The sequence below is a fragment of the Pseudomonas auratipiscis genome (genome assembly GCF_036324085.1).
Lineage (GTDB): Bacteria > Pseudomonadota > Gammaproteobacteria > Pseudomonadales > Pseudomonadaceae > Aquipseudomonas > Aquipseudomonas auratipiscis.
The window spans coordinates 287,634-402,976 of sequence record NZ_JAZDCU010000001.1 but is presented as its reverse complement, the minus strand read 5'-3'; the positions used below and the strand labels follow the sequence as shown (position 1 = coordinate 402,976).

Here is a 115,343-nt window from a genome sequence, read left to right as displayed (position 1 = left end):
CCCGCATCGAAAGCGCCGTGCAGAGCACGCGCCAGTTCGACCCCAGCAGCACCGAACGCCGGTTTCGCATCGCCCTTTCCGACCTTGGCGAAATGGGCTTCTTGCCGCTGATCCTGGCGCGTCTCAACCGCGAAGCGCCTCACGCTGAAGTGGAAGTACTGCCCCTGCAGGTGGACCAGGTCGGCGACTGGCTGGCCAGCGGCAAGATCGACGCGGCCATCTGCCGCCCAACCGTGGCCGGGACCCGTAGCCAGGTGCTGATGCACGAGCGTTATGTGTGTCTATTGAGCCTCGACCATCCACGCATCAACCAAGCGCTGAGCCTTGAGCAATTCACTGCCGAGCGTCATATCACCGTTACCCGTACCACCGGCCACGGCAGCGTCGAGGACGTGTTGACGGCCATGAACGTGCAGCGCCGGATCAGCCTGCAGGTGCCGCACTTCTCGGTGCTGCCCAAGATCCTGCCCGGCACCGACCTGCTTGCGGTACTGCCGGCGCAGATCGCCCGGTTGTTCATCCAGGAAGGCGGCATGAAGATGCTCGAGCTGCCGTTCCAGGTGCCCGCGTTCACGGTGTCACTGCACTGGCATCCCAACAGCGACAGTTCCGCAGCCCTGCAATGGTTCTGCGCCACCGTCGCCGAGGCGATCATCGACGGTCAGGCCTAGGCGCCGGCCATCACTGGCTGCGCCGGTGTGCGTGCTGGCTTGAGCAACAACAGGCAACCGGCGGCCAGCACAAAGACACTGGCGAACACCCCATATAGGTGCAGTGGTTGCCAGCCGCCATCAAGCAGTACCCCGGCCACGATCGGCGACAGGATCGCGCCGATCCGCCCGATGCCGATGCCCCAGCCCACCCCGGTGGCACGCACCGAGGTGTCATAGACCACCGGCGACAGCGCATACAGCCCGGCCACGCAACCGTTGGAGAACAGCCCGATCAACAAGCCGAGCCCTAATAGCATGCTCACTGATGAACCACTGCCGACAAACAACACCAGCAGTCCGGCGGTAACCAACATGAACAACGCCAGCACCCGCACCAGCGGCCAGCGCGAAGAAAGCCCGCCGATCAGCGCCGCACCCACGATCCCGCCAACACTGAGCAACACTCCGCCGGTAATGCCTTGCTCGGCCGACAAACCTGCTGCGACCAGCAGCTTGGGTGTCCAGCTCATCACGAAGTAGAAGCCGAACATCACCAGGAAGAACAACAACCAGATCAGTAAGGTGGTGCGGCGCAGAGCCGGGGTCAGCAACTGGCGGAACCCGGTAGCAGCACCCGCCACGCTTGCCTGGGCTGCCGGCAAATGCGTCAGTGCAGGCTGGCCCAGGCGCACGGCCAGGCGATTGACCCGCGCCAGGGCATTGGCTGGGCGGCGCGCCAGCAAGAAATCCAGCGATTCGGGTAGCCACAGCAGTACCAGGGGAATCACCAGCAAGGTGACAATGCCGCCAAACAGGAACACCGAGCGCCACCCCCAATGCCCTAGCAGCCATACCGCCAGCAGACCACCCAGGGTTGCGCCAAGGGCGTAACCGGTAGACTGCAGGCTGACTGCCAGACCGCGCCAGCGCTTACTGGCGTATTCGCTGGCGATCACGTTACTGCTGGCCAGAATGCCGCCGATACCTAGCCCCGTGAGCCCGCGCAACAGTGCCAATTGCAGGGGCGTCTGGCTTAGCGCCGAGAGCAGCATGCCGGCACCTGAAAGCGCCAGGCACAATAGAATCAGCGGGCGCCGGCCAATGCGATCGGCCCAGGGCGCGATGAACAGCGAGCCTGCCGCCATGCCGAACAACCCGGCGCTGAGCAGCAGCCCGATCTGCGCCCCGCTCAAGCCCCACTCGGCAGAAACCGATGCCGCAGTGAAGGCCATCACCAACACATCGAAGCCATCGATCATGTTCAAGAGAATGCATATGCCGATGGCCAGGCATTGGAAACTGCCCATTGGACCGTGGTCGACCCGATGCTTGAGGTCAATGTTCATAGCGTCACCTGCCGGCCGGCGGCCACCAGCGTGAAGAGACGTGAGCACACACAAAGCGAGCGGCGCGACCCCTGGCAGGTGCGCACCCTTGGTAAGCCATTCATGACCGAACCCTTTTTGTAATTGTTATCGCCTACGTTCGGGAGGGCTCCCGACGCTGCCAGGGGCTAATCAATCAGATAATGGATCCATAAACAACGGGGGCTAACAGAGCAATCTTGGCCTTTTACTACTGTAAATCTCAATTTCAATTTAAGAAATAATAGAAATTACTTTAAATATCATATATTTATTTATTTAATTTAAAGTAAATAATTCTGTTCGATTATCGCCCAGAAACCCTTTTATGACCACCTATCATTGGATCCATAGAGAACTTCCGTGATAACAGCCGTGGCGTTCCACGCAATCAAAGCCCTTCGCTCAGATACAACCGGTGAACGTCACCTATGCGCTTGCTGGCCGCAGCGTTAACGCCCGCCAACTGAGCGAAATGCGGCCATTGCCGGACAGCTTCGACAACATCACGGATGATCTGCTTGGCGTCCATGCCGCGCACTTGGTTTGCCACGCTGAGCAAATCTTCAAGGGTGAAGTCATCACGCTTGCCATTGATGCTCATTTGGTGAGTGTCGACCCAGAAGCTACCGGGCAGGTAGGAATAGGAAACGTCGTAGGCTGGGGTCAGGTACCAGCTGCCGTCGGTGTCCATCATGAAGGCGGTATTCTTGGTGTGGTCGTCCTGGTTGCGGGCCACCACATTGAAGACCATACGGCGATAGAATTCCTCGGCCCCATCGCGGGAAACGCCAAGCGCGCGCAGTACGGCGAATGCTTCGGCGTAAGAGTATTGGCCGGGCTTGCGGAAGTCTGCATGGTCCATCGCGCACAGCGTGGCAACGTGGATTTTTTCGCCATCGGCAGTACGGTCGAATCGCCTGGTCATGAAGTGCGCCCGACCACCCTCCTCCAACAACCGGCATTCGGTCATGGTAATACCCGCGGCCTTGGCCATGAGGTGATAGGCGTATTCGATCCGCCCATAGCCTTGCGAGTCAGCCAGGACTTTCGAATCCTTGGCGACATCGAATTTCAACAGCCAGTACTCGAATCCCGCTGGCGCCGGTACCTGGCCCGAGCGGATCTCACCCGCCGCGTTCAGGGCAATGACGGCTTTTGCCCGCGCGCCACCGGCACTGGTGCCAACCTGAATGAGGTGCTGCAGGGCAACGTCATCGACAGAGGGGTCGTGCGCAGTCAGTCTTTCGGCCAGCGATCCGCGTTCCGACAATACTTCGCTGGCCAGGCGCACGAGTGCATCGATCTGAATGCTCTCACCCTTGTTCTGCTCTGCAGCCAGTGCCGGCCGATACTCCAATGCACCCATACCGCGTGTCCCTTGGTACAGGAGGCGTTCCACCGGAGAGAAAGTGACCTTGTCGCGCCCTTGTTGAGCCAGCCAGGCGTCGATCAGCGCGTTACCGAAATCATCCGGCAGCGAGTCGGCAAGGATTGAAGGCAAGCCCTTGAAGGTTTCCCGGTCCAGCCCCTGGAACACATAGGTGTAGTCCTCGCGTAAAGGCATGTGGATCGGTGAAATCTGTAATCCAGTCCTGACAAACTCAGGGGTATATTCGAATTCCGCAATCTGGGTGTCAGCGTTCCAGTTGAGTGCACCCACGTACACATCCCACAGGTAGATTCGAGCAATCACCAGCTACTGTCCTTTTTCGTATGGGTGCCACCAATGAGCGTCGGCTTGCCGATTGGGGTAGTTGCAGTCGGCTTCAATAAAGACTCGGCAGACGTCGCTCGCGCGGCCCGCAGTCGTCGCTTACCGTGCATTTTGGCTAACTGCAGTGGGCTTGACCTGACCTCCTCGATCAACGTCGCCAAGCGCCCCAACTCCCCCAGTACGCGGAGCACTGCAATAACGTTCACCAACGTGCCTTTTCCTGCAGTGATTTTACGGTACGTCTCACGCGAGATGCCGGCTTCATGCGCAACGACGTCCTGGCCCAGATTTCGTTTCAAGCGAATGGCTTCGATGCGCTGGCCAATTTCACCGGCGATCGCTTCATCAGTCATCGATTCTGTTCGCATAATGCCTATATTCCTATGCAAAGAAGGCCTTTCGGCCGAGCTACGCCTAGAATTATAGGCTTTGTATGAGCGCTATTAAAGGGTTCTGAGAAGATAGAGTAACGCCTAGATTTTTGGGCGCAGCGTCAATTAACGTCCATTAACGCCTAGTTTTATTGGCGCTATGTGAATAAATGCACATCTAGCGAAGACAACTGAGACGGAGGTTAACTGGCTATATACACAATGATCGGGCCACACACGGCCAACAACACGTTGGAAATCGCGTAGCACACGGTAAAGCCAATCACTGGCGTGTTGCTCCCGGATTGTTCGATGATCTTGTTCATCGACGCCGCTTCAGTCTGCGCTCCGGCCAATGCACCAAACAGCACCATGGGGTGCAATCGCAGCACATAGCGACCGAAGTACAGCGATACAAGCGGCGGCAACAACGTCACCACGACTCCTGAGATCAGCAGCGCCAGGCCCTCGTTCTGCATGGCGGCGATTGCCGGTGGGCCTGCCAGCAAGCCAACGACTGCACCGAATGCGGTGAGGCCAAACTCGGAAAACGCCCACTGGGCAGCCGGCGGTAAGCTGCCGAACTCCGGATGACGCGAGTTGTACCAGCCGATCAGCAGTGCAACCAACAGCACCCCGCCACCCACGCCCAGTTCAATGGGGATCATCCCGATATGCGTCGATAGCATACCCAGCAGCGCGCCCACCACCATGCCCAGGCCGTGTACGGCAATATCGGTTTTATAGCTGCGCTCGCGAATTCGTCCCAACTGTTCGGCCAGGGCCACAACACTGGCCGTACGCCCGGTCAGCGAGATCACATCACCTTTGTGCAGCACGGTATTGGGCAGTAGCGGCAAGTCCAGGTTTTGCCGGGTGATCGAATTGATGAAGCAGCCCATACGCTCGGAGCCCGATAGCCGGGATTTGATCTCATGCACGGTCTTGCCAGCCAATGACCTGTTGGTCAGCACTATCTCGGCGGTACGGGTAGGAAACGACAACGCTTCGGGGTGATCCAATTCCGCGCCCAGCCATTCATTCAAGTACCCAACGTCTTCGCGCAGGGCATAGATACCAACGATATCGCCGAGCAGCAATTGCATTGCCGAGTCGCGCTCATGCACCACCCCTGCGCGCACTACCCGTTCGATGCTCATGCTCGGATGCTGACGTTCCAATTCGTGGATGGATAAACCTAGTGTGCTGGGTTCAGTCAAAGAGTGGGCGCGCACCACGATGCGCGTATAGGGGATGCTGATGATCTCTTCCTGGCTGGCGATGCCCAGCTCCAGCTCCAGCTCCCGCGCCGAGGCGCGCAGGTCCACGCCCAACAATTTCGGGGCGATACTGCCGACAAACACCACCAACCCCACCGTGCCGAACACATAGGTAATGGCATAGGCAATTGCCATATGGCTGTACAACTGGTTTTTCGCCGCCTCATCCAACCCCAGTTGTGCAATGGCGCTACTGGCCGTACCCATGATCGCCGTGTCAGTCAGGGCACCTGCACCCAAGCCAGCGGTAAAACCGGCATCAAAGTTGTAGATTTTATTCATCAGCAAAATAGCGCCCAGGGCGGTGCTGCAAAGCACCACCGAGAAAAGCACCAGTTTGAGACTGCCACGGTTCAGGCAACCGAAAAACTCCGGGCCGCTTTTGAAGCCAACGGCATAAATGAACAGCACAAAGAACACTGATTTGAGTTCGTGGGGTACCTCCAGGCCAACCTGGCCGATCACCAGCCCCATCAGCAGCGCACCGGCTACCGACCCCAGATGAAAGCTGCCAATTTGGATACGACCGACCAGTACACCCAGGCCAATGGCCAGGAATACGGCGATCTCCGGGTTGGAACGCAAGGCATGCAGCACAAAATCGATCATTGCGCATCTCCCTGATCATGTGGCGCCTGCGCGGGCGCGGCATACCATCCCTCCTTGGGCACGCGCTTTTCATGTTCCGGATCGCCCAGGTAATGCGGCGACATGATCTGCACGCCGTACTCGTTGAACACATCCTGCACATTGGCATGCAGTAACGACAGCAACTCGGCACGTGGTCGCGGCTCGCTCGGCACTGCCTGGGCGACCAGGCGGTACTCGGGATAGAAGTCCGAAAGCGCGGTTTGAAATACCTGCGGCCGCGGCGTCTGCAGAATACCGGCTGTGCGGCTTGCCGCCTCCAGCAGCATGGCCTCGACCTGGCGCCAGGGTGTGTCGTAGCCAATGGTGACAACCGTGTCCACCACATAACCAGCGCCCTGCACCACTCGCGAGTAGTTTTTCGTCACCGTGCCGGTAATCATCGAGTTAGGCAGGGTCAACACCTCCCCCAACCCGGTGCGAATACTGGTGGTGAACATGCCCAACTCGGTCACCGTGCCCTCATGCTCGCCAATTTTGACGAACTCGCCGGGGCGCAAGGTGCGGGTATAAGTCAAGATCAGACCGGCTGCCGCCTGGCCAACCACGCTCGAAGCCCCCAGCGAGATCATTAAGCCGATCAACACCGACAGACCTTTGAACGCATCAGTACCGGCACCGGGCAGGTAGGGGTACGCCATCGCCAGGGCAAACAGCCAGATCGCCAGGGCCGTCAGGCGCATCGTCGGGTGCAGGGTTTCTTCGTTGAGCCAGGAAATCGTGCCGGGACGCGCCAGCCGCTCAAGAATGCGTTTGCTGAAGGCGCTGGCCCCACGTGCGATGAAAAAGATCATCAGCGCAATCACCAGCCCCGGAATCGCGCTGACGATGGCATCCAGCAGATATCCCGCCAGGTTCAGCAGGTAGTTATCAAGGCTCTCACCCCAAGGTCGGGTGTAGGGAAAACGCCGCAACACGAAGGTCAACCATTCGTAGGTGAGCAGCAGCACCACAATCCAGTACAGCAACGCCAACAAGCGCCTGAACACGGGAAACAGATTGCTGGTATCGAACAGGGGCGTTTGGCCAACCTTCAGTACATCATGATGGCGACGAATTTTCTTCGGCAGCCACGACAACAGCTTGCGCTGTACATACGCAGCAAGGCGCAACAAGGCAAGGTACAGCAAGGTAGCAACCACACTGAAGCCGCCTGCGACCAGCAAAAATCGTACGCTGCGCGCCTGCTGTGATTCAGTCACAACCGTCTCGAGGCGCTTGGCAGCCTCAGTGGCAGCATCGGCAACACTGATATCGGCGTCAGTATCCTTGGGTGTGACAATGAACGCTCGACGCTCACCGAGCAGCACCAGATAGCTGTCCTGGATGGCATCGATCCTGATGTCGAGATCTTCGGTACCGCCAATCATCTCGTTGATCACGGCTTCGGCACGTTGCATGCGAACCTTCGGGGTTTCGCCGAGCAAGGTGGCGCGAAAGGTCAGGATGCTGCGATTGAACACTTTCAGTTCGGCAGCCGGCGCGGTAACGACTGCAGTTTCCTGATCAGCGTAAGCGGGCTGGTAAAACGTCATCCACAGCAGTACAGCCGCCCCAAGGCACCCGCGTTTTACCCACTTTTCCATGGCCTTCGCTCCGGTTGAACATCGCCACCTCCCACGCACCCCCGTGGTAAGCGGCAAGGTCAGAATAGACCGCGTTCTGCCCTCCTACCTCCGGCGCGATCAATACTCTGCACGCATGGGCTTGCTGGCCGTCCAGACCGGCTGAAAGGCGCCTGGAGCGCATCCGTCAGGCAAATCACAGAATGTTTAAAATGCGTCTAGTCTGATTTTGTTGAGAATTATTCGACGGCCCGAAGGAATAACCGGCTGTCGCCAGCATCAGCGCTGCTCCCGTTGCCGACGGCCCGCCTTCGCAAGGAGCTTTCGTATTGAGGTGGACATGACGACCCGACTCCGTACTGCAATTCCAGCCGCATTCAAACCGCAACGCCAAGCCCTGGCGCTTGAGCCGCGAATACTGTTTGACGGGGCAGCGGCGGCAGCGACCGCGGATCAGCACCAGCAGGATGCCGGCGATACAGGCAAGAGCGACACGGCGCACGCCACGCCGTCCGACGCTCGCAGCGAGCCCGGCCAGCAAGCGTCTGCAGCGCGTCACCTGTTAGTGCTCGACAGCCGTATCGAAGGCCGCGAGCAACTCACCGCCAATCTGCCGGACAACGTTGACGTACTGGTGGTAGAGGCCAATCAGGATGGACTGGCCGCGATTTCCAGCGCCCTGGCCAAGCTGGGCCAAGTCGACTCGATTCAAATTCTATCCCATGGTGCCGCCGGCGAGTTCACCCTGGGCAGCACCACCCTGACCGCCGAGAATGTTGGGCAATACGCGCAACCGTTGAGTCAATGGAGCCAGTCCCTGAGCGTAGGCGCCGACATCCAGCTCTACGGCTGCAAGGTGGGCGAAGGCAAGGATGGGCGTACCCTGGTCGATGAACTGGCACGCTGGACCGGCGCTGATGTGGGTGCCTCTGACGACAACACCGGTAGCGCTAAAGCCGGTGGCGATTGGAACCTTGAAATCAGCAATGGCTTGATCGATAAGTCTATCGCGCTTTCCAGCGCGGCCATGAGCAGCTACGAGCGGTTGTTGGCTGCAGGTCCTAGCACTGGCTTGTCCGGCGGCGCCGACGTCTTGTTGGGTGAGAACTTCACCTTCACGGTGACCTTCAGCAACAGCACTACCGATGCCGGTTATGCGCCCTTTATCGATCTATTCTTCCCCGCCACCGGCAAGGATGGCGCCGGCGCAGAAATTGACGACGGTATCACCTTCAGTTCCGCCAGCTACCTGGGCCAGACGCTGACCGCCCACCTATTGACCTTCGATGCCAATGGCAAGGCCAGCCATCCCTTGGCCGTCGGCACCGATGGCAAGCCCCTGATCATAAACGCAGCCGACTTTGGAATGCGCGCGGGTGATCAGATGGTAGTCCTCGAACTGCCGTTCTCCAGCGTCAGCCAGGGCCAGCCGCCGATTGCCATTCAAGTGACCGCGACCTTAAGCAACCTGGCAGACACCGACTTCTCCTTCTCAGGCTCCACCCCTGACCTGACCATTCGTGCACGCAGTGGCTTTCAGTATGGCAACGATTCACTTAATAACCCGGCCACTGACCCGAGTATTCTTGAGCCTTCAGCCAACGCCGACAGCTACGTCGTGCACCCCACCGTCATAACGGTTGATCAAACGGTCAGCACACCGGAAGGTGAAACTGCCACCGGCCCGAACTTCGTGCGCACGCTATCTGGCACCATTACCCCCGCCGACTCGCAGACCTTGACCAACGTGGTGATCAGCCAGCCGGTGCCAGACAATGTCATTGTCAAAGGCATCACCCCGGCTGCCGGAGGCACAGTTGTATCCATAACCCTCTACGATGGTCGTGTGATTACCGACCCGGCCTTGATTCGGGTAACGCTCGCGCGCAACAACGACAGTAACCTCGGCAACGACGTGTACCTTCGCGAATTCAGCGTGCGGTACCCGACAATCAGTGGCCCGACGACCACCAGCGTGCAGTTTTTTGTGCCCGATGACGATGCCGATGGCGTTCCCGTTCTCAACCCGGTCACCGGCAATGATGTTGCCATCGTTTTCGATGGCCCTACTGCTACCGGCGACTGGGTGCCGTTGGATCCGCGCGACGCTGCGGGTGGGCAAATCGAGTTCAGTGGCACTGGGCAGGATGTCAGCTTTATTGCCAAGTCGATTACCTTGCAAAAGGAGGTCACGGTCGCGATTGACGGTGGCACTGCCGGGGTAAGCCCGGGTGACACCCTCAGCTACCGCCTCAACATCGCCCTCTCCGACTATTTTGCCTTTGGCAAAACCTTCCTCGGTAATGGCAGCTTCGTGGTTGCCGACAGCCTCGGTGATGGCCAAACCCTTGTGCCGGGCACGGCCACCTTGACCCTCACGGTCAACGGCATCACTCAGACCATCACCCTGATCAGCAGCGCTGTGGTGAATGCGGACGGTACGACGTCCATGCAGTTCGACGTTGCCGGCTCTATCAGCAATGCCTTTGCCGTACGTAACTGGCTCAATGGCGACCTGGCCTTCGACGATGTACTGCAAGGCGCGACCCTGGCGGTGATCAGCTACCAGGCGCGAATCGGACAGAGCTATACACCGCCGAGCGGCAACCCTCATCCTGAAATCAACGAAGGCGATCCGCTCGGCAACAACGCCACCGTTACCGCCACGGTACTGCTCGACCCTCTAAACCTCAGCGGCGACAACCAGAGCGACAGCTCCACTACCACCACCACCATCCCCACCAGCCAGGTTGAAATCAATCTGGCCGATCGCAACGGTGGTGGCGCGCCGGCACCTGGCACCGAGTTGCGCCCTGGTGACCGTGTCACTTTCCGCATCAGCTACGATTTGATCACCGGCGACTACGAAAACTTCAAGCTCACGGCATACCTGCCTCTGCCGCTATTCGACCTCAGCGGCCTGGATCTCAACACAATCTGGCGCCTGGCGACAGACAACACCAATCCAAATACCCCAACGTCAGTTACCCTCGGGCCAGGCAACTCGCTGGTGTTCACCTTCGCCGACTATGTGAACAGCGGGGTCGAAGGCAGCCGTATTTCGATCGACTTCACCCTGACCGTCAGTGACCAGCCGTTCGCCGACCAACGTGCCTTCAACGTGCTGGGCGAATCCAGTCAGACCCGGACGCTGGACAAAAGCGCCCTGGTAACCACCGATGACGTGGCCTTGATCGCCTCGATCGCTGAGCCTGTGCTCAACATTAGCCATGGCGTAGTCTCCAGCAGCCATGGCACGGTATCGGGTACAACCGGTAGCTGGACGTTACCGGGCACCGCTGGCACGCCGTTCGCCGGCAGTATCACCGATATCAGCGCGGTCAATGGCAATGTCAGCGGCATCGACGCCAGCGATCGCCTGCGCCTGGCCACCGCCATCGAGAACTCCGGTGGTGGCAGTGCATTCGATGTGCGCACCAGCATCACGCTGCCGCCGGGGCTGTCCTTTGTCGGTGGCAGCCTGTCTGCCGCCAACCTGCAAATCTATCGTGGCGACGGCACACGGCTCATCGCCGGCACACATTTCACCGTAAACAACGCCACCAACACCATCACCTTTATCGACGGTGCTGGGGTCGGCGGGCTACTGGCCGGGCGCCCCGGCAGTGCTGCCGACAGCAGCGGTGCCAACGTGGTGGTCATCACTTACGAGGTCAATGTCAGCGCCACCATCGCCGCCAGCTCCACCCTGCAAACCAGCGCCCAACTGCTCGGTTACGCCAGTGTCGAAGGTGGACAGAACTTCGTTGGCTCTACACCATTGAGCGACATTGCCGGCCAGCAGGTCGCTGCCCCGACCATCAGTAAGAACTATGCTGGCGGCAGTCTCGACAATAGCGACTCCAGCGCCACCCACACCACCGGCTCAAACCTGGTGGTCGGTGAAAGCATGCTTTACGACATCGTCGTGACCTTGCCTGAAGGGACTACCCAAAACCTGCGTATCGATGATCTGATACCGCCCGGCATGCGTCTGGACACCAGTTTCGAGGGGCGAGGCTATCTGGTGATCACCAGCGCTGGTGGCTTATTGGCGCAAAATTTTGCCGGTACAGTCACGATCGGCAGCTTGAGTGCACCCTCCGGCACCCTGGGCGCTGACGGTGCCGATGCGCGCTTCGTCTTTACAGTGTCCAGCGCCACCGGTGACAACAACACCGGCAACAACAGTTTCGTCATTCGTCTGCGCCTGGTTGCCAGTAACGTCATAGCCAACCAGACCAGCGCAGTCAGGCAAAACGACGCCACCCTCAACTACCGCGATCCCGACGGTGATACGCCAAATGGCGCTACCGCAGTCAGCCGCGACGTGGCAGTGACCGGCGCCAAGCCCACCATCACCATTCAGGAACCAACCCTGCAACTCAACCAGCAACTGGTCACCCCGCCAGGGCTGGGTTTCGACCAAGGTGACAAGGTCGAATACAACATCACCCTCAGCAACGGTACTGCGTCGAGCGACAATAACGCCTTCGATATCAACTTCAGCAGCGAACTGCCCACTGAACTGGACGGTTTGACCTTGATCAGTGCGATTTACACGGTCAATGGCGTGAGCACCGATATCACTGGCAGTTTTACCCTCGACCCTACAGGTCGCACGCTGATCAACACCGGCAATGTCGATATCGCCAAAGGCGGCACCGTGGTCTTGCGCGTTTCCGGGGTGGTCAATGCCACCGGCGCGTCGGTGGCGCAGTTCGACAACCTGGCGCAAGTACGCTGGACCAGCCTTGACGGTACGGTTGCAGGTGAACGAACCGGCAACGACGGTACACTCAACAGCGGCGTACTCAACGATTACCGCCGTGACAGCGTGCTCATCATTCCGGTGGCGCAAGGCATAAAGTTCTCGCGCGTCGGCGGACTTACCGACACCGCAGCCCCCAACCCGACCAACGCTCTGGAAGAAAAGGTCGCAGTCGGAGAAGTGATTCGTTACCGGGCGACCGTATTGGTGCCTGAAGGTAACAACCCCAACTACCAGTTGGTGATTACCCTGGGTCGTGGCCTGACCCTGGGCGATTTGAGCACCCTGCGTATCGGCTTCGTCTCCGATGGTGGCCTGGTCACCAGCCTGAATGACCTGATCACCAGCGGCACGTTGCAGATTCTTGGCAACGAGGACAGTCCAGAGGCCCAATACATCACCCCGGATCTCTCCGGCGCAGCGCCGACCGGCGTGCTCAACCCGATTTATGTCCAACTTGGCACCGATGCCAACGGCAATCAGATCGTTACCCTAAATTTGGGTAACATCACCAACGGCGCGCATGGCGGGGGTGACGATGGCAACGACGACGACCTTGAGGGCATCGTCGTCGAGTTCAATGCCCGGGTCAGCAACATTGTCGAGAACCAAAGCGGCGTGGCCCTCGACGCCATCGTTCAAGACCGTGTCAACGGCAACCTGCGGGCCACCAGTGATGTGCTGCGCGAGCGCATCGTCGAGTCCAGTTTCAGCGAGTTCAACAAGCAGGTCACCGACTTTACACCCAACCCTGCCGGCACCACGGGCAACGCCACGGTCACCGTCAATTTCACCGCCAGCGGCGGCTTGCCAGCCTATGACGTACACCTGAGCGACGGTTTCCCGACCGGCAGCAACTACAACCTGATCAGCGTTACCATCGGCGGCACCCTCTATGGCCCGGGCAACCTGCCCGCGGGCGTGACCTTCAGCACCACAGGTGGGCTGAGCGTAGATATCGCTCGAATCGACATAGGTACGCGGGTCAGCGTGGTGTATTCAGTCGACGTTCCCAATGGCACGACTATCGCCAACACCGATGCCAACCTGAGCTGGAGCAGCCTGCCCGAAACGTTCACCAGTTGGGGCGGTACCACGGTTGGCGCCGACGGCAGCGCATCGGGCGAGCGTAACGGAACAGACGGTCCCGGTGCGGACGCTACAACCTTGAACAACTATGTCCTGCGCGAAGGTGCCGGGCTGGGCATCATCAGCGGCACCCTCTGGAACGACACCGGCACCGCCGCCTCTTCACCCAATGACGTAGCCCCGGACGCAGACCCTGTTCCCGGCACCCCAGCCTACGAGCTGGCAATTGCCAACCAGACCATCAAGCTGATCTGGGCAGGCGTTGACGGAGTCCTCGGCAATGGCGACGACAAGACCTTCAGCACCACCACCGACAGCAATGGCCGCTTTATCTTCGGTGTTCTGCCCTCTGGTTTGTACCGTGTAGACGCACCGACCACCGTCAACAGCATCAGCCAGTTTGGCGAGCTGCGCATCCGCATCGATACCGACGGCAGCACCCTCGGCCAGGTCCGCGTGACCTTGGGTGAAGGGAGTGCCCAGCAAGCCAACTCCGGCTATGTCGAGGTCAACGACGCACCGGTCAACACCCTGCCCGGCTCTCAGTCTGGAAATGAGGACGCCCCACTGGCAATCCCCGGTATCAGCGTCAGCGACGTCGATGCCGAGCGCAACCCGAACGTCAACGGCCGGGCCATTCAGGTGACGCTGACGGTGACTCACGGCACCCTGTCGCTCACCGGTGCTGCCACCGGGGTGACCGTAAGCGGCACGGGCACCACGGCTTTGGTGCTGTTGGGACGGATTGCCGACATCAACGCGGCGTTGGCCAGCCTGAGCTATTTGGGCAACCTGAACTTCAATGGCGTCGACTCCCTTCAGGTTCAAACCACCGATTTAGGCAACTATGGCGATTTCGATGGCAACGGCATTCCCGGGCAACCGACCGACGCGCGCACCGACACCGACTTGCTAGTGATCAACCTCGATCCAGTCAACGATGCGCCCATTGCCAATCCAGACACTGCCACCGCCGTAGAGGCCGGCGGCACCAACAACCAGCTGGACGGTATCGACCCACGTGGCAACGTGCTGGATAACGACACCGATGTCGATATCGCCACCAACGGTGATGTGCTCAATGTGATTTCGGTGACATCCCCACTGGGTGTTACGTTGGCGCTTACGGACATTGGAGCGATAGAGATTGCCGGGCGTTACGGCAAGTTGGTGCTTTCGGCCCATGGCGCTTATGAGTACATCGTCGACAACAACAATGCCCAGGTTCAGGCACTGCGCCTGGCCGGCGACCAACTGACCGAAGTGTTCAGCTATACCATTGCCGATATCGGCCTGGGTGGCCCGCCGCTGCAGTCCACTTCGAGCTTGACCGTGGTGATTCAAGGCACCAATGATGCACCGGTTGGAAACGCCGATTCGGCCACTGCCATTGAAAAAGGGGGGGGTGGTAACACCGATGTCGGCAAGCCTAACGATACCCCGCCCAGCAACTTCCCTATTCCTGGCACCGATGCCAGCGGCAATGTGCTGGACAACGATAATGATGTGGACGGCGGCGAAAAGCCGACAGACCCGATCGACTATGGCGAAACCATCCGTGTTTCCGGTATTCGCGCCACACCGGAAATCTCCCCTGCGCCACTGACCACTGTGCCGGCCAACGGCAGTGTCAGCCTCGCGGGAACCTACGGGACCTTGACCATCGCTTCCGATGGTACCTATAGCTATGTCATCGACAACAGCAATACCGCCGTACAACGCCTCGGGCCCAATGACAGCCTGACCGAAGTGTTCAGCTATCAAGTAACAGATGCCTTGGGCCTCAATGACTTGGCTGAACTGCGCATCACGGTCAAGGGCAACTTTGACAATCCACTCGCCAGCGACGATGCAGCCCAGGCGCAGGCAGGTTCTGACTCTACCAATGAAAGTAACCCCAGCGGCAACGTCATTCAGTTCCCCAGCCGCCCGGGCAACACCGGCCCAGGTGGCACTGGCATAGACGCCGACGTCGACGCGGCGGACCGGCCCAATACCGTGTTGCAGGTCAATGGCATTCGCAGTGGCATCGAGGCCGTCAATGGCATCGAACCGAGCAATGGCGCGCTGACGCCAGTCACCAGCGGACCGGTTTCCATCGCGGCGGTTTACGCCCGAGACAGCACGGGGGTGCCTATTGCCGTCGTTGCGGGCGACAACTTTGGCATGCTGACCATCAATCCCAATGGTTCCTTCACCTTCGACGTCAACAGCAACAACGCCGCGATTATCGCCCTACCCCGTGGGGTGTCGATGGAAGTGGTTTTTACCTATCAGGTTGTCGACTCGGCTGGACTGACCGACACCGCGCAACTGGTGATTGTGGTCACCGGTGCCAACAATCCACCTCATGCACAGGACACCGTAGTGCTGGCCACTGAAGCGGGCGGCGCCGGTAACGGCACACCAGGCCTTGACCCCGGCGTTCCGCCCGCGCCAATTCGGCAAGTTACCTTTGCCGACCCTGATGGCGATCCAATCAGCGTGACGGGTATACGCACAGGGCTGCAAAGTGCAACCGACGGCACTGTCGGGGTGGTTGGCGACCCGCTGAACGGCAAATTCGGTACCCTGACCATTCAGCCCGACGGCACCTACACCTATGTGATCGACAACAACAACTCTGAAGTCCAGGCGCTGCGCGGGATCGACGATTTGCTGGTGGAAGTCTTCACTTATCGGGTCACCGATTCCGACGGCGAATTCGACGACGCCCAGATCGTCATCGTTATCCGAGGCCAGAACGATAACCCGGTTGCTGGCAATGACTCGGCAACCGCCGTAGAAGCCGGCGGGGTCAACAACAGCAGTGGCGGCGTCGACCCGACCGGTAACGTATTGACCAATGATAACGACGTCGATGGCGGTGTCGGCGACCCGACCGACTACGGCGAAACCAGCAGCGTGGCCTCGGTACGCACCGGCGCCACCGAGGGCGCTGGCAATGCCGGCACGCTGGGGAGCGAATTGCGCGGTACCTACGGCTGGCTGACCCTCAATGCCGATGGCAGCTACAGCTATCGCCTGGACAACAGCATGGCGGCCGTGCAAGCCCTGCGACCCGGCAACACACTGACTGATGCCTTCAACTACCACGTTATCGATACTGCAGGCGCTACCGATATAGCAGTGTTGAACATCACCATCCAGGGCAGCAACGACGCTCCTGTCGCCAACCCCGACAGTGCACTGGCTGTCGAGGCTGGCGGCTTGAACAACGCCACCCCTGGCAGTAACCCCAGTGGCAACGTGCTCAGCAATGACACTGATGTCGACCAATTTGGCGAAAAACTGACAGTCACTGCGATTCGTCAAGGGCCCAACGCCGGCAGCGTCGGTAGTAGTTTTGCCGGCCAGTACGGCAGTCTGACCTTGAACGCCGATGGCAGCTACACCTATCTGGTCGACAACAATAATCCACAGGTGCAAGCGCTGCGCACTGCCGGCGACACTGTCAGTGAATTTTTCACCTACACCATCCGTGACCTTTCGGGTGCGCTCAGCGCCGCCAATCTGACCATCACGATCCGCGGCCAGAACGATAATCCGCTCGCGGTCAACGATACCGCCATTGCTGTCGAAGCCGGTGGCACCAATAACGGCACCGCAGGCCTCAACCCCACTGCAAACCTGTTAAGCAATGACACTGACGTCGATGCGGGTGACAGCAAGACCGTCAATGGCATTCGCGCGGGCAGCGAAGCGGCAGGTGGCACCTTCACCGCAGTCACCGGCCCGCAGACCGTCTCTGGGATATACGGCACCTTGACGGTGTTTGCCAACGGCGATTATCGCTATCAAGTCAACAACGCACTGGCTGCCGTCCAGGCCCTGAAACCGGGCGATACCCTTCAGGAGGTGTTCACCTATCGCATGCGCGACACTGCCGGGGCCGAGGACATCGCCCAGTTCAGCCTGACCATTCAAGGCGCGTGGGATGCCCCGGTGGCCCGAGACAACGTCAATCTTGCCGTGGCCGATAATGGCGATGGCCTGACCATCAACCCCAGCGGCAATGTGCTGCCTAACGACAGCGATGTTGACCAAGGCGATGTACTTACAGTGACCGGCATTCGTACCGGTCCGGAAAGTGGCACGGGGGTGGCCGGCACGGTTGGCAATGTGTTGATCGGCCAATATGGCACACTGGTAATCAATGCCGACGGCAGCTACACCTATCACGTCGACAGCTCCAACCCGGCCGTTCTGGCGTTGGATCTGCTGCAGACTGTGGTCGACAAATTCACCTACCAAGTGACCGACCGAGGCGGTCTCACCGACCTCGCGCAACTGTCGATCATCGTCATCGGACGCAATGATGTGCCCGATGGCATTGATGATGCTGCCACTGCTGTCGAGGCGGGCGGATTGAACAATGCGACGCCTGGCTTCAACCCCAGCGGCAATGTGCTCAGCAACGACATCGACCTTGAAAACGATGTATTGACAGTCTCGGCAATCCGAACCGGCAGTGAAACCGGTACAGGCACCGATGGCACGGTAGGCACCACCCTCCGTGGGCTGTATGGCGACCTGGTGATGAACGCCGACGGCAGTTGGACCTACACCGTCGACAACAGCCTGGCAGCGGTGCAAGCGCTGCGCACCAGTGGCCAGGTACTGGTAGATGTATTCACCTATACAGTCGTCGACCCTCACCAGGCCGATGACACTGCACAGCTGACCATCACCATAGACGGTCGCAACGACACGCCAATTGCCGTCGACGACAACAGCATCGCTGTCGAGGCGGGAGGTGTGAGCAATGCCAAACCCGGTGTAGACCCACGCGGTAATGTGCTGGACAACGACACCGACGTCGACAGCAGCGCCTTGGGTGAAACCCGCCAAGTGCTATCGGTGACCAGTGAAACCGGTAACACCGCCCTCGCCGGCCAGACCATCGCCGGGCGCTACGGCCACCTGCTGCTCAATGCCGACGGCAGCTACCAGTACGTTTTGGACAACAACAATCCAACCGTGCAGGCCCTGCGCACGGCTGGTGAAACCCTACGTGAAGTGTTCACTTACCGCATGCGCGACACTGCCGGGGCCGAGTCGCAGGCGCGGCTCAATATCCTCATTCAAGGCGCCAACGACAGTCCGCTTGCCCGCGACGACAGCAACGTCGCCAGCGACCAGACCACAGCGCCGCAAAGCTCCGGTAATGTCCTGCCCAATGACAGCGATGTCGACGGCGGCGACCAATTGAGCGTCAGCGCCATTCGTACCGGTGCTGAAACCGGCACCGGCACCCATGGGGTGCTCGGCCAACCGCTGGCCGGTCGCTACGGCACACTGGTGATAAACGCCGATGGCAGCTACACCTACACCATCGACATGAGCAATCCGCAAGTACTGGCCGCCGCCGGGCTGGGTCAAGTGCTCCAGGATGTCTTCACCTACACCCTTGTCGATCGAGCCGGCGCCACGGACCTTGCCCAGTTGACCATTTCGCTAGACATCACCGCCCCGTTCATCCCGGCCCCCGCCGGCCCGTTCTTCGGCCGCGATGCAGTGGACCCGCTGCACAACTTGCCGCTGCCCGATGTACAGCCGGCAGTGTTCGTCGGTCCCGTGGTTGAAGCGCAAAGCCGCGCGCTCGAGCTTTCCAGCTGGCAGGCCGACGGCAGCAACTTGAGCTATGGCCTGATCCCTGAAATTCGTAGCGAAACCCTGAACCAGCGCCTGGGCCTGGAACAAGGTCAGTTCGTTGCCAAGGCCGTGCACAACAGCAGTCGCGAAAGCAGCCTGGACATGGCCTGGATTCTCGGCCGCCAGTCACGCATCAACCTCAGCGCCGATGGCCTGCTGCCTGACCCTTCGGTTTTTGCCACCGACGCTGCGCACATGAACAAGGGCGATGCCCAGTTGCCACCGCCTTCCGAAGCCCGCATTGCCTCCGGTTTTCGCGCCCAACTGCGTGAAGCGGCCGAGCGCCTGCGGGCAATGGACAACGGTACCCGCGAATAAGCAAGGACCAAGGACAGACCATGCCAAAACTGCCTCAGACATTGTTCAGTACGGCCATTGCTTCCACCTTTTTGCTCGCCGCCTGTTCTGCGACCAAGCCTGTGGAATACACCGAGGATGAAACCCGGCAACGGATCATTCAGGACCAGGCGCAGATGTATGCAAACCAGGAGCCGGTAACCACACCCATCACCTTCTACGAGGCCGCTGCACGCGCCCTCAAGTACAACCTTGATTACCGCCTGAAACTGATGGAAGGCGCACTGGCCAGCGACCTGCGCGACGTGTCCAGCCACGAAATGCTGCCGCGCCTGGTAGCTTCGGCCGGGTACGCGGGGCGTAACAATGATTCCGGTGGTACCTCCATCGGTATCGAAGACCGCGAACAGAGCTTGCGTGCATCGACGTCTGAAGAGCGCTACCGGCAAATCTACGGGCTCGGTTTGAGTTGGAGCCTGTTGGACTTCGGCGTGGCCTATTACCGCACCCAGCAGAAAACCGACCAGATCCTCATGGCCGAAGAGCGCCGCCGCAAGGTGGCACAGAATGTTCTGCAAGACGTACGCAATGCTTACTGGCGGGCCCTCAGCGCGCAGCGGTTGATGCCGCAGGTGGACCGCTTGCTGGTACGCACCCATCAGGCGCTGCTTTCAGCACGTCAAGCCGAGACCAAGGGCCTGCTGCCGCGCCAGGAGGTATTGTCGTACCAGCGCGCGCTGCTCGATTCCATCTATCTGTTGACTGTGCGCCGCCAGGACCTGGAGTTTGCCCGCGCCGAGTTGTCGGCACTGATGTCGCTGCCACCCGGTTCTCGGTTGATCCTGGCTGATCAGGTCGAGCCAACCCTGCCGGAGGTGTCCCAGGACATCAACAAGCTCGAATTGCTGTCGTTGAACCACCGTCCCGAGATCATGGAAGAGTGGTACCGCAAGCGGGTCAACGAGAACGACCTGAAGATCGCCAAGACTCAACTGTGGCCGAACGTGAGCCTGGACTTCGGTTACAAGTACGACTCCAACAAATACCTCTATAACAACGACTGGAACGAGACCGGCCTGCAAGTCTCGATGAACCTGTTGCGCCTGTTGCAGTTACCTTCGCTCAATCGCGCCGCCGAGTCGCAGAGCAAAACCGATGACATGCGCCGGGTGGCGTTATCGATGGCGATCCTCACTCAAGTACGGGTGGGCACCTTGCGCTACCAACTGGCACGCCAGGAAGTTGAATTTGCCGATCAAAGTCTGCGCGTCGATCAGAGTTTACTGAGCTACGCTGAAGCTGCACGCACCACTGCCTATGGCTCGGAGCTGGAAGTGATACGTGCCGAAGGTCGCTACCTGCTCTCGCGCTACCAGCGTGAGGCGGCTTATTCCAGCGCCCAGGCGGCGTGGGGACGGTTGTACAACTCGGTCGGCCTGGACACGCTACCCCAACAGATCGAACAACACAGCATCAAAACCCTGGCGCAGGAAATCCAGCGCACCGTGGAAAATCAGGAACGCAGCAACCTTCTGGCCATGCAAGGAACGCCGAATGCCATACAACCTTGAGCGCAGTCTGCTCGCAGTACTCCTGTCCTTGATTCTCAGCCCTGCAGTAGCCGATGAAACGGCACCACTGCCCAGCAGCAACGAGCCGAGTACGATTCGCGTGTTGCTGGTTGCCGGGCTTGAAACCACCCTCTCCAGCCAGATGGCCGGCACCCTTGGCGAGTTCAAGGCAGCGCTCGGCCAACATGTTGCCAAGGATGCGGTGTTGGCGCGCTTTGACTGCGCCGAAGCCCAGGCGCGCTCGCGAGTCGCTGCCGCCGAACTGACCATGGCCCGGCAAAACCTCGAAGCCAAACGCAACCTGCGCAAGCTCGACGCTGTGGGCGACCTAGAAGTGAATATGGCCAACACTGAAGTGCAGAAGGCCGATGGTGCACGCGCCATGGCGCAGGCCCAGAGCGGCTACTGCGTGGTACAGGCGCCTTTTGCCGGGCGCGTGGCCAAAGTGCATGCCAAACCTTTCCAAACCGTAGCCGCAGGCACACCGCTGTTTGACCTGGTCAGCGATGGCGCACTCAAGGTGCGCTTGAATGTGCCGTCCAGCCTGTTGCCTCAGCTCAAGGCAAACCAGGCGCTTGAGGTGAATATTCTGGAAACCGGCAAAGCCTACCCAGCGCATGTCAGCGCCATCAACGCACGGGTAGACGCCGTTGCCCAAACCGTGGAGTTGGAGGCACGCCTGGACGCCGCACACCCGGACCTGATCGCCGGCATGAGCGGCACCGCACGCTTCCCTGGCGCCAATGACTGAGCCGCTACCGCACCCGCAGCTGCTGTTGGCGATCGCAGCCCTGCGTGACAAAGCCCTGGCCGCCGACTCGTTGAATGCGCTGGGATTCTCCATCGCCAACGATCCCTATCCCCTGCTGCAGTACCACCAGGCCCTGGTCTTCCAGCAGCAAGGGCAGATCCTCGAACTGTTGTGCGTATCGGGCCTGGCCCGACCGACTGAAGACTCACCTTACCTGGTGTGGCTGCAACGTGCCGTACGCTGGGTTGCCAGCCAAGTGCAAGACAACAAGCCGCTGTGGCTTGCGCGTGATGCCGTTACCCCAACGCCTGACATCGAAGAAGGTTGGGCCGAGTGGTGGCCTGCAGGGCTGTGGTGTATCCCGTTGCTGGACCGCGAGGGTGAGCGTTTAGGCCTGGTGCTGTTTCTCTTGGACAATCCACCCGCGCCTGCGCTTGAACCCTTGTTCGACGGCCTGTGGCTTACGTGGGCGCATTGCTGGGCAGGCTTTGGCAAAAAACGCCGGCTATCGCGCTGGCGGCCGAGCAAACGCCAATTGTTGCTGGGCCTGGCAGTAGCGGTGGCTTTGTTACTGGTCCCGGTTCGGCAAACCGCCTTGGCTCCTGCTGAAATCGTCTCGCGCCAAGCGATGATCATCAGCTCACCCATCGATGGTGTGATTCAGGGCATGCAGGTGCGTCCCAATCAGAGCGTAGAGAAAGACACGCTGTTGTTCAGCCTGGATGAAACCACCCTCAACAGCCGTGCCGATGTTCTGAGCAAGGAAGTCGCCGTAGCCGATGCCGAGTTGGCGGCGGCCAGCCAGCGGGCGTTTGACAACCCGCAAAGCAAAAGCGAGCTGACCCTGTTGAATGGCCGAGTGCAGCAGCGCCGGGCGGAGCTGGCGGCAGTCAAGGCGCAACTGCGGCGCACCCAGGTTCGCGCACCCCGGGCAGGCGTGGCGGTCTACAGCGATCCCAACGATTGGCTGGGCAAGCCGGTGTCCACTGGCGAGCGAATCCTGTTGATTGCCGAGCCCAAGCAACCGGCGATGCTTATCCAGTTACCGGTGGCCGATGCCATTGCCTTGGAGCCCGGCGCCGAAGTGACCTTGTTCCTCACCGCCTATCCGCTGACCCCACTCAACGGCAAAGTTCTCGAGACCAGCTACCAGGCACGCGCCAATGAAGAAGGCGTGGTGGCGTACCGCTTGCTCGCCAGCATCGACGGCCAACCAGAACACGCGCGACTTGGCCTGCACGGCACCGCCCGCTTGTACGGGGAGCGCGTGGTGCTGGGTTATTACCTGCTGCGTCGGCCTTTCGCCGCGCTGCGGGCCTGGAGCGGCATGTGATTGGCGTCGACCCGGCGCAACTGCCGTCGCAGCCACTGCGCGAAGACCTGCGCCTGCTGGAAACCGCCCCGGACAGCAGCGGCGAACCGGCCTGGGTGATTCAGGACACAGTGGTCAACCGCTTCTACCGCATCGGCTGGCTGGAATTCGAGTGCCTGCTGCGCTGGGACCGCACGCCGAACGACATTTGCCAAGCCATTCACGCAGAAACCCCGCTGCGTCCGGACGTGGAGCAAATCGTGGAGTTTCGCCAGTTTCTGGAGCACCACCAACTGGTCCGCCCCGGCCGCGAGGCCCTCGCCCGCCTGGTGGCGCGCAGCAAGGACAATGCCTGGCTGAGCTGGAGCTGGTGGCTGCATCACTACCTGTTTTTCCGCATACCGCTGCTGCGCCCACAGCATCACCTGCAGTGGCTGGCAGAGAAACTCGACTGGCTGTTCAAACCGCTGACCGCGGTGCTGATCGTGTTGCTGGGCTTGACCGGCGTACTGTTGGTGCTGCAACAGTGGGATACCTTTACCTCGGCGGTGGTGGAGTCGTTTTCAGCTTCAGGCCTGGTCAGTTTTGCCATTGCTCTGGCGCTGGCCAAGACCCTGCATGAGCTGGGGCACGCGTTGGTCGCCACCCGCCTGGGCCTGCGCGTGGGTCATATGGGCATCGCCTTTGTGGTCATGTGGCCAATGCTCTACACCGACACGGGCGAAAGCTGGAAGCTGCGCAGTTCCAGGCAGCGCCTGGCCATTGCCTCCGCGGGCATCCTAACCGAGCTGGCCTTGGCCGGGCTTGCCACGTTGGGCTGGGCGTTGTCCGATCCTGGCCCATTGCGCAATGCCCTGCTGTACCTGGCAACCACCAGTTGGGTGCTGTCGCTGGCACTCAACGCAAGCCCGTTCATGCGCTTTGATGGCTATTTCATTCTTTCTGACTTGCTCGACTTCCCCAATTTGCACGAGCGCTCCTCGGCCTTGGCCCGAGTCACCCTGCGCCGTGTACTGCTGGGCTTGAATGAGGAATGGCCGGAACACTTTCACCCCGCTAAACGACGAGCGCTGGTGACCTTTGCCATAGTGACCTGGGTGTACCGCTTGGTACTTTTCCTGGGCATCGCCGTGGCGGTTTACCTGCTGTTCTTCAAGCTGCTGGGTATTTTTCTGTTCGCCGTGGAGTTGGCGTGGTTCATCGTCATGCCGGTATGGCGCGAGCTCAAATACTGGTGGAAGCATCGTGAAGGGGTAAACACCGGCCACCGGCGTGCCTGGTGGGCAATCGGCGCGCTGATCGTATTGCTGCTGGCGGTACCCTGGCGCTCGCAGGTTCAGGCCTTGGGTGTGGCCCGGGCCGAACATCAACTGCGGGTGTTCGCCCCTTACCCTGCACGTTTGCAGGCCTTGCATCGCGCTGGCCACGTCGCCGCCGGTACCGCTCTGGTCACCCTCGAAGAACCTGATATTGCCTCGCGTCTTTCGACCAGCGAGGCCAGTGTCAAAAGTTATCAGGCTCGCCTCGGCGGCCTGATTGCCGACCCTTCTGGTGCCGACCAGGCCATCGCCACCCGCCAGCGCCTGGACGTCCAGTTCGAAGAAGCGCGCGCAGCACGGTCGGAAATTGCCCGGCTGACGTTGCAAGCCCCGTTCGAAGGTCAATGGCTCGACCTGGACCCTAACTGGCAAACCGGGCAATGGGTCAGCAGTCGCGAACCCATCGGCATCCTGGTCGACCCACGGCATTGGCAGGTTGACGCCTACGTCGACCAGGATGAAGTGCAGCGTCTTGTAGCGGGCGGCGCGGTGCGCTTTTACCCCGAAGGACAACCAACCCCCATCACTGGCAGCGTGCTCGCTATCGGCAGTACACGCGTCAGTCAACTGCACCACGAAATGCTCGCCTCGCGTTTCGGCGGACCGCTGACGGTCGCCAGCCGGGGCAAGGAACTATTGCCGACGCCGCCACTGTTCCATGTGTTGATCAAACTCGATGGTGCGCCAACCACCTTGCGCGAAACCCGCGGTCGGCTGCAGATCGCTGGTGAACGTCGCAGTTTGCTAGGCCAAGGATTTATCCATGTGGCGGCAGTGTTGCTGCGAGAGAGTGGGTTTTAACATCGTGTTAAAACCCATATTCAATCAACATCAAAATGCCACCAATCATCTAATCATTTCAGTGCTTCCATCACACTTGGGTTACCGAACGGTTAATTATCCTCTCGATACGAAAACAATAGCGTCACCATCACACTACAGCGCCCAAGTTTAAGTAGCCAATTTTCACCAATAGTAGGAAATCTCATCCATCACATTAAACGATTCAGGGGTTGAGAGACGCCGACATTTTCGCCTAAACCGCCGACTTTGTAGGCACGATCTGACAGATAAAGTAGCAAGTTGTTCATTTAAAAGTTGCTGCGCGACAGAAACCTTCTACGTTTATCTAAGCGCGCGTACAGCTTTGATAGTGCCTTTCCCGACCAGCAGGAGCATAGCGATGAGTTTGGAGATAACGTCTGGGCATTTTTTTTCCAGTAGTTCGAAAGCTCGCAGAGTAGCGGGTATGACATGTTCACTGGTCGTCGCCATCGCGCTAGCGACCCAAGCAATGGCCGCAGAGCAACCAAAAGCCGCGACTGAGGCCACGAAAGCTGCGAATAACGCCTTACTCAAAGAACTCCCGTTCAATGACAAGACATCCTTCGAGTTGGCCCACAAAGGCTTTATTGCCCCATTACCTTCAGAGGTCATCAAGGGCAAGGCCGGTAATGTAATCTGGGACCCGGCCAAATACGCCTTCATCAAAGAAGGCGAAGTAGCGCCGGATACCACCAACCCAAGCCTGTGGCGCCAATCACAACTGATCAACATCTCGGGCCTGTTCGAAGTTACCGATGGTATCTATCAGGTGCGTAACTACGATCTGTCGAACATGACCATCGTCGAAGGCAAGGAAGGCATCACCATCTTCGACCCGTTGATTTCCAGCGAAACCGCCAAGGCGGCACTTGACCTGTACTTCAAGCACCGTCCAAAGAAACCGGTAGTCGCGGTGATCTATACCCACAGCCATGTTGACCACTATGGCGGTGTGCGCGGGGTAATCAACGAAGACGACGTCAAGGCTGGCAAGGTCAAAGTTTATGCACCCAAGGGCTTCCTCGAACATGCGGTAGCCGAGAACGTCATGGCCGGTACTGCCATGAGCCGTCGGGCCAGCTACATGTACGGGAACCTGCTGCCGCCGAATGAAACGGGTCAGTTGGGTGCAGGCCTGGGTACCACCACCTCTGCCGGTACCGTGACCCTCATACCGCCGACCGACATCATCGAAAAAACCGGCGAGACCCGCGTTATCGATGGCTTGACCTATGAATTCCTCTACGCGCCGGGCAGCGAGGCGCCGGCGGAGATGCTGTATTACATCAAGGAGAAAAAGGCCCTGAACACGGCCGAAGACTCTACCCATACCTTGCACAATACCTACTCGCTACGTGGCGCGAAAATCCGCGAACCACTGCCATGGTCCAAATACCTCAACGAAGCGTTGAAGATGTGGGGCGATGATGTCCAGGTGATGTACGCCATGCACCACTGGCCGGTCTGGGGCAACAAGGAAGTAAAGGATCAGTTGTCCTCGCAACGTGACATGTACCGCTACATCAACGACGAAACCCTGCGTCTGGCCAACAAGGGTTACACCATGACCGAAATCGCCGAGCAGGTAAAACTGCCCAAGTCGATTGCCAACCGCTTTTCCAACCGTGGCTACTACGGTTCGCTGAATCACAACGTCAAAGCAACCTATGTCCTGCACCTGGGCTGGTTCATCGGTAACCCGGCCACATTGTGGGAATTGCCGCCTGAAGAAGAAGCCAAGCGTTTCGTCGACATGATGGGTGGTGCCGATACCGTACTGAAGAAGGCCAAGGAGTACTACGACAAGGGTGACTTCCGTTGGGTGGCCTCGGTGGTAAACAACGTGGTGTTTGCCGAGCCAGGCAATCAAGCGGCGAAAAACCTGCAGGCCGATGCCTTGGAACAACTGGGCTATCAGGCTGAGAGTGGTCCATGGCGCAACTTCTACCTGACCGGCGCCCAGGAACTTCGCAACGGCGTGCAGAAATTGCCAACTCCGGACACTGCAAGCCCGGACACGGTGAAGGCGATGGACCTGGACCTGTTCTTCGATTACCTGGCGATGCGCCTGAAAGGGCCCGAAGTCGAAGGCAAGCACATCACGCTCAATCTCGACTTCACCGATCTGAAGCAGAAGTACACGCTGGAGATGGTCAACGGTGTACTCAACCATACCGAGGGCATGCAATCGAAGGACGCAGACGCCACCATCACCCTGACCCGCGACACGCTTAACAATCTGATGCTCAAGCAAACCACGCTCAAAGACGCCAAGGGTTCGGGGGATATCAAGGTTGAAGGTAACGAAGGCAAGCTGGAGGAGTTGATGAGCTACATGGACAACTTCGACTTCTGGTTCAACATCGTCACGCCATAACGCGTCAACCTTGGGAGATGGCGGCAACTGGAAGGCAGCCGCCCTCTCCCCTGGTCGCTCAAAGTTGCCGTTTCAGGCTTCAACCAGTCAGTTAATTCGGAGCGTTACCATGCAGGCCAAATCACTTGCTGCAGCGTTGTGTGTGTGTTCTTTGGCGCTCTCAGGTTGCGCCAGTAAATATGTTGAACCCGACCAGTATTCCGGTTTTCTCAAGGACTACAGTGCCTTGAAGGAAGAAAAGTCACCGTCTGGTGCAGCGGTTATGCGCTGGATCGAACCAGGTTTGAACGTGAACAAGTTCAGCAGCGTTTATGTCGAGCCAAGCCAGCTTTATCCCAAACCTCAAGCCACTGAAAAAATTCCTGACTCGACCCTCCAAGGCATCACCCAATACTACAATCAGGCCCTACAAACACAATTCTCCAAAGTCCTGCCGCTGGCCAAAGGCCCAGGGCCGGGTGTATTGATCGTGCGCCCCGCGATCACGGCGGTATCTGCCAAGACCAAAGGGCTGCGCCCATACGAAGTGATCCCGATCGCACTGGTGGCTGCAGGCGTCAGTGCTGCAACCGGTATTCGAGACCAAGACACCAGCCTGTCGACTGAAGCCCAGTTCCTCGATGCCAGCAACAACAAGGTCGTTGCCCAAGTGGTACGCAAGGGCGCTGGGGCCGATCTGGACAACTCCGACCAAGTGATGACTGCCAAGGATGCCAGGGCGGTGCTCGATGGCTGGGCGATCGACATCGTCAAATCGTTCGAGCAACTCAAGAGCAAACACTAAGACATGGCCCAACGACCTGCCGACGTCAGCGGCAGGTCGAATTCAATGGATTGACCATGAGGAGGCTTAATGAAGTCAGCCACGTGTGATCTCGACCATGGTGTGCGCCTTACAGGCCTGGCGTTGAGCTTATGTCTGCTGAGCAGCGAAGCAGGGGCTGGAGGCATTCTTATCTACGAGGCAGGCCAGGAGAGCAATGGCCTCGCCAATGCCGGTTCTGCTGCGCTGGCAACCGACCCCAGCGTGTTGATGAGCAACCCTGCGGGCCTCACCGAGTTGCAGGGCACCCAGATCAGCGCCAACGCGCAGGTGATCCTCGGTGACATGCGTTTCTCTCGCGACAGTCGCAACCAGTTCGACGGTAACGAAGGCGGCAACGCGCTCCAGTACCTGCCCGGCGCCAGCCTGTTCATAAGCCACCAGATCGATGAACGCTCGGCAATCGGCTTTGGCATGTACGGCAATTTTGGCCTGGCATTGGATTACGATGATGACTGGGCCGGCCGCTACTTCAACCAGGAGGCGGCGATTATTGGCGTGTCATTGCAACCGACGCTGGCTTACAAGTTTACCGATGACCTGTCCATCGGTATTGGCCCGCGGATCATGGTCGCCTACTACCGTAACGAGATGGCCATCAACAACAACCTGCTGGGGCTGCTGGATCGCCCCGATGGCCAGCTTGAGTACAAGGACACCGACGTCGGCACCGGGGTCAACGTGGGGCTGTTGTACAAACTGAGCGAGCGCACCCAGATTGGCTTCGCCTATACCAGCAAGATCGACCTGGAATTCAAGGACAAGCCTGATGTGGACAAGGTCGACAACCTTATCCTCAATGGCGCACTTGGCCGCTTGGGTACCGACTCGCTGGAGCTGGATATGGCGGTGCCGCAAACCGCGCTGTTCAGTATCGCCCACGACCTCAATGCTCAATGGAAGCTATTGGGCAGTCTCGGCTGGCAGGACTGGAGCGAATTCGGCAACATCGGCGTCGAAGTGGATGCCGATGCCCTGGGCGCCAGTCGCACTGTCGATCGCGAGTACAAAGACACCTGGCATGCCTCTGTCGGTACGCAGTACCAGATCAATCCGCGCCTGCGCTTGAGTTTGGGCCTTGGTTACGACAGTTCTGCGGTGGACGACAAAGACCGCACGGTCGACAACCCTATGGGCGAAGCCTGGCGGTTGGCGACTGGGGTCAACTACCAGATTGACCAGGGCCTGGACTTACACGCCGCGTACACACTGGTCTGGCTTGGTGACATGGACGTGGAGCAAACCAAGGCGCGTTCAGGTACCACATTGTCTGGCACTTATCGCAATGCTGCCCTGCACATTCTCGGTGCCGGGGCTACTTGGCGATTCTAACGCTGACCCTCGTTACACTAGCGTGCAGGAGGCCTCATGTTCAGTTTCATCAAGACCACGATTGCCGGCGGGCTGCTGCTTATTCTGCCGTTGGTATTGATATTCGTCCTTATCGAAAAGGCCATTCACCTGCTCAGCGGTCCCGTACAGAAAGTGGTTCCACTGTTCAGTGGCTTCAGCGTTGCCGGGGTTACCTCAGTGACCCTGGCCACGGTGATACTCCTGGCGCTGTTTTGCTTTCTCGCCGGGTTGCTGGCCAAAACAGCAATAGCAACGCGGACACTCGACACACTTGAAACCCGGCTGCTTGGCAACCTACCGGGTTACCAACTGCTCAAAGACGCTACCGCACGCTTCGCCGGCCTGGACGACATCGAAGGCGCCAAAGTCGGAATGATCAGCGAGGGCGAGGGATATCGTTTTGGTCTGGTGCTGGAAAGTCGCGGTGATTGGCTGCTGATCTACTTGCCTGATGGAGGCCCTGCCGGCGGAACGGCAGGTGAAGTACGTGCGATCCCGAGCTCAGAGGTGCGCCTTACCGACATTCCCTGGTTGTCGCTGATCGCTTGCCTGCGCCGAGGCGGCAGAGGCACCCTGGAGCTGGCAGCGACCCTCCTGGAGGAGGATAAAAGGCAAGCGACGGATGCCTGACTACCACCCGGCGTTTCAAAACAGCCTGTAGATCTCAGAAACCACCTGCATCGTTGCGTCTTCAATTGTCCCTTCATTACGGCATAGCGCCCAGCCGTGATCGCTAACTGCGCGTTCAAACGCCTCGGTACAGGCGATCTGCTCTTCCAGACTATGAATCACCGTACTGCCCAGGCCCCGTGATCGCGCCGCCGCCCTCGCCCACGACACTTCAGGAGCCGTAACAACCCCCACGTGCAGGTCAGGCACTCGCACGTTTCGCGCAAGGTTCAGTTGCAGAATTTTTGCAAACGGCACTAACCGGCGAAACGCGGCATCGGACGGGTACCAGCGGTCGATCAGGATGATGCTGTCCTGTGGCTGTTTGGGCAGTACTTGCTGGGAAATCCAGCGACGACTATCGGCAAAGCGCTCACAGACTTCCAGCTCCAGGTCCTGACTAGGATTTCTCACAAGTTTGTTGACCCGTGCCATTGTTTCACCGCGAAAGGGATCGCTTTTTTTCTCGCACAGTCTGATCACTTTCTTATTGTCGGCCCGCAGTGCTTGGGTTACGGCTTCCAGCAGCGTGGTTTTGCCGGTTCCCTTGGGCCCATCCAGCGAAATAAACAGCGTGCGACTCATTGGACAGATAACGATTGATAGTCGGTTTGACCACGGCTCAAATCAGGTAACAACATCGTGTTTCCTCGTAGATAGTGACCGGCATTCTATCCTTGTCTCTGGCTTACGCGTTTCAAAATAACAAGCGCCTAACCAGAGGACTCGGTCGCGGTGTTCGCCCGTTGGCGACGCATTATCTGCACAAGTACATCGTTGTCCACCGGGCGACTGAGTAGAAAGCCCTGAACTTCATGGCATTGATCATCGTTGAGCAAGGCCAGTTGTTCGGCCGTCTCCACGCCTTCGGCAGTCACCGTCATGCCCATGGCGTTGCCAAGGTTAATGATCGCCTGGACCACGCTGCGATCACTAGCGCTCTTGCCCAATGACTGAACGAAGCGCTTGTCGATCTTGATGCTGTCGAAGGGGTAAGTCCGCAGGTAACCCAGGGAAGAATAGCCGGTACCAAAATCATCCATATTCAGCCTGACACCCAGCTCTTTCAGCGAGTTCATGGTCTGCAAGGCACCTTCGACATCATTGAGCATGACATTCTCAGTAATTTCCAACTCCAGGCGGTGGGCCGGAAGGCCGGTGTGCCGCAAGGCTTCGGCGACATCATGAACCACGTCGCTGCGACTGAACTGGGCTGGCGACATGTTCACCGAGACCATGATCTCCAGCGGCCAGGCCTTGGCCTTGGTGCAGGCTTCGCGTATGACCCAGTTGCCCAGCAGGACAATCAGTTCCGACTCCTCGGCCAAGGCGATGAAGCGATCAGGGGGCAACAGGCCCAGGCGCGGGTGTCGCCAGCGCACCAGCGCTTCCACCGAGGCAACGGTTACGCCATCGACCTTGAAGCGCGGCTGATAGTGCAGCACAAGCTCATCGCGGCCAATGCCCTCCAGCAACTCGTGCTCAAGCGTGCGCTTTTCCACCAGGGCGGCGTTCATCTGCGTGGAGAAGTAGCGCCAGGTGTGCTTGCCTGCACGCTTGGCGCTGTACAAGGCCAGGTCGGCGTAGCGAATCAAGTCACTCGGCGTACCCGGATACTCAGCCGAGAGCACCACGCCCAGGCTGACGCCGACCTGAACCGACTGGCCCTCCGCTAAAATTGGGTTTTGCAGGGTTTCCACCACGCGGGCGCAAAACCGATCCATCTCTTCGTGCTGGCCTGGTCGGGTCAAGACGATGATGAACTCGTCGCCTCCCAAGCGCGCTACCAGATCGCTGTCTCGAGTAACCTGGCCGAGGCGTCTTGCCACCTCAACCAGCACGGCGTCACCGGCCGAATGGCCAAGGCTGTCGTTGATTGGCTTGAAGTTGTCCAGGTCGAGCATGATCACCGCCAAGGCGTGCGGCAAGGCTCCCTGCTCGCCCAGTTCGAGAAAACGAAAAAGTTTGTTGCGGTTTGGCAAACCGGTAAGCGCGTCATGCAACGAAAGGTGTTGGATCTGCGCATGGGCCGCCACTTCATCGGTGATATCGCTGCAAGTGCCGCGAAAACCGGTACACCGGGCGTGATCAACAATCGCCCGTGCCGCAATTCGGCAGATACGCTGCTGGCCGAGTTGATCATGGTACTGGCAGCGCAGGCTGCCCGACGCCTGGCTCGCGGCCAAGCCGTGCAGCCAGTTTTCGATATGGGCGGTGTCGCAGTCGAGCAACTGCGTAATGGGTCGCTGCAACCAGGCATCAATTGGGTGCCCGGTAAGCTCGGCGAAGCGCGCCGAGAGGTAGGTCAGATGCAACTGCGCATCGGTCTCCCAAATCCAGTCGGAGGACGCCTCGGCCACGGCGCGAAAACGCTCTTCGCTGGTTTCCAGTGCGTCTTTGGACACGGCCAGTTGCCGGTGGCTTCGGTCCATGCCGGCGCTCGCGCGTATGCCATAGCGGGCCAGTACCGCGACCAGAAAGCCTATCAGCACCACGGCCAGCGCCAGCGCTGGAACCACAGTGGCAATCAGCTCGCGTCCCGGTTGGGCAATGGTCCATGAAAGTTCATCGCCGCTGCCTTCCAGCGGCAGTGCGCCTTTTGCCTGGCTTGCGCTGCCAGCGGCGCCAACGCCCAGGCCGTCCAGACCGGCACTGCGCCCCAGGGGCTCGAGCACACTCGCTTCGAGCACCCGCACAAACACCAGCACCGCACTGGGCGCAGGTAGATGGTGAGGTAGTGATGGAGGCTGGATGACTGCGGCGGTGAACATCGCCGGTTGGTCGCGAAACTGCATGTAGCCGGCGGTTGCTTGCTGGTTTGCCGCAACTTGTCGAGCCTGGCTGAGGATCTTGCCTGCATCATCGCTGTAGTGTTCGAAGCCCTGACTGCTTAACTGGCCATCCACCATGGCATAGCCGGTGCGCTGATCATCCAGAACGAAAACACCCGCATAGCCGTCGGTGGTATAGAGCGTCGGTCCGACATTGTCAGCCTCGTAGGCCCAGCGCGCATCCGCCTCGCGGCCAAGATGATCATAGGCTGACTGCCAGATGGCATGAGTGAGCAAATAGCTACGCTCGCTCTTCTGTAACTGGGCCATCGCCGATTCAGCATGAAATCGACTTTGCGCTACCTCGCGCTGATCGAGCGAATCGGCGATGCGATAAAACGACACCAGCCCAAGTGTCAGGATCACCATCAACAAGCCGCAAAACGCCAATATCAGGTGTCGAACGACTTGGTTGCGTGTTGACAGGCCATTGCCGGGAAGAGCATCCATTTATTCACCGTAAGCCAGGGTTCCTGAAAATTGACTGCCAAGAAACACGGCACAGTCGCAAGAACCGATGGCCGGCCCCGGCAGTTCCGCTCGTATTCAGCGTCGGGCTTTATCCTCGACTTCGGCGAGATTGCGCTCTATCTCGCGGGTTTCTTCTTCCTTCTCCTTGATCGATGTCGGTGTGATCACTTTGTCCACCGCCTCGGTGTCCGGATCGGGATGCTCAAGCACCGGCCCGCGAACCTGCCCACCTTGCTGAGCTTCTTCTGAAGAAAGCGGCCGAGGCACCTTGTCGTCGTGCTTGGGATCGTTGGGGGTCATGGTGTGCTCCTGTCGCAACGGTGTGTTTTCAGAAGAACCCGCTGGGCCGGGAAAGTTTGATCGGATTACGTGTGCGCTCGCCGAGATTGTTCATCCTTCCGTCCAACTGGGTTGAACCCTGGCCTCAATCGCCCCCTCTATCGCAAAACAACAGCATGGAGATACGGCCGTGATCGATCCAGCCACCGGTATGAAGCCCGGCCAGCGCTACACCATCGAGAGCCGCGAGCGCGCACCTCAGTTCCCCGGTTTTTTTCTCGACGCAAAGTACTACCTGGGCCCAGAACTGCTGACCGCCATAGGTTGGATGGAAGGCCAAAGGTTTCTTTACGACGACATCGATCCTCAAGGGCAGCCGGTGTATCCCGACCGTATCGCCGGCACGATCGAGGACCTCAACTTGACCCTGGCAGACGGCACTCAACTGAAGCTTGAGCAAGTGCACCAGGAAGCTCGGCTCGACACACTGGAGGCGGGTAACCAAACTACCTATGAGTCACCTCGCCCGCTGTCCGTGCGCAAAAGCTCGGTGCCGAAGGCCTGCCTGGTAGGCGGTGCGCTACTGATCGCGGGGCTTTTATATACGCTGGATCGTAAATCTCGTGGCAAGCGCTTGCGCTAGAGGAATGAGCCGGTGGTACTGCGCTGAGATGGGGCGACCTGTACAGCACCGCTAGCAGCGGTAAGGAGTAGCGAACAAGAGCACTGGAGTACATTTGTACTCCAATGCTGTTTGCACCCATCACGCACACTTTCCAGCGCGGGAAACTACCACTGATGCGTATAGCTCGCCGTCAACACCGTCCCCGGTGCAGGCAAGTGACTGGTGTTATTGCTGCTGCGCATCAGTTGGCTGTAGAGCGGGTAGTAATCTCGATTGAACAGGTTCTGCAAACCGACGCTGACCTGATCGTCTGCGCTCAGTTGGTACTGGCTGATCACGTCCACGGTGGTGTAGCTGTCGACCTGGCGGCGGCCGAAGCTGGCGACGCCGTTCAAACGGTAGTCTTCACTGTCGAAGTAGGTGGCCTGTACCCGGTTGCTCCAGTCTTCGTTCGGTTTGAACTGCAGGTAGGCAGTCAGCTTGAGCGGCGGGATGCGGTAGCCGGTCATGTCCTGCCAGTCACCACCGTCCGGCTGCTCCCTGCCCTTCATCCAGGTGAAGGTGCCGCCTGCACCCCAGCGCTCATCAATGGTCAGCCAGTCGGCGCTACCTTCCACGCCGTAGATGCGCTCTTTGGTACGGGTGAGGATCAGGCCGTTGTTGAAGCTTTGTACGTCTCCAAGCTTAGAGGTGGTGTAGAACACCGCCAGCGACGCCAGCGTCTGTTCGCCGACGGCGCCACGCCAGCCCAGTTCGTAATTGTTGGTTTTGACAGGCTCCAGGTTCGAGGCGTCGATGTCGAACCCGCGCCGAGCGTTACGCAACTGCACCCCAATGTCGGGCAATTGGAAGCCTTGGCTGAACGCTGCATAGACTTCCTGCCCGGCCACCGGTGAGTAGGTCACGCTGAAGTTGGACAACACCGAGTCGTAATGAACCTCCCCGCCCTGAACCGTGGCCGGTTGGGCTGCTGTGGACTCCGACAGTGGAATGAAATCATCGTACTCGGCAGTGGCGTATTCGTAACGTACACCGCCTTCCATCGACCATTGATCGTTGAACTTGTGCTGCAGTTGGGCAAAACCACCGAGACTGCGGGTGGTCAGGTCGGGCATGTAGGTCAGCTTGCCAATCTTGTCGAACACTCGGCCACCGCTGGCGTCGTACGCCTGTGGATCGAAGATGTCGATGGGCATGTCGCTGCGTTCCTGGTTGAAGTCAGCGCCCCACAACAACTCGGTATCGCCCTGCTCACCCAGCGGTGTGCGCAAGGTCACGCGGCTGCCGAACACCTCGCTGTTTTGCATCACCTGATCGACATTGCGCCCACGGGTGGCCACGGCCCGGGCGTCGAAAGGTGTGAAGCGGGTGAAGTAGTCGCGGTAGTACAGCTGGGCATTGAGCGAGCCGCCGAGAACATCGGTGTGGCCGTATTCAAGGTTCAACAAAGTGTTCTTGATCTGGTTCTGCTCGTCCAGCGACAAGCCGGACAACGGCCGCGCCGGGACCGTGCCCGCAGGCAAGCGGGCCACGGATGGATCGGAGGTATAGTCGGTGTTCTGGTCAGCGTTGTAGTGGCTGGCCGACAGCTGAATGCGCTGCACATCATCGATGCGCAAACCCAATTTGCCACCGATGTTGTAGGTGTTGGAATCGAACAGATCACCCTGGCTCGGCTCCGGTGCAATGCGGTGCCCCTTGGCGTCATAGGACGCGCCAATGTGCCGGGCGCCGAAGTCCAGGGCATAATCGACCTGGCCCTGGGAGCCTGACAGGTGATGCTGCAACTGACCGCCAAGGCCGTCACTGTCCAGCTGGCTCAGGGGCGATACAGCACTGAGCGTCGTCTGTGCACGCGGCTCTCCTCCGGCTGGGCGGGTAGTGATGGAAATAATCCCGCCGGTGGCCCCCGCACCGTAGATAGCGCTGCTGCCACGGATCACTTCGATGCGCTCGATCAGGGCCGGGTCGATGTTTGCCAGGTTGCGTGAGGAGTCGCGGTTGGTATTGAGCGGTACGCCGTCGACCAGCACCAGCATCGTCCGTCCGCGCAGAGTTTGACCGTAATCGGTGATGGTCCGGCTGGAGTCGGACATGCCGGGAATACTTTTGGCCAGCAAGGTCGCCAGGCCATCGGAGCCTTGGCGAAGTTGCTCAAGCTGCTCGCGCTCGATGACATTGACTTGTCGGGCTTGAGGCACCAGGTCGCTGTTGAGCCGCGACGAGCTGATTTCGAGGCTCGCCAGCTCCACCGCAGCGGCTTCGGCAGTGGAAGACTGGGGTGCCTGTGCAGGCGTGCCCGGCAACACCAGATAGGTGTGTTCGTCACGCTCCTGCGCGGTCAACCCGCTCTTGCCCAACAGTCGATCAAGCGCCTCCTGCAAGGTGTAGCGGCCTTGCAGTGCAGGCGCTTGCTTGCCAGCGGTGATGTCGCTGGCGAACAGAATCTGTGCCGACGACTGCCGGGCCACGGCATTCAGGGATTTCTCCAGCGATGCGGCTGGAATATCAAAATCGACCGGTGCCGACTGCGCCAACGACCATTGGCTGAGCAGCAAGCTGCTGGCCAGCAAAGACAGGCGCACAGGCGCACGCAGGAGGGGCTGACTCACGTTGTTATTCTCCACGGATTAAGTTTGCATGGAGATAGCCGCCAGCAGCGCCACGCAACCCTACCCCGGTCGACGATTATTTTTTTGTGTCGCGGGATTTGATCAGCACCGCTCCATCGGCCGCGTTGGAAACAGTCACCGGCAAGATGCCCGGCAACAGTGCCAGCAAGCGCTCGACATGATCGCTATCAAACACACCGGAAACCGGTAATCGCGCCAGGTGCTGGTTCATGAGCACGATGGGCTGAGGGTGATAGCGCTGGAGCGTGGCGATGACGTCGGCCAGCGGTGTGCTTTCAAACACCAGGCGGCTGTCTTTCCAGGCGCTGACATCATCGACGTTGACCTGCAGCACCTGTCCGGCAATACCGTTGCGAACGCGCAATTGCTGGCCCGGCTCGAGCCGCGCCACGGCATCGTTGGCGGTGCCGCGAACGGCTACCTTGCCTTCGAGCACAGTGACCTGCACATCCTGTTCGTTTCGATTGACGTTGAACCGGGTACCCACCACACGCACCATTGCCGACCCCGCATCGATCAGAAACGGGCGGTACACCCTCGGCGAAACCTCAAACAGCGCCTGGCCTTTCTCCAACACCACCTGACGACTGCGCAGGTGCCAACTGACCGTCATTTGACTGTCGCTGTCGAGCAAGACTGTACTGCCATCGGCCAACTGCAGGGGTTGACGCTGGCCGACCAGGCTGACGACATGTTGGCTCTGGTACGCAGGATCGAGCCAAACCAACCCGGTAACGATTGCCAACAAGACCAGGCCCGCCACTTTTGCAGTGGCGCGCTTGTTCTTCGGCGGCGTGGGTGCAGGCAGCGGAAAACGCGCCTTGAGGGCATCCCGATAACGGGCGATAGCCTCGTCTTCCTGGCTGAAATCCTTGGCATTGCGCGGGGTACGGCTCATGACAATACCTCGGCACCCAGATGTTCGCGGCAAGCGCTCATGCCCTGGCGCAGGTGCTTTTCTACGGTTTTCAGGGAAATGCCCATGCGCTTGGCAACTTCAGCCTGCGGCAGTTCGTACACTTTGTGCATGACGAAGACCATCTGGCAACGCGGCGGTAGCGCGGCAATTGCCGCAGTCAACAGCTCCAACGCCCTGGCGCTTTCAAGATGGCGCTGCTGGCTCGGTGCAGTGCTGGCCACTTCCGGCAGCTCTGGAACCGCCACCACCCAGGCTTCGCGCCGACGATCACTGCGATAGCGAGTACTGGCCGTGTCATGGGCGATTTTGCGCAGTAATGCCAAGGGCGTGCGCACACCTTGTTTTTCATCCCCTTCGAGCAACTGCACACACACATCGTGGACAACCTCGCGGGCAAAGACCCGTTCGCCAAAACGGCGGCGAACATGCTCCACCAACTCGTCGTAATGCCGAACCAAGGTGGCCAGGAGGGTGAGTTTAGGCGGTTCGGCTTGCACGATGACCTACGCGAATAAATACGGATGCCAGGGAGGTAGGCGCGTCCCCGCAGTATAAATGCGAATACTTTACATTTAAAGCAATTCTGCTGACGGCTGTTGAAAAGGACTTAGTCGTCGACATTGCCATCACCCCACCGGCAGTGAGACCATTCGTATTTGTAATCAATTCTCATCAAGGACTGTTCCGTGTCCCCCAACCTGCTTCTCGCTGAAGACGATCCGCGCCTGCGCCACGACCTGGAGCAACACTTCCAGGGTCGAGGCTTTACCGTCACCGCGTGCGAGAACGGCACCCTGGCCCTGGACGCGCTGCGCCAAGGTGGTTTTGATTTGCTGTTGTTGGACATCATGATGCCCGGTGTCGATGGCCTCAGCCTGTTGGACGAACTGCGTCGCCATCAGGTTGTACCTGTCATGTTGATGTCGGCGTTGGGTGCCGAGCAGGACCGGATCAGTGGCTTCACTCGCGGTGCCGACGATTATCTGCCCAAACCCTTCAGCCTTGCCGAGCTCGATGCCCGCGTCGATGCATTGTTACGCCGTGTGGTCCTCGACCGCCGCCACGCCGAGGCCCCGAGCGACGATGAGTTGACCCTCGATCAGTACGCCCAGGATGTTGTTCACCAAGGTCGCAGCGCCGGCCTGACCGGCTCCGAATATCGCTTGCTGGCGACCTTGCGTGCCCACCCTGGCGAAGCCCTGAGCAAAGCTTTCCTTTATCAGACAGTGCTCCACCGCGCCTTCACTCGCCTGGATCGTGGCCTCGACGTGCATGTGTGCAACCTGCGGCGCAAGCTCGCGCAAATTGGAGCACAACACTTGCAGATCCAGGCAGTGCGCAACCAGGGCTACATCTTGGTAGAAACGGAAGCGCGCTGATGCGTCGTCATCCTCTGCTGTGGAAATTGGCCCTGCTACAAGTCGGCTTTTGCCTGCTGCTCACCTGGCTGATCTGGACCTGGGGTTTGTCGGTAGAACGCAGCACCTACTTCCTCAGTCCCGATGACCAGCAGTACCTGGCGCGCTACGCGCAGCAAGCCGAAGCCGCCTGGGAAAAAGATGGCGCGAGCGGGGCCGAAGCTTACCGCCAACAACTGCAGCGCGCTGAAGACACCTGGGTGGCGTTGGTGGGACCGCGCCTGGAGAGCCTCGGCACTACGCCCTTGAGCGCCAATGAAGCTGGTCGTCTTACCTTCATGCGCAAGCTCGATTGGCCTATGAGTCGTCGCCTGCAGGATGAGTTACCCTACGTCAGCATCGAGTTTCCCGAACACCCTGAAAACGGTCGCCTGGTCATTCAGTTACCCGAACACATGCTGCCTACCGGCCTGACCCCATGGACGCACATCATTACCCATGGCGTGGCGCCCACCCTGCTCGCCTTGCTCCTGGGCCTGGCGCTGTATCGACAATTGGTAGTGCCGTTGAATCGCCTGCGCGACCGCGCCGACGCCTTGCGCGCCGATGACCTGCAAAGCCCCGGCCTGCCGCTGCAAGAGCGGCGCGACGAGTTGGGCGAACTGGCCCAGGCCTTCGAGCACATGGCCGCACGCCTGCGCCAGAGCCTGGAACAACAGCGCCTGCTGTTGCGTACCTTGTCCCACGAATTGCGCACACCACTGGCGCGCCTACGCATCGCTCACGACAGCAACCTGGCGCCCGAGCAACTGCGCGAGCGCCTGGGGCGTGAAGTAGACGACATGCAGAAGCTCTTGGTCGACACCCTCGACCTCGCCTGGATGGACACTGAGCACCCACGATTACCGACCGAACCGGTGCTTGTACTCTCGGTATGGGAAGCCCTGTGCGAGGACGCCTGTTTCGAAAGCGGCTGGTCACACGCGCGGTTACCTAGCACCCTCGGGACCGACTGCGAGGTGCAAGCGCATTTGGACAGTTTGGCCCAAGCCATGGAGAACCTTCTGCGCAATGCCATCCGTCACTCGCCCCCTGAAGGCGAGATCAGCCTTGAGGGCTGGCGCGAGGGCGATCACTGGCATCTGCGCCTGCGCGACCATGGGCCTGGCGTCCCGGAGGCACAACTGGAGCATATTTTCAGTCCCTACCAGCGTTTGCCCGGCAGCGGCGCTGGCTTTGGCCTGGGTTTGGCGATTGCTCGACGCGCCATCGAACTGCAAGGCGGTCGCCTATGGGCCAGTAACGCCCAACCGGGCCTGTGCCTGCATATCCTGTTGCCGGCAAGCGCCAAGTGTTTAGAAAGTTAATGCGCTTTACTCTCATTTAAGAGTGCTTATCATCTGCGATCTCTTACTTCCGCTCGATGTTCCGGAGATCGATGATGTCGTCCCGTCCGCTGTCCCTCGCCCCGTTCCTGCTGTTGACCAGTTGTCTGTTAGCCAATGCCGTGCAAGCTGCCATCACCGAGCCAGAGCCCATAGAACTGGAAAGCCAGACCGTGGTGGCGACCGCACTGGAAGAGAACAAGCAGGCCCCCGGCGTCTCGATCATCACGGCTGAAGACATCAAGAAGCGCCCGCCGGCCAATGACCTGTCACAGATCATCCGCACCATGCCCGGGGTCAATCTGACCGGCAACTCGACCAGTGGCCAGCGCGGCAACAACCGCCAGATCGACATCCGCGGCATGGGCCCGGAAAACACTTTGATCCTGGTCGATGGCAAGCCGGTCAGCAGCCGCAGTTCGGTGCGCTATGGATGGCGTGGCGAGCGCGACTCACGTGGCGACACCAACTGGGTACCCGCCGACCAGGTTGAACGCATTGAAGTGATTCGTGGCCCCGCTGCCGCGCGCTACGGTTCCGGGGCGATGGGGGGTGTGGTCAACATCATCACCAAACAGGCCTCGACCCAGACCCACGGCAACGCCACCGTGTACCAGAATTTTCCCCAGCACGGCGATGAAGGCGCGAGCAAACGTGTGAGCTTCGGCCTCAATGGCCCCCTGACCGATAACCTCAGCTATCGGGTGTATGGCAACGTGGCCAAGACCGATGCAGATGACTGGGACATCAACCAGGGTCACGAGTCGCTGCGTACCGGCAAACAGGCCGGCACCCTGCCCGCAGGCCGTGAAGGCGTGCGTAACAAAGACCTCAATGGCCAACTCACCTGGCGCCTCAGCCCGGAGCAGAGCTTGGCATTTGAGGCAGGGTTCAGCCGCCAGGGCAACATCTATACCGGCGACACCCAGAACACCAACTCCAATGCCAACGTCAAAAGCATGCTGGGTAAGGAAACCAATCGCATGTACCGCGAGAGCTACGCCCTCACCCATAACGGCGACTGGGATTTCGGCAGCTCCATGGCGTATCTGCAGTATGAAAAAACCCGCAACTCGCGGATCAACGAAGGCCTGGCCGGTGGCACCGAGGGCATCTTCAGCAGCACCGACTTCTACACCTCGACCCTGCGTGACATTACCGCCCACGGCGAACTGAACCTGCCGCTCAACGCCTGGCGCGACCAGACACTGACCCTCGGGGCCGAGTGGAGCCAGCAGAAACTCGATGATCCGAGTGCCAACACCCAGTCCACCAGCGAAGGCGGCGCGGTTGGCGGCTTGACCAGCGCGGGCCGCGACACCACCTCGCAGGCGCAAATCGTCTCGTTGTTCGTCGAAGACAACATCGAGCTGATGCCCGGCACCATGCTCACCCCTGCCCTGCGCTTCGATCATCACAGCATCGTCGGCGACAACTGGAGTCCTTCGCTCAACCTGTCGCACGCCTTGACCAACACCATCACCCTCAAGGCCGGCATCGCACGCGCCTACAAAGCCCCGAACCTGTATCAACTCAACCCCGACTACTTGCTCTACAGTCGTGGCCAGGGCTGCTATGGCCAGAGCACCAGTTGTTACTTGCAAGGCAATGAAAACCTCGATGCCGAAACCAGCGTCAATAAAGAACTGGGCATCGAGTTCAAGAACAACGGTTGGGTGGCCGGGCTCACTTACTTTCGCAACGACTACAAGAACAAGATCGACTCTGGCCAGAGTCCGATCGGCAATGCCTCAGGTGGCAGTGGCAGTTACGCCAACGCGGCGATCTATCAGTGGGAAAACATTCCCAAGGCCCTGGTCGAGGGTCTGGAAGGCAACCTGACCATTCCACTGAGCGAGCAGCTGACTTGGAGCAACAACCTGACCTACATGCTGCAGTCGAAGAACAAATCTACCGGCGAGACCCTCTCGGTAACCCCGGACTACACCCTGAACTCGATGCTCGACTGGCAGGCCAACGACGACCTCTCGCTGCAACTGAGCGTGGCCTGGTACGGCAAGCAGACACCGAAAAAATACGACTATCATGGTGATCGCGTCACCGGCAGCGCCAACGATCAGCTCTCGCCCTACGCGCTGGTTGGCATCAGCGGTACGTATGCCATCAGCAAGAACCTCAGCCTGACCACCGGCTTGGACAATCTGCTCGACAAACGCCTGTACCGCGCCGGTAACGCCCAGGGCGTGGCCGGCATCGAAGGTGCGGGGGCCGCCACCTATAACGAACCTGGCCGTACCTTCTACACTAGCCTGACCGCGTCCTTCTGATGGCCGCCGGCCGCTGGGTTCGAACCAGCGGCCGCTTTGCCCGCAAGCAATATCGAGACCGCCTGATGAACAAGACCACCCTGACCGTGGCACTGGCTCTGATTCTTGCAGCGCCCGGCGTCGCCCTGGCGCAGCCGCTGCGGGAGCAGAAGATGGACACCCGCCTCCTGCAGCAGCAGGATCTGGCGTATTTTTTCACCACCCTCACCCTCGACTCTGTCGATGGCAAGCGCCATTACCAGCTATGGGTGGGTCGGCCCGACCGCCCGGCACCTGCTGCCGGTTACCCGGTGCTGTGGATGCTCGATGGCAACGCTGCCATCGGCGCGCTGAACGACGAGCAACTACACAAGCTCGCCGAAGGCCAGGCCCCGCTGCTGGTTGCCGTTGGCTACCAGACTGACCAGCGTATAGAGCGCAGTTCACGCACCTACGACTACACCCCACGTTTACCTGGCCAGCGCTCGCAGCGTGACCCGCTGACGGGTCAGCCCAGCGGTGGCGTCGATGAGTTCTTCGACCTGCTCGACACGCGCATGCGCCCGATGGTTGCCAACGTCGCGCCTATCGACAAGCGCCGACAAACCCTATGGGGCCACTCCTACGGAGGGTTGGCCGTGCTCCACGCGCTGTTCACCCGCCCTACCGAGTTCAGCCGATACGCAGCCGCCAGCCCTTCGCTGTGGTGGCATGACGGCGTGATCCTGGGTGAAACCGCGGGCTTGCAGGAGCGCTTGGGCGACAATCATGCGCAACTGCTATTGATGCGCGGCACCGATGAGCCTTCGCAGCCGCGAGGCCCCACAAAAGCCGATGCCGAGCGGCCTGCCCGCGAGCTGAGTGCAGACTTGGCGAACGTGCCAAGGCTGCAGGTGACGTTCAAGCGTTTTGAAGGGTTGGGCCACGGGCCAATGCTGCCAGCTTCGCTGCAATGGGTGATCGAGGGCATGTCGAAAATGTGAGGCCTGTACCTGAGCCCCTCATTTTTTATGCGGCAGGACCGCCCCCAGCACCTGCTTGGCCGTTTGCAGCAGTATTCCGGACTGGTCCGGATCGCCCTTGAGCAAGGTGGTGGCGAATTTCTTCGCTTGATCGAGGCTAATGTGCGGCGGCAACGGTGGCACATTGGGGTCGGTCTTGAATTCGATCAATACCGGAACCTCGGAGGCCAATGCCTGCTCCCAGGCGGCGGCCACATCCTCTTCCCGGTCGACAAAGATGCCTTTGAGGCCGATGGAGATGGCGAACAGGTGGTAGGGAACATCCGGAATGTTCTGCGATGCTTCGAACTTCGGATCACCCTCCATTACCCGTTGCTCCCAGGTGACCTGATTGAGATCTTCGTTGTTGAAGACCGCGCAGATCCACTTGGGGCTTTGCCACTGCCGCCAGTATTTGGCGACGGTGATCAGCTCGGCCATATTGTTCATCTGCATCGCCCCGTCGCCTACCAGGGCAATCACCGACCGCTGTGGGAAGGCGAATTTAGCCGCAATCGCGTAGGGCACCGCCGCGCCCATCGAGGCCAGGCCGCCGGACAGCGAACACTGCATGCCACGGCGAATTTTCAGGTCACGGGCGAACCAATTGGCACATGAACCGGAATCACTGGTGATGATCGCCTGCTCGGGCAGGCGCGGCGAAAGCTCGAAAACGACGCGTTGCGGGTTGATCGGCTCGGCTTTGACCATGGCACGCTTTTCCAGGGTCTTTTCCCACCTGCTGCGCCAGCCTTCAACGCTCTTCTGCCACTTGCGCGAGGTTTTCTGCGTAAGCAATGGCAACAATGCCGCAAGTGTCTCACCGGCATCACCCTGCAGATTGACCTCCATCGGGTAACGCAAGCTGAGCATGTCGGGCTGTAAATCGATCTGCACCCCACGCGCCTGGCCTTCCTTGGGCAAAAATTCGGCGTACGGAAACCCGGACCCGATCATCAGCAAGGTGTCGCATTCGGCCATAAGCTTGTAGCTGGGTTCGGTACCCAGCAAACCAATGGTCCCCGTGACCCACGGCAAGTCATCAGGAAGAGCTGCCTTGCCCAACAGGGCCTTGGCCACCCCGGCGCCGAGCTTCTGTGCCACGGCGATAACCTCGTCAGTCGCCTGCAAGGCCCCGGCACCCACCAGAATCGCGACCTTCTCGCCAGCGTTCAAGACATCGGCCGCACGCTGTAGATCTGCTTCATAAGGCAAGACTTTCGGCTTGCAATAGCCGACCCCGGAATGTGCCGTACCATGCGCTCTAGCCGGCGCCTCATAGTCGATATCCTGCAGGTCGTTTGGCAGGATGAGCGCGGTAACACGGCGCTCACCCACCGCTGTACGCACTGCACGATCGAGCAGATGGCGGACCTGGGACGGCGCCGACGCCTGTTGCACGAACGCCCCGGCAACATCCTTGAACATCGAGACCAGGTCCAGCTCCTGCTGATAATGGCTGCCCAGTGCAGTACGTGCCTGCTGGCCGACAATCGCCAGGACCGGCATATGGTCCAGCCGCGCGTCATACAGCCCGGTGATCAGGTGTGAAGCACCCGGCCCAGAAGTGGCGATACACACGCCCAGCTCGCCGGTGAACTTGGCGTGCGCCGAGGCCATGAACGCGGCCATCTCTTCATGCCGGGCCTGAATGAATTCAATCTTGCCCCGGGCCCTGCTCAGCGCGCCAAACACCCCGTTGATACCATCGCCCGGATAACCAAAAATCCGCGTTACCCCCCACTGGCTGAGTCGTTCAACCAGAAAATCACCCACCGTCATCGTCATCTCGACTTCACCTCTTGGCGCTGAACACAGCTTGCTCGGCAGTGCAGGCTGCCGAGACGTGTAAAGGTCTGGACATTCCGGCAAGCGCTGAAGTTCGCAGAAATTGCGTCGCGTATTAGCTCAAATCGATGGCTAAAACCGAGGTTCAACCCAGCTCGATCCTATGTACGCTGGTCAATCTCCCAGCCAGACTGCGCCACGCCTGATACCATCCAGCATACGGATATGAATATTTAATGAATGGAAGGCCTTTTTTTGTGAGCATCATCCGCCACGTGCTTCGGCAACCTTACGCACACCTCGCGGCTCTGGTCGGTCTGGTATTGGTCGTGCCACTGTGCCAGCGTGCCGCTTTTGGCTGGTCGAACCCATTGGGCTACCTTTCTGACGTCGGCATCGCCAGCCTGCTCGTCATGCTCGTGTATCGTCGACCTTTGTGGCTGGCACTCCCACTGTTGCTGGCCTGGTCTTTGCTGACCGTGGCAACGGCCGAACTGGTCAGCGCGGTTGGCCGGCTGCCGAACGCCTCAGATCTGCATTACCTGATCGACCCTCAATTCGTCGGCAATTCCACCGGTGGTGGTTTTGCCCATCCGTGGCTTGGTGCAAGCTTGCTGTGCGGTTTGATGCTCTGGTTGCTGACTTATCGGATGAGTCGTGCCAGCCGCGCCAAGCCCTTGCCACGCAGCGTGTGGGCTGCACCGCTGGTGTTGCTGTCAGCGCATTGGGGCGCCCAGCACCTTTACTCTACCGACGCGGACCAATGGCGCCTGTACAACTTGCCGCATCAATTGGTGATGACGGGCATTGGCGAGGTGCAGATGAGGACGGAGGAATGGCTGGAAGATGACCACTCCGAAATCACCCCGCCAATGGCCGGGCTCACCCAACTGGATCTCGACGGACAGAAACTGCTCGCCACCCCCGGCCGCGCGCGCAACGTGCTGATCATCGCCCTGGAGGGCATCCCCGGCGCCTACATCAAGACCAATCGCGACGCCTTGAACAGCAGCTATCAAGAAAACCTCATGCCCAACTTAAGCCGCTGGGCAGAACGTGGCATGAATACACCCGACTATGTGCTGCATAGCCATCAGACCATTCGTGGCCTGTACGCGATGCTCTGCGGTGATTACGACAAGCTGGACAATGGCACGCCCAAGGGCATCGAGCTATTGGTGCAAAGCGAACGAAATCAGGCATGCCTGCCTGCACAGTTGCGCAATAACGGTTTCTCCACCCACTTCCTCCAGGGTGCCGGCCTGCGTTTCATGGCCAAAGACAAAATCATGCCGCACATCGGCTTCGATGCCACCAACGGCCTGGACTGGTTCACCAACAGCAATTACCTGGAATTTCCCTGGGGTAAGGACGACAAGGCCTTTTTCGAAGGTGCGCTCGGCTACGTTGGCCAGTTGAAGAAGCAGAAAAAGCCGTGGATGTTGACCCTGTTGACCGTTGGCACCCACCAACCCTACTCGGCGCCCGAAGAGTATCTGCAGCGCTATGACACGCCCAAGCAAGCGGCGGTTGCCTACCTGGACGATGCCCTTGGGCAGTTCCTCAGTGCGCTGCAAGCCAAAGGCGTTTTCAAGGACACCCTGGTAGTGATTACCTCGGATGAATCCCACGGCATAGACGGCGTGCGCCTGGCCTCCTCTTGGGGCTTCAACTTGACGTTGGCGCCGGAGCAGGAGCAGTTGCCGCGGATAAAATCCGGCGTCTATGGCCACGTCGACCTGGCGGCGTCGGTACTGGATTATTTTGCCCTGTCGGTGCCTCCCATCCTCAGTGGACGCTCCCTGTTCCGTGACTATCAAACACCCCGTGAGATCATGTCGTACACCAACGGTATGTTGCGCTACCACGATGGCCGCGGCACCTTCACCGAATGCGACTTCCAGCAGCGCTGCCGGAACTTCGCCAGCGAAGGCTTCATCGCCGAGCGCGCAAACCTGATCGACCAGTATCGCGGCAGGCGCGCCCGTGAAGTCAGTGCCAGGGCGACGGCGCTGGATCAATCGCTGCTCAGAACGCCGTTGAACCAGCACTACCAGTTTGGCAGCCCGGCAATTATCCCGTTGCAGGCGCAGATCAAAGATGATTGGGCAGACAACCTGATCGGCGCCCAGTACCTGGAGATGCCCAAAGGCTCCCTCACACGTGTGCGCCTGACGATCCGCTCGGTGGACCCGCAATACAACGCCCATATCCTGCTCAAGGCCAAAGAGCTCGAACAGGACGTGCAACTGGGGCTACCGGGAGAAATGTTGGTTACCGCAGACCAGCCATTGAACATGGAATTCCAGTTCGGCAATCCGCAGGCACGCAAGGCCTTTTCCTTCCACCTGCTGGGCTATGGCCTTGGCGCGGTCGAGGTCAGTGACTTCAGCGTAATTACCGAGCCCTCCGAAGAAGGCGAAGCGCTGCAGGTCGAGCCGAGTGAAAGCGTTGTTCAATCCGGTTGATAGCGCCATGCCCTCGCTGAGGTTGCTTACATCAGGCAATAGAAGTCGCTCATTTGTGCAACGATCTCACGCTTGGCACTGTACAGCCGCGCTTCGGGGGTGAGCGCCATGGAGCGGGCCTCGAGCACATATCGCTGGCCTGCTTCGAAATGCCCATAGTTGATGGTCAGGTAGCACACCCGCACGGACGGGCCGTCCATCATCCCCGAGCCCCCGCCTCCGGAAACTTCGTAATCAAACCGGACGATCAACTCATGACTGCCGGGCGCAACCTCAAAGAAGCGCCCATCGCTCAAGCGTTGTTTGTCCAAGCGCTCAGCCAACAGCAGGCGGTCATTGGGGAACGGTGTGGAGAGGCTGACCCAGGCCCTTTCCGGGTTGGCCATTGGCATCGGCGCCTGGCAACCAGCAACAAGACTGGCTGCAAGCACGATCATCAACCTGTTCATGATCTCTACCCGGACCACGTCAAATAGGAAGTGCATACAGTGAAGTGTAGATAATGTATGCGTCAGACAGGATAGTCGGTTTGGCTGCCGCGCTGTTGATTCTGTGATTACCGATGCAAGGCGGGGTTCTGGGTGACTTTGTAGCCAATCAAGCGTTTGACTCATCGGCCGCCGGTGTCGTTCATCGTGTAACCATCAGCAGGCCTGTCGTGTCTTGTACACATCATCATGCGATGCGGCGGCTGCCCGCAACAGCATGGGCATGTTTTCCAATGCTTTCTTTCTAGCTTGAGCGAATCGATTCAATACAGCTATCTTTTCAGGGTCCCCTTCCTGAATAGCCTTGAGTACCGATGGCAACAGGTGCAAGTGGCACTGTGCGAGCCAGCTGGACAACCCCGCGTGGTGTTTCCATTGCCGCTGATTATCCAGATAAACCGCCCACATCTTCAGCCAATCCTCCGGAAGGTGTGGAGGGGCGACTACTGCGCAGAGTTTGTTCATCTGCGACGGGTCATTGAGGTGACACTCAACGTAGGCTATTACTGCAGCGCTGAACAGAATCTGATAGCTGCTGATTGTCAGCACATTGATGCGATTATCCTCGAAAACCGTCATGCTACCTTCAGCAATGTAGGGGATGGCACTGGCGCTGCAGTCAATGTAAAGAGCATCCGGGTCCGCGGCGATGCTGCCTTTTTCCAGGCTGATGCAGCCTGGCTCAATGGCTTGGATCCGGCCCAGGCGCACGACATCGCTGATGCGCCGCAACGCAGTCAATTCTGCCTGTGAAACGGTCGCGCCGCGAAAAGCGGTAGGCTCTACAGTTTCATCGATACGCAACAGTTCACCCGCGCGCTCCAGGCGCAGAAACAAGTCGGACATCGAATCTGCAGCGCCAATTGCCTCGAACTGCTTGGCAAGGCTGCCGATTGTACGCACAAGGTTTTCACGACCTGGCTGGACATTGGCACGGTCCAACAACCACAGGGCGTTAGGTACGATCCATTGAATACTGCTGGGCGCTACATGGTTCTGCAGTAACCACAGGCACGCATCGATACCTGTCTTGCCGCCGCCCACCACCACGTAACGCAAGTAAGGCTTGTCGATCGTTACCAACTCGTTCAGCGCGATGCAGCGTATGCCAGGTGCAACACGGTAGTGTGGTGGATGTGTGGACGGCACGGCGGTCTGGGCGATGGTCGCATCCACCACTTTTCTGCGCGCCAGTACGGAGTGGCTTTGCCCAGTCAGCAGTGATGTGATGCGATGGTGTTCGCTGCGATCGCCCTCGTAGTTGTGCATCGGGCAGTAGCGAACACGGCCTGAGGGCAAGAATCGTTGATGCATCAAGCGGTCGAAATAGCTGACGATTTCGGCGCCCGAGGCCAGCTCGTACAAGCCCTCACCCCATTCGGAGTCATCCTTCAAACCCGAGCCGAGCTCGCAGGAATTGACGCCGTAGAAAGCAGAAGGCTGATGCAGGCGTACAAATGGATAAGCATCATTCCAATGCCCTCCAGGCTGAGCATGACGGTCCACCATCAATACCTGGGCGTCCGATTCATCGAGCAATGTATCGACGAAGGCCATAGCTGTCGCCCCCGCGCCGATAACCAGATAGTCCGTCGCAAGTGTGCCAGTGCTCATGCAGACGCCCTCCCGGCAATGGAGTGTCTTGCTCCATCTATCAAGACTAGCTGGAGTTGAGCACTGTCCAGAGACCGGTTTTTTCTTATCGTCATAGCCAGCAGGTTTAAGCGGCCGCTACCCACATTGCGACAATGTAATGTGGCGCTCATGCTTGTGACAGGTGCTAGAGGTTATATCTGGATCACCACCGAAAAGGAGTGATCGATATGAACAGCCTGCGACTTTTCAGCGTACTTTCCCTCATGGCTATTTCTTCTGTCGCCATGGCAGAAGGGGGTGCGGATCGTGTGTATGGTCAAATGATCCGGGCCAATGAAAAAGCCATGCAAGCTTACGCTGTCGCCAATGGGAAGAATCCGCCCGAGATCGTTCATTACCGCTATGGCATGAAGCTCGACATCGCCAAGGTCGTGGGCTCGACCCCTACCGATTCAAGTTGCGATGTAATGCCGGCACAAATGACCTACGAGGATTCCAACGGCAACCTGAACATTCTCGAATACCGCTCACCGGGCACGGGATGCCGCAATCAGAAGTAGTGATCAGCGCTCAAGCAGGCTGCTCGGTGTATCTACGTCATCGAGCACGCCAGCGTCGGCCACCTCCAACATGACGCAGCAGTCCGGATGAGCCCGCACTACGGAGCGGGCTCCTTCGTCACCGCGCAATGCCATCAAGTGCGGCCAGAAATCGCGGCCAAACACCACCGGATGCCCTTGCCTGCCGTCATGGCGGGGCAAGAGAATGGTCGAGGCTGTGGCAACCTCGACCAATTGACGCAGGGTCGTCGGCGCGATCCAGGGCATATCCCCCAGCACGATCGCAACCGCCTGCGCGTCGCTGCCTGCGAGCGAGGCGACGCCAGCTGCCAGGCTGTGGCCCATGCCAAGGGCTGCATCCGGACTGTGCACGATCGGGCATTCATCCGGCAGGCCAAGCATTTGCGCACACTCGCCCGCGCGCAGTACCACGCGCACCTCGTCGAACGCCTGCTGAGCGCGCTCGACACTGTGCGTCAACAGGCTGCGCCCATCCGCCAGGGGCGCTCGGCGCTTGTCCGAACCGAAGCGCGCACTGCACCCGGCGGCAAGTACCAGCGCGACAACGGTCACAGTGACCCTCGCTCGATACCGTTGCGCACGCGCAAGATATCGGCGAGCACTGCCAAGGCAATTTCCGCCGGTGTCTTGCTGCCCAGGTTGAGACCGATGGGAGCGTGGATGCGCGCCAGTTCACACTCGCCCAGGCCACCAATGCGCTGCAGGCGTTCACGGCGTTTGTTCGACGTGACCTGCGAGCCCATGACCCCGATATAGAAAGCCTCGGTACGCACCGCTTCGAGCATCGCCAGATCATCGATTTTCGGATCATGGGTCAGTGCCACCACGGCGGTGTCCGAATGGCACCCGCCGTTGGCGATAAACACCGAAGGCAGCTCTCGACGGATCTCGATGCCTTCCAGTACCACGCCAGCCAGCACTTCTTCACGTGGTTCGCAAAGGATCACATCGAAGCCCATGCCTTTGGCGAACTGTGCGCAGAAATGCGCAACACTGGAATAACCCGCCAGCAGCAGACGCTGGGCAGCCCCCACGCGCAAGCGCACGCAGGTTTGCTCACGCTCCACCCGTGGACCTTGCAGAGAATCATCACTGAGCCGGCGCGTGCCATCGTGCAGACTGACTTCTCGCAGCAGCCGACGCTGGCCTAGCAGCGCCGACTCCAGCTCGCGCAAATGCGCCTGTACATCGCAATGTGCCGGCAGGTTTTCTACCAGCACATCGAGAACGCCGCCACAGGGAAGACGAATGCTGGTACGCGTATCGCTGCCGTCGCCATAACGCACAACAGTTACCGGCGCGGTAAAGTCCCCGTGCGCGACCCGCTCAAGAAAATCATCCTCGACACAACCTCCGGACAACGACCCCACCCACTGCCCGCCGTCGTTGACGGCCAGCAGTGAGCCCGGCGCACGAGGCGCCGAGCCATAGGTGCAGAGCACGCTGCACAGCCATATCCGCCTGCCCTTGCAAGACCACTGCAACGCCTGGCGGATTACTTGCAGATCAAGATGCTGCACGACATCACTCCGCCTTCAGTTGCGCAAGCTGCTGCACGCTGAGGTCGGCGGGCAGCCCACCCCACGCCTGGCGCAGGTAGTTGATCAAGTCAGCGACTTGCTCGTCCGAAAGCTTGTCGGCAAAGCCCGGCATCGGTTGCATGCGCTCGAAGCCGGTAAACTGCTGCTCGCCGATACCCTCGTAAATCACCTTGGCCAGGTTGCGTGAGTCGGCCTGACGCAGGACGGTATTGCCCTGCATGGCCACGGCGATGTGTGGCTTGCCCTCGCCCTCGACACCATGACAGCCGGCGCAGACATTGAGGTACTGCTGGTGACCGCGTTTGGCGCTGTCGTCGAGCTGATCGAAGCTTACGCTCTGGACGACTTTGGCTGGCGGCGGTTGATCGCCCAGGAGAAAGGTTGCCATCGCCGCCAGATCACTGTCCTCAAGGTGCTGGGTACTGTGGTGGACGACCGGGAACATCTCGTTGAACATCGTGCCTTGGGCACTCATGCCGTGCTTGAGGAAGGTGGTGAGGTCGGGCTGGGTCCAGCCACGTTCGGCCAGGTCCTTGGCCAGCAAGCTCGGCGCCAGGTAGCCGTTGAGCAGCCCACCGGTCAGGCGCTGGTCCTGCTGCAGGGCGCCAATGCTGTTGCGCGGCGTATGGCACTCGCCGCAGTGACCCAGCACCTCAACCATGTACTGCCCGCGCTGCCAGGCCTCACTCTTGCCATCGGTACTCTGCAATTCGACGCTCTTACCGTAGAGCATGTTCCAGCCCGTCAGTCCCAGGCGCACGTTGAACGGGAAGCTCAACTTGGTCTCCGGTGCCGGACGATGGACTGGCGCTACGGTCATCAAGTACGCCCGGATATCATCGGCATCCTCACGCTTGATCAAGTGGTAGGAGGTATAGGGCATCGCCGGATACAGATTGGCGCCATCCTTGCGTTTGCCCTGGGCCAGCGCGGCGAAGAATTCGTCGGCGCTGTAGTTGCCGATGCCGAACGCGTTATCCGGGGTGATATTACTGCCATAGATAGTGCCAAACGGCGAATGGATCGGCAGCCCACCGGCGAACGGCGCACCGCCCTCGGCGGTATGACAGGCCATGCAGTCGGCGGCACGCGACAGGTACTCCCCGCGTTTGATCTGCGCTTGATCAGCCGCTTGTACGCCCACAGAGAGCGCCAGGACGAGCGCCAGGACGAAGCCGGAACGAATACGCTGCATGCTCAACCCTCCTTGACCAGACCGAGGTCGTCGAGCACCTCGCGGGTGGCGTTGTAGTAACGCACGTACCCGGTACAGCGGCAGATGTGGTGACCTAGGCTGGCTTCGATGGTGTCTTGCAGTTCGCTCTTTTTCAGCGGCTTACGCTGGGCGTTCTCCACCAGTACCGTGGCGGCATTGACGAAGCCTGGCGCGCAATAGCTGCACTGGAAGGCAAACAGGTCGACAAACTTCTGCTGGATCGGGTTGAGCTCGCTAAGGTTGCCAGCGTCGTCGTACTTGGCGTGGCTTTCGATGGTGCGAACCTTTTTGCCATCGAAAAAATGTGCACCGGTGATGCAGGTACGCACCTCTTCGCTGGTACCGTCGGGGTTGTCGACGATTACCACGCAAGCGTGACAAATACCCTGGCCGCAGCCCAGGCGCGAACCGGTAAGGTTCTGGTATTCATGCAGGTAATCGATCATCGCCAGGTCGTTGGGGACCTCGACTGGACCGACAGTTTGACCATTCAAGGTCAGTTGCAGCGGACGGTTAGCCATTGAGGGCCTCCTTGATACGCGCTGGAGTGATAGGCAAATCGCGCACACGCTTGCCGATGGCATGGGCCACAGCGTTGCTGATGGCTCCAACTACCGGGATCATCACCACTTCGGCAATGCCCTTGGAAGGATCGGTGGGTGACAGCGGCGGCAGAATTTCCGAGGTCTGCGCCCACACTGCAACATCCTTGGCATGCGGCAAGCGATAGCGGTTGAAGTTCCAATCGCCTTCGCCGGGACCACCCTCATACAGCGGCATTTCTTCCATCAGCGCATGGCCGATACCCATGGCGATACCGCCTTCGAGCTGTCCCTTGACCAACTCCGGCACCAGCACCCGGCCACACTCCACCCAGCTGTGGTGGTTGAGCACTTGCACTTCGCCGCTGCCCTTGTTCACCTTGACCTCGACGATGGTCGCCACCGGGCTGTAGTAGGTGACCATGGCGTTGTTCAATTGCGTGGCTGGATAGACCGCTTTTTCGCGGTCCAGCAGATGAAAGTTGGCACTGTTCATCTGCGCCTTGATCGCACTCGGTGCACCATCGCCGTACTTGACTGCCAGGGCATCGAGCGGCAGGCGCTCGCGCACACCATTGATGACAAAGTCCGCCTCAGCCCAGCTCCAGCGGTTGAACCCGTGTACGCTGGCACCGGTGACCAGGCCCATCTCATGCGCTTTTCTGGCAAGCTCGGCAAAAGGGATCGGTGCAAGGCCATTGCCCGTCAACTCACCGTTGACCCACACCGCATTCTCGCGGCGCACGACCAAGGGGTTGGCCTGGCCGCCGAACGGGCCCCTGCTCCACAGCGCCAACGCCGCCGGCCATAGGCCGTGATTGAACAGCACACGCGCGGCTTCGCGGGTGGCATGGCTGAAATAGAACGCCGAGTTGGTTGCCGAGGACGGCGAGGCCAGCCTGCCGACCCAGCGTGGGTTGCGCAACGCCGCGTCCTGTTCGGCCTGGCTGATCAGATACGGGTTGCCGCTGGTAGCCAGCTGCAATTCCGGCCATTGAGTTTCAGCGGTCCTGACCTCATCGGCCGAGCGGCCCAGAAAATCACTCACCACCAGGGCCTGCGAAGTCGACATGCCAGTACCCAGCTCGGTACCGATGTGACGCATGCTGATTCGTCCATCAGCACTGAATTCGATACTCGCCATCGGTGCTTCGGAGCCGGTACCGAAGTCCTTCTGGCAGATGGCAAAGCCAACGCCATACCAGTTGTCCGGGTCTTTGGCGTCCATAGCCTGCTTGCGGCTGGCGCGGTTCTTCCACCACTCGTGGGCAGCAGCCTTGTCGAGAATCTCATGCAGGCGCAAGGCCCCTGCGGGTACTGCGCCCTGGGTGTTTTTCATCCCCGACTTAAGCGCGTTGATGCGGCGCAATTCGATGGCGTCCACACCCAGACGGTCGGCAACCTCATCGACCATCATTTCGGTTGCCGCCATGGTCTGCAGGGTACCGTAGCCACGCATCGAGCCGGCCTCGACACCCCGCGAGTGATAGGCGGTAACGGCCAGGTCGTTCTGTGGCATGTAGTAGATCGACTGCGCAGCGGTGGCCCCTACTGCTGCCACCGAGGAGCTGTAGTTGGCACGTCCGCCGCCGTCGACGCTCATGTCGGCACGGAAAATCTTGAAGGTGTTGTCCTGTTTGTTGACTGCCAACTGGTAATGAATGTCGAAGGCATGACGCTTGATGCCGCTCTGGAACTGCTCGTAGCGATCATTGGCCAGCCGCACTGGCACGCCGGCACCGTACAAGGCTGCCAGCGCTGCGTAGAAGACAAAAATATTGTTGTCCTTGGAGCCGTAGCCAACGGTATAGCCCGGGTGCATGTTCAGCGTATCAAGCGCAAAGCGCGAGGGCTTGATCATGTGCACACATTCGAGGGCCACTTCGAAGGGACATTGAGTGGCAACCACGAAATGCAAGGTGCCACTCTGTGGGTCATACCAACCGTTACCATTGTCAGGTTCCAGCGCGGCCGGTTCGATCGATGGCGTCTTGTAGCGCTCATCGAACACCAGCCAATCCTGCGCGGGGTTCTTCAACTGCTCGTCCATGCGCTTGGCATAGAACAGGCCCTGCTCGGTGAGGTCGCCGTGCTGCTTGGGTTCCTTGGACCACACCGGTTTACGGTTGAGGATGGTCGGAAACAGCATCGAATTCTTCAAGCTGGAGAACTCGTCGTCATCAAAGGGGGTATTGCCACCCACGCGTACGAAGCGAAAGCTGCCGTAGGGATCGGTCTGGTACAGCGGCGCCTGGGCACCGTAGCGAATCGCCTTGTCATTGAACTGCAACTTGCGCTTGGCCTGGCGATAACGCTCGAAATCGTTCCAGATCAGAATCGCCACTGGATGGCCGATGAACATCGGCACCTTGCCAGGAGGTAGCAAGGGGTCTGGCGAGTGCGCCTCGGGAAATGCGATGCCGTCTTTTTCCAGGTCTGCGGCGGTAACGATTCGATCCGGCTGCAGGTCTGCACCCAACCATGAAAGGTCGTGCCCGGCGTAGATACGATCGGCCTTGATGGTCTTGAGCAGCAAGGCGTGGCCCTGTTGCTGCGGCCAGCCGGGCATGTCTTTGGCTCGAATATCACGGGCAAAGACTTTGTTGCCGCAGACTTTGGACAACGCGTCATTGCGAAAACGCGCCTTGCCGTCGTGGCTCATCCATTTCTGAGGTGAAGTGGTAACTGCATCTTCCATCAGGGCGGCGAACGCCTGGCTGCCTAGCGGCGCCAGGGTCACACCGACACCGGCAATTAGCCCGCCTTGCAAAAAGGCACGCCGGGAAACATCACGATTGGACATGGTTGATCCTCTGGGCAGTAAAAGTGTCCGCCCATGTTTTTTTCTGGTGCTGGAGAAACTTGGAGGGGATGAAATCTGTGACGCTCAGTGAGCAAATTCGGTGTGATAAAAACCGTGGAAAGCTGACCGCGGCGTCAACTTTACAGCAATAGAACCCCTCTTGGCAAAGTCAAGCAGACAACTTGCCGCAGCGCTTTCAATTCAGACAGGGAGTGCAATTCGTTGGACGCTAGCGCCGGACAGGAATGGTGCGAAATTCCGCTTCGGGCACGAAGCCGTCTCGGTTTGGCATCTTGACCGCGGGCAGACTGTGCTTGTCCAACCTTGCGTTGTCGGGAACAATTGCGTTGCGATTGAGCAGGTAGGCCACCAGCGCGTAGTAGTCACTGTCGCTCAACGATCCAGGCGCCTGATACGGCATCGCGCGGTGAATGTAGTCATACACGGTGGTAGCGTAGGGCCAATAGCTGCCGACGGTCTTGATCGGGTGATCGCTGTTCAAGCTACCCACGCCACCGACCAGCCGGTCCTTGAACCCACCTTCGCCGCCTGGACCGTGGCACGCCATGCAATGCGTGGCAAAGAGCTTTTCACCCTCGGCCACTGTCCCGCTCCCTTCAGGTAAGCCTCTGCCGTCGGGAAGCACATCAATGTTCCACAGGGCGATTTCAGCTTTGGTTGCTGCGCGCCCGAAACTGCCGGTATCTGCGTGCACCGATAGACTCAAGACCACTGCGCCGAGCGCAGCCAGCGTTTTAACTGAGCACATTGGTGACCCTCCCGTCGGCGTCGATAGCCCAGGTCTGCTGACCGTTGTAGTGAAAAAGTGCATTCTCGCCCATCGTGGCGATCAGGCTTTCCCGGTCGGGCTGAACATGGCCTTTATCGTCGGTCGAGCGACTGACAATGCGCGTGGGCCGGCCGTCCCAGGTCCAGTCCTGATGAAAACGAACCTGGGCTTTGTGCAGTACAGGCGCATTGATCTGAGCCTGACGCCAGTTCACGCCGCCATCGGTGCTGATCTCGACGTTGACAATTTTTCCGCGACCACTCCAGGCCAGTCCACTGATGCGGTTATAGCCTGGGCGAATACGCATTTTGCCCGAGGGTGAGGTAATCACTGAATTGACTTCCTGGTACAGCTGAAACTGACGCGCTTTGCCATTTGGCAATAGCTGCGTGTAACGGGCGGTTTCCCAGCGGGTCATGAACGGCTCATTGCCGAACTTCAGGCGGCGCAGCCATTTGATGCTCAGGTTGCCCTCCATGCCCGGCACCAGCAGGCGTATCGGAAAGCCATGAGCCGGTCGCAAGGGCTCGCCGTTCTGCGCATAGGCGACCAAGGTTTCATCGAGAATTTCGGCGGTCAACGGGATACTACGCGCCACGCCAGCTGCGTCGCCACCTTCGGCCAGCATCCAGGTCGAATTGCGCTCGGCGCCCACCAGTTCCATCAGATATGCCAGGCGAACACCGGTCCATTCATGCATGCTGACCAGGCCGTGGGTGTCTTGCACCGTCAGTTCCGGGTCGGCGTTCTTCCAGTTTTCCCAGCCATTGCCTGAACACTCCATGAAGTACAGGCGCGAAACGCAGGGCATGGCACGTAACTCATCCATGGAAAACACCAGCTCTTTTCGGGTCATGCCATGGATCAGCAACTGGTGTCTGTCCGGATCAAGGTCGGGCGAGCCCGAATGGCTGCGCTCATAGTGCATGTCGGAAGGTGTGATGGAGCCCACCAGCTTGTCGAGCGGCGTTTTCGAGTTGATAGCCAGGCCAGGATCGACGTTCAGTTTCCCTGGGGTGGCCTCGGTAACGCGCTTGAGGTGAACGTATTTCGAACGATCACTGGCAACACTGATCGAAGGTCCGACCTGCCGTGCAGGCACATCGGCCAACGACCCCGCACGCGCAGGTGCGACAACGGCGGCGGCCATAACCGTTCCGGCAACACCCAGGAACTTGCGCCGGGCCAATGTTGCGCTGGCTGCGAGCAATGCCTGCTTTTCCTTTTCATCGATTGTCATCATGGGTATCTCAGCATGGGTCAAGGTTGTGTCGGTGCCTGGATTGCTGCTGCCAGAAGTTTCTCCGCGGCGCCAAGGCGCTCGGCCATCCCCTCGGGCAGGCCATGACGACCGTCCAGCGACGCAGCGGGCTCATAGACCACCCAGGTACGTCCGTTTTCATCCGCGCGAATCAACACGCGCAACGGCAGTTCCAAGGCAAAATTGGGTGCGGCCAACATGAATGGCGTCCCGGCCTTGGGGTTGCCGTAGATCAGTACCGTTGTTGGGGGCATCTGCAGGTCCACCTTGCGCGCTGCACCCTGGTGATCGATCTGCGCAAAAATGGTCAAGCCGTTGTCGGTGAGCATCGAGCGCACGCGATTCAAGGTTTCATCGAAGGAATAAGGGCTGGACAAGTTCACGGTATGGCTCTCCTGAGTGGCGGTAGCGGTGGCGGCACCGGCGAATGCAAATAGCAACAACAACCCCAGCAGCGTGGTGGCGGGCATCATTGCCAAGCGCTGGTAAAAAGAGGGTGAACGGCTCATATTCAGGTTCCTCGGCATCTTCCATTGATTGGCTTTTTCTAGGTAATAACTACTTTGCAAGCCTGCCGGACGGGATAGCGGCTTTCTATCGCGTTCGTCTCATCGTTTAGTCAGAAAGTCTCAAACAAAAAACAATAAAAAAAGGCTCGCCATCACTCAATGGACGAGCCTAAAGGAGGAGCCAATAAATTCAGCACCCGCACGACCGGAGCAAAAGAGTCCGACCAAGTGGAGAGACGAACATAAACATGCAACGTGTTCGAACGCTGCGCGAAGCGCATGTGGAGGGGTAACGCACTTGCCTCACGCGTCGCGTTCAAACGAGAAAAACTCTACTACTTCACACCGAAGCAAAACACGTTATTACTGTCATAATGATAAAAACACATACCGGATGACGAGTTTTTCAGCAATCGTACGTAAGAGTAACTTCCCTCGGAGAACTCGAGTTGCCGATTGAGCGCCAGCGGAATATTAAGATGACTGAGAAGCTCGACAAGCCCCTCCGTTGCCATGCGGGCAGAAACTTTCATGTATCCATAGTCGCCCCACAGGGGATAGACCTTCCCGGAGATGTGCAAGTATTCCATCCTGCCGTCGACCGCCCAGGTCGATGTGTATTTAAACTCTCCATGGGCAAACACCATTGTTTCCAGGTTCTCTACCGAATGATAGCCGCCCTGATATGTTTGCACTGGCAGGACGTCGGTGAACATTCGGTATTGAAGGTTTTTCGATACTGGCCACTCGCGCAGAAATACACTGGCAAGCAGTAGCAAACAAAGGATCACAACAACGCTCACCGCTAACACAGCCTTGCGCTTCATAGGGCCTCCCTTTTGACGCACTGTGCTATTACATCCTGCAAAGGCATTTGCCGGGAGGCTGTATAGGAACTGGCACCCTCTTCTGAAAAGCACACGACACGGTATCGACGCTCATAGGCGCGCACCCACACCTCTCCAACCAGACCGGGTGACAGCCCGACCATCTGACTGTCGATGCGCCTGCTATCAACCTGCGCGCCGGCGTTGATGAATTTCAGCTCAAGCTGGCCAAGTTCACGGCTTTCAATGTTGAGTGGGTCGTTCCAGACAAGATCTATTTGCGGTTTCATCAGCGCTATTGCCAAGGTGGTTGTAACCACTAGCAAGACAGCCACTGTCCAGCCCAAAGGAGATAAATAACTTGTCATCCGTGTGCTTAACGCGCGCTTGCCAATTTTTGCATCCAGGGTCGGCGCCACTTGAGGCTCGGCTGGTACGGCCAGCTCATTATTGATAAGAACAACCTCAGTCGCCGCCTGACCTACAACAAACTCATGACTGAACAAGTAACCCGTCTTGGGACTTGTAACGATGATGCAATGGCCGTCGACACCCAAGAATGTTCTGATATTGAATATTGCCTGGGTCAGGCTCCCGGCAGCGACGACCCGCCCTACCCATCCCGCAGCGATAAGTTCCTCTTTGGAGAATACTTCCCCGGGGCTGGACAACAATTGCTGCAAAACCCTTACTTCAGCCTGACCCAGCGCGCAGGGAATTCTTAGATTACTCTCATCAAACACCTGCAGCGTCCACGTCTCCTGATCGACAACCAGAACGACTTTTCGAAGTTGTTCGCGCTTTAAATAAATTTCATAACGCACAGAGAGCGCCTCCATTTCGTTAGCCTCCAGAAACGTTGTGCTCGCCACTTACAAATGCGCACGTTGCCCACATCATTAATGATCATTATCGACGCGTGGTTCCAGATAGGCGTGCAGCGACCCGTAAGCGCAATACATTGATTAGCGAATGCGGCTGACAAGAATTGCGTGCATGCAGCGCCAGGGGCAATTGGACCCAGCCCCTGGTCGTGGATTTTTCAGCCTGCCAGCGCCTGCAACTTACCCTGCGCAACGCCCAGCAACGTACGCACAGCCATACCGAAAATCACCAGCGTTGTGCCCGCCAGCAACAGGATCGCCACACCGTTGGTGAATACGCCCGGCGCGTGGCCGGCGTAACGCAATGCGCAACTTGTGGCTGCCGCCAACGGGAAGCCCACCGACCACCAGGACAAGCGAAACGGACAACTCTTCGCCAGGTAGCGCAAGCGTCCAAGCAAAATGGCGAGGAAAAACAGGGTCAGCATATACAGCGCGCTGGCGAAACGGTCCACTTCACCGGTCAGGCTCACATAGGCGGAAAAACCGACGGCAAATGGCGCCAGCAGAATCAACAACGACGGCCGCAAACCTGCACCAATAGGTTCTTCAAACAGCAGGCGGGAGAAGATTAAGGTAAACAGCGGTATGGCGAAGAACAAACCCACCGCCAAGGCAAACATGCCCACATCTGCAACACCGTCCCACTGCAAGGTTGGCATTGCCAGCGGGATATCGAGCAAACCCACCACCGGTACGATCCACGCAGGCGTGGCGTGTGCCGCCTGCTGACGCTGACTGAGCCAGCGCGAGACGATCAACCAGGCAAAAATGATCATGCCCGTGGCCCCGATAACCCAAAGCACCCGCGCAAGCAGCGGGCTGTATGCCGCCAAGGGAATCGGCAGGAGCAGAAGGCTGATAAACACCGTACCGAACAGGTTGCCAGCAATGGGGTGCAGGTACTCCGCCTTCACCGCGTGCGGCGCGGTAATCGCTTTGACTGCATAGCCAACAGACACCAGTACGAACGCCAGCAACGCAAACAAGCCGATCAACTGAGAGACCCACAGCGGTAGTCCATACATCTGGCTCGCCAGGTGCCAGGCTGAGGAAAGTCCGGTAAGCCCCATCACCGAGCCGAACAGTGCTACCGGTAGATAGGCCAACCGACCTTCGTGCACTGCTTGTGTAGGAGTACCAAAGGCAGCTGCTGTTTCAATGTTCTGAGTCATTGTTAACGCCTCTAACGGTGCGCAATATGTGTGTTTTTCCGAGCTGAGGCCGCGCTTGCGGCCTCGACAGGCATCGCCCCGGTAATGTCGCAAATCAGAATAGTGCAGCCATGAACCGGCAACTCTCTCAGTACGCGCCGCCAATACCCGGGCATCGATGAGATTTAATTGTCATGACAGCCACTGCCCAACACCCGGTAGTCCAGGGTATGCCGAACCCCCAGGGAATCGTCGTAGACCATCGTGACCGGCACTACACCGCAGGCTGCCTGGGTGTCTGTAACGGAAATGACCCTGGCGATATCCGGCTTACTGACTGCCGGGGTGCTGGTGCAAGCGGCAAGTACAACGGCACCGAGCAGGAGTGCGATTTGAGCTTTCATGGTGTGTCTCCAAAACGAGGGAATCAGGCTTTTTTGAGCAAGAGGCTGCGTGCGGAGTCGGCGATAATCACCACGGCCCCGGCGAACATCAGGATGTCTTTGAGCACCAGTCGACCGGCACCGGATAGATACGGAAAGCCATGGTGGGCATCGCCGAGTGCGGGCACCCAGGCCTCAGGGGTGGTGACCAGGAACGAGAAGGTCACCAACGGTGTGGCAAAAGAAAGCAGACCACCCAGCAAGCCCAGACGACGGGAAAACGGATTGGCCAACACCAGCAGCGCGATAGCGATTTCCACTACCCCCAGGCCGAAGGAGAAGCCGTAGGTGTTATTGGCGGTCTGCCATTCGCGCTTCTCGGCAACCAGTTCGCCCTCATGAGTAAGGTGCGCTTTGTATTGTTCCGGGTGCTCGTAGAAGAACGACATGACCGGGCTGTTAGCCACGAAAGGCGTGATGCTGTCAGCCTCATAAGGGATAAACTTGAGTGCACCGATCCACAGAAACACAACAGCGATACCAAAACGGATAAGCATCGGACCAAACTTGTCGAGTTGACTGAGCAGTTGCAGCGAACGTGTGAAGCTAGACATGGGAACCTCTCGAATCGTCATCTATGAAAAACTGGGTTCATGATGCCGATCGACGGACCGCCGCTCTTGCCCGTTGCACTCAAGTTTTTGTCTATAAGTCTCAGCCGTCTGCGACAGCTTGTCCCAGGTGGGGCACGGCCTGCAGGGCAGTCAGGAGGTAGAATCCGCTTGCATTATCAAACCCGCTCAATAGATTTTCCGAAGTGCTCTCATGAACTCGATCGATAAACTCATCCAGCTTGCCGCAGTCAGGGGCAACCTGGACCTACGCTGCAGCTTCCAGGGTGATTGGGCACTGGAGCACGATCAGGAGCCCGCGGGCGTGGCTCGCTATCACATCGTCCTGGCGGGTGTGTGCCAGGCTGTACGCCCCGATGGCACCGCCATAACCCTTCGTGCAGGCGACATTCTGGTGTTTGTCGATGGAGAGGCTCACAGGTTGCACAGCGAAGGCCATCAGGGCGCAGCGGTGAAACCCCAGGTCAGTCATGGTGGACTGATTCCCCTGCACCGGATCGGCAGCGAGGCTGGTGAGCTGGATATCCTCTGTGGCCGCTTCCTCTATCAACGCGAATCGCTACTGCTTGGCGCCCTTCCCAAGTGCCTGAAGGTTTCCAGCGATTATCCGCAGACAACTGATCAATTGTCCGCGCTGGTGGGGTTGTTGCGCGCCGAAGCTGATGGCAACCAGATCGGCGCCAGGTTTCTGGTCGATACTCTGTCATCGGCGCTCTTTGCGATGGTGGTGCGCAACTACCTGCAACACCAGCCCCCTGCCACCGGCACCTTGGCATTGATGAGCGACAAACGCCTGAGCCGAGCTTGGCAAGCCATGCTCGACGATCCGGCATTCGAATGGACGATCGAGTGCCTGGCCGAGCACGCCAGCATGTCCCGGGCGACCTTTATGCGCAGCTTTGTGAAAGTCGCTGGGGAATCCCCCTGGGTATTGCTGACGCGGGTGAGAATGGAGCTGGCCTTTCGCCTGCTCAGCGACACTCAACTTGGACTGACCGATATAGCCTGCCAGGTCGGCTATCAATCACAGGCGGCATTTGGCAAGAAGTTCAAAGACTTCTACGGCACAGCGCCCGGGCGCATTCGCAGGGCGGGCAGCTAGAACTGACGGTTACAGCCCAATCGGCGCAGCGCTGCACATTGGCGCTGTATCGTTGACATGCATCAAAGGCGTTGGCTACAACTGGAGTAGATAGGAGTTATGCGTCATGCCTCTTTACATCTGCGGAGCAAATCCTCATGGCACCTGTTCAATCCAACGCGCAATCATCTTCTACCCCCGCCTTCCCCGCTGAAACCGGCGAGCACTGGATCGAGCCCTTGAACGATGGCGGGCACGTGCTCATCAGGCCACTGCGGGCTGAAGACCGCGAGCGTGAGAAAGCGTTCATCATGCGCCTTTCACCTGAATCGCGGCACTTTCGCTTCTTGTGCCAGGTCAGTGAGCCGGGCGAAGCGATGCTCGACAAGCTGATGAGCGTCAACCAGCTCGAGAACGCTGCTTATGTGGCCCTGGCGCACGTCGATGGTGAACTTCGTGAAGTCGGTATCAGCCGTTACTCAGCGTGCGCACAGCCTGATGAGTGTGAATGTGCGGTCACCGTGGATGATCAGTGGAAAGGTCATGGCCTGGGCGCAAAATTGCTTGGGCACCTGATCGACAAGGCGCAAGCCAACGGCTTCAAACGCATGTTTTCCATCGACTCTGCGGCCAATACGGCGATGCACGAACTGGCCCGCGAGTTTGGTTTCTCCACTTCCCGCGACCCTAACGATTCCTGCCAGGTCATCCATACCCTGTCATTGGCCTGAACGCCTTGAGCTGCAGCGCTGCTGGCCTGTTCGAAACATCTTTTACCGATGCATCCAACAGGCCGGCAGCGCTGGTGTATCAGTCGACGGTAGGCTCTGGGGTAATGACCAATACGCTACTTGGCATTTTGTACAGCACCCGCTCAACAGTGCTGCCGATGTACTTGGCCAGCCCACGATGATGAACCCGGCCCATGACGACAATGTCGCTGCCATGGGTTTTGCAGAACGTCGTCAGCACTTTCGATGGGTCGCCCATGATCATGTGGCATGCCTGCGGATCGATGCCGTTGCGGTCGGCCAACGCCCGGAAAGCTTCGCTTTGAGCCTTATGCAAGCTGTTGGCCAGGTTTGAGTCGAACATGAACGATATCCGACCCAGGTGTTCTGCTTCGGTCTGCATCGAGGTCAGATCGTAGGCGTAAAGCAGTTCAACCTGTGCCTGGCACTGCATGGCCAACTTCAACGCTTCCTGGACAATCCGATCATTGAAACCCTGGTACTGATCTTCAGGGCGTGACAGGTCGACGGCGGCGACTACCTTGCGTGGCAGCGCGTGCTCGGTCTTGTCGACAAAATGCAATGGCACCCGGCATTCACGTAGCAAGCGAATGTCCAGTGTCGAGAATAACGCCCGCATCAACCGCGACTCGTGCTCGATATCCTTGATCACCATTGCAAATGGCTGTTCTTTCAAGTGGATCAGTATCTCGTCCAGGACATTTTCCACCCAGACCACCTCGGTGGTGACCGTCAGCCCATTTTTACGCATAGGCGCTGCCTGGGTTTCCAGCCAATCACGGTGTTTTTCAATGTAGGCCTGGCGCACCAGTGCCAGCGCTTCTTCGTTCATCATTCCAGCTGTAGCCAGCCCTTCGAGATAATCGAATGCCACGATATGCAACGGCATGCCTTTGGCCTTGGCCAGGGCTGCGGCGCGGTCAAAGGCATCACTACGGCGCATGAGCGGGGGGACTACAAGCAGTAAACGTTGATAGTCAGACATAGCACACCTCACACTAAGCGATGAGTAGGATTGCCCTATCCTGCATTTGTCTGGCCAGACACGTTTGACTTGCATCAACAATACTTCGCGTGCCGGCACCGAGGGTGACGTATTGTCTGTTCAGCACACAACAAAGCCAGGTATGCGCATGATCGACACCGCTGGAACTGCCCGTAGCCCTTTATCCGTGTTCTTGATCTTCCTGCGCCTGGGCCTGACATCCTTCGGCGGCCCTGTCGCTCACCTGGGCTATTTTCGCCACGAATTCGTGACTCGCCGCCAGTGGCTGAGCGAGCGCTGCTATGCCGAATTACTTACGCTTTGCCAGTTTCTACCGGGCCCTGCCAGCAGCCAATTAGGTATTGCGCTCGGGCTGTCCCGCGCCGGTTATGCGGGAGCGGTGGCCGCCTGGGCAGGCTTCACCCTGCCCTCGGCGATTATCCTGATTTTGTTCGCCCTGAGCATCGTCAACCATAGCGACATGATGTCCAGCGGCGTTGTGCATGGATTGAAAGTCGTGGCGGTAGCGGTGGTAGCCCAAGCCGTGTGGGGAATGGCGCGCAACCTTTGCCGCGACCTTGTGCACATCAGCATCATGGCTGCTGCGGCCTGTGCGGTCCTGTTGTTGCCTGGGGCTTGGGGACAACTAGCAGTCATCCTCATTGCCGCAGTGATGGGCGTTTTTCTACTCAAGCCAAAGCACTACCCAGAGCCTGAACCGCTAGTCATTGCCATCAGTCGTCGGGCAGGCCTGTGCTGGCTCAGCCTGTTTTTTGCGCTGTTGATCGGGCTGCCGCTGCTGTCCACCCTGGTGGCGAGCCACCCACTGGCGCTGGTAGATATCTTCTATCGTGCCGGATCGCTGGTGTTTGGTGGCGGCCATGTCGTGCTGCCGCTGCTGCAGGCACAGGTGGTGCCCGTTGGCTGGGTAAGCAATGACGTCTTCTTGGCCGGCTATGGCGCTGCGCAGGCGGTCCCGGGCCCATTATTTACCTTCGCCGGATTCCTGGGTGCATCCATGAACACTGCCCCGGCAGGCTGGCTGGGTGGTTTTATCTGCCTGTTGGCGATCTTTGTACCGTCATTTCTGTTGGTGCTGGGTACCCTGCCGTTCTGGCAGGTCGTGCGCCACAACAACCAGGCGCAAGCAGCGCTTTCGACAGTCAACGCCGCAGTGGTTGGCCTGCTCCTGGCAGCGCTCTATCAGCCTGTCTGGACAAGCTCGATTCACTCGCCGCAAGACGTCGGCCTGGCATTACTGGCGTTGATCGCGTTGATTTATTGGAGACTGCCGCCATGGCTGGTGGTCATCGGTGGGAGTCTGCTGGGATGGTGCATGCACGCACTCGCATAAACTGGCAACGCCGCCTCACCCTGTGCGTCAAATGACTCAACACCGACAAAAATCTACAGCTTCAACGAATCCTGAGCTATGACTGTTAGACGGTAAGCGCAAAGGAGTCGCCATGAAATACCCCTACGTATCGGGATCCCTGGTTTCAATTTCGCTGGGTTTGTTCGCGGTTTCTGCCCAGGCTGACAACGCCAGAGACTGGCAGAATACCCCGATCGGCTTGAACATGGTGTTTGGCTACTACAACCTGATCGACACCAACACACCTATTGATACCTCGCTGGCGCTCGATGGCCTGTCGCTCAACGCCGACGTTTACATCGTGCGTTACGCCCGCTCGTTTGGTATTGATGGACGCAACTCTGCGATACAGTTGCTGCAGCCTTACGCTGATGTAAAAGCGTCGTTCGATGACGCGCGGTTTTTTTCCGGCACCAAGCGCAACGGCGGCATGGGTGACACGCAAATTGTTTTCGCCCACAACTTCTTTGGTGGTCCGGCATTGACTGCCGAGGAGTTTGCCACCTGGCAACCCGAGACCTTCCTGAGCGGAGCCTTGTGGCTGACCACGCCGACCGGCGACTACGACAAGAACCGAATCATCAACATTGGCGCCAACCGATGGGTAGTAAAGCCCGAAGTAGCCTTCGGTACCCCGTTGGGCCCGACATGGCTGGAACTCAACACCTATGTTTCGCTTTACGGCGACAACGATGAGTATCAAGGCGACAGCAAGCTTGAACAACGGCCGCTTTACGCCGTCGAGGGCCATTACAGCTACACCTTAAACCCGGCCCTCTGGGTGTCGCTGGATGCGACCTACAGTGTGGGGGGCGAAACCAAGGTCGATGGCGTCGACCAGGACAACAAGCAGGAAAACGCCCTGCTTGGCGCCAGCCTGGGCTTCATGCTGTCACGCCAGTTCGGCGGCTTGGTTGCCTACAGTGATACCGTTTCAGAACGCACAGGGTCACCGGATGTGAATACCTGGACGCTGCGCTTGCAATACGTTTGGTAGCAACGATGGCTCAGGCCTAGAAAACCCGCGGCATTTGAAAACCCGTATTTTCAGCGCCGGCCATCAATAATGAGGCCTGGCCGTTGGTCTTGTTAACGAATGAGGACCAGTTGGGTAACTGCTCAATATTACCGACGCGTTTCAACCCGGCCTGATCAACTTGATACAGGCCAACATTATTGAATGCGAATTCCACTTTCAAATCATTGCGTTGGCCAACCGAGGTAATGTTGTTGGTGAGGTTATCCAACAACAGCGGATCTGATTCAGGCTTTTGCCAATAAGAAAGCACCATATGTGCTTGCCCGCTGGCGTTGACAGTCGTGTACAAAAGACGCACTTTGCTTTCGGGAACGCCTAACAAACGCAAGGTATAGTATTTTGCCAATGCAAAGTCTTCGCAGTCACCTGCACCCTTCTCCAGGGTCTCCAGCGGGGAGGCCCAATAGTCTGCTTTTTTCCAAACATCACTATCTTCACCGAAACGAATATTGTTGTTGAAGAACGCGTTCACACGCAGCAGCTTTTGCTGTTCGCTGAGCGTGCCGGCGTCAGCTACCAAGACCCGCCAATCGTGTAAACGCTGGGTAGCCTGCTGAGTCAGGTGCAGGCTTTGAGGAAGAGGCACGGCGATCGCGCTGCCCGAAAGGAGGCCTATGCCGAGCAGAACGGCCGCTAAGATATTCAATTGCCGAGCAATTTTGGTAAAGGCTTTGAAATTAAGATTTACCAAGCAGTACCTCGCTTAATAACAATCGATTTCTAAAAGCTTACTGGGCCAAGCGACCCGCACATTAAGGTAACGTCTGCGACTCGGCAAGGTGCGTCCGTCGGAGAGTTACGCAGGCTACCGTCAGTCCGATGAACTGTAACAAAGTGCAGGCTCATGCATCCATGTAAATGCGTCACTCAAGCAAGCACGACTCTTCTTGAGGAAGAACATCATGAAACTCTTCGTACAGATGACAGCATTAGCTGCAGCTGCGTATTTGAGTGGGAGTGTTACAGCTGCAACGCAAGTTGAATACCCAGTTTCCAGTGTCTCCAGTGAACCTGCTCAATTAATGCTTGCCGAAGGAGGTAGTGATCGTCTTACTGAAAACTATCTACAACGACAAGCTTTGGCAAAAAGCCAACCTAAGCAGGACACTGGCGCAACCTATGTACAATTGATAAAAGAAAACCCAACCGCGTCGGGAAATACGGTGGCCGATCCACTCGATGAAATGAATACCACAAACCCTAAACTCATCGACCCGATTACCAGAGATCGAGACGAATACCGCAGCGCCCATTGAATGAACTAAAGTTTTACACCCTTGAGACCTCAGTGCACGCAGGCGACGTGCACTGAAGTCGAGCAAGACACTAGATACTATCGCCCTGCATATCTTCAATTTCATTGCTTGTCGACTGAGTGTTCGCTGGCCCGTTTGACACGGGGAGCGCCTGAACAATACGCGTCGCTTGTCTAAGCCTGCTTATATATACTCTGCAATGGGGACAACCCTGCAGATGGATAAATACAAGACAACGCAGGCGCACGCCCAAGTTGCCATCAATAATATCTGATCCTCGCTCGGATATTTCGTAGCAACTCAGCATTTCCCTTCCTCCTGAAAATCACTCAACATTACCTGTATACGTTGGCGACCTCTATGTAGAAGCAAGCGTACATTGCCCTCGCTCAACGCCAGTGCGTGGGCAATTTCCTTATACTCCAGCCCGGCAATATCACGCATGATGACTACGCTTCTTTGCGCACTCGGCAATTCCTGAATGTACTTCCAGATACATTCGTACAACTCAATCTCGGTTAGCAATTCTTCCGGACTTTCTTGAACGTGCTTATCAGGAGGATTGGTCCATGCCCCGTGTTCGTCAAACTGCGACGAAATAGGCGAGTGATGCTCGGACTCCAACCACTCCAGGGATATTTCCCGCCCTAGTTTGCGCCGCATGGAATGGGCTTCGTTAATGGCGATTCTTGCCAACCAGGTCCTGAATTTGGAGCGCCCCTCGAAGGAGCCGACAGCGTTGACGGCTCTGAGCCAGGTCTCTTGGGCGACATCGTTGGCTGACTCGCGGCCGACCAAGGGGATGACGATGCCGACGAGAAACGCATGATGACTTTTGATCAGATGTTCCAGAGCTTCGAGGTTGCCCTCGCGCAGGCGCTTGACCCATTCTTTTTCATCGTCCACGGCTGCCCTCCTGAGCGCCGTGATCGAGCCAGCCAGGGAAGCCTGAATGCTAGTTTAAGGCTAACACCACCCAGTCACCATCTATAAAGCGGGCGCCTTGTAATTTCCAATACAGCGACATATAACTCACTTCACTTAGACGCATATAATCAACGCCACCTATTGACGAATTAATCCGACACACAGCACTTCGACAGCACACAGATATACACACAGATACACTGCGTAACAGTGGGGACTTGCGCCGTACAATACAGGCGCATGGCATCTTACAGGAAGCCTAGATCACATTTTTCACTGTGCAAGTAGCCGTTACCTACAGAACAAACAAACATGACGACGCGGGATAACTCGCGCTATCCGACACAATCAATCTCTATAACGACCCCAGACCTTATCGCTAAACGCGAATAGGCCCTGCATGCCCCAGATATCTATTTAATCTTCTTGTTAGTCAATTGCTTGGGTCTATGATCAACGCATCGATTGTTTGACCACGGACGTTCACAGCATGGCGAAGGTACTGATCGTTGACCCCTATCCCTTGAGCCGCCTGGGTAGCGAAACCCTGCTCAACCAGGCAGGCCATAGCGTCGTGGCATTTGCCGACAATGGGTTGGATGCCCTGAATCTTGCACGGACAGCAGTCCCCGACCTGGTGGTGCTGGATCTGGACATTCCCAGGCTTGGCGGTCTGGACGTGATCAAACGGATCGCCGCACGCAAGTCTTCGACCATCATCCTGGTGTTGACTGCCCTGCCCGCCGATGTCTATGAGCATTTGTGCATCGCTGCGGGCGCCTCGGGTTTTGTGTCCAAGAGCGACACCCTGGAGTCATTCGCCGATGCAGTGAATAAAGTGCTGGCTGGCAAAACCTGTTTCCATGCCAGTGCCCTTCGACATGACCCGGCCCCAGCCACGCCCACAGAACAACTGACGGCTCGAGAGGTGACGGTATTGCATTACCTGGCTGATGGTTACCGGGTAAAGCAAATTGCCGGTGAACTGGCCATCAGCGACCGAACAGTGAGTACCTACAAGACCAGATTGCTGGAGAAAACCGGCACTCACTCGCTGGTTGAATTGCTGCATGTAGCCACCCAACGGGGATTTCTCGAAGGCAGGGCCGACAGCGACAAAGCGGGCGTTGATTCGGATCAGGCGTCAGCATTGCAATTCAATGCCTTGCTCGATCAGATCCCATTTCCTGTCTGCCTGCGGGCCGCAGACGCACGTATTCTGGCGGCCAACCAGGCGTTCCTCGATTACCTCGGTTTGACTCGCAATGCGGTCCTTGACGCCAAGCAATGCGATATAGGCGTGATAGACATCGAGCACCTCGAATTTGCCCGTGAGACGTTCAACACCGCGGTCGCAAAACAGATTCCCTACATGATGGTCATTGCTGTGCGCCTGCATGGCGAGCGTAGGGTATTGAAGCACAGCGGATGCCCGGTCATCGACCAGGGTGGCGGGCTGGTTGGAATGCTCTGTACCTCGATCGACATCGGTGAAGAGCAGGCCCAGATCGAAGCTTTGCGTGAGCAACTGGCCTACCTCACTTTTGTCAGGGACCGCCGAAGCACCTATCTCATCGAGCACGCTGATTCGCTTGACCGCTACTTGTGTAGCGCGCGCGCGGTGGTCGACGGCAACGACAGGCTCAACGCCCTGTTTGAGCGAATGCACGAAAGTGTGCAATGGCTTCGCGAAATGGTTCACCTCGAGACGGGGCAAAACAAACTCTCACCTTTTTCGCACAACCTCAACGCTCTCACCCGGAACACCCTTCAGCACCTGCCAAGCGACGACATGCCCGCGCATGATTTCACAAGTGCCAAATCGAACCCATGGGGATGGATAGATCCAACAGCGTATGCCAGCCTGATCAAAGCCCTGTTTCTTCACCTCATGCACAGAGGGGCAGCCCTGGTTTCGATTCGCGCCGACGCCTACGAGAAAGACGCCGGCTACATCGAGTGGCACCTGTGCCTAACGGCATCCATGACTTCGGCTGAATCAATGACCGCTCCGGTTATCTACCTTTGCGTGGCATCCGAGCTGAGCACGTTGTTCGAGGCAGACCTGCAGATCAGCAGCGATGACGAACAGGCATTTGAAGCTCATCTGCGCTTGACCATCCCGCTCGCTACGGCGGCGCATTAGAATCGGAAACGCACTACAAGGCGTTGCATGAAGCAACGCTTACCCAGTAAAGATCCAGGATCAATCATTTCTCCTAGTTGACACCTCTAGGAGAAACACGATGAAACGGCACCTCAAACCTGGTCAAGAACCTCCCTCCTCGACACTGACTGCACTGTTCGTTTCCGTCGCTCTGGCAATTGCCGGGGTGACCTGGCCGGTAAGTTACGCCTTGGCTGAGAACATTCCCCAGGGCGGCCAGGTAATCGGCGGCAAGGCAACCATTACGCAACAAGGCAAAGGCATGGAAGTGAACACTTCCACGGCGCGTACTGCCATCAACTGGCAGAGTTTCAACGTCGGCCCCGACCACAAAATCACGTTCAACCAGCCTGATGGCAAGTCGGTCACCCTCAACCGCGTAACAGGCGGCGACCCCTCGAAAATCTACGGCACGGTAACCTCCAATGGCCAGCTGATTCTGGTGAATCCCAACGGCATCTGGATGGGGCCCAAAGCGCACCTATCTTCCAGCGCGCTGGTCGCCAGTGCAGGTTTTCTCACGGAAGAGCAAGCCAAGCAGTTTGCTGCAACCGGCAAGCTGGATATTCAACTCACAGGCGCGGTAACCAACCAGGGACGCATCACTGTTCATGACAATGGCATGGTCGCCCTGCTTGGCGCCCAGGTCACCAACGCCGGCGTTATTCAGGCCCGCAAAGGTACGGTGCAGCTGGCTACCGGCCCGCAGGCCACACTCGACTTTCACGGCGATGGTTTGCTGAACATTGCCGTCAGTGGTGAGCCTGGCGACAAGGCCAGCGTTACTGCCGATGTCAGTGGTGGCGTGCACAACAGCGGGCAAATCGACGTTGCCAACGGCGTGGTGGCCATGAGCGCCCAACGTGCAGCCAAGCACCTGGACTCGGTGATCAATCTGGGCGGCAACGTCGTCGCCGATTCAGTGAGCAACGACGGCGGCACCATCGTCCTGAGTAACGCAGCGCGCACTGACGTCACCGGAAACTTGAGCGCCACAGGCGTCAATGGCGGCACCATCAAGGTGCTTGGCGACCATGTGAATGTTGCCGGCACCGCCAGGATCGATGCCTCCGGCAGCCAGGGTGGCGGTGGCAAGGTGCTGATGGGCGGTAGCTTGCAGAACAAAGGGACCGAGGCGCCCGCCATCACCACAACCGTCGCCAAGGGCGCCCAGCTCAAGGCCGATGGCAAGACCGATGGGGGGCAAATCGTCGCCTGGAGCGATGAAGCAACCCATTTCGCCGGTTCGGCTTCGGCCAGCGGCAAGGTCAAGGGTGGCGTAGTTGAAACCTCGGGCAAGCAACTCACGGTAACGTCCGATGCCAAGGTCGACACCCGTGGACAGAAAGCCAACGGCACCTGGTTGCTCGACCCTGCCATTGTCAATATCGATGAAACCGGCGCTGTCGGCTCGGTCGCAGCCAGTACCATCGTCAGCGGACTGGCGCAAGGCAACGTGCTGATTCAGGCAACCGACACCATCAATGTCGATGCCCCCATCATCGCTACCAACCTCGCCTCGGTAGACAACGACGGTCGCATCAGTCCATCGACCCTTGCGCTGATCTCCTCCGGCAACGCCGGTCAGATCACCACGTACGCGGGCACCGATAAGAGCCATGCCAACGGCGCGGTGAATATCAGGGCGCCGATCCTGCTCAAGGATGGCAACCTCTACATCAGTGCTACTGGCGACATCCGCTTATTCGATGCGGCACCGGCAGGTGCCAGCGGCGAGGCCGCCTACGGCCGCCGCGCAATCATCGATGTGGGGTCGGGTATCGCCTGGCTGAAAACCACTGACACTGCCTCCATCTTCCAGCAGGACAACACTGCGCTGATCGGTGCCAAGGTCGCCCTCGAAGGGGCCAGCGTACGCATGGACAGCGGTTTGAACTTCGCGGGAGAATTGGCCGGCAAGGCCAGCAATGGCATATTCACCTTCAGCCAAACCAATGCCAGCGGCACCGGACCCGACACCAGCAAAACCATTACCGCCCCACTGACCGGTGAAACCCTCAGCGGCATCAAAGCCTATGCCCTGACCAAAGTCGGTACACAAGTGGTAATCGGCAACAACAATGTGGACCGCACCGTTGAACTGAGCCCCGGAAACGGTCAGACATTCGACTACGTGGTGTTCGAGGCGTTGAACCTTCGTGACGAGAATGGCAACGAGATTCCGCAAGCAGACGTACTGCGATATCTGGACAGCTCCGATTACCTGATCTACGGCATCAGCTTTCGCGACAGTGAAGGTTCGCTGTGGAAGTTCACCCCCAACCCCAGCGACGTCAATGCACCCATTGTCAGCCGCGACGGCGTACCGGTTAATGTCCCCGTGGGCTTTTCCCTTAGCCCGGTGGGTGGACAGCTCGCCGTTGGCGTCATGACCGGCATTGGCTACTGGGGTGTGGATGGCGAGTACATCCCCGGTGCATCGAACCAGCACGAGATACAGTACAAACCCGCCACAGATACCTCCCAGCAATTGATTTTCAAGCTGCCCGGTGAAACCGACGCGATGCTCGCCCGCATTGGCTGGCTGGCCGATGACAAGCCCTGGATAACCACCACGGACGGCAAGCCTGTCACCCAGAAAAACCTGTTTGAAACAGCCCAGGTCCAGTTTCTTTCAACACAGGACAAAACCGACACAAACGTTGCGATCTCCACTAACAAGGCACAAATCAGTGCTACCCCCGCGCACGCCAGCCGCGAATACGGCGAGCACAACCCGGCCTTTACCCAGGGCATCGTCAACAGCGGGTCAAGCGTGGAACAAGTACGTGGGTTGGACCAGTATGTTGACGCTCAATTGGGTCGGGCCGGTGTCACCAAGGCCGTGCCATCGACAGCCGCAACCGAGCACTCCAATGTCGGCCAGTACGCGATCGAGGGTGGCTTGAGCGGCGATGCATTTGCCCAGCAGCGCTATGAACTGCAAAACAACACCGCCACCCTGACCGTGACCCCGGCAGAGCTGACCGTGACCGCCAACGACAAGCACAAAGTCTACGGTGACAATGACCCTGGCCTGGACTACAAGGTCGGCGAGACAAAACTGGGTCACACCGGCGCTGAGCTGCTTCAGGGCAATCTTGATCGTCAGTCCGGTGAAAATGTCGGCCAGTACACCATCAACAAGGGCGGCCTCGCGTTGAACAACGGCCTGGGCGGCAACTACACCCTCAAGTATGTCGACGGCACGCTGCAGATCACCCCGGCGACCTTGACCGTTCAGGCGCAGGACACGTCGAAAGTCTATGGCGATGCCGACCCTGCCCTGACTCGTAGTGTCTCGGGCCTGAAGAACGGCGACACAGTGGCATCGGTACTCAACACCGGCACCCTTGGCCGTGAAGCCGGCGAAAACGTGCGTGCCGCCGGCTACACCATAAATCAGGGCAGCGTCGGCCTGAACAATGACCAGGGCCGTAACTACGTTCTGCAGTTTATCGACGGCAAGCTGACCATTACCCCCGCCGCCTTGACCGTAGCCGCTGATAACAACGGCAAGGTCTACGGCGACCTCGACCCTGCGCTGGGTTATCAGGTCCGTGGCCTGAAAGCCCAGGACAGTGCCGGCGAGGTGTTGAACAACGGCACACTGGTTCGCCAGACGGGTGAACAGGTCAGCGCTGGCGGCTACAGCATCGAACAAGGTTCGGTAGCCCTCAACCAGGGCAAAGGCCAGAACTACATACTCAGCTATGAGGCTGGAAACTTCAGCATTACTCCGGCCACCCTCCTCGTGCGTGCCGATGACAAAACCAAGGTCTACGGTGAAATCGATCCGGCACTCAGCTATCAGGTGTCCGGACTCAAACGTGGCGATCAGCAAACCTCGGTGCTCAACGGCGGCGCCTTGCAACGCACAGCTGGCGAAGACGTCAAGGCAGGTGGCTACGCCATCGGCCAGGGCACGCTGGCCAACATCAGCCAGAACTACATCCTCAACTACGAAGCTGGCGTATTTACCATCACGCCAGCCTCGTTGCAGATCGACGCTGGCACGCACTCCAAGGTGTATGGCGAGGTAGATCCAACGCTTTCCTACCGCCTCAGTGGCCTGGTCAATGGCGACAGCGCCGGCGATGTGCTCAACAGCGGCGCCATCGCCCGTAACAGCGGCGAAAACGTCGGCCAGTACGCCGTTCACCAGGGCGATCTCGGCCTTAACAGCGGCAAGGGTGGCAACTACATCCTCACCTTCAACAACGGTCAACTGGCAATCACCCCAGCCGTGCTAAGCGTGACCGCCGACCACAAGGCCAAGGTCTATGGCGATCTTGATCCTGAGTTGACCTATTCGGTCGCCGGCCTGAAACGGGGTGACAGTGCTGCCGATGTGCTCAAGGGTGCGCTCACTCGGGATGCCGGCGAGAACGTCAAGCCCGGCGGTTACGCCATCACCCAGGGCAATGTGCTGCTCACCAGCGGTAACTACGCCATGGTTTTCAAGGACGGCAAACTGCAGGTCACCCCGGCTCCGCTGGATGTACGCGCAGACAACAAGTCCAAGGTTGTCGGCGCTGCCGACCCGCAACTGACCTATCAAGTCAGCGGCCTGAAAAACGGCGACAAGGCTGATCTCGCCCAAGGTTCGCTGGTCCGCGCTCCAGGTGAAAGTACCGGGGCCTATGGCATTGGCCAGGATCAGACCTACCAGGCGGGCAGCAACTACACCGTGACCTTCCATGACGGCACCTTGACCATCACCGGACCGCTCGCGCCCATTGACCCATTGCCCACTGCGGTACGCCAAGTTGTTCCTGTCACCGCGCAATCGCCAGGCAACACCCGCTGCACGGCCCTGGAATCACCCTCGGCGGTATCGGCCAACTACTCGGTAACCCCCGCAGTGGCCCGCACCTACGCCGTGCAATTGATCTGTAAACCCCGTGCCTACGGCGATAGCAACAGCACCATCCCGGATATCCGCGATGTGCTCAGTTACGCCAACAGCCACTTCAAGGACGGCCAGTTCATCGTCCCTGATTGGAGCCGCAGCGTCATTCCTCACGACCTTCAGGCTCCGCAAAAGGGAGGTAAATAATCATGAAATCCTATCCCTCACGCATGACCCGTATCGCGGTGGCAGTGCTGTCCAGCCTGCTGGTGCTGTCGGCGCAGGTAAACGCCGCGCCGCTGGGGCAACTCAACCCCGGCCGGATCGAAGTTCCCGACCGCAGCGGGATGCGCAACTCGCCCACGCAGATGCCTGAAACGCTGGAGCTACGTGAAACCACCGTCACCCCGCAGCTGGAACAGTTGCCCGAAGAAATGACTGCACTGCCAGCGAACCTGTCACGATTCAAGGTCAACAGCGTCACCCTGATCGGTGCTGACAGCTACCCTGCCGGCACCTTCAAGCCGGTGCTTGCGCGCCTGGAGGGCAACAGCGTCAACCTTGCCGAGATCAACGCCGTGGTGGACACCATCACCCAGCGTTATCGCAAGGCCGGTTTTTTGCTGGCCAAGGCCTTTGTTCCACAGCAACGCCTGGAAGGCGGCAAGCTGACGATTCAGGTGTTCGAAGGCAAAATCAACCAGGTCAGCTTCAGCGGCCCAAGCAACAAGGCACTGGAGCGCTACGCCGAAAACATTCGCCAGCAAACCCCACCGAAAAGCGCCACCATCGAGCGCAACTTGCTGCTGATGAACGATGTGTCCGGTAACGAAAGCCGCGGTGCCTTGCAGGCATCACCGCTGCAGGCCGGTACTGAACTGACGGTAGAAAACCAGCTGCGCAAGTACGAAGGTTTCATCGGTTTCGACAACCGAGACAGCCGCTACTTCGGGCCCTGGCAGGTCTATGGCGGCATTGGTGTCAACGACCTTACTGGCAACGGCGACCATTTGGGCATCCGCGCCGGCCGGTCGGTGGAAGGCAACAAGATGACCTTCTTCGAGGGCCAGTATGAGTTGCCGGTTGGCAGCCAAGGCGATGTCCTCAGCGTACTGGCCCAACATAACGATGGCCACGCCGACACCTATTCGTTCCTCAATGCCAACAGCTCCGGTGACACCTTGGCCGTGCGTATCACGCGGCCATGGATTCGTCAGCGCGACAGTACGTTCAAGACGTCGGCGGCGTTCACCTACTTCAACGGCAAGTCCGAGTACCTCGACGACGCTGATCTGCCACCTTCCAGCGACGACCGCATTCGGGCGATACGCCTGGGTGCAAGCTATGACTTCGTCGATAGCTACGGCGGCAAAAACCTCGCCAAGCTCGAACTGAGCAAAGGCCTGGCAGTGATGGGCGCCAGCAGCGAAAGCCGGCAGAACCCGTCCCGCGAAGGGGGTGAAACCGACTTCAGCAAACTCCAGCTGGACGCGCAACGGCTGCAAGACCTGAGCCGCCTCATGGACGGGCTGAACCTGTACATGGCCGCCACTGCGCAGACATCCTTTGGCCAAGCCCTGCTGTCGCCGGAACAATTCGGTGTGGGCGGCAGCGAGTTCGGCCGCGGCTATGACCCTTCGGAAATCACCGGTGACCGTGGCTTTGCAGTCAAGACCGAACTGCAATACAACCGCATCCACGCCTTCAAAGACTACGCCGTACCCACCCAGTACTACGCGTTCTGGGACTTTGGCAAAGTGTGGAACGAAGAGCCCTATTGGGTCCCGACTCAGAGCTTGTCCTCAGCGGGCGTAGGGGCTCATTTGCAGGTGTTCAAGGACACTTTCGTTTCCCCGGAAATCGCCTTCCCGCTGACCCGTTCGGTCTCTGCTGAAGAGCTTGATAACGATAACGGCAAGGCGCCACGGCTTTATATCAACTTCCTCAAACTGTTCTGAAATCAGCGAAGCGAATGCCCCTCCTGGGGCATTCGCTGTGGAGACCGCACATGACTAGCCACGGTGAACTTTTGCGCACAATCAGAAGCGCTTCGTTCAATGACGAAGCGGCGGCAGAACTGTTGCTGGAAATACGCCGCCTTGGCCTGGCGCCAAGGCTCACCCATCGCCTCGACGATATCGCCATTCATATGCACCACGATGCCCGCGCGCTGGAGGCGCTCTACCTGGCTTTGAGCAGCGGCCGCATCGTGTTCAGCGCAGGTGTGCCAGCGGATGACCAGGATTGAGCTTCATCGGCCCACTGAAACATCGGTGCAGGATTGATCAGGCATTGCCCCCATTTCCTGGTTGCAGGCCACGCAGAAATATAGCGATGGCCTCGTCCACCCGCCGCTGTTGATCCACCTGCGAAGGGATATCCATCAACCCCAGCAAGCAGCGCAACTGAAAATCACCGGTCAGAGCATCAAGAAACAACACTGCTCGGGTCTGGGCGTCTCCCGCCCGGACGATCCCGTCTTTCTCGGCCCAGACAAAATAATCAAGCAAACAGCCGTAGGCTGCGCCGGGTGCCGCCTCGAAAAACGCCCGTGCAGCTTCCGGCGCACGCAGTGCTTCGGCGACGATCAGCCGGTGCATGGCGATCGTTCGTGGCGAAAGAATCACCTCCAGGAAGGTTTCGGCAATGGTGCGCAATGCCTGCGCCAACGGCTTGCAGGTGAGGTCCATGTGCGTGAGTGGGTTGACGATCTGCTCGCACAGACGGGCGATAATGGCCGCAAACAAGCCGTCCTTGTCTCCGAAGTAGGCATACACCGTACGCTTGGAGCCGCCGATGCGGGCGATGATGGCGTCGACACTGACCCCGGCATAACCTTCTTCAAGGAACATTTCCGTCGCTGTGGCGAGAATGCCCTCCCTCTTTTCGACTTGCCGCTTACTTTCCACCCGCTCGCTCAAGTAGCACCTCTGTCAGTTCCATACGCAATCGCTGCGCGCTAAGCCTACCTGCCCTGCGGTAGGCGTTCCACTTTGTCGATAAAAATGCATATCTATCCTGCATTTTTATGCAAAACACTTCCTGGCAATGGCATTGACAGACGCGGACCGCAATGGGAATCTTCGCATAACGGTACGGTACGGTACCGTTTACTTAAACCTTGAAAAATAATAACAGCGAGGTATGGATCATGCGTTTTGTCACTTTTGCCGAAGGTGCTCTCAAGGGCCTGGCCGTGGAGACCGAAAGCGGTCTGCGCGGCCTCACTGAAAACCTGCCAGGCTACCCGGGCTCGCTGTTCGACCTGCTCAGTGGTGGGCTGCAGGCGCTGCAGCATGCTCACCAGAAGTTGAGCACAGCGCCCTTGCTCGACAGCGGGCGCATTCGGCATCTGCCCCCCATCGAACGCCCAGGCAAGATCGTCTGTGTTGGCCTGAACTATGCCGACCACACCAAGGAAAGCCCGTACGACCAGCCGACCTACCCGACGTTCTTCCCCCGTTTTTCCACAACACTGATTGGCCACGGCGAGGCCATTGTCCGTCCACAGGTGTCCGAGCAACTGGACTACGAAGGCGAGTTGGCAGTGATCATTGGCACCCGAGGTCGCCATATCGCGCAAGAACAGGCCTTGCAACACGTTGCCGGCTACTCGATCTTCAACGAGGCCTCGGTGCGTGATTACCAGTTCAAGTCGCCGCAATGGACCATTGGCAAGAACTTCGACGCCACCGGCGCGTTTGGCCCGGTCTTCGTCAGCGCTGATGAGTTGCCGCCCGGTGCCCGTGGCCTGTCGCTGACGACTCGCCTGAACGGCAAGATTGAACAGCATGGTAATACTGCCGACATGGTCTTTGATGTGGCGCATCTGATCGCCGTACTCAGCGAAGCCGTCACCCTCGAACCGGGCGATGTCATCGTTACCGGTACACCCGCCGGCATTGGCTGGGCTCGCCGCCCGATGTTGTTCATGAAGCCAGGTGATGTCTGCACCGTGGAGATCGAAGGGCTCGGCACCTTGGTCAACCCCATCGCCGCTGAGACGCCGCCTGCCTGAGGTCGCGCTTGAAAAACTAGTCCAACCCCGTTCGCCTTAGACAGGCGGGAGTTTCACGGTCGGCCTCGCCGCGCCGTGACCCCGGCTGCCCACGCCCGGACCGATTTGCGGTTCGCGCTTGCGGCTGCCTGGAGAAAGCCTCCTTGCCAGCGAACGCCCGAATAAATCGTCGGCCCTGGGCTGAGGAGACGCAGCCATGCTGCACATCAAAGACATCAATCATGTGGTCTACCGGCATGCCGATCTCGACCTGCTTGAACGCTTTCTGCTCGACTTCGGCCTGACCGTCTGTCACCGCAGCAAACACCGGCTTTACCTGCGTGGTACCGGGCCGCTGCCCTATGTCTACATTGCCGAGCGCGCTGACACGCCGGCCTTGGGCGCCATCGCGTTTGCCGTCGAGTCGTTCGCCGACCTGCAGTTCGCCGAACGCTTGCCAGGAGCCTCATCGATCCAGGCGCTGGAGCACCCCGGCGGTGGTCATTTTGTGGCACTGCAAGACCCCTGCGGGCGTCGCATCGAACTGGTGCAGGGTATCGAGCCAGTCCAGGCCCTGACACAACGCTCCGCGCTGGTACTCAACTCGGCGGTCGAAAAGCGCCGCTTCGGCGATGTGCAGCGACCCGGCAAGGGTCCGGCACAGGTCATGCGACTGGGCCATGTGGCCATTGGCGTCGCCGACATGCCCAGCATGATTGCCTGGTACCGAAACGTGCTGGGCATGTTGCCATCCGATCTGATCGTCGAGGGCAATGAGCAGGGCTGCCCCTCTGCGGCATTCCTGCGCCTGAATCGGGGCAGCCAGTGGACCGACCATCACACCATTGCGCTGTTCCAGGCCAACCGTGATGTTGTGCACCACGCCTCCTTCGAGGTTCAAGACTTCGATGCGCAATGCCTGGGCCATGAGTGGATGGACGATCAAGGCTGGACCCCTTTCTGGGGCGTTGGCCGCCATGTGCTTGGCAGCCAGATATTCGATTACTGGCGCGACCCGTCGGGCAACCTCATCGAGCACTTCACCGACGGTGACCTGTTCAATCATGCCTCACCCATGAACTGCACCCAGGCCTGCGATTCCAGCCTGTACCAGTGGGGACCGCCCATGTCGGTGGAGTACTTCCTCGGTGGCAGCGATGAAAGCGAGACCGTCGCACCACGATCGCTGGCCGAACGCCAACGCCGCAGCCGCTGAGCATCACAGGAGTTCTGCCATGAATGAAACATTGTCCAACCACGCCCTCGACCAGCTGTTTCGCAGTGCCCGCAGCCACAATGGCTGGCTCGACAAGGCTGTAGACGACGACACCCTGCGTGCTATCTACGACCTGATGCGCTGGGGGCCGACCAGTACCAACGGCTGCCCGGCGCGTATTATCTTTCTGCGTAGCGCCCACGCCAAGGCGCGACTGCTGCCTGCGCTAGCCGCGGGCAACGTTGAAAAAACCCTCAATGCCCCGGTCACCGCGATCATCGGCTATGACGTCAACTTCCACGAGCAGCTACCACGCCTGTTTCCACATAACCCGGGCATGCGCGACTGGTACGCCGCGCAACCGCAGGCAATCCATGCCACTGCGCTGCGAAACAGCGCCCTGCAGGGTGCCTATCTGATTCTTGCCGCACGGGCACTGGGTCTTGACTGCGGACCGATGTCCGGCTTCGACCATGAGCAGGTCGACGCCGAATTCTTTGCAGGTAGCACCCGCTTTCCCGGCCAGCAGATAAGCACCAATTTTCTCTGCAACATCGGCTACGGCGATCCCTCGAAGCTGTTCCCACGCAGTCCGCGACTGAGTTTCGACGAGAGTTGTGCCCTGCTGTAAAAGCCTGCGCTCTGCGCACAGCCAAGCGCGCCATGTCGTTCACAACAAAAACAAGGAGAACACCATGCGGCATACCCACCCAACCCTCCCTTCCACACCTTGGTTCGACCGCTGACGGAGACACACCATGCAGAACATTTCGAAATGGCATGTGCTTGTCGGTGGCTTCCTCGCCTATCTGTTCGACGCGATGGAAATCATTCTGCTGACCATCGCCTTGCCGATAATCCAGCAGGATCTGGGCCTGTCCATTGCTCAAGCGGGCATGCTCGCTTCGGCGACATTGCTTGGCATCGGCTTCAGTAGCATTACCACGGGCTGGTACTCGGACAACTTCGGCCGGCGCAAGGCCCTGCTGCTGTCACTGATAAGCTTTGGCGCACTGACCATGGCCGTGGCGTCCACCAGCAACTGGTACCTGTTACTGGTGCTACGCTTTTTCTCGGGCCTGGGCCTGGGTGGCGTGTGGGGGATTGTGTCGGCCTACATTGCCGAAACCTGGCCTGCGCACCAACGTGCCCGCGCCACAGGCTTTGTGCTCAGTTCGTTTCCCATCGGCGCAGCAATCGCCGCGCTGGTTGGCAAGGCTTTGCTGCCGGATTGGCACGTGCTGTTCCTTGCCGCGGGCATCTCGACGCTTATCCCTGTGCTGTACCTGTGGTTCTTCGTTCCAGAGTCCCCCGAATGGAAGGCACAAAAAGCGATCGCCAGCCCCTGTGCCGATGCCCCTCGCAATGCTTCGGTGCGAGAAATCTTCGCCCCAGGCTTGCTGCGCCTGACCCTGCTTGGCACCGCTGCGGCAAGTTGTTCGGTGATCGGCTTCTGGGGGGCCAGTACCTGGTTGCCAACCTATCTTGTGCACGAGCGCGGCTTGGAGATCGGGATGATGGCGCACTTCATGACCATCATGAACATTGGCGCATTTATCGGCATCAACGCCTTCGGTTTGTTCGCTGACCGTATCGGCAAGCGCAATGCCACGCTGCTGTCGCTGCTGGGCAGTTCAGTGATGCTGGCAATCTACGCCTTAACCACCGATAACCAGATTCTGTTCTGGCTCGGCCCGGTGTACGCCTTCTTCTACGCCTTTGCCAGCCTGTTCGCCTCGTATTTCAGTGCTCTTTACCCGGTACGGGTTCGTACCATCGGCGCCGGTTTCTGTTTCAACTTCGGTCGCGGCCTTGCCGCATTCGCACCGTTGCTGCTCAGCGGCATTGCAACCAGCTATAGCCTGGCGCTGGGACTGCTGGTATGCGCCGGATTCTTTGCAGTTGGCATGCTGATCATGTTCTTCATGCCGCATGCCGAAGCACCACAGGGCATCCACGCAACGCCCTTGGAGCCCACGCAAAACGCTACCTCTTGATCATCACGCGCTGAAATCGCAAGCGTACTGCCCGACAGTTTGCCTGTCGGCTCGGGACTGCTCGCCCGGAGAAAACCTGGGCCCGACCGTACCGTCCTTCCCCAACGCCAGCGGCGCACGAGCTGTGCAGCTGGCAAGCCATCGGAAATGCACCTCGATGAACGCACAACAATTACAACAACGCATTTGCAAGGTACTGAGCGCTTTAACCCTGTGCAGCACTGCTGTTGTCGCCAATGCGGCGCAGTGGAGCGACACCTTTGTCGGCTTTCGCTACGGTGAGCATTACAGCGAGCCACCCGTGGACAAGAAAATCCAGAAGGAGATCTACCAGCTTGGCCACAGCAGTGGAAATGAATGGGGCGCTAATTTCTTCAACCTGGACGTGCTCAAGTCCGACAGCAATGACCCGAAAAAGGACAGCGACTCCGGCGCCGTCGAGGCGTACCTGGTCTATCGCCATCAAGTGTTCCTGAGCAAGGTGTTCGACCGTTCACTGCGCTATGGCCCGATCAAGGACATAGCCCTGACCGGCGGTATTGAACTGAACTACAAGAACAACGACTTTTCCACTCGCAAACGCCAATTGCTGATCGGGCCCACGCTCAAGTTCGATGTGCCCGGCTATCTGGACCTGAGCCTGCTGTATTCGATGGAATGGAACCACTGCGGCCTGTCCGCGTGCAAAACAGAAAATATCGAATTCGATCCCTACTACGTCATTCATCTCGCCTGGGGTTACCCCTTCCAACTTGGCGAGGCTGCGTGGAAGTTCCACGGATTCGCCAGTTACAAGACGGCCAAGGGCAAGGACTATTTCAACGACGACACCGGCGAGGAAAGCCTGATACGTGGCGCATTGATGGTTGATGTCGGCAAACTGGCTTGGGGAACGGCGAACACGCTCTGGGTCGGCCCTGGCTATGAGTGGTGGCACCACAAGTACGGTGCGATGCATAAACCGGGCGTCAATACCCATGCCCCGACACTGCACATGGAGTGGCATTTCTAAGCGCTATAGGGGTAAAGCTAAAGCGTGTCGACGGACCTGTGAGCCCCCCCGGCACGCTCAAGGCTAGGAACGCGGTACCAGCGAGGCATGAATGAAATCGAGCAGTTGCTTCTGAAAGCTGGCCAGGTCCACCGCCTTGGGGTCGAGCAAGAACTGCATCATCATCCCGCGCATCGCCCCAAGCACCAGGGTGGCGGTGGCCAGCGGATCCGCGTCGGCACGTATTTCGCCGTTGCTGATGCCGGTACGCACCTGTCGCGCCAGGTAGTCCTGCACCGCCCGGTTGTACGAACTGAGCACTTCGACGGTTTCCGAATCTTCGGTCACCGCCTCGGCCATCAATGCCAACAATGCCCGGGTGTTGACCCAGTCGGTATCGGCGCGCCCCAGGTAAACCCCGATGAACCCGAGCAACGTGGCAAGCCCCGGCTGGCGCTCAGGCACCTGTGACTCGACCATATTCATGAAGCTGGCATTGACGAAACCGGCCAGCGCCCGCAGCAACCCGGCCTTGTTGCCAAAGTGATGGGTCGCCAGGCCCCGACTGTAGCCTGCTTCTTCTCCGACTTCGGCGAGGGTCATGCCGACCCAGCCCTTGCGCGCGACGATACGCCTGGCCGCCTGCAGCAGGCGCTGCTCGGCTTCGGCACGGCGCTCGATCTGGGTGCGGCGCGATGGGGTCTGATCGGTGTTGCTCATCGGTAAATCCTTACTTGCCTGTAAACACGGGGTCGCGGCGCTCGGCCATGGCGAGGTTGCCCTCGACAAAATCGTCCATGACGATCTGCCACTCCTGCTCGCCCGCTTCGCGGTCAATGATCGCGTCCACCGCATCGGCAAGGCCCATGCGCAGGGTTTCCCGGCTGGACATCACTGCATGGGGGGCACAGAGGGCAATCTCTTCAGCCAGCGCCCGCGCAGCTTGCCGCTCCTCGCCCGGTTCGGCAAGTACATCTGCAAGCCCGATGCGTACCGCTTCGACACCGTCAATACGCCGAGCAGTAGCGATCAGCAATGAAGCCTTCTGGACCCCGACCAGGCGTGGCAGGGTCACGGACAGGCCAAAGCCCTGATGAATACCCAGGCGATTGAAGTTCGCCGAGAAGCGCGCCCGGCTGCTGGTGACGCGGAAGTCACCAAACAGCGCCAAACCCAAGCCCCCACCAATTGCAGCGCCCTCGACCACGGTGATCACCGGCTTGCGTACCCGGAACAGGCGTACGGCAAATTTGTATAAGCGGCGTGGGAACTGCGGGTCACTTTGCGCAGACCCGGAAAAATCGGCTCCGGCACAGAAGGTCTTGCCATCAGCCTGCAGGAGCGTCACCCGGCAGGCGGGCAACTGGTCCAGATGCTCCAAGGCAGCGACCAGGTCTCGGATCAATTCATCGTCAAAGAAATTCAGCGGCGGACGGCTGAAGGTCAAGGTGGCGATAGGGCCGCTCAGCTCAAGACTGAGGCCGCGTCCTGGTGTGAAAACATCGGTCATTGGAAAGCTCCTTTGGATAATTCGCGCTTGCTGGGCGTCGTTGGATGCTGCTAGGTTATTTACTTGCTGGCTGACAAGCAAGTAAATAACCCAATCCTACGAGACTACGTCCATGCAGGCTCTCGATATTCAACCGTGTCGACTCGACCCTGATACTCACGTCCTGCGCGCTGAAGTGCGCGCATTTCTCGCCGACGCCCTGAAAAACTTGTCTCCCGCCGAGCGGGCCAGGAACTGGAACGGCGCCGACGAAGCGTTCAGCCGCACGCTTGGCGAGCGCGGCTGGTTGGGCATGACCTGGCCCAAGCGCTATGGCGGCCATCAGCGTAGTGCCCTGGAGCGCTACGTGGTGCTGGAGGAGCTACTGGCGGCCGGTGCACCGGTCAACGCCCACTGGATTGCCGAACGCCAGAGCGGTCCGCTGCTGATGAAGTTTTCCCCTGACGTACTGGCGCCAAGGATTTGCCCGCAGATCGCCCGCGGCACTCTTTACTGCGGCATCGGCATGAGCGAACCGGACGTGGGCTCCGACCTCGCAGCGGTCCGAACGCGCGCCGTGAAAGTCGAGGGCGGCTGGCGCGTCAGCGGCCAGAAAATCTGGACCACCGGCGCGCAACGGGCGCAGTACATGGTCACGTTGCTGCGAACCGCGCCGCGTGACGAGCAGGATCGTCACGCCGGCCTGTCGCAGTTTCTGATCGACATGCAGTCGTCCGGTATCACTGTACGACCAATCCACAACATGCTCGGCGAGCATGATTTCAATGAAGTGTTCCTGGACAACGTCTTCGTTGCCGACGATTTCGTCATTGGTAATCCCGGGGATGGCTGGAAGCAGGTCGGCGCCGAACTGGCCTTGGAGCGCAGCGGCCCGGAGCGATACCTCTCCAGCACGCAGCTGTACATGGAAATGCTCGACAGCGCCAACCCGCAAGACACCCACCAAGCCGTAACCCTCGGGCGTGTAGCGGCACGGTATGCGGTGCTGCGCCAGATGTCCCTGGGGGTTGCCGGCATGCTCGCTCGTGGCGAAAACCCAGCGATCCCGGCTGCATTGGTCAAGGATCAGGGCGCATTGCTGGAACAGTCCCTGCCGGACATCGCCCACACGCTGTTTGGTGGCAGTCGCACGCGTGGCTCCAACCTTGATCAGGTGATGCGCTACGTCACTCAGACAGCACCCTCCTTCTCCTTACGCGGTGGTACACGCGAAATCCTGCGCGGCATTATTGCCAGAGGTCTTGGACTGCGATGAACGCTTTGATGAATGCCTTTGAGGCAAGGTCGGAACTACAGCGTCTGATTTCTCACAGTGTCGAGAGTCTGTTCGCCGAACAGGTTACCCCTGCCCTGCTAGCCCGCTTCGACGCCGGTGAACCGGCCAAGGCGCTGTGGCAACTGGTCAGTGAACTCGGCCTGCCCAACGCGTTGGCACCCGAGGCATTGGGCGGCAGCGACGCCTCCTGGCTGGAAGTAAGCCCGATCCTGCGCGCGCTCGGTTACTGGCAAGTGCCACTGCCGTTGGCAGAGAGCCTGCTTGCCAGCGCGCTCTTGGCGCACGCCGGGCTGCAAGTGCCGGAAGGTCCTTTGACAGTGATCCAGGTGGGCCGCCAGAACGACCTGCGCCTGACGGCCAAGGGAGAACTGCACGGCCGCGCCGTCAACGTGCCCTGGGGACGCGAATGTCGTTGGGCGGTGGTAGCAGTCGGCAAGCGCTTGGCACTGGTCGATCTGAAACAAGCGGCTGTCGTCGTTGCTCCCGCCAGCAACTTTGCCAGCGAACCGATGGATACGCTCAGCTTCAGCGACGCCCCCAGCCAGGCACTGGGTGAATTGCGCCTGGATGGCATCGACGAACCGGTCTGGACGCTAGGTGCGATGCTGCGTGCTTGTGTCCTGGTCGGCGCCCTGGAGGCGGTTCTGGACAAGACGGTGGCGTACGCCAACGAACGCGTGCAGTTCGGCAAACCGATCGGCAAGCAACAAGTGCTGCAGCAGTACTTGGCGCAATTGGCTGGCGCCACCGGCGCTGCACGCATGGCCTGCCACGTTGCATTGGGCAGTGCCACCGATGCGTTCGCCCATCAGCCTCACAGGCTGGTGTTCGATACCGCAGTCGCCAAAGTCTGCGCGGGTGAAGCGGCAAGCCTGGCCTGCTCGGTGGCTCATCAGGTATTCGGCGCCATCGGTTTCACCCATGAGCACAGCCTACATTTCGCCACGCGCCGACTGTGGTCCTGGCGCGATGAGTTCGGCAGCGACACTCAATGGGCCCAGGTATTGGGTGAATCGGCCATCGCGGCAGGCAGCGCCGGCTTTTGGAAAGGTCTGACCGACCCCAGCCTGTAGACAGAGCAGCACCCGATCTGCGCCTGTTGGCGCAGGCGGGTTTTTCAACCATCCGCTTCGCTATTGCGAACCTTGTGAGAACAGCCCCATGAAAGAGAAAGTCATCGTAGCCGGCGTCGGCATGATTCCCTTCACCAAACCAGGTGCCAGCGCAAGTTACACCGAGATGGGCGCAGAAGCGTTGCGCCAGGCGCTTAAAGACGCCGGTATCAGTTACGACCTCGTGCAGATGGCATTTGCCGGCTACGTTTATGGCGACTCCACCTGCGGCCAGTCGGCGATCTACCAGGTTGGCCGCACTGCCATCCCTATCATCAACGTCAACAACAACTGCTCCACCGGCTCGACTGCACTGTACCTGGCCCGTGCCGCAGTCATGAACGGTGAAGTCGATTGCGCGCTTGCCCTGGGCTTCGAGCAGATGCGCCCGGGCGCACTGAAATCGAACTGGGATGATCGTCCGGTGCCTCGTGAACCGTTCCTTCCAATTCTGAACGAACTGACCGCCGATGCCGGCGATCTACCCGGCACGCTGCGTACTTTTGGCGGCGCTGGTCGTGAACACATGATCAGGTACGGCACCAAACTGGAAACCTTCGCAGCTATCCGCGCCAAGGCCAGCCGTCACGCGGTCAACAATCCCCTGGCCTTGTTCCGCAAGGAGCTGACTGTCGAAGACGTGATGAACGACCAGGTGATGTGGCCTGGCGTCATGACCCGGCTGATGGCATGCCCGCCGACCTGCGGCGCGGCGGCGGCGATTGTCTGCAGTGAAAAATTCGCCCGCCGCCATGGCTTGCGCAGCGACGTGGCCATCCTTGCCCAGGCCTTGACCACAGACCCGGTCGAGTCTTTCGAGCCGCCCTCGATGATCAGCTACGTTGGCTTCCAGATGGCGCAGGCGGCTGCGCAGAAGGTCTATGAGCAAGCAGGTATCGGCCCGCAGGACATTCGTGCGGTAGAACTGCATGACTGTTTTGCCCACAACGAACTGCTGACCTACGAAGCGCTCGGCTTGTGTCCAATCGGTGGTGCCGAGAAATTCATTCTTGATGGCGACAACACCTATGGCGGCCGAGTAGTGACCAACCCCTCTGGCGGGCTCCTATCGAAAGGCCATCCGCTGGGTGCCACCGGGCTTGCACAATGCTATGAACTGACCCATCAACTGCGCGGCAGCGCCGGCGCCCGTCAGGTTGAAGGGTTGAACATCGGTTTGCAACATAACCTGGGACTAGGCGGAGCCTGCGTGGTGACAATGTTCGGGAGAAACTGAGGCAAAGATCGAGCACATTTTCGCCTGAAGACCACAAGGCCCCCACCCAAGGGGGCCTACCACCGGTCTATCAATGGAACGGAAAGATGTAGTTCATCCAAGCCGCCATCCGCAACAGAATCTTGCGCATCGTACCAATGTGCTCGAAATGCTTGCTGTAGACCGCCGCCTGCCCATAAGCCCCGCCCGGCATCTGATCCTTGTACGGCGCAAACGCCGGGTCGGTAATCTCGATAATCACCGGCACCCGCCCGGCAGGCGGTGACCCGGTATAACCGATCAACGTCCCCGAAGGCTGCACCTGACCCTCGGCAATCACCGTAATCACATTCGTCACCTGGCCCTTGAACACCTTGCCAGGAATACCATCGAAGGCGACCTCCGCCTCATCACCCGCGACCAGACGCAACAAGCTGTTTTGCCGCATCCAGGCGGCAAAATACTGCCCCTCCTGAGGAATGAACACCATCGACGGCCGCAACGGCAGCCGGGTCGCCATCATCCCCGGGCGCAACGACACATGAGTCACGAAACCCTTACTCGGTGCCCGCACCACCGTGTTATCCAACTCGAACTGAGCATTGCCGATCTGCGCCTGCAAGTCATCAACCCGAGCGATGGCAGCCTCCAGTTCACGGCGCGTACCAAAGTTGCGCTTGATCAACTCGCTCATCCGCGACAGGTCACCCCTGGCGGCCAACTGCTGGGCCTTGAGCGACTTGAGCCGGTACTCGAACGGCGCCGGGTCAATGCGAAACAACACATCACCCTTGTCCAGCAATTCGTTGCCTTGTACCGGCACCTCAATCACTTTACCGGAGACCACCGGCACCACCGGTACCGAGACAAAATAAGACCGCGCCACCTCCGAATAAGGGTGGTTGTAGTTCATGGTAAAAATCAGCGCGCCGACAATTAATACGCCGCCGAGCACTGCAGTAGGCACGGTCCATTTGTTCAGGGGAATGCGAAACAGTTTGAAGATGGCAACGCAAATGGCGGCGTAGGTGAGGATAAGTAACAGGTCCATAGGCTAGTTACCCCCGCCGGTTTCAATCGGAGCATTCCCAGTCTTTGCCTGGCTCGCCTCCAAATGTGCCACGCGCTGTTGCAACTCCAGCAATTGGCGCTGCAGGTCGGCCGCCGGGGATTGGTTGCCGGCACCTATTCCCCAGCCGCGATCCTCACGGTAGAGCATGGCCCAGATCCACAGGAACGGCCAAAGCGCATGCAAAGTGAACAGACTGACCCACCCGGTCGCATGAATGGCATCCTGATGCGGATGATTGCGATGAACAGCGATTTCGTAGGGAATGTCATGAAGGACGATAATGCCGTAGAACAACACCAACCCAGCAAAAATCAACACACCTAATGCAAAGTAATCAAGCATGGCTGCTCCGAAACGCAATAAAGCGAAAGTGGTAGGTAGAGTCTAATCAATCATTGCTTTTTTACCGCGAATTTCACCGTTGTCTTCGCTGTTTTTACGCCGACGTGATTCAAGCAGTGCGACGAAGCTCGACAAGCTCTGCGACACCGTGCCGCGCCGCCATACCAGCCAGGTATTGAGGTAACGAAATTCCTCCGACAACGGCCAGACACTGACCGTGGCGCAGCCCGGCATACTCTCCAACATACTCCGCGGCATCAGTGCCAGGCCCGCACCGGCGCTGACGCAGGCAAGCATTCCGTGGTACGACTCGATCTCGAAAATCTTGCCTGGCATCGCCTCATCGGTATTGAACCAACGCTCGAAATGATGGCGGTAGGAGCAATTGGAGCGGAACGCGTAGATGTTCTCGCCGTTGACGTCCTGGGCACGCTTGATCGGTCCATGGTTGAGCGGCGCGATCAGCACCATTTCTTCCTCGAACACCGGAACCCCATCCAGCGCCGGGTGCAGCACCGGGCCGTCGACGAAAGCCGCCACCAGGCGTCCGGACACCACACCGTCGATCATCGCCCCTGAAGGCCCGGTGGAAAGATCCAGTTCAACCTTGCTGTATTGCTGGTTGTAGGCAGCCAGCAATGCCGGAATACGCACCGCCGCCGTGCTTTCTAGCGAACCTAGGGAAAACGGCCCGCGAGGCTCCTCGCCTGCCACGGTCATGCGCGCTTCTTCAACCAGAGTGAGAATGCGCCAGGTGTAATCAAGAAAGGTCCAGCCCGCCGGCGACAGCCGCAGCCGGCTTTTTTCGCGGATAAACAACTCGACGCCAAGATCGGTCTCCAGTTGCTTGATACGCGTGGTCAAGTTCGACGGTACCCGGTGAATATGCTGGGCCGCGACGCTGATGCTGCCGTGCTCGGCCACGGCTTTGAAGATTTCCAGCTGAACCAGATCCACATCATTCTCCAATCGTGAACGAAAGGCTCATTATTATTCAGTTTTCAAAACATGCATAGCGCTCTACGCTGGCAATGTTCCCTAATTCTTGCAGGACAGTGCCATGACCGTGTTCTCCAGCCATACCCATGCCGTGTCGATCAACCCCGCCAATGGTGAAGCCATCGGTCACTATCCCTACGCCTCTGAAGCAGACTTGGATGCCGCACTGACCCGTGCAGCGGGCGGCTTCAACCAATGGCGCCGTACCCCGGTGGCCGAACGTGCGCAGCGGGTGCTGGCGCTGGCCACTGCGATCCGCGACAACGCCGAGGCCATGGCGAAAATGATCACCCTGGAAATGGGCAAGCCGCTGGCCCAGGCCCGCGGCGAAGTGGAGAAATGCGCGCAACTGTGCGAGTGGTATGCAGCACAAGGCCCGGCCATGCTCAACGCCGAATCGACGCTGGTGGATAACGGCCAGGCTCGCATCGAATACCGGCCGCTGGGCCCGATTCTGGCGGTAATGCCGTGGAACTTCCCGGTCTGGCAGGTGCTGCGTGGCGCAGTACCGGCGCTCATCGCCGGCAACACCTACGTACTCAAGCACGCCCCGAATGTGATGGGCAGCGCCTACCTGCTGCTCGACGTCATCAAGCAGTCCGGCCTGCCAGACGGTGTGTTTGAAGTCATCAACGTCACCCCAGAGGGTGTTTCCCAGGCCATCAAGGATCCGCGCATCGCTGCCGTCACCTTGACGGGCAGCGTGCGCGCTGGCATCGCCATCGGTGCCCAGGCCGGTGCAGCGTTGAAGAAATGTGTGTTGGAGCTGGGCGGTTCCGATCCGTTTATCGTCCTTAACGACGCCAACCTCGATGAAGCGGTGAAAGCCGCCGTGGTCGGCCGCTACGCCAACACTGGCCAGGTTTGCGCCGCGGCCAAGCGCTTGATCGTTGAACAGGGTGTGGTCGAAGCCTTCACCGAAAAATTCCTCGAAGCCACACGCAAGCTGGTCATGGGTGACCCGCTGTCGGAGCAGACGTACCTTGGTCCGATGGCGCGCTTCGATCTGCGCGACGAGCTCGACGAGCAGGTCCAGGCCACCCTGGCCGAAGGCGCTACCCTACTGCTCGGTGGCCATAAGGTCGACGGTGCGGGCAACTTCTACGCCCCGACCGTACTGGCCGATGTAACCGACCAAATGACCTCGTTCCGTCAGGAACTGTTCGGGCCAGTAGCCTCGATCATCACTGCCCGTGACGCCCGCCATGCTCTGGAGCTGGCAAACGACAGCGAATTTGGCCTGGCATCGACTCTCTACACTCAGGACTTGGAGCTGGCAGCCCAACTGACTGAAGAACTGGACACCGGCGGCGTGTTCATCAACGGCGTCTGTGCTTCCGATCCGCGGGTTACGTTCGGCGGGATCAAGAAGAGTGGTTTTGGCCGTGAGCTCTCGCACTTCGGTGTTCGCGAGTTCTGCAACGCCCAGACCGTCTGGCTGAACCGCCGCGGCTGAGTGACCAACGGTCAGGTGGCGTTGGCAAGGCTTACGTGAGCGTTGTGGGCAATGGGCTAAACTCTAGCTCGGGGTCTGGCAATACAACGCCACCGGAGGTGCATCATGAGCCAGTACCAACGCCTGTTCCTGATGGTCGGCGCCGAGATGCGCCACACACCAGCACTGGAGCGTGCTGCCGCCCTGGCACACGCGACCGGTGCCACGTTGCATATCTGTGCCATCGTCGAGGAGCTCGACACCCTTGGCCTGATCAGCGGCGACGAACACCGCAACCAGACCCGCCTGGAGAACAACCTGCAGTGGCTTGCCGACGAAGCCACCTTGCTGCATGAAAATGGCATTCGTGTCAGCACCGAAGCCCTCCTGACCCGCGACGTGCTCGGCGCTGCATTGGCCCAGGTGCAAGAAGTCGAAGCGGACCTGCTGATCAAGGATGTGCAGCATGAACCGGCGTACAAACGCCTGTTGTTCACACCGCTGGATTGGCAATTGCTACGCGAGTGCAACTGCCCGGTGCATCTGGTTTCGGCAGTGCATTGTCCCCTGCCCCGTGTGGTGGTGGCAGCCGTCGACCCGACCCACCCTGAACACCCGCACAACGACCTCAACGAAACCGTCATTCAGGCCGCCAGCGACCTGGCACGCCAATGCAATGCCGAACTGCATCTGCTGCATGTGTGCGACAGCGCCCATACCCACATGTCCGACTTTGGCGCCGGCACCGTGACCGTACCAGGTTTCGACAGCAACGTACGCAAATCCATTCACAAGGTCTTCGAACGCCTTGCCGAACGCCATGGCGTACCCGTGGAGCGCCAGCATTTTCTTTCTGCGCCGATCACCCGCAGCATTGCCGAGTTCGTCGCCCATAGCCGTACCGATGTGCTGGTGATGGGCAATCATCCACGCAAACTGCTCGAACGCCTGACCGGCAGCACCACCGAGCATGTGCTCGATCACACCTTGTGCAATGTGCTGGCGGTCAAGGCCGCAGGGTGACGCAAGCGCACGCCAGCCGCGTGGCCGTCCATTGCCGTGGACTACTCGCGCCAGCGCGACCGGCTAATCTGCAGGTTGTAGCCGCGGCCATGCTGCAGGGCACGCGGCTCAGCGGTGTCCAAGCCAATCGATAAACAGCGCAAACAGCTCGGACTGCGAATTTATTTCAAGCTTGAGGTAGAGGTTCTTGCGGTGCATGCGCACGGTCTCAGGGGAAATACCGAGTTCGCTGGCCGTGGATTTCACCGAGTGACCGCGCAGAATCATGTGGGCAACTTCGCGCTCACGATCGGTCAGCACCTGGCAGCCAAAACTGTCGAAGGCGGCTTGAATGCTGTTGTGTTCAGTATCAGCAGGCGCCTGCGCCAGACCGTGCTGGGCAAAGCGGGCCAGCAGGTCGCGAATCATCGGTTCGACCGCACGCAGCAGATTGACCTGCTCCGGGGCCAGGCGCGAGCCGCTACAGCCCTGGAACAAACTCAGGGAAATCTTGCGCGCAGCGCCGACATCGGCAATGAAGTAGCTGTCTTCGCTGCAGCCGGTACCCAAGTAATAGGCCTTGTAGTAGTCGCTGTCGAAAAAGTGGTCCGGTGCGATGTCTTCCAGGTGATAGAAGCCTTGGGCCAGGCCGCTCTCCACGGCCAGGCAGAACGGATCGAGCAAGTAGCCGGCAGCAAAGTAGCGATTGAGGATGGCATCGCGGTGCTGCTCGGGAATCCCTTGCTGATACAGCAACTGTGGCGCTTGGCCCTGGCACTCTAGACTGATCATCATCGATTCGACCGCCACCAATTGACTGATGGCCGCCGCCAGGTGCTCAAGGGCATCGGCCGTTTCTATATGGGCGCAGGCGTTCTGCAGCGCTGCATGCCATTGCTGCAAGGCGCCCAGGGACAGGCAGACGGGAGTTTCCAGGGATGCATGGCTCATGCCCCGCAGTCTACCTGCTGGGCCACGAGCCTGCACCTGGGCAATGGCGCCAAGCCTCACCCTCATGTACCGCTGTACAAGCCTTCGCGGCGTAGTTCGTTGGCGGTTTCGACGATGCATTGGCGCAAGGTCTCGACGATTTCGTCGACCTGGCCATGGGTGATGATCAGCGGCGGCGACATCACGTTCAGGTGCATGATCGGGCGTACCAACAGGCCCTTGGCCTGGGCGCGGCGGTGGATACGCTCACCGATGTTCACCGCATCGGCAAACAATGCCTTGCTGCGCTTGTCGGCGACAAACTCTACGCATGCCATCAACTTCATGCAGCGCACATCGCCCACCAGTGGCAGTTCACGCAAGCTTTGCAAACGCTGTTCAAGGTAACCACCCACCTCCTTGACGTGATCGAGCAGCTTCTCGCGCTCGATAATCTCGATGTTTTTCAGTGCCGCCGTACAGCACACCGGGTGACCACTGTAGGTAAAGCCGTGGGTGAAACAACGGCCCTTGCCCGGTTCGGCAATCACCTTCCAGATCCGCTCGGAGAAGATACACGCTCCCAGTGGCAGATACGCCGAAGTCAGACCCTTGGCAGTGGTAATGATATCCGGCTGCACGCCGAACAGTTCTTCACTGGCAAAGAAGGTGCCCAGGCGGCCAAATGACGTCACCACTTCATCGGCGACGAAAAGAATGTCGTAGGTCTGGCACACCTGCCACATCCGCAGGAAATAGTCCTTGGGCGGGATGATCACACCGCCTGAACCCATGATCGGTTCGGCAAAGAATGCCGCGACGTTGTCAGCGCCCAGCGAGAGGATCTTGTCTTCGAATTCGGCCACCAGGAAGTCGAGAAATTCGCCTTCGTCCATATCGTCCGGCGCCCGGTACGGGTTGGGATTGGACACATGATGGATCAGTTCGTTGGCGTAATCGAACTCCGGCACCCGGTCGGCCGCCTTGTTGCCGATCGACATGGTCAAGGTGGTAGAGCCGTGATAGGCGTTGTAGCGGGCAATGACGTGTTTTTTGTCCGCTTTGCCCCGGCAGTTCTGGTAGTACTGGATCAGGCGGTACGCGGTATCGACCGCCGTCGAACCGCCCGTGGTCAGAAAGACGTGATCCAGATCACCCGGCGCCAGTTGCGCCAGCTTTTCGCACAGTTCGATGGCAACCGGGTTGGCCATGTCGGAGAACGGGTTGGAGTACGCCAGCTTGCGCACCTGATCGGCTATGGCCAGGGCCATTTCTTCGCGGCCCAGACCGATGTTGGTACACCACATGCCGCCGACGGCATCCAGAAAGCGGTTGCCATCGGTGTCGCGAATATAGGCACCCTCTCCGGCGACGATGTTCAGCGCGCCCTGCTCACGGTGCTCGTCGAATACATGGTAGCCGTGCATGTAATGGGCCTTGTCGGCTTCCACCAGAGGGTCTTGGGCAAAAACAGGTGCAACAGCATTAGTTGGCGTGGCCATGGTCAGTTCCTTGGCGAAGGTAATGAGAGAACGCTTGCTCAGAAGCCGGTCTTGACCGTGCTCCAGACGCGGGTGATCGCGCGCATATCCCGGGGTTCCTGGGTTTTCTGCGCAAAAAGCCGTTCGCGCGTGGTGGCATCGGGATAGATCGCCGGGTTGTCGCGTATGTCCGCCAGTACCTGCTCGGTGGCCGCGGCGTTACTGTTGGCGTAGTGGATGTAGTTGGTCACCTTCGCCATGTTCTGCGGCTGCAGCAGGAACTCGATGAAGCGGTGGGCGTTGGCGGTGTGCGGCGCATCCTTGGGCAGGTAAAGGTTGTCGAACCAGATCAGTGAGCCTTCCTTGGGAATGAAGAACGCCAGCTGAATATCCTTTTTCGCCTCTTCGGCACGAGCCTGGGCCGTGGCGTAGTCGCCCGACCAGGTCAGGGCCATACACACGTCGCCGTTGGGCAGGCTGGTGAGGTAGTTCACCGAGTCGAACTTCTTGATGTAGGGGCGGATGTCCAGCAACAGTTTCTCGGCCGCCTTGAGATCGGCCGGTGCCGCGCTGCGCGGATCCTTGCCCAGGTATTTGAGCGCCAGCGGGATCACCTCGGTCGGTGCATCCATCAGCGTTACACCGCAATCGGCGAAGCGTGAGACGATCTTCGGATCAAACAACATCGCCAACGAGCCAATGGGCGCATCCGGCATGCGCGCCTTGATTTTGTCGACGTTGTAGGTCACCCCAGAGCTGCCCCAGGTGTAGGGCGCCGAGTATTTGAGGCCAGGGTCGTAATCCTGGAGATTCTGCACCACCTGCGCATCGAGGTTGTGCCAACTGGGCAGTTGCTGCTTGTCCAGTGCCTGGAATACGCCCGCCTTGATCAACGGCGGCACGAGCGAGGCATTGAGCATCACCAGGTCATAGCCGGAGCGGCCAGTGAGCAATTTGGTCTGTACGGTTTCATAACCATCGAAGGTGTCGTAGATCACCTTGATGCCGGTGGCCTTTTCAAAATCGGCCAGAGTCGTTTCGCCAATGTAGTCCGTCCAGTTGTACAACCTGAGTGTATTGCCGGTATCCACCTCGGTGGCCAGGGTGGCCGTGGCGGTGGACGCCAGCAACAGACTGCACATCACCTTCAGTGCCTTGCGCATAGCAACTCCGTCGTGTGACTGCTCAGGGTGAGCCGATGGCGTTACTATCAGGTGATTCACGGGCGCCGACCATAACCCGAATGGGTGGGTGTCGCGCAGAGGCTCGCAATAGCTTCAGGCGTTTGGCGATTGAGTGCTCATGGTGCCACTTCCAGGCTTGCCGCCTGATGGGTGGGATAGTCCGAATAGCCGCGTGCCCCCGGGGTGTAGAGGGTATGACGGTCGAAGCCAGCCAGTGGCAAGCCCGCTTGCAGGCGCTCGACCAGATCCGGATTGGCAATGAAATGCCGGCCGAACGACACCGCATCGCCCTCGCCTGCTGCAAGCGCTGCCCGCGCCGTTGGCCCGTCAAAGCCATCATTGAGAATCACGCCGCTGTTGCTGTGCTGGCGCGCCAGGGCGAAGGCGTCGATGCCAGGCACAGGTGAGCGCATGATGTGCAGGTAAGCCAGACCCAGCGGCGCTACTGCTGCGCACAACGCTGTAGCCGTAGCCAGCGGATCGGCATCCTCGATGTCGTTGTAGCTGTTGCCTGGGCATTGGCGATAGCCAACCCGACCGGCGCCGATAGCGCCCGCCATGGCCTGTAATACCTCCTTGGCAAAGCGCACTCGATTGTCAGCACTCCCGCCATAGGCATCGGTACGCAGGTTACTGCCCGCGGCCATGAACTGCATGGGCAGGTAACCACTGGTGCAATGCAATTCGACGCCGTCAAAGCCTGCTTCACGGGCGTTGATCGCCGCCTGGCGGTACTCGCCGATGGTCGCTTCAATACCTTCCAGGCTCAGGGCCTGAGGTTCGTCGGTGTCCACCATACCGGCGATATCGCTGAACAGTCGGGTCTGTGCCCGCAACGCCGAAGGCGCTACGGTCGCCGCCGTTTCAGGCTTGTTGTAGCGACTCGCGGCGCGCCCCACATGCATCAATTGCAGGACGATACGGCCACCGCGCTCATGCACCGCGTCGGTCACCTGCCGCCAGCCGGCAATCTGTGCAGCTGTGTAGATGGCCGGGGTGCGGCAATAACCCAGGCCGTTGGCCGACGGCGCTGTACCTTCGGCAATGATCAGTCCGGCACTGGCGCGCTGGCGATAGTAGTCAACCATCTCGGCACCCGGCAGCGCATCGGCGCTGGCACGGCTGCGGGTCATCGGCGCCATGACAATACGGTTGGCCAATTGCAGTTCACCCAGGCGCAGCGGCTCGAACAAGATACTCATCTCAGCTCCTTCACTTCTTGGAAATTCCCGACCGCGACTGAATCGCGCTGCGGGTCGGCAGCGCGTGCAGCGTGGCTGCCGACCTAGCCGCTGTTTGCCGGCTTACATGTACAGGATCACCAGGTCATTGATCACCGAAGGACGATCACTGCCCACCACATGGGTGTTCACTTCCAGGGTCAGTTGGGTGCCACGTTTGACCCGTGCCACCTGCTTGACCCGGGCCCGGGCATGGATGCGCGAACCGGCAGGTACTGGCGCCGGGAAGCGCAAGCGGTCGGAGCCGTAGTTGACCATGGTGCTGAAGCCGGTGATTTCGTAACCCAGCGACAGTTGCAGTCGCGATTGCAGCACCTGTACCAGCGCACCGTGGGCAATGGTGCCGCCAAACGGGCTGTCCTTGCGCGCGCGCTCAGGATCGGTGTGAATCCAGTAGTTGTCGCCCGAGAGCTTGGCAAAGGCATCGATCAGTTCCTGGTCGACCTCAACCTCGTTGCTCCACTCACTGAAGGTGTCGCTGACCAGGCTTTGCAACGCCGTCTCGTCATCCATCGCCACCTGGCGTGAAGGTGCTGGCGCGGCAGCCTCGGCCGCTGGGGCCTGGGCTGCACCGCTCCAGCTTTGCAGGGCGGAGCTGTCTTGCTCCATACCGGTAAAACGCAGCAACCGGGATCCCTTGGCATCCACTTCGGCGAACACCGGTTGCAGACGCATACCGATGCGGATCTGTTCCTCTTCCAGCCCCACCAGCGTGGTGTTGATGCGCACGCCTTCATCCAGTTCGATCACCGCCAACTTCTGCGGCATTTCGTCGGCGAAATCCGGGAGCGTGGCAATGCGCGCGATGGTGAAGCTGTAGAGGCTGGCGCCGCCACTGACTTCACGCCAGGCCAGGTCATGGGCCAGGCATTTGGGGCAGTGGCGACGCGGGTAAAACACCCAGTGTTCGCAGACGTTGCACTGCTGGACCAACAGGCGCTGGGCCTTGAGACCTTCCCAGAACGGTGCGGAAATTTCGGTTGGCACCGGCATTGGCTTATTGTTCGACATGCAGGTCATGCTCCCTGAAGAATCAATGCAGCTTGTTCACTCATCACGCCACCGGTTCCGGAGACGTAAACCGCATCGCAGCGCCCAAGCTGGCGTTCGCCCGCTTCTCCACTGATCTGTGTGACCGCCTCAATCACCTGGGACATGCCCCCGGCCGCACCGGCCTGGCCGAAGCTGAGCTGGCCACCGTGGGTATTCATCGGGAAATCGCCGCGCCAAGTCAGGTCGTGCTCACGGACAAACTGCATGCCCTCACCCTTGGCGCAGAAACCGGCGTCTTCGAGGGTCAGCAAGGCGGTAATGGTGTAGCAGTCGTAAATTTGGGCGGCATCGACATCAGTCGTTTTCAGCCCGGCCATCTCGAACGCGCGGCGCGAGGCTGGCCCCACCGGGGTGTGGATCATGTCCTTGGCGTAAGACGGCGATTTGAATGCCAGGTGTTCGCCAAAACCGGTAATGAACGCTGGGCGCTTACGGGCACGCGCGGCGACTTCCTTGGAGGCAATGATCAGTGCCGCGCCACCGGCCACCGGCATGACAATTTCCAGTACATGCAGCGGGTCGGCAACGCGCTTGCTCGCCAGCACCTGCTCGATGGTCAACGGTTGGCCGTAGAACATCGCCTGGGGATTGGCCAGGGCGTTGGTGCGCTGGTCAACGGCAATCTTGGCCATCGCAATCGGGTCATAACCGTACTGCGCGGCATAGCGCTGGGCGATCATGGCGTAGCCGGTATTCTGGCCCATGTGCCCGTACGGCAAGTCGAACTCTGCCTCCGGAGCACCGAAGGCGGTGCTGTGGCCACCGTAGCGCATGGCGCGAATCATTGCGCTGGGGTCTTCGTCAGGCCCCATAGGCGCCATCCGTGCAGGCATTACGCAGAGCACGGCCTGGCATAAGCCCAGCTCGATGGCTGCAGCGGCGCGCCATACCATGCCCACCGCCGTGCAACCGCCCAGGTCGACCACTTCGGCGAAATTGACGGTCAAGCCCAGGTACTCGGCGGCCATGGCCGGTACGAACACCGAAGCTTCATGAAAGTGCGGGCCGTTGATCACTAGACCATCGAGGTCTTCGGCACGCAGCCCTGCGTCGCGTAGCGCTTGCGCGGCCAGGTCGGCCACTTGTTCGAGGTGGAACATGCGCGGTGCAGTGGCATACTTTTCCGGCTTGTACTGCGCGGCGCCTACAATCGCCGCATGACCTTTAAGACCCATGTATCCCCCACTCGAAAGCTGTGTGCTTCGGATTTTGTTGTGTAGTGACCATGCCACAACTGCTGCAGCGAGTGATCGTCCATTTTGACTAGGCCACGGCGGGCGCCAGGATCGATACAGGCCTGGCGCCGCCACGGGGATCAGAAGCTGTACTTCACCGAGAACGTGCCATAGTCACGGTCCGCCAGCAAACGCTTGACCGGATCCGCTTCACCCAGGTAGCCGGTGACCCGCAGAGCGACTTCCAGGTTGCCCAGGTACTTGAAGGTGGTGCCAACGCTCAAGCGCCGGTCGCCCTGCAGTCCCGAGATGGTCCCAGCCATTGGTGTGGCGCCGCTGAACACGTTGGAAAAGTTAACCGGTACTTCCAGGTCCCAGCCTTCAAATACGCCCGGGTAACTGAAGGATGCGCCAAGGGTGTAGGCGCTGGCAGTCTTGCTGCGCCAGGCCGTGGCGGTCTTGTAGGTGTAGTCATCGGATGGCTGCACCAGTGGACGCATCGGCGCAATCAGGCTGTCACCAAGGGCCTGCAGGTTAGGCGCCGCCGAGGCCTCGTCGACACTGTCGACACGCACGTGAACGATCTCGGCGGTCAACGAGGTCTGGCTCGCCCACGGACGATCGCCCAGGATGCGGATAGCCGAGAGCTGCATCTGCTGGCCCTTGCCACGGGCCGGAGTCGGGCCCAGGCCAGTGTTGACCATTACCGGTGCGCCATCGCGGTAGGACCACTCGCCGCCGATCTGGGTTTCACCGATTTTCGTCGAAGCGCTGATACCCGTCAGTTTTATGTCTTCAAAGTAGGTAATGCGGTAGCCATCCGGGGCGCCGAAGAACACGCCCGGACCTGCCGGGACTGCCTGGTAGCCCACCAATGCAGTGGCAGGGTTCTTGTCGTGATAATTGACATGAAACAGTGACAACTCCAGGGCTGGCACCGGACGAAAGCGAACCTGCGCACCCCACTGGCCACTGTCACGCGGTTCATCGGTGCCGCGATAGTCGATCCGAGAGCCATTGGCGCCGAGAATGAATTCCCGCCCCGGCCCTACCACGTCACTGGTAGACAAGTAGCTACCCACCGGTGGCAGTTCGGTGCCCATCCATTCATATTGCACATAGGCGCCGAAGGTCAGTTGCGGGTTCAGTCGATACGATGCCGAAACTTGTCCGACCGGCAACAGCACTTCCTTGACCTCGACCCCCGGCTGCGCTGCCTTGACCGCATCGGACGGGCTTTGCACACCACTGACACCTGGGTAGAACAGGCTCTCACCCCACGACTCGATGTGACGCCCGGCCTTGACGTCGAGCATCGAATCGTTCTCGAAACGCCAGCCACCAAACACGTAGGCGTCGAGGAACTTACTGCGGCCACCGGCGTAGTACTTGGTATCGCTGGTGAATTCATTGTGGTCGCCGTTCTTGTTGACGGTGCCCGGCGAATCGTTGTCGTTGGAGCGATGGTAGACATCATCGTAGAAGGTACTGGCACGCAATACCGCACCATAGTTGTCCTTGCGCACGATCATTTCCGCCAGGGCACCAATGCGATTGGTCACCAGGCTGCCTTTGTCGAAGTTGCGGTCGCCGTCATCACCGTTGAGGGTCAGCAGGTCCTTGTCCGGATCGGACAAACGCACACCAAGGCCGTAGCTGGTTGTTACGGTCCAGTCGATCGTCGTTCCGTCGTCGAACTCGATGGTTTCACCGGACCATGCGGGTGTCGACACCAACGCAATCGCCACCACCAGACCAGATAACTCGAAGCCCGATACCCTTGGGCCAGCACCATATTTTTTGTTTTTATTAGTCACACTGCCTCTCCCGATAAACGACCCGATGGCCGCGCAAATGTGCAAGAACACCAATACTTCCCACTGCCTGCTCAGAGCTGCCCTAGCGCAGACCGAGCAATGACACCTTCATCCGGGCGCGAGTACCGAAACACACCGGCTAGTTCTTCTCGTACCAATCGCCCTTGAGCGATGAGGTAATTGGCATGGGCCAGGGTTTCGCCGATGGCCATCAGTTCATCGAAGCGCCCCTTAACCGCTGGAAACAGCACCGCCATCAACTGCATGGCAGTGCGCGGCGCCGTGCAGGCGTCCAGCAACTGCTGCAGATGCGTCTGGTGATGGGCATGCAGTTGATCAAGGCGCTCATGCAGGTTGAAAAACGGTCGCTCATGCGCCGGCAGCACCAGCACGCTGTCGGGCACTGTGCGCAGGTCATGGATCGAGTCGAGCCAGTCACGCAGCGGGTCAGCATCAGGCTCGGTGACCTGGACGCAGACGCTTGAGGTAATCCGCGGAAGTACCTGGTCGCCGGAAATCAGCAGGCCGTCTTCGGCGCAGTACAGGCAGGCATGCTCGGGGGAATGACCGCGGCCGATACGGATCTGCCAGCGACGCCCACCGATGTCCAGCTCACTGCCTTCGCTCAAGCGGTGAAAACTGGTCGGCACCTGTGGTCGAAAGTGCGCGGAACCGAGAATCGGGAACAGCGCCTGGGTTTGCTCGGGGCTGAAACCTGCACGCTGGTAATGCTGGCCGAATGCCCAATCGCTGCTGCCATCGCCCTGCCTGCCCAACTGATGCATGGCCTGGTATTCACTGGCACTCATGAACACCGGACAGTGAAAGCGGTCACTCAACCAGCCAAGCACGCCGACATGATCGGAGTGAAAGTGCGTACAGATCACCGCCACCAGCGGCAACCCTGCAAGCGCGGTATCGAACAGCGCTTCCCAGACTTCACGGGTCTGCGCATTGTTCAACCCGGTATCGACCGCCACCCAGCCCTCGCCATGGCGCAGCAAATACAGGTTGATGTGGTCGAGTCCGAACGGCAGCGGCATACGCAGCCACAGCAGCCCCTCGGCGATTTCCTGCACAGCGCCGTTGGCAGGCGGTTGCGGCCAGGGAAAGCGCAGTCCGGCGCGCCATTCGTGCCCTTGCGCGTCAAGGTTACTCACTGGCGTCACCGGCAAAGGCAGCCAAGCCTACGCGTTCCAGCACCTCGGTACTGTAGGGGACATAGCTGCGGCTGCTTTCGTCGCGAATGAACAGCGGATCGCTGAATGCAGTGGGTGCGTATCCCTGGCGCTGCAGGTCGACCTTGCGCAACTTGAAGGTGCTGGTCAGGTCAGCGGCGGCCGAAACCCGCACGAACATCGGCGCGGCGTAACGCGGCAACCGCGCCTCGGTCAACGCATAAAATGCTTTTGGATCGAAGGTCTGACCCGGCTGCATCAGCACCGCTGCCATACCGACGCGACCCTCTTGCCCAGGCACCTGCACGCCATAGATATTGATCAGCTCGAGCCCGGCAAAGTCGCCCAGCGCAGAAGCCACCTCCAGGGTCGAGACGTTCTCGCTCTTCCAGCGGAAGGTGTCGCCGATGCGGTCGATGAAATAGAGGTAACCATCCTCATCGAAGCGCAGCAGGTCTCCGGAGCTCCAGTAAGCGTCGCCCTCGACGAACACGTTGCGCCGAATTTTGCTGTTAGTGGCCTCGGCCGAGGTGTAACCCTCGAAGCGTCCACCGCCGATGTTGGGATGATTGATGATGAAACCGAGCGCTTCGCCCACCTCTCCCACTTCACACAGTTGATGAAAACCATACTGGTCGCGGGGATGACTGTCGGTTTCAACGTCATAGCGCACCAGGCGCAGATTGCTCTTCTCCCAGAACGGCACACGACCGCAGGCGCCCACATAATTGTCGACGTTGACCACGTTGGTATTGGACTCGGTGGAACCCCAGCCCTCAAACACCTGAATCGGCCCGAAGCGCTGGACCCAGTTCTGCCAGGTTTCTCGCGTCAGCCCGGCACCGAGCATGCAACGCAAACTGTGCTCGCGCTCGCCAGCAGCCTCAGGCTGGTTCAGCAGGTAACGACAGATCTCGCCGATGTACTGGAACACCGTAACCTGATGCTTGCGGATGTCGTTCCAGAACTCGCGAACACTGAACTTGCGTCGCACCACAATCGCCGCACCGGTCTTCAGCGCGGTAGAGGTTACCGACGTGGCGGCTGCACCGTGGTACAGCGGCAGGCAGCAATAGAACACGTCCTGCACCGTCGTCTGCAAAGTGATTTCCATGATGTCGCCGGTCGACATCCAGCGCATATGGCTGTAGCGCGCCGCTTTCGGCAAGCCGGTGGTACCGGAGGTAAAGATCAGCAGGCTGGGCGTTTCGGCGCTCAGGTCTGCGCGCAGGTCCCGCGGGAACGGCGTGCTCGGCGCCGCGGCCAGGGCTTCGTTCAAGCGCGTATCAACCTGATCTGGCACCTCACCCGACCACGGCTGCTCGGTATCTTCTACCAGCCAGAGCGGCAACGGCGGCAAGGTTTCGGTGACGAGAAAATTGCCCAGAATCTCTTCGCCGACAATGATCGCCTTGGCGTTGATCGCTTCCAGCGAATGCGTCAGTGTTCGGCCGCTGAGCTGGGTATTGACGAAGCCCACCACCACCCCGAGCTTGGCCAGTGCATACCAACAGCAGAAAAACGCCGGGCGGTTTTCCATTGCCAGTGCACAGACATCACCCGGGCGCAGGCCACGGGCATGAAAGACATGCGCCAGGCGATCGGCCTGGGCGTTGATCTGGGCGAAGCTCAGGCGCTGCTCGCCGTAGATGATGAAAGGCCGCTCGCCATGGCGCTGTGCTTGTTCTTCCAAGCGATCAGCCAAGGTATAGCGATCTGCCGGCTTGATCCGTGCACTGGCTTCAGCACGGCGATCGAGGATGGCCTGCGTCTGCTCGCGTGGCACAACCCCACGATCGTCAGCAGACAGCAGGCTTGCGTTGTTGAAATTGTTCATCCTTTTCTCCGATAAAACACGCGACCGGGCGCTCGGGGTCAACGTGGTTCGCCCGCACGCCTTTGCTATTGCGATCACCGCCACCGAGCGGCCAGGTGATCGAGCACGGAACGCATCATTCACCCTGCAGAGAAGTGCAACATCGTCCGATAAGACTAAGCAGCAGCGATTGCCTTGCGCCGCACTAACGAGTGGTCTGAACGGACGATGTGCCCAACCTCGATCCGGTCCACGCTCCTCCTCACTAGAACAAAACCGGGAGCACCCGCAGTGAACTCATCCATCCCTGTTACCTGGCGTACTCATTACGCACTGTTCGTACTGGCCGTGATCTACATCTTCAATTACATCGACCGGCAGTTGATGGCGATCCTTATCGAGCCGGTGAAAGCCGAGTTCGGCATTTCCGATACCGGCATCGGAATGCTCTCCGGGGTAACCTTCGCGGTGTTCTACACCCTGTTCGGCTTCCCTCTCGGACGACTCTCCGACCGCATCGGGCCCAAGCCCGTGATCGCTGCCTGCTGTATCGCCTGGAGCGTCATGACCATGGCGTGCGGACTGGCGACCAGCTTCTGGTTGCTGGTCATGGCGCGGATTGGGGTGGCGGTCGGTGAAGCTGGAGGAACGGCGCCATCGGTGGCGATGATTTCGCAGCTGTACCCGGCCAAGAACCGCTCCACCGCGTTGTCGATACTCATGCTCGGTTCAAGCTTTGGCGCTATTTTCGGCCTGGGCTTCGGCGGCTGGATTGCCCAGCACTACGGCTGGCGTTCGGCGTTCCTGATCATCGGTGTACCCGGCATCCTGCTCGGTCTGTTGCTGTGGCTCACGGTGCGTGCGCCGAAAGTGGCGAGCGAAGCGCAGTACACGGCTGCAGTGGTCCAGGAAGGCTGGGCCAAGACCATGGCCAAGTTGATGGAAACTCCTTCATTCCTGTGGTTGGTGCTGACCGGCGCATCCAGCGCCATTGCCGGCTATGCGATTGGTACCTGGAGCCCGAGTTTTCTCATCCGTTCCCACGGATTGAACCTGCAGGATGCAGGCTTTCTGGTCGGTGTGGTGGGTGGCACCGGTGCTACCTTCGGCACCCTCGCCTGCGGCATCGTTTCCGACCGCATGGCCCGCCGAGACCCCGGTTGGCAAATTGGCGTGCCGCTGCTCGCGACGTTGGTGAGCATCCCGTTCGCGCTGGCGTACTTCCTCTGGCCGACCGGCACGCTGTTTCACCTGGGCAGCACCCCGGTGCCGACTGCATTCGTGTTCTATGCAGGCTTCGCCTTTTTCGGCACCTGGTGGGCAACGCCGTGCCTTGGCGCCGTAACCCATTTATTTCCGGCTGCACGCCTGGCTCAGGCGACGTCGATCTTTGTCATGGCCATGACCCTGCTGGGGGTGGGCGTTGGCCCGCTGTTGATCGGTGTACTCAGTGACATGTTCGCCCCCTCGCTGGGCGCTGAAGCCTTGCGCTACGCCCTGGCTGCCTCGATCTCGATGCTGATGCTCTCGACATTATTCTTGGGCATGGCCTTGCCGCGCTATCGCGCGCAACTGAGGCAGCCGGCAGTGCCGGTTGCCGACCCTGAAACTGCAGTAACCGCCTGATGAATGGAGACTCAAAGATGTCAGAACAAGACCTACCGTTGCCCATTGGCCATTTCGTCACCCTCGACAACGGCCTGCGCCTGCACTACCTCGATGAAGGCAGCGGCCCCGTCGTGGTGTGGTTGCACGGCAGTGGCCCGGGTGCCAGTGGCTATAGCAACTTCAAGGGTAACTTCCCCGCGTTCGTCGCTGCAGGCTTTCGTAACCTGGTGATCGACCTGCCAGGCTTCGGCCGCTCGGACAAACCGGACAACATCAACTACGACCTGGACTTCTTCGTTGGCGCCGTCTCCGGTTTGCTCAAGGCTCTCGAAATACAGCGCTGCACCCTGCTGGGCAATTCCCTCGGCGGTGCAATCGCCATCGGCCTGGGCCTGGCACAGCCCGAGATTCTCGACAAACTGATCCTGATGGCACCCGGCGGCGTCGAGGAACGCGAAACCTACTTCGCCAAGATCGGCATTCAGCGCATGGTCGAACTGTTCAATGCCGGCCCGTTGGACATCGACAAGATGCGCCAGATCATGAGCCTGCAACTGTTCGACACTTCACAGTTGCCCGATAGCCTGCTGGCCGAGCGTGTCGCGGTTGCCCGGCACCAGCCGCACTGCCTGTTCTCGACCATGATGGTGCCGAACATGACCGAGCGCCTGCATGAGCTGAAGGTGCCGATCCTCGGTTTCTGGGGCACCAACGACAACTTCAACCCAGTCGGCGGCGCAATGAAAGTGCTCGATAACGCCCCTGACGCGCGCTTTATTATGCTAAATCGTTGTGGGCATTGGGTGCAGGTGGAACACAGCGAGTTGTTCAACCGTTCCTGCCTCGAGTTCCTGAACCAAGCCTAGGTACCCTGCGACAGCGGCAGCCCTGCTGCTGTCGCATCGACCGGCCACCTTTATGGGCTGACATAACAATGACAAAACTGTCCCACTTGCTTGCCCCTGGCCGCATTGGCCCGATCCAACTGCGCAATCGCATCATCATGGCGCCCATGGGCTCCAACTTTGCCGAGGCCGATGGCCATTGTGGCGAACGTATCCAGGCCTACTATGAAGCACGCGCCGCAGGTGGCGCCGGCATGTTGATCATGGGTGTGTGCGCCATCGCCTTTCCCTCCGGTACCGCCGAACCCTACCAGGTGGGGGTCTCATCCGATGAGTTCATCCCCGGCCTGAGCCGCCTGGCCGAGCGCGTGCACAAGCACGGTGCGAAGATCGCCATGCAATTGCAGCACGCTGGCAAGAATGCCATCCGCGACATGGCCGCAGGCCGACCGCTGTGGGTGCCGTCGATTCCACCCGCCAGCAGTTCGGACATGATGCAGGCCCTGACTCCCGAAGAACTCAGCTCTTTCGTCAGTGCGGTGCGCGGGCGCAAAGGCGGAATCGAGATGCGCGTCATGGACCAGGACGACATCGCCCAGATGGTCGAATGGTTTGCCGCAGCCGCCGAGCGGGCGCAGCGCGCCGGTTTCGATGGTGTCGAGATCCATGCCGCGCACAACTACATCATCGCCGGATTTCTCTCGTCGTATTACAACAAGCGTGACGATGCCTACGGCGGCTCACTGGAAAACCGTGCGCGCTTGTTGCTGGAGGTATTGGCTGCGGTTCGCGCGCGCGTAGGTTCAGGTTTTGGCATGTGGCTGCGCCTGGATGCCGAAGAGCTGTTCACCCCCGGCGGCATTACCCTTGAGGATGCCAAAGCGGTGGCGCGCCTGGCCGAAGCGGCCGGGGCCGACGCGGTCAGCGTTTCCGCCTACGCCGCTATCACCAGTGGCGTGGCCTTCACCGAGGCGCCTCTGGTGCAAAAGCCGGGCGCCTTTCTCGAGTGGACTGGGGCGATCAAACAATGCGTAAGCATTCCAGTGATTGCCGTCGGACGGATCGAACCGCAAGCGGGCGAAAGCGCGATTGCCGCCAACCACTGCGACTTCATCGCCATGGGACGCAAACTGCTGGCTGACCCGCAATTGCCGAACAAGCTGGCATCCGGTCATTTGCAGGCGATCCGCCCGTGTATTTATTGCTACGTGTGCGTCAGCCAGATATTCATCAACCAGCGGGTCAAATGCGCTGTCAACCCTCAAACCGGCCATGAGAGCGAACGCGTCATCACCCCAGTGGCGGCTGCGCAGCATGTGGCAGTGATTGGCGGTGGCCCGGCGGGTCTTGAAGCGGCGCGCGTTGCCGCCCTGCGTGGCCATCGGGTGACCCTGTTTGAACGCAGTGATCGTTTGGGCGGCACCTTGTTCTTTGCCGCTCTTGCCTACCCCGAAAACGGTCGTCTGCTCGACAACCTGCTCTATCAGGTAGAACAACTGCCCATCGATGTCCGCCTGCAGACGAGCGTAGACGCAGCCTTGTTGCGTGATCTTGACGTCGACCAGGTAATCGTTGCCACCGGTGCACAACGCGCTGCACCGAACATCCCTGGGGCCGAGCAGAACCACGTCTGGAGTGGCGATGAACTGCGGCGCCTGATGACCGGTGACCGCGCCGAGGAAATTGCCAAGCGCAAACTGTCGCTGACCCAGCGCACCATGATGAAGGCCGGCAACTTGATCGGCGTTACCGACAGCACCGAAGCCATCCAGAAGTTGTCGCGCGTGTGGATGCCGTTGGGCAAGCGTGTGACCATTGTTGGCGGTGGGCTGGTGGGATTGGAGCTGGCCGAGTTCCTGATCGCTCGCGGACGCCAGGTGTGTGTACTGGAGAGCTCCGGCCACCTGGGCCGTGAACTGGCAATCGTGCGCCGCTGGCGGGTGCTGCATGGCATTCGCGTGCATGGTGGACAACTGCTGACTGGCGTCACCGTCACCGCCATCGAGGGCAACCGCGTGCGCTACCAAACCGCTGAAGGTGAGGCTGGCGATGTGCAGTGCGACTCAGTGGTACTGGCCAGCGGCGCAACACCTGATACCACCCTGGCCGATGCGCTGAGCAGTGCCGGGCTCAAGGTTGTCAGCATCGGTGATTGCCAGAGCCTGGGTTACATCGAAGGCGCCATCGCCGCCGGCAATCGCGCCGCTCGCGAAGCCTGAAAGCAAAACTGCGGACAAAAAAAACCCCAGATTCTCATCTGGGGTTTTTTAGTTTCAGGTTGCAGCTAAAGTCAACGCCCCATTGCCCGCGCCGCATCGGCGGTGTACATGTCCGGGGTGAACTTCGATTCGTTGAGAATCGGCCCCTTCTTCGATTCGTTGGTCATCGCATAGCCGGTGTACTGTCCCGAGTTCAAGTCCATGAAGAACTGCGAACCGGCCTGCCAGCCGCTCATGTCCGGGTGGTAGTAGTAGTTGATCATCGCATGCTTCCACAACGCCCCACGGCTGTCGTAGTTGTCAGCAGCCACTGCGTTCCAGGTGTCTTCGTCAATGAACAACACTCGCTTGCCGTAGACATGGCGGTAGCCCTCTTTCAACTTCGCCTCCAGCACCCACACCCGACGCAGTTCATAGCGCATGTAGTCAGGGTTGGGGTGGTTGGGGGTGAGGATGTCGGCGTACTTGATGTCACCGCTGTTCGGCTTGAAGGCGTTAGCCGGTACGTAGACTTCACGCTTGCCGATCAGGGTCCAGTCAAAGCGCTCCGGTGAGCCGTTGTATAGCCGGTCTTCATCCACGGTCATAGTGCCGTTGGTACCAATCATCGGCTGATCATAGCCGTAGCCCGGCAACTGCCGCACGCGCCGGGTCGATGGGCTATAGCTCCATGCCTGGCGTGGGTTGGTGAGGAAGTTGTAAGGTTCCTGGGAAATACTCACCACACCGTTGTCACGCACCGGCTTGAGCGTGGTGTTCCAGCTCATGGCCTGGATCGAGTTCTCGGTCTTGGGCTCGACTGTTGGGGAGTTGGCTTGCGACAGGTTACGCGCATGCGCCCTACCCCAGCCAATGCTGCCGTTAGGCAGTACCGACGCCAGGTCGCTGATTTTTTCTTCGGTGTAGGCACGCGCAGGCAGTTGATGGTTCCACAGCAGCTCCATGCCGTTCTTCGGAATCGGGAACGGCACCTGGCCGATTCCTTCGACACCCATGCCGTCGTCCACCAGCTTGGCGCTCAAGGCGTTTTTCATCGCCCGCTCGCAGACATAGTCCGGGTAACGGAAATCACGATGGCCGGGGTAGATGTTCATTTTGTATGTGGTCGGATAGCGCTTGAGCAATGCCTTCTGACCATCGGTCAGGTGCTTTTCATACTGGCTCATGTTCTGCGCGGTAATGACCAGAATCGGCTTCTCGTCAGCGTACGGGTCAACCGGCTGATCGCCAGAAAACTTCACATGATTCCAACCCGGCACTTCACCCAAATACTTGCCGGTGAACGGCGGGATAGTGCCCTCGGCGTTGCCAGCTTTCTCGGCACCGACGCAGGTAAGTTCCTTGCCGAGTTTGGCAGCCTCTTCAGGCGACACTTGCGCAAATGCGCTGCCTTGCAGGCCGACATTGACGGCCACTGCAGCTACGAACATCACGCCTTTTGTTGTTGTTTTCATCGATTGGCTCCTTCGCAGACCAGGACTACTGGGGTACTCCATTGTTCCTGATCTGCTGGGGAGAACATCGTCCGGAAAGACTAATCAGTCAGATTGTGATCAACAAATCTTTGAGCTGCGCCTTGATCAATTTGCCCGAGGCATTGCGCGGCAATGGTTCGTGACGGGTGTGAACGTCGGCCGGCACCTTGTAGGCCGCCAGACGCTGGCCAATGAAGGCACAGACCTGCTCCTGCGTGGGTGCCGGATGCTGCTCGCTGCGCAACACCAGCACCATGCGTTCACCCAGTTCCTCATCTTCCAGGGCAAACGCGGCAGCCTCGATCACGCCAGGCATTTCGCAAATACACGACTCCACTTCGCTGGCCGATATCTTTTCTCCCGCCCGGTTGATCAGATCCTTGGCTCGGTCGGTGATATAGAGAAAGCCCTCGTCGTCGAGCATGCCAATGTCGCCGGTGTCCAGCCAACCGTCCTGCAAGGTTTCAGCACTGGCCTGAGGCAAGCGCCAATAGGCGTTCATCAGGGTTGGCGAGCGCAACCAGATCAAGCCACTGTGCCCAACTGGTAACGGGGACTTGGGGTCCGGCCCAATACACACATCGACGATCGGCAGCGGCCAGCCCACCGAGTCGGGCTTGTAGACGAACTGATCGCCACCCACTGCCGCACCGATGCCGTTGCTTTCCGTCAAACCGTAGCCACTGCCACCAATTGCCTTGGGTTTGCGCTTGCTGATCTGTGCCAGCAGGCGGCTGGACGCCATCGCCCCGCCCAGCCCCAGACCGTAAAGGCTGTCGCTGTCGGCGCTGTCAAAGCGTGGCGAACCCAGCAATTGCTGCATCATCACCGGTGCACCGTTGAACTGGGTGCAGCGCTCATCGCGAATCAGGTCGAAGGCCTTGTCCACGTCCCACTTGTACATCAACAGCAAACGCCGGCCGCTGCGCAAGGCCAGCAAGAACTGCGCGTGTAGACCGCTGACATGAAACAGCGGCACCGCCATCAGGTTGGTCGGCGCCAGCCCGCTGTCGATCACCGCCTGGATACGCTCCGGGGAGCTGACAGCGCAAAACGCCGACTGGAACTCCAGCGCTGTCA

The 115,343-nt window shown here is 59.3% G+C and carries 86 protein-coding genes (2 of these 86 cut by a window edge); 39 read left to right on the top strand and 47 right to left on the bottom strand.

All coding sequences use genetic code 11. The features are described 5' to 3' along the window. Positions 1-671: the 3' portion of a LysR family transcriptional regulator gene (locus V0R60_RS01690; protein WP_330078550.1), read on the top strand. It extends 226 nt beyond the left edge of the window; the window shows 671 of its 897 coding nt (coding positions 227-897); the start codon falls outside the window, past its left edge; the stop codon is at positions 669-671. Here V0R60_RS01690 and V0R60_RS01685 read toward each other — a convergent pair. The 5 genes from V0R60_RS01685 to V0R60_RS01665 all read right to left on the bottom strand — a co-directional run bounded on the left by V0R60_RS01685 (position 668) and on the right by V0R60_RS01665 (position 7,568). Beyond that, positions 668-1,999 carry an MFS transporter gene (locus V0R60_RS01685; RefSeq protein WP_330078551.1) on the bottom strand — a complete coding sequence of 444 codons (1,332 nt, stop codon included), beginning with the start codon at positions 1,997-1,999 and terminating at the stop codon, positions 668-670. The two genes, V0R60_RS01690 and V0R60_RS01685, sit on opposite strands and share 4 nt — an antisense overlap. A gap of 409 nt (positions 2,000-2,408) precedes the next feature. Beyond that, on the bottom strand, positions 2,409-3,713 hold the full coding sequence (locus V0R60_RS01680; protein ID WP_330078552.1) for a type II toxin-antitoxin system HipA family toxin: 1,305 nt from the start codon (positions 3,711-3,713) through the stop codon (positions 2,409-2,411). After that, positions 3,710-4,087, bottom strand: a complete 378-nt coding sequence (locus V0R60_RS01675; RefSeq protein WP_330078553.1) for a helix-turn-helix domain-containing protein — start codon at positions 4,085-4,087, stop codon at positions 3,710-3,712. Before V0R60_RS01675 ends, V0R60_RS01680 begins: the two co-directional genes overlap by 4 nt. A 221-nt stretch (positions 4,088-4,308) precedes the next feature. Then, complete coding sequence (aspT, locus tag V0R60_RS01670) at positions 4,309-5,994, bottom strand: aspartate-alanine antiporter (protein ID WP_330078554.1); 1,686 nt, start codon at positions 5,992-5,994, stop codon at positions 4,309-4,311. Beyond that, positions 5,991-7,568, bottom strand: a complete 1,578-nt coding sequence (locus tag V0R60_RS01665; protein ID WP_330078743.1) for a mechanosensitive ion channel family protein — start codon at positions 7,566-7,568, stop codon at positions 5,991-5,993. The genes aspT and V0R60_RS01665 overlap by 4 nt, the downstream gene beginning before the upstream one ends. A 370-nt stretch (positions 7,569-7,938) precedes the next feature. Here V0R60_RS01665 and V0R60_RS01660 point away from each other — a divergent pair, with 370 nt between their 5' ends. From V0R60_RS01660 to V0R60_RS01620, 9 genes are all read left to right on the top strand, one after another. Then, positions 7,939-19,431: a VCBS domain-containing protein gene (locus V0R60_RS01660; protein WP_330078555.1), complete on the top strand. Its 11,493-nt coding sequence runs from the start codon at positions 7,939-7,941 to the stop codon at positions 19,429-19,431. Between the two features lie 20 nt (positions 19,432-19,451). Continuing rightward, the gene (locus V0R60_RS01655; RefSeq protein WP_136476148.1) at positions 19,452-20,981 is read left to right on the top strand and encodes a TolC family protein; all 1,530 of its coding nucleotides are present in this window, start codon (positions 19,452-19,454) and stop codon (positions 20,979-20,981) included. Continuing rightward, a complete protein-coding gene (locus V0R60_RS01650) occupies positions 20,965-21,732 on the top strand; it encodes an efflux RND transporter periplasmic adaptor subunit (RefSeq protein WP_330078556.1) in 768 nt (255 codons plus the stop codon). The genes V0R60_RS01655 and V0R60_RS01650 overlap by 17 nt, the downstream gene beginning before the upstream one ends. Further along, positions 21,725-23,065, top strand: a complete 1,341-nt coding sequence (locus V0R60_RS01645; RefSeq protein ID WP_203541362.1) for an efflux RND transporter periplasmic adaptor subunit — start codon at positions 21,725-21,727, stop codon at positions 23,063-23,065. The genes V0R60_RS01650 and V0R60_RS01645 overlap by 8 nt, the downstream gene beginning before the upstream one ends. After that, positions 23,065-25,164 carry an HlyD family efflux transporter periplasmic adaptor subunit gene (locus V0R60_RS01640; RefSeq protein WP_375547254.1) on the top strand — a complete coding sequence of 700 codons (2,100 nt, stop codon included), beginning with the start codon at positions 23,065-23,067 and terminating at the stop codon, positions 25,162-25,164. The genes V0R60_RS01645 and V0R60_RS01640 overlap by 1 nt, the downstream gene beginning before the upstream one ends. A gap of 448 nt (positions 25,165-25,612) precedes the next feature. Then, positions 25,613-27,565 (top strand): alkyl/aryl-sulfatase, encoded by a 1,953-nt coding sequence (locus V0R60_RS01635; protein ID WP_136476151.1) that lies wholly within the window; start codon positions 25,613-25,615, stop codon positions 27,563-27,565. Between the two features lie 109 nt (positions 27,566-27,674). Further along, positions 27,675-28,349 carry a DUF3313 domain-containing protein gene (locus tag V0R60_RS01630; protein ID WP_136476152.1) on the top strand — a complete coding sequence of 225 codons (675 nt, stop codon included), beginning with the start codon at positions 27,675-27,677 and terminating at the stop codon, positions 28,347-28,349. Positions 28,350-28,418: 69 nt separating this feature from the next. After that, the gene (locus tag V0R60_RS01625) at positions 28,419-29,720 is read left to right on the top strand and encodes an OmpP1/FadL family transporter (protein WP_136476153.1); all 1,302 of its coding nucleotides are present in this window, start codon (positions 28,419-28,421) and stop codon (positions 29,718-29,720) included. Between the two features lie 36 nt (positions 29,721-29,756). Next, positions 29,757-30,371 (top strand): hypothetical protein, encoded by a 615-nt coding sequence (locus V0R60_RS01620; RefSeq protein ID WP_330078558.1) that lies wholly within the window; start codon positions 29,757-29,759, stop codon positions 30,369-30,371. Between the two features lie 15 nt (positions 30,372-30,386). On the opposite strand, the gene V0R60_RS01615 is transcribed toward V0R60_RS01620, so the two are convergent. From V0R60_RS01615 to V0R60_RS01605, 3 genes are all read right to left on the bottom strand, one after another. Then, the gene (locus tag V0R60_RS01615) at positions 30,387-30,995 is read right to left on the bottom strand and encodes a dTMP kinase (RefSeq protein ID WP_330078559.1); all 609 of its coding nucleotides are present in this window, start codon (positions 30,993-30,995) and stop codon (positions 30,387-30,389) included. 128 nt (positions 30,996-31,123) lie between these two features. Then, positions 31,124-33,691, bottom strand: coding sequence for a bifunctional diguanylate cyclase/phosphodiesterase (locus V0R60_RS01610; RefSeq protein ID WP_136476156.1), 2,568 nt, complete (start codon positions 33,689-33,691; stop codon positions 31,124-31,126). Between the two features lie 96 nt (positions 33,692-33,787). Then, positions 33,788-34,012 carry a hypothetical protein gene (locus V0R60_RS01605; RefSeq protein ID WP_330078560.1) on the bottom strand — a complete coding sequence of 75 codons (225 nt, stop codon included), beginning with the start codon at positions 34,010-34,012 and terminating at the stop codon, positions 33,788-33,790. Positions 34,013-34,181: 169 nt separating this feature from the next. On the opposite strand from V0R60_RS01605, the gene V0R60_RS01600 reads away from it, so the two are divergent. Further along, positions 34,182-34,634: a short chain dehydrogenase gene (locus tag V0R60_RS01600; RefSeq protein WP_330078561.1), complete on the top strand. Its 453-nt coding sequence runs from the start codon at positions 34,182-34,184 to the stop codon at positions 34,632-34,634. Positions 34,635-34,780: 146 nt separating this feature from the next. Here the strand turns inward: V0R60_RS01600 and V0R60_RS01595 are convergent, their stop codons facing one another. The 3 genes from V0R60_RS01595 to V0R60_RS01585 all read right to left on the bottom strand — a co-directional run bounded on the left by V0R60_RS01595 (position 34,781) and on the right by V0R60_RS01585 (position 38,665). Further along, positions 34,781-37,228 carry a TonB-dependent receptor gene (locus V0R60_RS01595; RefSeq protein ID WP_330078562.1) on the bottom strand — a complete coding sequence of 816 codons (2,448 nt, stop codon included), beginning with the start codon at positions 37,226-37,228 and terminating at the stop codon, positions 34,781-34,783. 76 nt (positions 37,229-37,304) lie between these two features. Next, positions 37,305-38,147 (bottom strand): FecR family protein, encoded by an 843-nt coding sequence (locus tag V0R60_RS01590; RefSeq protein ID WP_136476160.1) that lies wholly within the window; start codon positions 38,145-38,147, stop codon positions 37,305-37,307. Then, entirely contained in the window at positions 38,144-38,665 is a 522-nt protein-coding gene (locus V0R60_RS01585; protein WP_330078563.1) for an RNA polymerase sigma factor, read from the bottom strand. Before V0R60_RS01585 ends, V0R60_RS01590 begins: the two co-directional genes overlap by 4 nt. A 189-nt stretch (positions 38,666-38,854) precedes the next feature. On the opposite strand from V0R60_RS01585, the gene V0R60_RS01580 reads away from it, so the two are divergent. From V0R60_RS01580 to V0R60_RS01565, 4 genes are all read left to right on the top strand, one after another. Further along, on the top strand, positions 38,855-39,547 hold the full coding sequence (locus tag V0R60_RS01580) for a response regulator transcription factor (RefSeq protein WP_330078564.1): 693 nt from the start codon (positions 38,855-38,857) through the stop codon (positions 39,545-39,547). Continuing rightward, positions 39,547-40,893, top strand: a complete 1,347-nt coding sequence (locus tag V0R60_RS01575) for a HAMP domain-containing sensor histidine kinase (RefSeq protein ID WP_330078565.1) — start codon at positions 39,547-39,549, stop codon at positions 40,891-40,893. Before V0R60_RS01580 ends, V0R60_RS01575 begins: the two co-directional genes overlap by 1 nt. Before the next feature lie 74 nt (positions 40,894-40,967). Beyond that, positions 40,968-43,199 (top strand): TonB-dependent siderophore receptor, encoded by a 2,232-nt coding sequence (locus V0R60_RS01570; RefSeq protein ID WP_330078566.1) that lies wholly within the window; start codon positions 40,968-40,970, stop codon positions 43,197-43,199. A 65-nt stretch (positions 43,200-43,264) separates the two neighbouring features. Then, positions 43,265-44,161 (top strand): alpha/beta hydrolase, encoded by an 897-nt coding sequence (locus V0R60_RS01565; protein ID WP_330078567.1) that lies wholly within the window; start codon positions 43,265-43,267, stop codon positions 44,159-44,161. An 18-nt stretch (positions 44,162-44,179) separates the two neighbouring features. On the opposite strand, the gene V0R60_RS01560 is transcribed toward V0R60_RS01565, so the two are convergent. Further along, positions 44,180-45,967, bottom strand: a complete 1,788-nt coding sequence (locus tag V0R60_RS01560; RefSeq protein ID WP_330078568.1) for a thiamine pyrophosphate-requiring protein — start codon at positions 45,965-45,967, stop codon at positions 44,180-44,182. Positions 45,968-46,203: 236 nt separating this feature from the next. Between V0R60_RS01560 and V0R60_RS01555 the strand changes: the two genes are divergently transcribed. Next, the gene (locus V0R60_RS01555) at positions 46,204-48,435 is read left to right on the top strand and encodes an LTA synthase family protein (RefSeq protein WP_375547249.1); all 2,232 of its coding nucleotides are present in this window, start codon (positions 46,204-46,206) and stop codon (positions 48,433-48,435) included. 26 nt (positions 48,436-48,461) lie between these two features. Here V0R60_RS01555 and V0R60_RS01550 read toward each other — a convergent pair whose 3' ends face one another. Both V0R60_RS01550 and V0R60_RS01545 read right to left on the bottom strand, forming a co-directional pair. Continuing rightward, positions 48,462-48,884: a PA0061/PA0062 family lipoprotein gene (locus V0R60_RS01550; RefSeq protein ID WP_330078570.1), complete on the bottom strand. Its 423-nt coding sequence runs from the start codon at positions 48,882-48,884 to the stop codon at positions 48,462-48,464. Positions 48,885-49,079: 195 nt separating this feature from the next. Next, positions 49,080-50,537, bottom strand: coding sequence for an FAD/NAD(P)-binding protein (locus V0R60_RS01545; RefSeq protein WP_330078571.1), 1,458 nt, complete (start codon positions 50,535-50,537; stop codon positions 49,080-49,082). Between the two features lie 209 nt (positions 50,538-50,746). Here V0R60_RS01545 and V0R60_RS01540 point away from each other — a divergent pair, with 209 nt between their 5' ends. Continuing rightward, on the top strand, positions 50,747-51,079 hold the full coding sequence (locus V0R60_RS01540; RefSeq protein WP_136476169.1) for a DUF2790 domain-containing protein: 333 nt from the start codon (positions 50,747-50,749) through the stop codon (positions 51,077-51,079). A gap of 3 nt (positions 51,080-51,082) precedes the next feature. Here V0R60_RS01540 and V0R60_RS01535 read toward each other — a convergent pair whose 3' ends face one another. The 13 genes from V0R60_RS01535 to rclC all read right to left on the bottom strand — a co-directional run bounded on the left by V0R60_RS01535 (position 51,083) and on the right by rclC (position 63,624). Further along, positions 51,083-51,652 carry a nucleotidyltransferase family protein gene (locus tag V0R60_RS01535; RefSeq protein ID WP_136476170.1) on the bottom strand — a complete coding sequence of 190 codons (570 nt, stop codon included), beginning with the start codon at positions 51,650-51,652 and terminating at the stop codon, positions 51,083-51,085. Continuing rightward, on the bottom strand, positions 51,649-52,620 hold the full coding sequence (locus V0R60_RS01530; protein ID WP_136476171.1) for an XdhC family protein: 972 nt from the start codon (positions 52,618-52,620) through the stop codon (positions 51,649-51,651). Before V0R60_RS01530 ends, V0R60_RS01535 begins: the two co-directional genes overlap by 4 nt. A gap of 4 nt (positions 52,621-52,624) precedes the next feature. Further along, positions 52,625-53,836: a cytochrome c gene (locus V0R60_RS01525; RefSeq protein WP_330078572.1), complete on the bottom strand. Its 1,212-nt coding sequence runs from the start codon at positions 53,834-53,836 to the stop codon at positions 52,625-52,627. A 2-nt stretch (positions 53,837-53,838) separates the two neighbouring features. After that, complete coding sequence (locus V0R60_RS01520) at positions 53,839-54,378, bottom strand: (2Fe-2S)-binding protein (protein WP_136476173.1); 540 nt, start codon at positions 54,376-54,378, stop codon at positions 53,839-53,841. Beyond that, positions 54,371-57,202 carry a xanthine dehydrogenase family protein molybdopterin-binding subunit gene (locus V0R60_RS01515; protein WP_136476174.1) on the bottom strand — a complete coding sequence of 944 codons (2,832 nt, stop codon included), beginning with the start codon at positions 57,200-57,202 and terminating at the stop codon, positions 54,371-54,373. The genes V0R60_RS01520 and V0R60_RS01515 overlap by 8 nt, the downstream gene beginning before the upstream one ends. A gap of 229 nt (positions 57,203-57,431) precedes the next feature. Continuing rightward, positions 57,432-57,971: a c-type cytochrome gene (locus tag V0R60_RS01510; protein ID WP_136476175.1), complete on the bottom strand. Its 540-nt coding sequence runs from the start codon at positions 57,969-57,971 to the stop codon at positions 57,432-57,434. Continuing rightward, complete coding sequence (gene soxC / locus V0R60_RS01505; RefSeq protein WP_330078573.1) at positions 57,958-59,235, bottom strand: sulfite dehydrogenase; 1,278 nt, start codon at positions 59,233-59,235, stop codon at positions 57,958-57,960. The genes V0R60_RS01510 and soxC overlap by 14 nt, the downstream gene beginning before the upstream one ends. Before the next feature lie 17 nt (positions 59,236-59,252). Beyond that, the gene (locus V0R60_RS01500) at positions 59,253-59,762 is read right to left on the bottom strand and encodes a DUF302 domain-containing protein (protein ID WP_330078574.1); all 510 of its coding nucleotides are present in this window, start codon (positions 59,760-59,762) and stop codon (positions 59,253-59,255) included. A 335-nt stretch (positions 59,763-60,097) separates the two neighbouring features. Continuing rightward, a complete protein-coding gene (locus V0R60_RS01495; protein WP_136476176.1) occupies positions 60,098-60,589 on the bottom strand; it encodes a hypothetical protein in 492 nt (163 codons plus the stop codon). Further along, positions 60,586-61,428 (bottom strand): winged helix-turn-helix domain-containing protein, encoded by an 843-nt coding sequence (locus tag V0R60_RS01490; protein WP_136476177.1) that lies wholly within the window; start codon positions 61,426-61,428, stop codon positions 60,586-60,588. The genes V0R60_RS01495 and V0R60_RS01490 overlap by 4 nt, the downstream gene beginning before the upstream one ends. Positions 61,429-61,631: 203 nt before the next feature. Beyond that, the gene (locus V0R60_RS01485) at positions 61,632-62,648 is read right to left on the bottom strand and encodes an SLAC1 anion channel family protein (protein WP_330078575.1); all 1,017 of its coding nucleotides are present in this window, start codon (positions 62,646-62,648) and stop codon (positions 61,632-61,634) included. A 164-nt stretch (positions 62,649-62,812) separates the two neighbouring features. Next, the gene (locus tag V0R60_RS01480) at positions 62,813-63,031 is read right to left on the bottom strand and encodes a DUF2790 domain-containing protein (RefSeq protein ID WP_136476179.1); all 219 of its coding nucleotides are present in this window, start codon (positions 63,029-63,031) and stop codon (positions 62,813-62,815) included. A gap of 23 nt (positions 63,032-63,054) precedes the next feature. After that, positions 63,055-63,624: a reactive chlorine resistance membrane protein RclC gene (rclC, locus tag V0R60_RS01475; protein WP_136476180.1), complete on the bottom strand. Its 570-nt coding sequence runs from the start codon at positions 63,622-63,624 to the stop codon at positions 63,055-63,057. A gap of 211 nt (positions 63,625-63,835) precedes the next feature. Here rclC and V0R60_RS01470 point away from each other — a divergent pair, with 211 nt between their 5' ends. After that, complete coding sequence (locus V0R60_RS01470) at positions 63,836-64,744, top strand: AraC family transcriptional regulator (RefSeq protein WP_136476181.1); 909 nt, start codon at positions 63,836-63,838, stop codon at positions 64,742-64,744. A gap of 137 nt (positions 64,745-64,881) precedes the next feature. Beyond that, positions 64,882-65,454 carry a GNAT family N-acetyltransferase gene (locus tag V0R60_RS01465; RefSeq protein WP_330078576.1) on the top strand — a complete coding sequence of 191 codons (573 nt, stop codon included), beginning with the start codon at positions 64,882-64,884 and terminating at the stop codon, positions 65,452-65,454. 79 nt (positions 65,455-65,533) lie between these two features. Here the strand turns inward: V0R60_RS01465 and V0R60_RS01460 are convergent, their stop codons facing one another. Continuing rightward, positions 65,534-66,460 carry a universal stress protein gene (locus V0R60_RS01460; protein ID WP_330078577.1) on the bottom strand — a complete coding sequence of 309 codons (927 nt, stop codon included), beginning with the start codon at positions 66,458-66,460 and terminating at the stop codon, positions 65,534-65,536. 148 nt (positions 66,461-66,608) lie between these two features. Between V0R60_RS01460 and chrA the strand changes: the two genes are divergently transcribed. Then, positions 66,609-67,814 (top strand): chromate efflux transporter, encoded by a 1,206-nt coding sequence (gene chrA, locus V0R60_RS01455; protein WP_330078578.1) that lies wholly within the window; start codon positions 66,609-66,611, stop codon positions 67,812-67,814. A gap of 112 nt (positions 67,815-67,926) precedes the next feature. Further along, positions 67,927-68,832 (top strand): transporter, encoded by a 906-nt coding sequence (locus V0R60_RS01450; protein ID WP_136476185.1) that lies wholly within the window; start codon positions 67,927-67,929, stop codon positions 68,830-68,832. 16 nt (positions 68,833-68,848) lie between these two features. On the opposite strand, the gene V0R60_RS01445 is transcribed toward V0R60_RS01450, so the two are convergent. Further along, positions 68,849-69,565, bottom strand: coding sequence for a transglutaminase-like cysteine peptidase (locus V0R60_RS01445; RefSeq protein WP_330078579.1), 717 nt, complete (start codon positions 69,563-69,565; stop codon positions 68,849-68,851). A 211-nt stretch (positions 69,566-69,776) separates the two neighbouring features. On the opposite strand from V0R60_RS01445, the gene V0R60_RS01440 reads away from it, so the two are divergent. Next, entirely contained in the window at positions 69,777-70,130 is a 354-nt protein-coding gene (locus V0R60_RS01440; RefSeq protein ID WP_330078580.1) for a hypothetical protein, read from the top strand. 300 nt (positions 70,131-70,430) lie between these two features. On the opposite strand, the gene V0R60_RS01435 is transcribed toward V0R60_RS01440, so the two are convergent. Further along, complete coding sequence (locus V0R60_RS01435) at positions 70,431-71,036, bottom strand: RNA polymerase sigma factor (protein ID WP_330078581.1); 606 nt, start codon at positions 71,034-71,036, stop codon at positions 70,431-70,433. A gap of 511 nt (positions 71,037-71,547) precedes the next feature. On the opposite strand from V0R60_RS01435, the gene V0R60_RS01430 reads away from it, so the two are divergent. The 4 genes from V0R60_RS01430 (at position 71,548) to V0R60_RS01415 (ending at position 80,324) form a co-directional block, all read left to right on the top strand. Further along, complete coding sequence (locus tag V0R60_RS01430; protein ID WP_330078582.1) at positions 71,548-73,203, top strand: response regulator; 1,656 nt, start codon at positions 71,548-71,550, stop codon at positions 73,201-73,203. A 100-nt stretch (positions 73,204-73,303) separates the two neighbouring features. Then, complete coding sequence (locus tag V0R60_RS01425; protein ID WP_330078583.1) at positions 73,304-78,283, top strand: MBG domain-containing protein; 4,980 nt, start codon at positions 73,304-73,306, stop codon at positions 78,281-78,283. A 2-nt stretch (positions 78,284-78,285) separates the two neighbouring features. Further along, positions 78,286-80,034, top strand: coding sequence for a ShlB/FhaC/HecB family hemolysin secretion/activation protein (locus tag V0R60_RS01420; protein ID WP_330078584.1), 1,749 nt, complete (start codon positions 78,286-78,288; stop codon positions 80,032-80,034). 50 nt (positions 80,035-80,084) lie between these two features. Continuing rightward, on the top strand, positions 80,085-80,324 hold the full coding sequence (locus V0R60_RS01415) for a hypothetical protein (protein ID WP_330078585.1): 240 nt from the start codon (positions 80,085-80,087) through the stop codon (positions 80,322-80,324). A 37-nt stretch (positions 80,325-80,361) separates the two neighbouring features. Here V0R60_RS01415 and V0R60_RS01410 read toward each other — a convergent pair whose 3' ends face one another. Then, complete coding sequence (locus V0R60_RS01410) at positions 80,362-80,985, bottom strand: TetR/AcrR family transcriptional regulator (RefSeq protein ID WP_330078586.1); 624 nt, start codon at positions 80,983-80,985, stop codon at positions 80,362-80,364. A gap of 242 nt (positions 80,986-81,227) precedes the next feature. Here V0R60_RS01410 and V0R60_RS01405 point away from each other — a divergent pair, with 242 nt between their 5' ends. The 5 genes from V0R60_RS01405 (at position 81,228) to V0R60_RS01385 (ending at position 86,298) form a co-directional block, all read left to right on the top strand. Then, on the top strand, positions 81,228-82,094 hold the full coding sequence (locus V0R60_RS01405; protein WP_330078587.1) for a fumarylacetoacetate hydrolase family protein: 867 nt from the start codon (positions 81,228-81,230) through the stop codon (positions 82,092-82,094). A gap of 196 nt (positions 82,095-82,290) precedes the next feature. Beyond that, on the top strand, positions 82,291-83,289 hold the full coding sequence (locus V0R60_RS01400; RefSeq protein ID WP_330078588.1) for a VOC family protein: 999 nt from the start codon (positions 82,291-82,293) through the stop codon (positions 83,287-83,289). A gap of 19 nt (positions 83,290-83,308) precedes the next feature. Then, positions 83,309-83,920 carry a malonic semialdehyde reductase gene (locus V0R60_RS01395; protein ID WP_203541400.1) on the top strand — a complete coding sequence of 204 codons (612 nt, stop codon included), beginning with the start codon at positions 83,309-83,311 and terminating at the stop codon, positions 83,918-83,920. A gap of 127 nt (positions 83,921-84,047) precedes the next feature. Then, on the top strand, positions 84,048-85,286 hold the full coding sequence (locus V0R60_RS01390) for an MFS transporter (protein ID WP_330078589.1): 1,239 nt from the start codon (positions 84,048-84,050) through the stop codon (positions 85,284-85,286). Positions 85,287-85,443: 157 nt separating this feature from the next. After that, on the top strand, positions 85,444-86,298 hold the full coding sequence (locus V0R60_RS01385) for a hypothetical protein (RefSeq protein WP_330078590.1): 855 nt from the start codon (positions 85,444-85,446) through the stop codon (positions 86,296-86,298). A 63-nt stretch (positions 86,299-86,361) separates the two neighbouring features. Here V0R60_RS01385 and V0R60_RS01380 read toward each other — a convergent pair whose 3' ends face one another. Beyond that, the gene (locus V0R60_RS01380; protein ID WP_136476198.1) at positions 86,362-86,997 is read right to left on the bottom strand and encodes a TetR/AcrR family transcriptional regulator; all 636 of its coding nucleotides are present in this window, start codon (positions 86,995-86,997) and stop codon (positions 86,362-86,364) included. A 10-nt stretch (positions 86,998-87,007) separates the two neighbouring features. Beyond that, a complete protein-coding gene (locus tag V0R60_RS01375) occupies positions 87,008-87,787 on the bottom strand; it encodes an enoyl-CoA hydratase/isomerase family protein (RefSeq protein WP_136476199.1) in 780 nt (259 codons plus the stop codon). A gap of 112 nt (positions 87,788-87,899) precedes the next feature. Between V0R60_RS01375 and V0R60_RS01370 the strand changes: the two genes are divergently transcribed. The 3 genes from V0R60_RS01370 (at position 87,900) to V0R60_RS01360 (ending at position 91,412) form a co-directional block, all read left to right on the top strand. Continuing rightward, on the top strand, positions 87,900-89,042 hold the full coding sequence (locus V0R60_RS01370; RefSeq protein WP_330078591.1) for an acyl-CoA dehydrogenase family protein: 1,143 nt from the start codon (positions 87,900-87,902) through the stop codon (positions 89,040-89,042). Between the two features lie 8 nt (positions 89,043-89,050). Next, positions 89,051-90,136: an acyl-CoA dehydrogenase family protein gene (locus V0R60_RS01365; RefSeq protein WP_330078592.1), complete on the top strand. Its 1,086-nt coding sequence runs from the start codon at positions 89,051-89,053 to the stop codon at positions 90,134-90,136. Positions 90,137-90,224: 88 nt separating this feature from the next. Continuing rightward, positions 90,225-91,412: a lipid-transfer protein gene (locus V0R60_RS01360; RefSeq protein ID WP_330078593.1), complete on the top strand. Its 1,188-nt coding sequence runs from the start codon at positions 90,225-90,227 to the stop codon at positions 91,410-91,412. Between the two features lie 70 nt (positions 91,413-91,482). On the opposite strand, the gene V0R60_RS01355 is transcribed toward V0R60_RS01360, so the two are convergent. The 3 genes from V0R60_RS01355 to ptrR are packed head-to-tail and all read right to left on the bottom strand — an operon-like array spanning position 91,483 to position 93,762. Then, positions 91,483-92,442 (bottom strand): HlyD family secretion protein, encoded by a 960-nt coding sequence (locus tag V0R60_RS01355; protein ID WP_136476203.1) that lies wholly within the window; start codon positions 92,440-92,442, stop codon positions 91,483-91,485. Between the two features lie 3 nt (positions 92,443-92,445). Further along, entirely contained in the window at positions 92,446-92,805 is a 360-nt protein-coding gene (locus V0R60_RS01350) for a DUF3302 domain-containing protein (protein WP_330078594.1), read from the bottom strand. Between the two features lie 42 nt (positions 92,806-92,847). Beyond that, positions 92,848-93,762, bottom strand: coding sequence for a putrescine utilization regulator PtrR (gene ptrR / locus V0R60_RS01345; RefSeq protein WP_136476205.1), 915 nt, complete (start codon positions 93,760-93,762; stop codon positions 92,848-92,850). 103 nt (positions 93,763-93,865) lie between these two features. Between ptrR and V0R60_RS01340 the strand changes: the two genes are divergently transcribed. Together V0R60_RS01340 and V0R60_RS01335 are read left to right on the top strand one after the other, a co-directional pair. Then, positions 93,866-95,260, top strand: coding sequence for an aldehyde dehydrogenase family protein (locus V0R60_RS01340; protein WP_136476206.1), 1,395 nt, complete (start codon positions 93,866-93,868; stop codon positions 95,258-95,260). Between the two features lie 105 nt (positions 95,261-95,365). Beyond that, entirely contained in the window at positions 95,366-96,262 is an 897-nt protein-coding gene (locus V0R60_RS01335; protein ID WP_330078595.1) for a universal stress protein, read from the top strand. A gap of 108 nt (positions 96,263-96,370) precedes the next feature. Here V0R60_RS01335 and V0R60_RS01330 read toward each other — a convergent pair whose 3' ends face one another. From V0R60_RS01330 to V0R60_RS01290, 9 genes are all read right to left on the bottom strand, one after another. Further along, positions 96,371-97,192, bottom strand: a complete 822-nt coding sequence (locus tag V0R60_RS01330) for a helix-turn-helix transcriptional regulator (RefSeq protein WP_136476208.1) — start codon at positions 97,190-97,192, stop codon at positions 96,371-96,373. Positions 97,193-97,254: 62 nt separating this feature from the next. Next, positions 97,255-98,673 carry an aminotransferase gene (locus V0R60_RS01325; protein ID WP_330078596.1) on the bottom strand — a complete coding sequence of 473 codons (1,419 nt, stop codon included), beginning with the start codon at positions 98,671-98,673 and terminating at the stop codon, positions 97,255-97,257. Positions 98,674-98,711: 38 nt separating this feature from the next. Continuing rightward, entirely contained in the window at positions 98,712-99,815 is a 1,104-nt protein-coding gene (locus V0R60_RS01320; protein WP_136476210.1) for a polyamine ABC transporter substrate-binding protein, read from the bottom strand. Positions 99,816-99,952: 137 nt separating this feature from the next. Next, positions 99,953-101,038 carry an alkene reductase gene (locus tag V0R60_RS01315; protein WP_330078597.1) on the bottom strand — a complete coding sequence of 362 codons (1,086 nt, stop codon included), beginning with the start codon at positions 101,036-101,038 and terminating at the stop codon, positions 99,953-99,955. 102 nt (positions 101,039-101,140) lie between these two features. Next, on the bottom strand, positions 101,141-102,088 hold the full coding sequence (locus V0R60_RS01310; protein WP_330078598.1) for a bifunctional OB-fold nucleic acid binding domain-containing protein/MaoC family dehydratase: 948 nt from the start codon (positions 102,086-102,088) through the stop codon (positions 101,141-101,143). Between the two features lie 5 nt (positions 102,089-102,093). After that, complete coding sequence (locus tag V0R60_RS01305) at positions 102,094-103,305, bottom strand: thiolase family protein (protein WP_136476213.1); 1,212 nt, start codon at positions 103,303-103,305, stop codon at positions 102,094-102,096. A 140-nt stretch (positions 103,306-103,445) separates the two neighbouring features. Next, positions 103,446-105,122, bottom strand: a complete 1,677-nt coding sequence (locus V0R60_RS01300; RefSeq protein ID WP_136476214.1) for a DUF1302 domain-containing protein — start codon at positions 105,120-105,122, stop codon at positions 103,446-103,448. Positions 105,123-105,193: 71 nt separating this feature from the next. Then, positions 105,194-106,282, bottom strand: a complete 1,089-nt coding sequence (locus V0R60_RS01295; protein WP_330078599.1) for an MBL fold metallo-hydrolase — start codon at positions 106,280-106,282, stop codon at positions 105,194-105,196. After that, complete coding sequence (locus V0R60_RS01290; RefSeq protein WP_330078600.1) at positions 106,275-108,137, bottom strand: long-chain-acyl-CoA synthetase; 1,863 nt, start codon at positions 108,135-108,137, stop codon at positions 106,275-106,277. Before V0R60_RS01290 ends, V0R60_RS01295 begins: the two co-directional genes overlap by 8 nt. A gap of 270 nt (positions 108,138-108,407) precedes the next feature. Between V0R60_RS01290 and V0R60_RS01285 the strand changes: the two genes are divergently transcribed. The 3 genes from V0R60_RS01285 to V0R60_RS01275 all read left to right on the top strand — a co-directional run bounded on the left by V0R60_RS01285 (position 108,408) and on the right by V0R60_RS01275 (position 112,788). Beyond that, positions 108,408-109,742 carry a spinster family MFS transporter gene (locus tag V0R60_RS01285; RefSeq protein ID WP_136476217.1) on the top strand — a complete coding sequence of 445 codons (1,335 nt, stop codon included), beginning with the start codon at positions 108,408-108,410 and terminating at the stop codon, positions 109,740-109,742. A gap of 17 nt (positions 109,743-109,759) precedes the next feature. Beyond that, on the top strand, positions 109,760-110,590 hold the full coding sequence (locus tag V0R60_RS01280) for an alpha/beta fold hydrolase (RefSeq protein ID WP_136476218.1): 831 nt from the start codon (positions 109,760-109,762) through the stop codon (positions 110,588-110,590). A gap of 68 nt (positions 110,591-110,658) precedes the next feature. Next, the gene (locus tag V0R60_RS01275; protein ID WP_330078601.1) at positions 110,659-112,788 is read left to right on the top strand and encodes an oxidoreductase; all 2,130 of its coding nucleotides are present in this window, start codon (positions 110,659-110,661) and stop codon (positions 112,786-112,788) included. Positions 112,789-112,859: 71 nt separating this feature from the next. On the opposite strand, the gene V0R60_RS01270 is transcribed toward V0R60_RS01275, so the two are convergent. Together V0R60_RS01270 and V0R60_RS01265 are read right to left on the bottom strand one after the other, a co-directional pair. Beyond that, positions 112,860-114,242 carry a DUF1329 domain-containing protein gene (locus tag V0R60_RS01270; protein ID WP_371922196.1) on the bottom strand — a complete coding sequence of 461 codons (1,383 nt, stop codon included), beginning with the start codon at positions 114,240-114,242 and terminating at the stop codon, positions 112,860-112,862. An 88-nt stretch (positions 114,243-114,330) separates the two neighbouring features. Next, positions 114,331-115,343, bottom strand: partial view of a class I adenylate-forming enzyme family protein gene (locus tag V0R60_RS01265; protein WP_330078602.1) — the 3' portion only. 676 nt of this gene lie beyond the right edge of the window; 1,013 of the gene's 1,689 nt are visible here — the last part of the coding sequence; the start codon falls outside the window, past its right edge — the gene reads right to left on this strand; its stop codon occupies positions 114,331-114,333.

Excerpts from the sequence above, each read along its gene's own strand:
- V0R60_RS01685 (WP_330078551.1), bottom strand. The coding sequence starts at position 1,999 with ATGAACATTGACCTCAAGCATCGGGTCGACCACGGTCCAATGGGCAGT.
- V0R60_RS01675 (WP_330078553.1), bottom strand. The coding sequence starts at position 4,087 with ATGACTGATGAAGCGATCGCCGGTGAAATTGGCCAGCGCATCGAAGCC.
- aspT (WP_330078554.1), bottom strand. The coding sequence starts at position 5,994 with ATGATCGATTTTGTGCTGCATGCCTTGCGTTCCAACCCGGAGATCGCC.
- V0R60_RS01665 (WP_330078743.1), bottom strand. The coding sequence starts at position 7,568 with ATGACGTTTTACCAGCCCGCTTACGCTGATCAGGAAACTGCAGTCGTT.
- V0R60_RS01660 (WP_330078555.1), top strand. The coding sequence starts at position 7,939 with ATGACGACCCGACTCCGTACTGCAATTCCAGCCGCATTCAAACCGCAA.
- V0R60_RS01655 (WP_136476148.1), top strand. The coding sequence starts at position 19,452 with ATGCCAAAACTGCCTCAGACATTGTTCAGTACGGCCATTGCTTCCACC.
- V0R60_RS01650 (WP_330078556.1), top strand. The coding sequence starts at position 20,965 with ATGCCATACAACCTTGAGCGCAGTCTGCTCGCAGTACTCCTGTCCTTG.
- V0R60_RS01645 (WP_203541362.1), top strand. The coding sequence starts at position 21,725 with ATGACTGAGCCGCTACCGCACCCGCAGCTGCTGTTGGCGATCGCAGCC.
- V0R60_RS01635 (WP_136476151.1), top strand. The coding sequence starts at position 25,613 with ATGACATGTTCACTGGTCGTCGCCATCGCGCTAGCGACCCAAGCAATG.
- V0R60_RS01630 (WP_136476152.1), top strand. The coding sequence starts at position 27,675 with ATGCAGGCCAAATCACTTGCTGCAGCGTTGTGTGTGTGTTCTTTGGCG.
- V0R60_RS01625 (WP_136476153.1), top strand. The coding sequence starts at position 28,419 with ATGAAGTCAGCCACGTGTGATCTCGACCATGGTGTGCGCCTTACAGGC.
- V0R60_RS01620 (WP_330078558.1), top strand. The coding sequence starts at position 29,757 with ATGTTCAGTTTCATCAAGACCACGATTGCCGGCGGGCTGCTGCTTATT.
- V0R60_RS01615 (WP_330078559.1), bottom strand. The coding sequence starts at position 30,995 with ATGAGTCGCACGCTGTTTATTTCGCTGGATGGGCCCAAGGGAACCGGC.
- V0R60_RS01610 (WP_136476156.1), bottom strand. The coding sequence starts at position 33,691 with ATGGATGCTCTTCCCGGCAATGGCCTGTCAACACGCAACCAAGTCGTT.
- V0R60_RS01605 (WP_330078560.1), bottom strand. The coding sequence starts at position 34,012 with ATGACCCCCAACGATCCCAAGCACGACGACAAGGTGCCTCGGCCGCTT.
- V0R60_RS01590 (WP_136476160.1), bottom strand. The coding sequence starts at position 38,147 with ATGAGCCGTACCCCGCGCAATGCCAAGGATTTCAGCCAGGAAGACGAG.
- V0R60_RS01575 (WP_330078565.1), top strand. The coding sequence starts at position 39,547 with ATGCGTCGTCATCCTCTGCTGTGGAAATTGGCCCTGCTACAAGTCGGC.
- V0R60_RS01570 (WP_330078566.1), top strand. The coding sequence starts at position 40,968 with ATGTCGTCCCGTCCGCTGTCCCTCGCCCCGTTCCTGCTGTTGACCAGT.
- V0R60_RS01565 (WP_330078567.1), top strand. The coding sequence starts at position 43,265 with ATGAACAAGACCACCCTGACCGTGGCACTGGCTCTGATTCTTGCAGCG.
- V0R60_RS01560 (WP_330078568.1), bottom strand. The coding sequence starts at position 45,967 with ATGACGATGACGGTGGGTGATTTTCTGGTTGAACGACTCAGCCAGTGG.
- V0R60_RS01555 (WP_375547249.1), top strand. The coding sequence starts at position 46,204 with ATGAATGGAAGGCCTTTTTTTGTGAGCATCATCCGCCACGTGCTTCGG.
- V0R60_RS01550 (WP_330078570.1), bottom strand. The coding sequence starts at position 48,884 with ATGAACAGGTTGATGATCGTGCTTGCAGCCAGTCTTGTTGCTGGTTGC.
- V0R60_RS01545 (WP_330078571.1), bottom strand. The coding sequence starts at position 50,537 with ATGAGCACTGGCACACTTGCGACGGACTATCTGGTTATCGGCGCGGGG.
- V0R60_RS01540 (WP_136476169.1), top strand. The coding sequence starts at position 50,747 with ATGAACAGCCTGCGACTTTTCAGCGTACTTTCCCTCATGGCTATTTCT.
- V0R60_RS01525 (WP_330078572.1), bottom strand. The coding sequence starts at position 53,836 with ATGCAGCGTATTCGTTCCGGCTTCGTCCTGGCGCTCGTCCTGGCGCTC.
- V0R60_RS01520 (WP_136476173.1), bottom strand. The coding sequence starts at position 54,378 with ATGGCTAACCGTCCGCTGCAACTGACCTTGAATGGTCAAACTGTCGGT.
- V0R60_RS01515 (WP_136476174.1), bottom strand. The coding sequence starts at position 57,202 with ATGTCCAATCGTGATGTTTCCCGGCGTGCCTTTTTGCAAGGCGGGCTA.
- V0R60_RS01510 (WP_136476175.1), bottom strand. The coding sequence starts at position 57,971 with ATGTGCTCAGTTAAAACGCTGGCTGCGCTCGGCGCAGTGGTCTTGAGT.
- soxC (WP_330078573.1), bottom strand. The coding sequence starts at position 59,235 with ATGATGACAATCGATGAAAAGGAAAAGCAGGCATTGCTCGCAGCCAGC.
- V0R60_RS01500 (WP_330078574.1), bottom strand. The coding sequence starts at position 59,762 with ATGAGCCGTTCACCCTCTTTTTACCAGCGCTTGGCAATGATGCCCGCC.
- V0R60_RS01495 (WP_136476176.1), bottom strand. The coding sequence starts at position 60,589 with ATGAAGCGCAAGGCTGTGTTAGCGGTGAGCGTTGTTGTGATCCTTTGT.
- V0R60_RS01490 (WP_136476177.1), bottom strand. The coding sequence starts at position 61,428 with ATGGAGGCGCTCTCTGTGCGTTATGAAATTTATTTAAAGCGCGAACAA.
- V0R60_RS01485 (WP_330078575.1), bottom strand. The coding sequence starts at position 62,648 with ATGACTCAGAACATTGAAACAGCAGCTGCCTTTGGTACTCCTACACAA.
- V0R60_RS01480 (WP_136476179.1), bottom strand. The coding sequence starts at position 63,031 with ATGAAAGCTCAAATCGCACTCCTGCTCGGTGCCGTTGTACTTGCCGCT.
- rclC (WP_136476180.1), bottom strand. The coding sequence starts at position 63,624 with ATGTCTAGCTTCACACGTTCGCTGCAACTGCTCAGTCAACTCGACAAG.
- V0R60_RS01470 (WP_136476181.1), top strand. The coding sequence starts at position 63,836 with ATGAACTCGATCGATAAACTCATCCAGCTTGCCGCAGTCAGGGGCAAC.
- V0R60_RS01465 (WP_330078576.1), top strand. The coding sequence starts at position 64,882 with ATGGCACCTGTTCAATCCAACGCGCAATCATCTTCTACCCCCGCCTTC.
- V0R60_RS01460 (WP_330078577.1), bottom strand. The coding sequence starts at position 66,460 with ATGTCTGACTATCAACGTTTACTGCTTGTAGTCCCCCCGCTCATGCGC.
- chrA (WP_330078578.1), top strand. The coding sequence starts at position 66,609 with ATGATCGACACCGCTGGAACTGCCCGTAGCCCTTTATCCGTGTTCTTG.
- V0R60_RS01450 (WP_136476185.1), top strand. The coding sequence starts at position 67,927 with ATGAAATACCCCTACGTATCGGGATCCCTGGTTTCAATTTCGCTGGGT.
- V0R60_RS01440 (WP_330078580.1), top strand. The coding sequence starts at position 69,777 with ATGAAACTCTTCGTACAGATGACAGCATTAGCTGCAGCTGCGTATTTG.
- V0R60_RS01430 (WP_330078582.1), top strand. The coding sequence starts at position 71,548 with ATGGCGAAGGTACTGATCGTTGACCCCTATCCCTTGAGCCGCCTGGGT.
- V0R60_RS01425 (WP_330078583.1), top strand. The coding sequence starts at position 73,304 with ATGAAACGGCACCTCAAACCTGGTCAAGAACCTCCCTCCTCGACACTG.
- V0R60_RS01420 (WP_330078584.1), top strand. The coding sequence starts at position 78,286 with ATGAAATCCTATCCCTCACGCATGACCCGTATCGCGGTGGCAGTGCTG.
- V0R60_RS01415 (WP_330078585.1), top strand. The coding sequence starts at position 80,085 with ATGACTAGCCACGGTGAACTTTTGCGCACAATCAGAAGCGCTTCGTTC.
- V0R60_RS01405 (WP_330078587.1), top strand. The coding sequence starts at position 81,228 with ATGCGTTTTGTCACTTTTGCCGAAGGTGCTCTCAAGGGCCTGGCCGTG.
- V0R60_RS01400 (WP_330078588.1), top strand. The coding sequence starts at position 82,291 with ATGCTGCACATCAAAGACATCAATCATGTGGTCTACCGGCATGCCGAT.
- V0R60_RS01395 (WP_203541400.1), top strand. The coding sequence starts at position 83,309 with ATGAATGAAACATTGTCCAACCACGCCCTCGACCAGCTGTTTCGCAGT.
- V0R60_RS01390 (WP_330078589.1), top strand. The coding sequence starts at position 84,048 with ATGCAGAACATTTCGAAATGGCATGTGCTTGTCGGTGGCTTCCTCGCC.
- V0R60_RS01385 (WP_330078590.1), top strand. The coding sequence starts at position 85,444 with ATGAACGCACAACAATTACAACAACGCATTTGCAAGGTACTGAGCGCT.
- V0R60_RS01380 (WP_136476198.1), bottom strand. The coding sequence starts at position 86,997 with ATGAGCAACACCGATCAGACCCCATCGCGCCGCACCCAGATCGAGCGC.
- V0R60_RS01375 (WP_136476199.1), bottom strand. The coding sequence starts at position 87,787 with ATGACCGATGTTTTCACACCAGGACGCGGCCTCAGTCTTGAGCTGAGC.
- V0R60_RS01370 (WP_330078591.1), top strand. The coding sequence starts at position 87,900 with ATGCAGGCTCTCGATATTCAACCGTGTCGACTCGACCCTGATACTCAC.
- V0R60_RS01365 (WP_330078592.1), top strand. The coding sequence starts at position 89,051 with ATGAATGCCTTTGAGGCAAGGTCGGAACTACAGCGTCTGATTTCTCAC.
- V0R60_RS01360 (WP_330078593.1), top strand. The coding sequence starts at position 90,225 with ATGAAAGAGAAAGTCATCGTAGCCGGCGTCGGCATGATTCCCTTCACC.
- V0R60_RS01355 (WP_136476203.1), bottom strand. The coding sequence starts at position 92,442 with ATGGACCTGTTACTTATCCTCACCTACGCCGCCATTTGCGTTGCCATC.
- V0R60_RS01350 (WP_330078594.1), bottom strand. The coding sequence starts at position 92,805 with ATGCTTGATTACTTTGCATTAGGTGTGTTGATTTTTGCTGGGTTGGTG.
- V0R60_RS01340 (WP_136476206.1), top strand. The coding sequence starts at position 93,866 with ATGACCGTGTTCTCCAGCCATACCCATGCCGTGTCGATCAACCCCGCC.
- V0R60_RS01335 (WP_330078595.1), top strand. The coding sequence starts at position 95,366 with ATGAGCCAGTACCAACGCCTGTTCCTGATGGTCGGCGCCGAGATGCGC.
- V0R60_RS01330 (WP_136476208.1), bottom strand. The coding sequence starts at position 97,192 with ATGAGCCATGCATCCCTGGAAACTCCCGTCTGCCTGTCCCTGGGCGCC.
- V0R60_RS01325 (WP_330078596.1), bottom strand. The coding sequence starts at position 98,673 with ATGGCCACGCCAACTAATGCTGTTGCACCTGTTTTTGCCCAAGACCCT.
- V0R60_RS01320 (WP_136476210.1), bottom strand. The coding sequence starts at position 99,815 with ATGCGCAAGGCACTGAAGGTGATGTGCAGTCTGTTGCTGGCGTCCACC.
- V0R60_RS01315 (WP_330078597.1), bottom strand. The coding sequence starts at position 101,038 with ATGAGTATCTTGTTCGAGCCGCTGCGCCTGGGTGAACTGCAATTGGCC.
- V0R60_RS01310 (WP_330078598.1), bottom strand. The coding sequence starts at position 102,088 with ATGTCGAACAATAAGCCAATGCCGGTGCCAACCGAAATTTCCGCACCG.
- V0R60_RS01305 (WP_136476213.1), bottom strand. The coding sequence starts at position 103,305 with ATGGGTCTTAAAGGTCATGCGGCGATTGTAGGCGCCGCGCAGTACAAG.
- V0R60_RS01290 (WP_330078600.1), bottom strand. The coding sequence starts at position 108,137 with ATGAACAATTTCAACAACGCAAGCCTGCTGTCTGCTGACGATCGTGGG.
- V0R60_RS01280 (WP_136476218.1), top strand. The coding sequence starts at position 109,760 with ATGTCAGAACAAGACCTACCGTTGCCCATTGGCCATTTCGTCACCCTC.
- V0R60_RS01275 (WP_330078601.1), top strand. The coding sequence starts at position 110,659 with ATGACAAAACTGTCCCACTTGCTTGCCCCTGGCCGCATTGGCCCGATC.
- V0R60_RS01270 (WP_371922196.1), bottom strand. The coding sequence starts at position 114,242 with ATGAAAACAACAACAAAAGGCGTGATGTTCGTAGCTGCAGTGGCCGTC.